This is a genomic window from Phenylobacterium sp. GW821-FHT12F10, from assembly GCF_058806695.1.
In genome coordinates this window covers 106,923-217,642 of record NZ_JBXAPY010000003.1, presented here as the reverse complement: position 1 = coordinate 217,642, position 110,720 = coordinate 106,923, and the positions used below count along the sequence as shown (strand labels likewise).

The following is a 110,720-nucleotide window of genomic DNA, read 5'->3' as shown; positions in this document are numbered from 1 at the left end:
CGCCGTCCAGGCCTCGTCCCAGCCATAGGTCACCCCGTAGCGGGAGAGCGCCTCGAGCCAGCGGCGCAGCAGGTCGCGCTCGTGCCGGCGGCGCTCCTCGGTCGGCAGGCCCGCGCCGATGAAATAGGCCACGTCCTGCACGCCCGGCCCCTTGGCCGCCGTCTGCCAGTCCAGCACCGCCAGGGGCCAGCGGCCGCCCTGGGGCTCGAACAGCATGTTGTCGAGGCGGAAGTCGGCGTGCTGCACGGTGGGCGGGGCGGCCGGTCCGGCGTAGTAGCCCCCGAGGTTGTCGGCGAAGTCCTGGCAGAGCGCCATGTATTCCGGCTCCAGGGCGCCCTCGTAGCGCTGGCGGAAGGCGGCCATGATCCCGCCGAACATGGCCACCAGGGCTGCGGGGTCGAGCATCTGGCGGTTGAGGAACTCCACCTCGTCCAGCTTCGGATCGGCCCAGCGGGGGCCGTGCAGGGCCGCGGCCTCGTCCATCACCGTCTGGGCGTCGGCCAGGGAGCAGCCCGTGAGCTGGTTTCCGCCCCGGGCGGGACCCATGTCCTCCAGCAACAGCACGAAGTCGCTGGTCTCCGGGTCGATGGCCGCCACGAAGGGCCTGGGCGTGCGGATCGCCACGGTGTGGGCGATCTCCTGGTAGAAACGCACCTCGTTCAGATAGAGGCCGATCTGGCCGCCGGTGGCCCGGCTGACCGGATCGGCGGACGGGAACTTGCCCACCAGACTGGCCGGGGCGCCCTCGACGGGCTTGGCGTAGGTCAGGTTGAAGCGGACGCTTTCCCCCAGCATGCCGTCGCCCACCTTCTGGGTGGTGAAGCCCTCCACCTGGGCGGCGACGCCGGCGCGGTTGAGGGCGGCGGTCAGCCAGGCGGAGTCGACGGCGGCGGGGTCGGTGACGATGGGAAGCTCGCTCACGCCGCGGGCCCCAGGGTGTGGACATAGACCTCGTTGCGGCCGATGCGGTCGCCGTCCATCAGCACCAGGTCGAAGCCGCGCAGGGCCGGGGCGGTGGCGTCGCCGATCGTGCAGTACCAGCGGCCGCAGAAGCCCCCCTTGATCTCCCAGACCGCCTCGGCCTCGTAGCGCATGGGCGGGGTCATGCCGAACAGGCCGCGCAGATAGGCGCCCAAGGCCTCGTGCCCACGGATGCCCGCGGCTGTCTGCTGGTCGAAATAGAGGGTGTCGGGCGTGTAGAAGCCCAGCAGGGCCTCGACGTCCTTGGCGGTCCAGGCCGCCAGCCAGCGTGTGTTGAACTCTTCCATCAGGCCTCTCCGAGGACGCGGGCGCGGTGTTGCGGGGTGAAGACGTCGGGCGGCAGCATTTCCGGTCCGGCCATCACCGCCAGGGTGTGGGCCCGCAGGGAGGGATCCTGCAGGGCGCGTTGATGCAGGCTCTCGCGCCGCGCGCGGGGGCCCTCGCCGAACTCCGCCTCCAGGGCCGAGACCAGGCCCGCGGTGAACCTCAGGCGGCGCAGGCGCTCGGCCCGCTCCTTGGCGTAGGGGGTGAAGTCGGCCCTGGCCCAGTCGGCGTCGGCCTTGAGGATGTCGGTGACGATGCGGACGTCGCGATAGGTGATGGAGAGACCCAGGCCGATGATCGGGTCGTTCCAGCCCCCGGCGTCCCCCACCAGCACCGCGCCCGGCGCGAAGGGCTCATCGGTCCAGGCGTCGTTGTTGAAATAGGCCAGCAGAGGTCCCGCGGGGGTGGCGCGGGCCAGGTGCTCGTTGTCCGGCGAGCAGGACATGCGGAAGGCCTCAAGGAAGGCCCGCGGCCCGTCGGGACCCGCGAAGCGGCGGCGCTGGTCCAGGCTGAAGGCGCCGTAGAGGCGGGCCCGGCCGGCCCCTTGCGGGAAGGCCAGGAAGGAGAAATCCCCCTCCACCCCGATGGCCTGGACCTTGTCGTCCCAGCCCGGCGCGCCGTCGACCAGCAGGCCGGCGAACATGTGGTGCGGAGCGTCCTGGTGCAGGACGATCCCCAGGCTCTCGCGGACCATGGAGGCCCGGCCGTCGGCGCCTGCCAGCAGGCGGGCCGTCGCGGTGGTCTGGGCGCCGTCCTGGCGGAAGGTGACGCTGGGCGCCGCCCCGGCGGTCACCGACATCACCTGCACCCCGCGCCGGGCGTCGACGCCGCGCCGCACGGCCTCGTCGAACAGGGTCTGGCAGTGGTGGGGATGGCCGATGCACAGCGGACCCGGCACGTCGGGGGCGAAGACCCCCAGCGGGATCGGCGTCGACCGCGCATCCTCCGGATCGCGGTTCTCGTCATAGGAGATGTGGGTCTCCAGGTGGTGCCCGCCGGCGCCCACCAGCAGGTCGTAGAGCCCCAGGCGCCTGACCTCGGTGACGCCCCAGGGGGCGATCCACTCGCCGCGCACCTTGTCCTCGTAGGCCAGGGACTGCTCCAGCAGCAGGACGCGGGCGCCCGCCTGCGCCATGACGGCGGCCAGGGCCGAGCCGCCAATTCCGCCGCCAACGACGATCAGGTCGTAGTCCATGCGCTGCTTCCGTCCCTTGGCCGGCGCTCTGACGGCGCGGCTCTGGATCGATCTCAGCAGGCTTCCTTAGGGGATGACAAGGGCGTGTCGGACCGCCAGGCCGCCGAGCCCGGCCAGCAGGAGCCCCTGTCCCGCCAGGATCAGGCCCAGCCGGCCGGCGAAGGGCTGCTTGCGGGTCTTGTGGCGCAGCAGGCGCTGGGCGATCACCGCCCCGAGCCCGCCGCCCAGGGCCGCCAGCCCCAGCAGGGTGGCCTCCGGCGTGCGCCGGCGGCCGGCGGCGGCGGCGCGCTTGTCGGCGGCGAAGACCGCGAAGGCGATCAGGTTGAGCGCCGCCAGATAGGTGAGGATGAAGCTGAGCACGCCGCCAGTCTGGCGCCACAGGCTTAGCGGGACGTTCACCGGGGCCTAAGCATTGCCCGCCATGCTGGCGCCCGAAGAACCGGGGCGGAGGCCGCCATGTCGATAGCTTTGGGCGAGACCGTCGCCAGCGCCGCCGCCGCGGCGCCGCGCCGACACCTGTGGGGTCCGGTCGCCGACTTCCTGCTGCTGGGGGGCGGGTCGCTGCTGGTCTTCCCCGTCCTGCTGCTGCTGCCGGCCGACCGGGTGGCCGCGCCCATGGCGGCGGCGATGTGGATGCTGATCAACGTCCTCAACCATCCGCACTTCGCCCATTCCTATCAGATCTTCTACCGCGACTACCCGGCCAAGGCCTTCTCCGGGACCCACGCGCCGGCCCTGCGGGGCCGCTACATCTTCGCCGGCCTGGTGGTTCCCCTGGCCCTGGCGGGCTTCCTGACCACCGCCCTGATGAGCGCGGACTCGCGGCTGCTGGGCTTCGGCGGCAACCTGATGGCCTTCTTCGTGGGCTGGCACTACGTCAAGCAGGGCTACGGCATGCTGATGGTCGACAGCGCCCTGAAGAAGAGCTTCTTCGGCGCGACGCAGAAGAAGGTGTTCCTGGTGAACGCCTATGTGGTCTGGGCCTTCTCCTGGCTGAACGCCAACCACCAGGTGAAGGTGACCCACCTCTGGGGCCTGGACTACTACGCCCTGCCGGTCCCGCAGCCCCTGCTGATGATCGCCGGCCTGGCCGCGGCGCTCACCACGGCGGCGACCCTGGTGGTGATGGGGCGATCCTGGAAGACCCTGCCATGGAACGGGGCGGCGGCCTACGCCGCCAGCCTCTACGCCTGGCTGGTCTTCATGCGCATCAACCCCCTGTGGCTGCTGGTGATCCCGGCCTTCCACTCCCTGCAATACCTGGCGGTGGTCTGGCGCTATCAGGGCGGCGTCGAGCGGGCCCGGTCAGAGAATTGGAGGCGGGGACTGGCGATCTTCGTGGCCTCAGGCCTGGCCCTGGGCTTCGTCGGCTTCTGGGGCCTGCCCAACCTGATGGACGCGGTGATACCCTACGACCAGGCGGTGTTCGGGCCCACGGCCTGCCTGTTTGCGGTGTGGATCTTCATCAACATCCACCACTTCTTCCTGGACAACGTCATGTGGCGCCGGGAGAACCCCGACACCCGCAGGCACCTGTTCAGCTAGGCGCCGGGCCGCCTAAGCGCCAGCCACCTAAGGTCGCACCCCAGATATCATCCCATCTTGGATAGCATAGTCAGGCCCCTGGCTTGCATTCGCGCGCGAGCGCAACCCTAAGACTTGCGACAAAGTGGCGGCGATCGGTGGTATTCGCTCTCCGATTACCTCGATTATCAATTCGGTAACTCTGATTTGTTCGCATGGATAGGGTAATCATCGCATAGACAACTAATGGAGTGACCATGCGCCAGTATCGAGTGGCTGGGATCGCCATCCTTGTCGCCGGCCTCGCCGCCGTGGGGGCCGGGCCGCTGGCGGCGCAGGACACCGGCGGGCTCCGCGCCCAGTTGGCCGCGATGATCGACGCCTACCGGCGCCCCGCCGAGGTCCCCGCCCCCGCCGACAACCCCACCACCGAGGCCAAGGTCGAACTGGGAAAGACCCTGTTCTTCGATCCCCGCCTGTCCGGCTCCGGGGTCATCTCCTGCGGCACCTGCCACAACCCCTCCCTCGGTTGGGAAGACGGGCAGCCCAAGGGGGTCGGCGACAAGGGCGGGCGGCTCGGCCGGCACACCCCCACCATCCTCAATGTCGCCTGGAGCGAGCCTCTGTTCTGGGACGGCCGCGCCGCCACCCTGGAGGAGCAGGCCAAGGGACCGCTGAAGTCCGAGGCCGAGATGAACATGCCCCATGACGACGTGGTGGGGGTGATCAAGGGCCTGCCCGGCTACGTCACCGCCTTCCAGGCCGCCTATCCGGGCGAGCCGGTGGACATCGACACCGTGGCCAAGGCCCTGGCCGCCTATCAGAGAACCATTGTCTCCGGCGTCGCCCCCTTCGACCGCTGGGTGGCCGGCGAAGACGAGGCCATTCCCGACGCCGCCAAGCGCGGTTTCGTCCTGTTCAACACCAAGGCCGGCTGCGCCACCTGCCACACCGGCTGGCGGATGACCGACGACGGCTTCCACGATATCGGCCTGCCGGACGGGGACATGGGCCGGGCCAACATCATGCCGGGCCTGACCATCCTGGAGCACGCCTTCAAGACCCCGACCCTGCGCAACATCGCGCAGCGCGCGCCCTACATGCACGACGGCTCCCTGAAGACCCTGGTGGCCGTGGTGGACCACTACGACCACGGCTTCGCCACCCGCGCGTCCCTCTCGGACGGCGTCAAGCCGCTGGGCCTGACGCCGGAGGAGAAGGCCGAACTGGTCGCCTTCATGGAGGCGCTGAGCAGTCAGGACGCTCCGGTCACCTACCCCAATCTGCCCCGATAGCTGGAGTTCCAGACGCCATGAAAGCCATCCATCTCCTGACTTCGGGCGCGGTCCTGGCGGCCGCCGTCGCCGGCGCCGCCTGGGCCGGCGCCCTGGTCACCGTCGACCAGAAGGGACTCGCCTTCAGCACCCCCGCCCTGAGCGTGAAGAAGGGCGACATCATCAACTTCGCCAATGGCGACACCACCTCCCACAACATCCTGATCACCGGCGCGGGTGTCAGCCTCAACAGCGGTCTGCAGCAGCCGGGGGTGTCCTTCAAGGCGCCGATGGTGAAGGCCGGGACCTATCAGGTGATCTGCGGCATCCATCCGAAGATGAAGATGACGGTCACCGTCAATTGAGCCAGCCGCCTCCCGCACCGCCCCGGAGATATCCCCGCGCCAGGCGGGTCCTCCACTGGTCGCTGGCGCTGCTGATCAGCATCCAGTTCATGCTGATCCTGGTGTTCAAGCAGCTGGAGTCGCTGGAGTTCGGCCAGACGGTTCTGGCCCTGCATCGCCAATGCGGGGCCCTGGTGCTGATCCTGGTGGTGGTGCGGCTGGCGGTCGGTCTGAGGATTCGCGGACCCAAGAGCGATCCGGCCTTCCCGCCGTGGCAGACCCTGGCCGCGCATCTGGTGCATGTGGCCTTGCTGCTGGCGCTGGCCGCCCAGCCGGTGCTGGGCTTCCTCACCGCCTGGGCGCGGGGCGACAGCGTCGTGCTGTTCGGCGTCCTCGAGCTGCCCACTCTGGTGCAGTTGAGCAGCGAGCAGGGCCTGGCGCTCAGCGCCTGGCACGCTCGCCTGGCCTATCTGATGCTCGGCCTGCTGGCGGCCCACCTGGGGGCGGTGGCCTTCAACCGGCTGGTCCGCAAGGTCTCGGTCCTGGATCGGATGCTGGCCGAGCCGCCAACCGACCGCCTGGTGAACCGGATCCCGCTCAACGCCCAGCTGCTGTTCTGCTGCGGCGCGATCCTCGCCGCCACGCTCGCCGCCGGCCTCTACGGGGCGCAGAAATACAAGAGCTTCAACGAGCTGCGCGCCAAGTTCGACGACACAGAGGTCGCCGTGCTGGACGAGATGCGCGACACCCGGCTCAGCCTGAAGGACCTTCCGGCCGACCCGTCGGGCGCCGCGGCCCTGGCCGGCACGGTCCAGGCCTATGGCGGCCGATTGACCGATCCCGACGCCCGGACGGCGACCAAGGCCGCGGCCCAGGCCCTGACCCGGATCGCGTCCGGCGACGCCTCGGCGATGGCCGAGGCCGACACCCAGCTTCAGTCGGCGGTGGACAGCCAGTACATGCTGGTCCTGCAGCGGCGTCAGGAGATCGGCCAGATCGCGGCCAAGGGCCACGACATGATCATCCTGACCCTGGCGCCCACAGTGATGCTCAGCGCCCTGCTGGCCTTCGCCCTGTCGCGCAGCATCCTCTCGGCCTTGGCCCGCGCCCGCGCGGTGGTGCGCAGGGTGGAGCAGGGGGCCGACACCGAGGCGCTCAGCGTCGTGGGCCAGGGCGAGTTCGCCGGCCTGCTGCGCGACATCCTGCAGATGCGCGAGAGCGTCCAGGCGCGCCAGGAGGAGGCGCACGAACGTCAGATGCGTCAGCAGGCCGAGATCGAGCGTCTGGCCCGCGAGCAGCAGCAGACCGAGACCGAGATCGCCCAACGCCAGGCCGCGGCCCAGGCCCATATCGTCGACGCCCTGGCCGGGGCGCTGTCGGCCCTGGCCGATGGCGACCTGACCGCCCGCATCACCGACACCTTCAGCGAGCCCTATGACCGACTGCGGGCGGACTTCAACGAGGCCGGCGCCCGGCTTGAAGCCCTGGTCCTGACCATCGACCAGGCCAGCCGGACCGCGGCCGGCGGCTCGGCCGAGATCTCCCGCGCCGCCAGCGACCTGTCGGCCCGCACCGAGAGCCAGGCCCAAAGGCTGGAGGAGACCGCCGCCGGCCTGGACCAGATCACCGAGAAGGTCAGGACATCGGCCGCCAGCGCCAACCAGGTGGCGCAGATCGTCGCCTCCACCCGCACGGAGGCCGATCAGTCGAACGCCGTGGTGGACGGCGCCATCGGCGCCATGGGCGACATCGAGAATGTCTCCCGCGACATCGGCCAGATCATCGGGGTGATCGACGAGATCGCCTTCCAGACTAACCTGCTGGCCCTGAACGCCGGGGTCGAGGCCGCCCGCGCCGGAGATTCCGGCCGAGGCTTCGCGGTGGTCGCCGCCGAGGTGCGCGCCCTGGCGCAGCGCTCGGCGGAGGCCGCCAAGGAGATCAAGGCCCTCATCTCGACGTCCACGACCCAGGTCGCCCGCGGGGTGGAGATGGTGGGCGCCACCGGCCAGGCCCTGCGGCGCATCATCCTGAAGGTCGGCGAAATCGACGACCTGGTGCATGGCATGGCCAAGAGCTCCGGCGAGCAGGCTGTCAGCCTGCAGGACGTCAATGCAGCCGTGGCCGTGATGGATGGGGCGGTGCAGCAGAGCGCCGCCATGCTCGAGGAAACCACGGCCGCGGTCGTCGAGCTCGACGGCAGCATCGAGACCCTCGGCGAACTGATCTCGCAGTTCTCGGTGACCAAGACAGCCGAAGCGGGTTTCGCGCCCGCCCGATCAGCCCACGCGGCCTGACTCCGGCTAGCCCTGGGCGACGGAGCCAGGGCCCGGCAGGACGCCGATCAGCTCGATCTTGAAGATCAGCACGCTGTTGCCCGGGATCTCGCCGCCGCCCGCGCCCTCCTCGCCATAGCCCAGGGCCGGCGGCACATAGAGCACCCATTCGTCGCCGGGCCGCATCAGCTGCAGGGCCTCGATCCAGGCCGGGATCAGGGCGTCCAGCGGCATGGCGGCCGGCACCCCGCGCTCGTAGGAACTATCGAACACCTTGCCGTCCAGCAGCTTGCCCTCGTAGTGGACCTTCACCTCGTCGCCGGGATGGGGCCGAAGCCCGTCCTTGGGGCCCGAGCGGACGATCTTGTACTGCAGGCCCGAGGGCAGGGTGACGACGCCGGGCGCCTTGGCGTTCGCAGCCAGGAAGGTCTTGGCCGCGCCGAGATTGTCGGCGGCCTTCTTGTTCGGCCCGCAGGCGGCCAGCGCCATCAGGGCGAAGGCCAGAACGATACGCTTCATTGCACTCTCGCTTCTCAGACCGCGCGGGGCGGGTAGCCGCTCTCGCGCAGGGCGTCCATGATTTCCTGGGTGTGCTGGGCGTCGCGGGTCTCGATCATGATGTCGAACTCCGCGCCCTTGGCGGGCACGTCCAGGGCCAGGCGGTTGTGCGCCACCTCGACGATATTGGCCCCCATCTTGCCGATCAGCACCGAGACGGTGCCCAGCAGGCCCGGCCGGTCGTCGCCGATGATGCGCAGGGAGACCAGGCGCTGTTCGCGCACCAGCTCGCGGGTCAGCACCGAGGCCAGCAGCCGGGTGTCGATATTGCCGCCGGTGATGATCAGCCCGACCTTCTTGCCGCGGAACTTCTCCGGATAGGCCAGCAGGGCGGCCAGCGAGGCCGCGCCGGCGCCCTCCACCACCGTCTTCTCGACATTGCAGTAGAGGGCGATGGCCCGCTCGAAATAGGGCTCCTCGATCAGCAGCACGTCGTCGATCAGCGGCCGGGCGATGGCGTAGCTCTCCTCGCCCACGCTCCGGACCGCGATGCCCTCGGCGATGGTGGCCCCGCCGGTGGCCGCGCCGACGCCGCGCATCTTGGCGGTGAAGGAGGGGTACATGGCGGGCTCGACGCCGTAGATCTCGACCTTGGAGTTCAGCGACTTGGCCACGGTGGCGCAGCCGGCGATCAGGCCGCCGCCGCCGATGGGGATGGGCAGGACCTCCAGGTCGGGCACATCCTCGAACATCTCGAGCGCCACCGTGCCCTGGCCGGCCATCACCTTCACGTCGTTGAAGGGGTGGACGAAGACCAGCTCCCGCTCGGCGCACAGGGTCTTGGCGAGCGCCGCTGAGTCGTCATAGGTCTCCCCGTCCAGCACCACCTCGGCCCCGAAGGCGCGGGTCTGCTGCACCTTCACGAAGGGGGTGTTGCGGGGCATGACGATGGTCACCGGTATGCCCAGCCGCGCGGCGTGATAGGCCAGGCCCTGGCTGTGATTGCCGGCCGAGGCGGCGATCACCCCGCGCTTGGCCTCGTTGTCGGAGAGCTGCAGCAGGGTGTTGAGCGCGCCGCGCTCCTTGTAGGCGGCGGTGAACTGCAGGTTCTCGAACTTCACCCAGACTTCGGCCCCGGTAATCTCCGACAGCGTCCGCGACTGACGGCAGGGCGTGCGCTCGATGCGCCCCTTCAGCCGCTCGGCGGCCGCGCGGATATCGTCGATGGACAGGGTCATGATCAGGCCAGGGGTGGAAAAGGACGCCACCTCTAACGAGGGCGGGCCCTCACGGCAACGTCAGCGAAGGCCGCGCAGCACGTCCATGCGCCGCATGGCCTTGCCGGGCAGGGCCGACATCTTGCCCAGCGGCAGGGCCTCGGCGGCGGCGCGGACGCCGTAGGCGGCGTGGCGGACCAGGGCGGCCGGCGCGACGCCGCCGACGAAGCCGTGGGTGACCCAGACGCCGGCATTGGCCAGCTCGCGCTTGAAGCGGTAGTCGCCGGGACCCAGGTCCAGGCGCGTATAGGGGGTGGCGTCCATCCAGCGCAGGACGTCCTGGAACAGCAGGATGCCCGGCGAATAGCGCTCGAACTCCGGATCGTGGGCGATCAGCCAGCCGTGGATGGTCTGCTTGCCGTGCAGGTGCAGGTGCACCGCGGCCAGGCGGTCGCCGAAGTGCAGGGTGAACAGGGCCGCGCCGAAGTCGGGATCGCGGCGCTCGAACAGGTCCTGCATCAGCCGCAGGGTCCAGCCGGCGTCGAAGATGTCGGTCTGGCCGGTGGCGTCGAGCTGGGCGCGCTTCCAGGCCACCAGCTGGTCGAAGTCGGCCTGGCTGCGGGAAAAGGGGGTGAAGACGGCGGGGCCGATCTCGCGCTCGACCTTGCGGCGCTTCTTGTCGCAATCCTTCAGGACCGAGGTCCCGGCCTCGCGGCGGGCGGCCTCATAGGCCTCGTACCCCTCGGAGACATCCACCACGTGGGACAGGTCGCGGCCGCGGGCATAGGGGGCGAAGACCGCCTGGGCCTCGATCATGTGGCAGAAGTCGAAGCGCTGGACGCCCAGGGCCTGGATCATCTTGCGCACGTCGATCCGCGCGCCGGGCTCGGCCACCAGACCCTGGTAGTCGCACATCGGCGCCCCCACCGGCATGGCGGTGAGGTGGCCCACGCGGACCGGCAGGAAGGCGACGTCGCGGCCGTCCTCCACCGCCACGGCGACGCGGACCTGGCGGGAGGTCTGGCGCTGGACGGAGGCCACCGCGCGGGCCCAGTCCGGCGACAGGAAGGGGCTGTCCAGGGTGATGTCGGTGGCCTGCAGGGCCGCCCAACGCGCCATCCGCTCGGCCGTCATGTCCTGCGGACGGAGGACTTCGATGTGCAAGACGGCCATCCCGAGGCGGCGAAAACGCGACTACAGGACGGCGAACTTAACCAAGAAGTCTTTCCGCGAAGTTGCCGGAAGGGTCCCAATGCAACTTCCGCGAACCGCAGATCATCCCAGGGTTCAGAGCAGCTCGCCGCGCCCCTGGGTCTTCAGGGCGTCGACGGCGGCGCGCACCGAGGCGGTGGACTCGCGCCGGGTGACCAGGACGACCCCGTTCTCCACCACCACCACCAGATCCTCGACCCCCGCCAGGACCACCACCGGCCCGTCGGTGCGGGCCAGACTGCGGGCCGAGCCCACCAGGACCACGTCGCCGTCGGCGACATTGCCGTCGCCGTCCTGGGCCGAGCCCTCCCACAGCGCGTTCCAGTTGCCCACGTCGCTCCAGCCGATGTCGGCGCCCACGACGCTGGCGTGGGCGGTCTTCTCCATGATGGCGGTGTCGATGGCCTCGGACGGCGCGGTGAGGAAGTCGGGGGACAGGGCGATCAGGTCGCCGCGCCGCGCGGCCTTGGCGACCCCGGCCTCGGCGGCCGCCGAGATGGCGGGCGCCAGCTTGCGGCACTCCGCCAGGAAGGCGGCGGCGCTGAACATGAACATGCCGGCGTTCCAGCCATAGTCGGGGTCGGCCACGAAGCGCTTGGCCGTCTCGAGATCCGGCTTCTCGACGAACTGGGCGACCTTGCGCACCAAGCCCTCGCCGGCACCGGCGCGGATATAGCCGTAGATGGTCTCAGGCCCGGTCGGCTTGAGGCTGAAGATCACCACCTCGCCGGCCTCGGCGGCCGCCCGGCCCGCCTCCACCGCGCGGTGCATGGCCGGGACGTCGGCCACCAGGTTGTCGGCGTGCAACAGCAGGAAGACCCCGTCGGGATCGATCTCGGCGGCCACGGCGGCGGCGGCCACGGAGGCCGCGGCGGTGTTGCGCGGCGCCGGCTCGGCGATCAGGGCCCGCGGCGTGATCCCCACCTCCATCAGCTGGTCGCGGGTGAGGTCGGCGTGGGCCGCGGCGCAGACGACGATCGGCGGATTGAACATCTCGCCGGTCACCCGCAGGGCGGTGGCCTGGATCAGGGTCTGCGCGCCCCCCAGCCGGTGGAACTGCTTGGGCTTGGCCTGGCGCGACAGGGGCCAGAGGCGCGTGCCCGCGCCGCCCGACATCAGGATGGGGGTGATCTTTCCGCTCATGGCTCGCGCAGATTCTTTCTCGTTCGCGTGACGGTCGCCTGAACCGGTTCCCACTTCAGGCTGTCACGCTCCTAGGCCGCTTCGGCCGGCGGGTCGAACTCCGAGACCAGGTGGCCGGGGGCCACCTCCTTCAGCTGCGGCACATAGACCTGGCCCAGCGGGTCGGCCGACAGCCGGGAGGGCAGGAACCGCAGGGCGCTGCGCGGATCCATGGGGCTGGGGGGCTCCCCCGACAGCTTCAGCCGCTTGCGGGCGCGCTCGCGCACCGGATCGGGGATCGGCGCGGCCGAGAGCAGGGCCTGGGTGTAGGGGTGGTGCGGATGGGCGTAGATCTGCTCGCGGTCGGCCTGCTCCATCACCCGGCCCAGATAGAGCACCATGACCCGGTGGCTGATCTCGCGGACCACCGCCAGGTCGTGGCTGATGAACACCATGGCCAGGCCCATCTCCTTCTGCAGCTCGATCAGCAGGTCGATGATCTGGGCGCGGATGGAGACGTCGAGGGCCGAGACCGCCTCGTCGCAGATCACCAGCCGGGGCTTGAGGATCATGGCGCGCGCGATGCCGACCCGCTGGTTCTGGCCGCCGGACAGCTCGTGCGGATAGCGGTTGATGAGGGCCGGCGGCAGGCCGACCTTGGCCATCATGGCGGCCACCTCGGTGTCCCGCTCGGCCCGCTTCAGCTCCGGCCTGAACACCTGCAGGGGCTCGGCGATGGAATCGCCGATGGTCATGCGCGGGTCGAGGCTGGCCAGGGGGTCCTGGAAAACGATCTGCAGGTCGCGGCGCGACGCGCGGACGGCCTCCTTGTCGGCGCCGGTGATGTCGCGGCCCAGCAGGGTCACCGCCCCGCCGGTGGCGGGGATCAGGTTGATGACGGCGCGGGCCAGGGTGGACTTGCCGCAGCCGCTCTCCCCCACCACGCCGAGGGTCTCGCCCTCGCGCACCTTGAAGGAGACCCCGTCCACGGCCCGCAGGTTGCGCTTGGCGCCGAAGACCCCCTCGTGGATCGGGAACCAGACCTTGATGTCCTTGCCCTCCACCACGACCGGCGCATTGGGGGCGACCGGCGACAGGGTCGGGCGGCCGCCGCGATCGGAGCGGTCCAGGCGCGGGATCGCATCCAGCAGGGCGCGGGTATAGGGGTCCTTGGGCGCGGCGAAGAGCGCCTCGGCGCCGCCCTCCTCCACATAGGCCCCGTCCTTCATGACGCAGACCCGGTCGGCGAGCCGGGCGATGACCCCCATGTCGTGGGTGATCAGCACCATGGCCGTGCCGGTCTCGCGCTTCAGCTCGTCCATCAGGTCGAGGATCTCGGCCTGGACGGTGACGTCCAGGGCGGTGGTGGGCTCGTCGGCGATCAGCAGGGCGGGCGAACCGGCCATGGCCGCGGCGATCATCACCCGCTGGCGCATGCCGCCCGACAGCTCGTGCGGATACTGGCGCAGCCGGCGGGCCGCGTCGGGGATGCGCACCCGCTCCAGCCAGTCCTTGGCGTGCTTGTTGGCGGCCTCGCCGCTCATGCCCAGGTGCAGGCGCAGGGGCTCGGCGATCTGTTCGCCGATGCGCACGTGGGGGGTCAGAGCCGTCAGCGGGTCCTGGAAGATCATGGTCATCTTCGAGCCGCGGATCTTGTTGAGGGCGCCGGGCTTGAGGTTCAGCAGTTCGGTCCCGAGGAACTTGGCCGAACCACTGGCCTGGCCGTTGCGGGCCAGCAGGCCCATCAGGGCCATGAAGGTCTGGCTCTTGCCCGAGCCGCTCTCGCCCACCACCCCCAGGGTCTCGCCCCGGGCCACGTCCAGGGAGACCCCGCGCACGGCGTTGACCACCCCGTCGTGGGTGGCGAAATCGACCCGGAGGTCCTTGATGGAGAGAACGGGCGATGCGTCGGCCAAGGCGACCTCGAAAACTTGAATGGTTGCGCGACCATAGCCGGGGCGATGTGTCGGCGAAATGGCGAGCTTACGAAAGCTTAAGGCCGACCCCCGCGACAGGGGGCGGGCCTTGGCGCTAAGGTGGCGTCGTGAGCGCGCCTGACCAGTCCCCCCGCCCCGCCCTGTTCCTCGATCGCGACGGGGTGCTCAATGAAGACCCCGGCTATGTCTATCGCTGGGAGGATTTCGTCTGGATTCCAGGCGCCCGGGAGGCCATCGCCGCCTTCAACGCCGCCGGCTGGTGGGTGTTCGTGGTGACCAACCAGTCCGGGGTCGGCCGCGGCTACTATACCGAGGACGACGTGCGGAAGCTGCACGCCCAGATGAGCGCCTCCCTGGCCGAGGTCGGGGCCCGGGTCGACGCCTTCTACTACTGCCCGCACCATCCCGACGCCGCCGACGAGACCTACCGCCACCCCGATCCGCCGGGCCGCAAGCCCAATCCCGGCATGTTGCTGCAGGCCATCGCCGAGTGGCCCGTGGACCTGACCCGCTCGATCATGGTGGGGGACAAGGACGGCGACGTGGAGGCCGGCCGCCGCGCCGGGGTCCGCGGACTGAAGTTCACCGGCGGCGACCTCAAGGCCTTCCTGGAAGGGGAGCTGACATGACCGCGATGATCGAGGTTCGCGGGGTGGTCTATGACTACCCCTCGGCGCGCGCCCTGCACGGGGTGTCCTTCGACGTCCAGGCCGGCGCGGTCCTGGCCCTGGTGGGCCCCAACGGGGCGGGCAAGTCGACCCTGATGCGCTGCATCGCCGCCCTCGACGTCCCCACCGAAGGGACCATCGCGGTGGCGGGCCTCGACGTGGAGGCCGACCCCCGCGGGGTCCACGCCGCGATCGGCTACCTGCCCGACTTCTTCGGCCTCTATGACGAGCTCTCGGTGCGCAAGGCCCTGACCTACGCCGCCCGCTCCCGGGGCGTGTCGGTGGCCGACACCCCCGCCGCCGTCGAGGCCGCCGCGGCCCGGGTGCAGCTCACCGACCGCCTGGAGGCCCGGGCCGGCGAACTGTCGCGCGGCCTGAAGCAGCGCCTGGCCATCGCCCAGACCATCGTCCACCGTCCCCGCGTCCTGTTGCTGGACGAGCCCGCCGCCGGGCTGGATCCCGAGGCGCGGCGCAGCCTGTCGGACCTGATCCTGTCCCTGTCGGGCGACGGCATGACCATCGTGGTCTCCTCCCACATCCTGGCCGAGCTGGAGGACTACTCCACCCAGATGCTGATGATCCGCGACGGCGCGGTGGCCGGCGGCGGGGTGCTGGCGGCCGGCGGCGGCCATCGCGACGGGAGCCGGGTGGAGGTGGTCTTCGCCGAGACCCCGGCCGACCTGGGCGACCGGCTGGTGGCCCTCGGCGTCACCGTCGAGCGGCTGGAGGGCGACGCCGCCACCCTGGTCCTGGCCGACGGCGAGGACGACTCGGCCCTGCTCGCGCAGCTGATCGGGGCGGGCCTGAAGGTCCGGGCCTTCCAGGCGAGCCGCAAGACCCTGGAAGACGCCTATCTGGCGGAGGTGGCCCGATGAACCCGGAGTTCCAACGCAATCTGTGGCTGGAGGCCTCGCCCCGCCGCATCGCCTGGGCCGCCGTGAGCCTGATCCTGATCTACGGCGCCACGGCCCTGCTGGCGCGGGACGCCGGCGGCGGGCCCTTGCCGGCCCTGGCCGGGGTGGGAGGTTTCGTCTTCCTGATCTGCGGGGTGATCTGGGGCTCGCGGGCCGCCGGCACGGCGGTGCTGGCCGAGATCGCCGACCGCACCTGGGACTTCCAGCGGCTCAGCGCGCTCACCCCCTGGGCCATGACCTGGGGCAAGCTGCTGGGGGCGGCGAGCCTGGCCTGGCTCTGCGCCCTGACCGGCGTCGTCCTGATGGCCGGACTGATGCTGGTCCAGGGCCAGCCGGGCGCCCTGTGGATGCTCGCCTTCCTGATCGCGCTCGCCCTCCTGCTCCAGGCCGTCAGCCTGGGCGCGGCCCTGATCGGGGTGCGCAAGGCCCGGGCCGAGGGCCGGGTGGCCCGCGCCGGCGGGGTGATGGGCGGCCTGATCCTGGGCCTCTTCCTGCTGAGCGTTGTCGCCGGCTCCTCCGGCTTCCAGAAGGGCGCCGGCCTGGCCGGGATTCCGGCCTTCCTCTACGCCCGCGGCGAGGTCACCTGGTGGGGCCAGGTCTTCCCCGCCGTCGGCTTCCGGACGCTGGCGACCCTGGCCTTCGCCGGCTGGGCCCTGGCCGGCGCCTGGCGGCTGATGCGGCTGGAGCTGCAGATGAAGAACGCCCCGGTGGTCTGGCCGGCCTTCCTGATCTTCCTGGCGGTCTTCCTCGGCGGCTTCGCCTATGCCGGGGGCGGCCTGGCCGCCGCCCTGCTGGTGGGCGCCCTGGCCGTGGCGCTCGCGGCCTACGCCGCGGCCTTCGCCGAGCCCGCCGACCGGGTGCGGCTGCGCCAGTTCGCCGGCGCCCTGGGCGAGGGCGATCTTGGCCGGGCCCTGCCCCTGACGCCCGCCGCCATCGCCCCCTTCCTGCTGGCCCTGATCCTGGTGGCGGCCGCCTTCATGGTCGGCGGCGCCGGCTCGGCCTTCGACCAGGGTCCGGACCCGGCCCAGGCCGCGGCCCTGCTGGCCTTCATCCTGCGCGACCTGGGCGTCATCGCCCTGTTCCGCTTCGGCCCCCGGCCCCAGCGCGGCGACTTCGGCGCGGTGGTGGCGCTGGCCCTGCTCTACGCCGTGGGCGGCATCGTGGGTTCGGTGATCAGCCCCGGCGTCGGCCAGGCCCTGTTCGTGCCGCTGTCCATCGCCCCCTGGGCCAGCCTCGCCTCGGGCCTCGCCCAGGCGGTCGGCGCCTGGGCCCTGGCCTGGCGGCGGATCCGGGCGCCGGAAACGCGCTAGCGCCCCTCCATCTGCGCCAGCATCCGCTCCAGGGTCGCCAGCTCGTCGGCCTCCCCGGCGGGCTTGTCCCATCGGATGCGGTGGATGCGGGGGAAGCGCATGGCCACCCCGGACTTGTGACGGGTGGAGCGCTGCAGGCCCTCGAAGGCCACCTCGAACACCAGGCCGAAATGGGGTTCGGCCTTCACCGAGCGCACCGGGCCGAAGCGCTCGATCGTGTTGTCGCGGACGAACTTGTCGATCTGTTTCAGCTCCTCGTCGGTGAAGCCGAAATAGGCCTTGCCCACCGGGGTCAGCCCCCGCTTGCCCTCGACCTCCGTCCAGACCCCGAAGGTGTAGTCGGAATAGAAGCTGGAGCGCTTGCCGTGACCGCGCTGGGCGTACATCAGCACCGCGTCGATGAGGAACGGGTCGCGTTTCCACTTGAACCAGGGGCCCTTGGGCCGGCCGGCCTCGTAGATGGAGTCCCACCGCTTCAGCATCAGGCCCTCGGCGATCTGCGGGTCGCCGGGCGGGGGTGAGGCGCGTAAGCGCGCCAGCTCCGCCCAGGTCTCGAAGGGCTGCAGGGGCGACAGGTCGATGCGCGGGGTGGCGAGCTTGCCCACGAAGGCCTCCAGCCGGACGCGGCGCTCCCGGAAGGGCAGCACCCGTGTGTCCTCGCCGGCCTGCGCCAGCAGGTCATAGGCGCGGATGCCGGCGGGGTGTCTGGCCATCAGCTTCGCATCGACGGTCTTGCGGTTCAGCCGCTGCTGCAGGTCGCCGAAGCTGGCGACCCCGTCGTCGCCCATCACCAGCAGCTCGCCGTCCAGGGCGCCCTCGAAGTCCAGGACCTGGAGCACGTCGGGAAAGGTCCTTGAAATGTCGTCGCCGTTGCGGGTGTAGAGGCGGCGCACGCCCGCCTCGTTCACCGCCTGGACCCGGATGCCGTCCCACTTCCATTCCGCGGCGTAGTCGGCCGGGTCGAGCCGCCCGAAATCGACGGCCTCGTCGAGCGCCTGGGCCAGCATGGTGGGGCGGAAGCGGCCGGGCGAGTCCGGGCGCGGGCGGTCCGAGCGGCCCTCCAGCCAGGAAAACAGGTCCTCATAGGGCGGGTGCAGGGCGTGCCAGACTTCCTCCACCTCTGAGACCGCCACACCGCCCAGGTCGGCGGCGGCCTGCTTGGCCAGACGCGCGGAGACCCCGACGCGCAGGCCGCCGGTCATCAGCTTCAGCAGCGCCCAGCGGCCGGTGGGCTCCAGGGCGTCCAGCCACCCCTCGATCAGCCGCTGCACCTCGGCCCGGGTGGCGCCGCGCAGGGCGTCGATGACCTCGGCCAGCTCCGGCTCGCGGTTGGCGCCGGGCCTGGCGGGCCAGACCAGAGCCACCGTCTCGGCCAGGTCGCCGACATAGTCGTAGGACCAGCGGAACAGCAGCGGGTCCATCCGCTCCTCCACCGCCTTGCGGATGAAGGTGGGCTTGGCGGCGGCGAAGCTGAGGTCGCCGGTGAGCGCCGCCAGGGCCCAGCCCCGGTCGGGGTCCGGCGTCTCGCGCAGATAGTCGCGCACCAGGGTCAGCTTGGCGTTGCGCGACGCCGTCAGCGACAGGCGGTCCAGCAGCTCGGCGAAGGCGCGCACCTAGCCGTCCTCCTCGTCATCGTCGTAGCCGACGAGGGCCAGCGCCCGGGCCTTGATGTCGTGCAGCTGAGCCCAGCGGGCGAGCGCCTCCTCGCGGCCGTGGGTGATCCACAGTTCGCCGGGACGCAGTTCGTCGACGGTGGCGGTGAGCTCGTCCCAGTCGGCGTGGTCGGAGATCACCAGGGGCAGCTCGGTCCCCCGCTGGCGGGCGCGGGCCCGCACCTGCATCCAGCCCGAGGCGAAGGCCTGGACCGGATCGGGGAAGCGCCGCGACCAGCGGTCCTGCAGGGCCGAGGGCGGCCCGATGACGATGGCGCCGGCGAAGTCCTGCTTGGCGGCCACGGTGGCGGGCGAGAGCGGGCCAAGCTCGATCCCGTGGTCCTCGTAGAGGCGGTTCAACCGCTCCAGGGCCCCATGGACGTAGATGGTCTTGTCCCAGCCCGCCTCCCGCAGCAGGCGGATCACCCGCTGGGCCTTGCCCAGCGCGTAGGCGCCCACCAGGTGCGAGCGTTCCGGAAACTGGGCCACCGAACGCAGCAGCCGGGCGATCTCGCCCGAGTCCGGCGGATGGCGGAACACCGGCAGGCCGAAGGTGGCCTCGGTGATGAAGACGTCGCAGGCGATGGGCTCGAAGGGCGCGCAGGTGGGGTCGCGCCGGCGCTTGTAGTCGCCGGACACCACCATGGTCAGGCCCTTCCACTGGACCACCGCCTGGGCCGAGCCCAGGACGTGGCCGGCCGGGACCAGGGTCACCTCGACCCCGTCGCGATGCACGGGCCGGCCATAGGCGGCGGCCTCGGTCGCCCCGGCGAAGTCGGCCCCGTAGCGCTCGGCCATGATGGCGAGCGTCTCCGGCGTGGCCAGCACCGCCCCGTGGCCGGCGCGGGCGTGGTCGGAGTGGCCGTGGGTGATCACCGCCCGGTCCACCGGCCGGGTGGGGTCGATGTAGAAGTCGCCGGGCGGGCAGTAGAGGCCGGCCGGGGTAGGGCGAAGCAGGGCTTCGGGCTTGATCATCCGGGCCGCCGGCTCATGGGAAGCTCCACCTTACAGAGTATTCATATTGTGAAATCGACGTCATGACCAAGACTTAACGAGTATTCGCGAGGGGCCGCTCCTATACCCCCGCTCGAGACGAACGCGCCTCCCCGCGCTTCGCTCCGAACCGAAAGAAAAAGCCATGTCTCACCCGTTCAACCTCGGCCGCGCCAGCGGCCTCGCCACCCTGCTGATGGCCGCCCTGCCCATGCTGGCCATCGCCCTCGTCGCGCTCACCACCGGCTTCACCGCCGCCTAAACCTTCCCTTGGGTCGTCCTTGACCCTCGGGCGGGCCTGGCCCAAACCGAAGGCATGAGCGCCTCCGAACACCCCCTGCGCGAGATGGCCGTCCACATGGTGGAGACGGTGCCCCAGGCCGCCGCGCTGGGCTTCAAACTGGTGTCCGTGGCCGACGGCCGGGGCTCGATCCTGGTTCCCTGGCGGGCCGAACTGGTGGGGGACCCCGCCACCGGGGTGATCGCCAGCGGCGTCGTCACCTCCCTGCTGGACCACTGCTGCGGCCTGGCCATCTCCTCGGCCAAGAACGAGCGCTTCCCCACCGCCACCCTGGACCTGCGCATCGACTACATGCGCCCCGCCGCGCCGCGCGCCGGGGTCACGGCGCTGGCCCACTGCTACAAGATGACCCGGTCCATCGCCTTCGTCCGGGCCCATGCCTGGGACGAGGACCCCGACGATCCCATCGCCACCGCCCAGGCCGCCTTCATCCTCAACGGCGCCCCGGCCCCCGGAGCGGCCCGATGAGCGAGGCCGGCGACCGCCTGCAGGGCTTCCTGGCCTCGGTGCCCTATATCCAGTTCCTGGGCATGCGCTGCGAGCTGGCCGGGGACGAGATGACCGCCATCCTGCCCTTCGCGCCCCACCTGATCGGCAATGTCATGCTGCCGGCCCTGCACGGCGGGGTGATCGGCGCCTTCCTGGAGATGACGGCGCTGGCCCAGCTCTCCGTGGTCCAGCAGACCCCGAAGGTCCACAAGACCATCGACGTCACCATCGAATACCTGCGCCCCGGCCGGGCGCTCACCACCTACGCCCGCGCCGACCTGCGCAAGGTCGGCCGCCGCATCGCCAATGTGACGGTGGAAGCCTGGCAGGAAGCCCGCTCCAGCCCCATCGCCGCCCTGCGCGGCCACTTCATGCTGAGCGTCGACGAGTAAGAGCCCCGCTCACCCCGCCGGCTTGGCCGCCTTTTCTTCCGCATGCACCGCGTCCAGCTCCGCCTGGGCCTTGGCCGCGGCGGCGGCGTCGCCCTTTTCCCGGGCCTCCATCAGCTGTTCGGTGGCCTCCATCTCGCGGACGGGCAGCAGGTGGGTGGCGTCGGCGCGCTTGAAGGGGCCGCTCTCGATGCGGCGCAGGTTGTCGCGCTGGCGTTCGGCTTCCGGACCGGTCCCCACCCCGTAGGAGAAGAAGAACTTGGCGATCTTGGCCTTCACCGCCGGGTCCAGGTCCTTGCGCCACAGCATGGGGTCCTCCGGAATGGTGGGGGAGGTCCAAATCACCTTCAGATTGGCCAGGGTCCGGTCCCCCGCCGCGGTGCCGTGCTGGGCCAGCCGCGCCATGGAGGCGGTGTTGTTGGTGGACGCGTCCACCACCCGGTTGGCCACGGCGTAGAGATTGGCCTCGTGGTTGGCCGAGCGGACGGTCTTGAAGCATTCGTCCGGCCGGATGCCCCGCGGCGCGAACAGATAGGTCATGGGCGCCAGCGTCCCGGAGGTGGACTTGGCGTCCCCCATGCCGAAGCTCAGGGTCTTGTCGCACTTGAGCAGGGTCTCCAGGGTGATCGGGCTGTCCTTGGCCACGATGATCACCGACTGGTAGCCGTCCTGGCCGCCGTCCGGCTTGGTGGTGCGGGCGAAGACCTCGCCGCCGGAGCGGCGCACCGCCTCCAGCCCCGACTGGTTGGTGAACCAGCCCATGTCGGTCTGCTTGAAGCGCATGGCCTCGATCAGGGCCGAATAGTTGGAGCCGTAGAAGGGCTTCACCTTCAGCCCGGTGGCCTTCTCCATGTCGGCCAGGAAGGGCGCCCATTCGGCCGCCTGGGTCGAGGCCTTCTCCGTCGACATGATGGAGAAGTTCAGGGTGTCGGTGGGGGCGGGCTTGTCCGCCGGCTTGGCGCAGGCGGCGAGCGCCAGGGTCGCGGCCAGCAGACTGAAACCCGCGCGGCGAGAGATCATCGAAACACCCTGCAAGACGTCCTGGCTCCCTGTTTCGCCTGTTCTTGTGACGCTTATCCGACGGCGGCCAGCGAAAACTAAGCTTGAGGCCCGGCACATAGGGCGCTAACGCCCGCCCATGTCCCTGCAAGGTCTTTCCCACCAAGCCCGTGAAGCCAAGAGCTGGCCCTTCGAACAGGCCCGCCTGCTGCTGGAGCGTATCCTGCGCCTGCGGCTCACCGACGCCGAGCGCGATCTCGCCGTCACCCTCATCGCCCAGGGCAAGGCCGCCGAGGCCGTCGCCACGCTTCCGGCCCTGGTGAAACCGGTGGTGTTCCAGACCGGCTATGGCCCGTCGGGCCTGCCGCACGTGGGCACCTTCGGCGAGGTGGCGCGGACCACCATGGTGCGCGTCGCCTTCCGCGCGCTGACCGACGACGCCGTCCCCACCCGCCTGATCGCCTTCTCCGACGACATGGACGGCATGCGGAAGATCCCGCCCAACGTGCCCAACCAGGAGATGCTGCTCGAGGACATCGACAAGCCGCTCAGCGTGGTGCGCGACCCCTTCGGCACCGACGGCAGCTTCGCGGGGCACAACAACGCCCGCCTGCGCGCCTTCCTCGACAGCTTCGGCTTCGACTACGAGTTCATGTCGTCGAGCGAGACCTACCGCTCGGGCCGGTTCGACGCGACCCTGCTCACCGCCCTGGCCCGCTTCGACGCCATCCAGAAGGTCATGCTGCCGACCCTCGGTCCGGAGCGGCGCGCCACCTATTCGCCCTTCCTCCCGGTCAGCCCCAAGACCGGCAAGGTGCTGCAGGTCCCCACCCTGGAGCGCAACGTCGAGAAGGGGACCATCGTCTTCGACGACCCCGACGGCGGCCGCACCGAGGTCCCGGTCACCGGCGGCCACGTGAAGATGCAGTGGCGTCCCGACTGGGCCCTGCGCTGGACGGCCCTGGAGGTGGACTACGAGATGTCGGGCAAGGACCTGATCGACTCGGTCAAGACCTCGACGGCCATCGCCAAGGCCCTGGGGGGCGTGCCCCCGGTGACCTTCAGCTACGAGCTGTTCCTCGACGAGAACGCCGAGCGCATCTCCAAGACCAAGGGCAACGGCTTCTCCATGGAGGAGTGGCTGCGCTACGCCCCGCCGGAGAGCCTGGCCTATTACATGTTCCAGTCGCCGCGCTCGGCCAAGCGGCTCTATTTCGACGTCGCCCCCAAGGCCACCGACGAATATCTGCAGCAGCTCGACGCCTATAACCGCAAGCGGGCCGAAGGCTCCAACGAGCCGCAGATCGACAACCCGGTCTGGCACGTCCACCACGCCAACCCGCCCGCCGAGGGGTCGCCGGTCTCCTATTCCCTGCTGCTGAACCTGGTGTCGGCCGCCGACGCCTCCACCAAGGACATCCTCTGGGGCTTTCTGGAGCGCTACATCCCCGGCGCCACCCCGGCCACCCAGCCCTTGCTGGACCACCTGGCCGGCTACGCCATCAACTACTACGAGGACTTCGTGAAGCCCTCGAAGACCTTCCGGGTCGCCGACGCGCAGGAGCGGGCGGCGATGGAGGACCTGATCGCCCGGTTCAGGGCCCTGCCCGCCGGCTGCCAGGACGCCGAGCTGATCCAGAACGAGGTCTACGCCGCCGGCAAGGAAGCGGGCTTCGAGCCCCTGCGCCTGTGGTTCACCGCCCTCTATGAGGTCCTGCTGGGCCAGAGCCAGGGGCCCCGCTTCGGCTCCTTCGCCGCCATCTTCGGCCTGGAGCGCACCATCGCCCTGATCGAGCGTGGCCTGGCGGGGGAGTTGGTCAGCTAGCCCGAGTTCACCCGTCCCCGTCGTCGCCGATCGGCATGCCCGGCGGCACGGTGGGCTTCAGCTTGGGCTGGGCCAGCACCCGGGCCATCTCGTCGCGGTCGGCGATCAATCGCGCCAGCCGCAGGCGGTGGGCCCGATCGGCGCCCTCGCCGGGCGAGGCCTTCAGCCGCGCGGCCAGGTCGGCCAGCCTCTGATCGATCTCCGCCGACACCGCCGGCGAGGTCTCGGCCTTGCGTGAGACCTCGGCCAGGTCCAGCACGACGCGGGTCTGCACCCGTCGCGCGATCTCGGCGCTCCGCCCCGCGGCCGGGGCGAAGGCCGTGGCGATCAGCCGGTCCAGCACCTCGCCGGCGCCTGGAAGGGTCGCGTCGCGGCGATGCTGCTCCACCAGCCGGCCCAGGCGGTCGGGGGCGGTCAGGGCCTCGATCGTCAGGCCTGCGGCCACGTCGGCGGCGGTGAGCGGATCGAACACCGGGTCGCCGTCGAAGACCTCGATCTCGAACTGGCGGTCCCCGTCCCCGGACTGGCCCGCCGAGAGCAGCGGGATCAGGGCCTCGGGGGTGTCCAGCTCGGCGGGCTGCAGGGTCGCCAGCAGGGCGTCCAGGGCCGCCCGCTGCCGGGCGGCGGGCACGATGGGGGCGGCCTCGCGGGCGTCGCCCTTCACCGCATAGGGATAGTCGATGCCGGCCAGCTGCTTGGCGGCGGCGTCCACCTGGTAGCGGTGCAGCAGGAAGATCGGCACGTACTTGCGGCGCAGGTTGGCCACCGGCTCCCCGGCCCTCAGGGCCGAGAGGCCGAAGCGGTCGAGGGCGGCGCGGCGCACGCCCATCATCCGGGTCAGCTCGGCGACGGGGTCGGCCCCGTCGTCCCACAGGGCGCCCCAGGGCTGGGCCGCGCCGGCCGGCCGGGAGTCGCCGTCGGTGACATAGCGGGCGCCGGACGCCATCTCCGCCCGGGCCTTGGCCGCCAGCGCCGCCTCTCCGGCCGCGCCGGCCGGAACCTGTCCATAGAGCCAGTCGACGATGAATTTGTCCCAGGCCCCCAGGCCCACCCCATAGGCGTCGGAGAGGTCGGGCTTGCCGGCGACGAGCGTCACCCGCGGGGCCGGATAGTCCATCACCGAGGCGCGGCCCTGCGTGCTGCCGGCGAAGTTGTGGGCGAAGCCCAGGGAGTGGCCCACCTCGTGGGCGGCCAGCTGGCGCAGGCGCGCCAGGGAGACCTCGACCGGATCGTTGGGCTCGCCGGTCCCCACCTTGTCGGCGCCCACCAGGCCCTCGAAGATCAGCATGTCCTGGCGCACCCGGAGCGCGCCGAGCAGCACGCTGCCCTTGAGGATCTCGCCGGTGCGCGGGTCGCGAACCGACTGGCCCACCGACCAGCCCCGCGTGGCCCGATCCACCCAGTTGATGACGTTGTAGCGGACGTCCAGGGGGTCGACCCCCTCGGGGAGGATCTCCACCCGATAGGCGTCCTGATAGCCCGCCGCCTCGAAGGCCTGGGCCCACCAGGCCGCGCCCTCCTTCAGGGCGGTGCGGATCGGCTCGGGTGCGGCGCGGTCGACATAGAAGACGATGGGCTTCTTCACCGGCGAGCGGGCCGCCGTAGGATCGGTCTTCTCCAGCCGGAAGCGGTGGGCCACCTGGCCGACGATGTCGGCGCCCAGGGGGGCGGCGTAGTCCAGGACGGTGGAGCCGAACACGCCCGCGCGGGGATCGAACCGGCGGACCTCGTAGCCGGGGTCGGGCAGCTTCACCAGGCTGTGGCGCACCTGCAGGGTGATCAGCTTGGCGTCCGGGGCGATATTGCGGCTCTCGGGGCCCGGCGTGTCGGACTGGTAAGTCTGGCGGGCCTCGAACTCCAGGTTCTCCGGAAAGACCTTTACCATCGAGGGGTCGGCGGCCGAAAGCTCCGGGACCAGGCGGTAGCCCTTCTCGTCGGCGCGCTTCAGCGCATCGGCGGCGCCCATGACGTCGCGGGTCAGGAAGGTGGAGATGTCCACCAGGATGCGGCCGTCGCCTTCGGTCCCGGCCACCTCGCCGGCCCAGACGGTGGAGGTGGCGAAGGCCTCGCGGGCCGCTGTCTGTTCCGGGGCCGGCGCGCCCGCGGCGCGGAAGCGGGGGTTCTCGTACTCGGCGAACACCTTCTTGCCGAGGCGGCGGAACACCAGGACCTGGGTGTCGCCAATCGCCGCGCGGTCCAGGCCCACGGGCGCCGAGCCCAGGCCGGCGCGCAGGGCGGTGAGATAGAGGAAGCGGCCGCTGACGCCGTCGGCGTCGGGCGCGGGCAGGGAGAGGAGGATCTTGCCCTTGGCCTTGTCCACATAGACCGGCAGCAGGCCCTCCTGGCGCTGGACGCCCGCGGTGGCCTCGGCCGTGGCGGGCGCCTTGTCCCGGGCGTTGGCCGGCGCCCCGGTCAGCAGGACCAGGGCCGCCGCCGAGCAGAGCCAGATATTACGTGTCATCGAACCGCCCCCAGATGGAGGGGCCAGCCTAGAGCGTGACAGCCTGAAGTGGCTACCGGTTCAGGCGCCCGTCACGGTCTAAACATAAGATTCGAGCCTGATTGTCCGCTTCAGATGAATCCATCTGAAACGGTCAGGCTCCGAGGGTCCGGACGCGGATCACAAGCCTGAGAGGCGGCTCAAGGTGATCAACGATCATGTTGACGTTAACGGAATGCAGGCTTACGTTCCGGGCAACCAAGAAAACTCCGAGGGAGGACATCCAGTGCCCATGGAATTGCGCCGTCCGGCGCGCACCTTCACCATCCGCCAGCTCTGCCTGGAGTTTAAGTGCACGCCGCGGGCGCTACGCTTCTACGAGGACAAGGGCCTGCTCTCCCCCGCCCGCGACGGCATGAACCGGGTCTATTCCTACAAGGACCGCGCCCGGCTGCAGCTGATCCTGCGCGGCAAGCGGGTCGGTCTGGCCCTGTCGGAGATCGGCGAGATCCTCGACCTCTACGAGGTCGACGACGGCGGGGCGGCCCAGAACATCAAGTCGCTCACCAAGTTCCGCGAGCGGATCGTGGCCCTGGAGGCCCAGCGCCAGGACATCGACAAGGCCATCGAGGAGCTCCGCTCCGGCTGCGACGCCCTGGAGGGCCAACTGGCCCGGACCCGACCCGACCTTCTGCCCCGGGCGGCCGACTATGATCAGGTGCTGCGCGCCCGCCTGGGCGATCTCGAACACGCCAAGTAGTCTCCGGCGCCTTAGCGGCGGCGAGAACCTCAGCTAGTATCTCTCAAGGGCTCCCGACCCGTCGGGGGCCCTTTTGACAATTCCGGAGCGGACATGACCTACCAGCCCCCCGTGCGCGACCACGCCTTCCTGCTGCGCGACGTCCTGCAGATCGAGAAATACGCCGACCTGCCGGCCTTCGCCGACGCCTCGATGGACGTGGTCCAGCAGATCATCGAGGAGGCCGGCCGCTTCACCAGCGAGGTCCTGGCGCCCCTGAACGCCGTGGGCGACAAGGAAGGCTGCACCTGGCGCCCCGACAACACGGTCACCACCCCCAAGGGCTTCAAGGCGGCCTACGCCCAACTCGTCGAGGGCGGCTGGCCGGCCCTGGGCGCCGAGCCGGCCTATGGCGGCCAGGGCCTGCCCCATGTGGTGAACCTGTCGTTCTCCGAGATGAGCTCCTCGGCCAACATGGCGTTTTCCATGTATCCGGGCCTGACCCACGGCGCCTATTCGGCCATCCTCAACGGCGGGTCGGACGAACAGAAAAGTCTCTACCTGCCCAACCTGGTCTCGGGGAAATGGGGCGGGACCATGAACCTGACCGAGCCCCAGTGCGGCACGGACCTCGGTTTGCTGCGCACCAAGGCGGTTCCCCAGGCCGACGGCAGCTACAAGATCTCGGGCCAGAAGATCTGGATCTCGGGCGGCGAGCACGACATGGCCGAGAACATCGTCCACCTGGTCCTGGCCCGCATCGAGGGCGCGCCGGCCGGGGTGCGGGGCATCAGCCTGTTCATCGTGCCCAAGTTCATCCCCGACGCCCAGGGCAAGCCGGGGGCGCGCAACAGCGTCTTCTGCGCCGGCCTCGAGGAGAAGATGGGCATCCACGGCAACGCCACCTGCGTCATCCAGCATGACGAGAGCACCGGCTGGCTGGTGGGGACGGAGAACCAGGGCCTGCGCCTGATGTTCGTGATGATGAACGAGGCCCGCATCGGGGTGGGCCTGCAGGGGATCGCCCAGGCCGAGGCCGCCTACCAGGCCGCCGCCGCCTTCGCCAAGGACCGCCTGCAGGGCCGCTCGCTGACGGGGCCGAAGAACCCCGACGGTCCCGCCGACCCGATCATCGTCCACCCCGACGTGCGGCGCATGCTGATGGACAGCCGCGCCATCATCGAGGCCGGCCGCGCCTTCCTGTTCTGGACCGCCCTGCATGGCGACCTGGCCCACGCCAGCCCCGACGAGGCGGTGCGCCAGAAGGCCGGCGACTACATGGCCCTGATGACCCCGGTGGTGAAGGGCTTCCTCACCGACAAGGGCCTGAAGGTCTGTTCCGACTCCCTGCAGATCCATGGCGGCTCGGGCTTCACCGAGCACTTCCCCGCCAGCCAGTACATGCGCGATGTCCGCATCGCGCTCATCTATGAGGGCACCAACGGCGTCCAGGCCCTGGACCTGGTGGGCCGCAAGCTGGCGGCCGACGGCGGCCGGGCGGTGATGAGCTTCTTCGCCGAGATCGACGCCTTCGTCGACGCCAACGCCGGCGATCCGGCCCTCAAGCCCTTCACCGACGGCCTGGCCGACGCCAAGGCCAAGCTGCAGGAGGGCACCATGTGGCTGATGCAGAACGGCCTGATGAACCCCGACAACGCCGGCGCCGCCTCGACCGACTACATGCACCTCTTCGGCCTCACGGCGCTGGCCTACATGTGGGCCCTGATCGCCAAGACCGCCCAGGCCAAGATCGCCGCCGGCGACACCGACCCCTACTTCGCCAACAAGCTGGTGGTCGGGCGCTACTACATGCAGCGCATCCTGCCCGACGCCGGCGCCCACCTGGCCAAGCTGGTCACGGGTTCGGAGCTGATGATGGCCCTGCCGGCGGAGGCCTTCTGAACATGGCCAAGTACGTCGCCGAGGTCCTCTGGACCCTCAAGGACGGCGAGGACTTCCCCAAGGGGCGCTACAGCCGCGGCCACAGCCTGACCTTCGACGGCGGGATCGAGGTTCCCGCCTCGGCCTCGCCGCACGTGGTGGGCAAGTGGGCCGTGGAGGCCGCCGTCGATCCGGAGGAGATGCTGGTGGCGGCGCTGTCCAACTGCCACATGCTGACCTTCCTGCACCGCGCCCGCCTGGCCGGCTTCACGGCGGTCCGCTACGAGGACGCCGCCGAGGGGATCATGGCCGAGGTCGCCCCCGGGCGGCTGGGGGTCACCAAGGTCTGGCTGCGGCCGGCGGTCACCTGGCGGGGGGACGAGCCCACCGCCGAGGCCCTGGACCGGCTGCACCACGAGGCCCACGAGGAGTGCTACATCGCCAATTCGGTGACCACCGAGGTGGTGGTGGAGCCCCGCCGCGCGGTCTGACCCCAGAGCACGTCAGGCGGAGGTGGATACCGGTTCCGCCGCCCGACCGCCGGAGGTGGCGCTTTACCGATGGTTTAGGCCCCAGGGCTAAGCTGGGTCTTCAAGGGGTGTGCTCAGACCCTCACACCCAGGGGCGCCGACCATGGTGCAGGACACAACCGACGATGGTCTGGCCAAGACCATGCTGGCCCGGGCCGCCGGCATGCGCACCCGCATGGTGTTCGCCGCCGTCTACGCCGTGGTCCTGGCGCCGGTGGCCGGCTGGACCCCCGCCGCCTGCTGGATCGCCGCCTACGGCCTGCTGCACACCGGCGAATACCTCCTGTTCGCCACCGACAAGGCCCGCGCGCGGGCCTTCCGGCCCCGGCTGGCCCTGGCCGTGCTCAGCCTCAACTCCATCATCTATGGCGCCCTGGCCCTGATGGCGATCGTGGGCGGGGGCTCGGGGGGCCTGATCTGCGGCGGCCTGTTCCTGGCCGGCGCGGTCCTCAACACCGTGGTCACCAATCAGCGGTCCCAGGCGGCCTATGTGGCGGCCATGACCCCCTTCGGCGTCTATCTGCTGCTCACCGCCGGCATGGCCTGGGCGATCAGCGGGGCCTCCACCTACGGGATCGCCGTCGGCATGGTGGGCGTGCTGCTGGTCTTCTCCTCCACCATCCTGTGGCGCGCCGCCGCCGAGGCCCTCGAGGCCCAGCGCCGCGCCCGCGAGGAGGCCGAACGCGGCCGGGGCGCGGCCGAGGCCGCCGCCGAGGTCAAGTCGGCCTTCATGGCCATGGTCAGCCACGAGCTGCGCACCCCCATCAGCGCCATCCTGGCCGGGGCCGAGGTCATCGAGCGCCACGGCGGGGCCGACGCCGCCGCCGGCGCCCTGATCGCCCAGTCGGGGCGCATGATGCGCACCCTGCTCAACGACCTGCTGGACCTCTCCAAGATGGAGGCCGGGCGGATGAGCATCGAGACCGTCCCCTTCGACCTCGACGCCCTGGTGGAGGACACCACCGCCTTCTGGCGGGCCGAGGCGGAGAAGAAGGGCCTGCGCCTGGAGCGCCTGGGCGCCGAGACCCTGCCCGCCTGCGTGGCCGGCGACCCCACCCGCCTGCGCCAGATCCTCAACAACCTGATCTCCAACGCCATCAAGTTCACCGACCGCGGCGCGGTGATCCTGGCGGTGAGCCACAAGGGCGAGGCCTTCCGCTTCGCCGTGGCCGACACCGGGCGCGGCATCACGCCTGAGGAGATCTCCCGCCTCTTCGCCCCCTTCGAGCAGGCCCAGGCCTCCACCGCCCGCACCCATGGCGGCACCGGGCTCGGCCTCTCCATCAGCCGCCAGCTCGCCCGCCTGATGGGCGGGGATCTGGTGGCCGAGAGCACGCCGGGCCAGGGGGCGGTCTTCACCCTGTCCCTCGACCTGGCGCAGACCGTGGCGGAGGCCGAGCCGGCCCCGGAGGCCGAGATAGGGTCGGTGCGGGTGCTGGTGGTGGACGACCACGAGGTCAACCGGCGCGCCGTGGCCCTGATCCTGGAGCCCTTCGGGGTGGAGCTCACCGCCGTCGCCAGCGGCGCGGAGGCCCTGGCCCTGGCCGCCGCCCGGGTCTTCGATGTCATCCTGATGGACGTCTACATGCCCGAGATGGACGGTCATGAGACCTGCCGCCGCCTGCGCGCGACCCCCGGCCCCAACCGCAGGACGCCGGTGATCGCCTGCACCGCCTCGGCCAGCGCCGAGGACTGGGCCGCCTGCCTGGTCGCCGGCATGACCGACCACGTCGCCAAGCCCATCGACCCCGCCGCCCTCACCGCCGCCATCGCCCGGGTGCTGCCGGAGGCCGAGGAAGAGGACCAGGGCGCCAAGGTCGCCTAGGGTCTCCCATCCCGCTCATCGGGCCTCAACAATCCCTCCAGCCGGGCCGTCAAGGCCTCGGCGTCCTTCAGGTCGCACTCCCAGATCGTCTCCACCCGCCAGCCCAGGGCCGCGAGGGCCCCGCGGGCCGCGCCGTCGCGGGCGCGGTTGCGGGTCACCTTGGCCACCCAGTAGTCGCGGTTGGCCTTGGGCACGCGGGCGCCGCGGGCGCAGTCGTGGCCGTGCCAGAAGCAGCCATGGACGAAGATCGCCAGCCGCCGTCCCGGCAGGACGATGTCGGGCGAGCCCGGCAGGTCCTTGCGGTGCAGGCGATAGCGGGCGCCGAGCGCCGTGAGCGCCCGGCGCACCTTCATCTCCGGGGTGGTGCCCTTGCCCTTCACGGCGCGCATCACCGCCGAGCGCTTCTCGGGGCCATAGACGTCGGTCATGGCGCCAGATTGGCGGGCGTCCGCCCCAGGCGGAAGGTCCCGGTGAGCACCCGGGCCGAGATTCCCCTCAGCAGCGGCAGGCGAGACAGGGGCGAGAACAGCAGGTCCCGCACCAGGGGCCCGGCCCAGCCCCTGGACTGGAACAGCGGGGTGAGGGCTCGCGAGGCCAGCTGATAGACCGCCGTCTGCCGCCGCCGCGCGGCCTGGAACCGGGAGAGCGACACCGCCACCGGACGACCCGGCGTCAGGCGGTCGGCCAGCTCGACGGCGTCGATGAGGGCCAGGTTCGCTCCCTGGCCCAGTTGCGGACTGGTCCCGTGGGCGGCGTCGCCGATCAGGGTGAAACCGCCATTCGACCAGCGGCCGGCGGCCACGTCGCGATAGGTGGCGCGGCTGAAGTCGGCCGGTGTGCGCAGGTCCGCCAGCAGCGGCTCGGCCTGCGGCCACACCGCCAGGGCGCGCGCGCGCCAGGCCGCGAGGTCGCCGGCGAAGAATCCGTCCATCGCCGCCACCGGCAGGGACCAGAACAGGCTCACCTGGTCGCCGGTCCCATCGGGACCGGTTCCGATGGGCAGGACCCCCATCATGGTGGAGGCGCGCTCATAGCGCTGGCGCAGGGCGCCGGCGAAGGCGCCTTCGGGATCGCGGGCGTTGGCCCAGACCGCGCCCCAGGGATAGAGCGGCGCCCGGGCGCGGGGCCGGACCAGGCTCCGCAGGCGCGAGGCCGAGCCGTCGGCGACCACGGCGAGATCGAAGGGGCCATGGACGCGGCCCTCGGAGTCGCGCAGGCGCGGCCGGGCCGGGTCCTCGAGGGCCACCACCTCGACCCCGGTGCGCACCGTGACGCCGGCGGGGGCGAGCGCGGCGTGCAGCACCTGGAACAGGGTCGCGCGGTGGACGCCCAGGCCAAAGCCGCCGGGCCGCCAGGTCGCGTAGGACATGTCGAGGACGCGCCGCCCGGCCAGGTCGCGGCCGTCGAGCCGCTCGATCCGCGCGCCGGCCGCCAGCATGGCGCCGTCGAGACCGAGCGCCTTCAGGGCCGCCAGTCCCGCGGGCTGCAGCAACAGGCCCGAGCCCAGGGGCCTGGGACTGTCGAAACATTCCAGCAGGGTCACCTCATGACCCCGGCGCGCCAGGGCGAGCGCCGAGGCCATCCCCGCCACGCCGCAGCCGACGACGGCGGCGCGCAAGTCCCCTAGAGGCCGTCGAAGAGGGCGGTGGAGAGATAGCGCTCGGCGAAGCTCGGGATGATGGCCACCACGGTCTTGCCGGCGAACTCGTCGCGCGACGCCAGGTCGAAGGCCGCCGTCAGGGCCGCGCCGGAGGAGATCCCCACCGGAATGCCCTCCTCGCGCGCCACGCGGCGCGCCATGGCGAAGCTGTCGTCATTGGAGACCTGGATGATCTCGTCGATCACCCCGCGGTCGAGGATGGAGGGGACGAAGCCCGCCCCGATCCCCTGGATCTTGTGCGGACCGGGCTTGCCGCCCGAGAGGATCGGCGAGGCCTCGGGCTCGACGGCGACCATCTTCAGCGACGGCTTGCGGGCCTTCAGCACCTGGCCGACCCCGGTGATGGTGCCGCCGGTGCCGACCCCGGAGACCACCGCGTCCACCGCGCCGGCGGTGTCGTTCCAGATCTCCTCGGCCGTGGAGACCCGGTGGATCAGGGGGTTGGCGGCGTTGTCGAACTGCTGGGGCATGACCGCGCCCGGGGTGGCGTCCACCAGTTCCTTGGCGCGGGCGACGGCGCCGGCCATGCCGCGCTCGGCGGGAGTCAGCTCCAGCTTGGCGCCCAGGATCAGCAGCATCTTGCGCCGCTCGATGGACATGCTCTCGGGCATGACCAGGGTCAGCTTGTAGCCCTTGGAGGCGGCGACGAAGGCCAGCGCGATGCCGGTGTTGCCGCTGGTGGGCTCGATGATGGCGCCGCCGGGCTTGAGGATGCCGCGGGCCTCGAGGCTCTCGATCATCGCCACCCCGATGCGGTCCTTCACCGAGCCGATCGGATTGAAGAACTCCAGCTTGGCCAGCACGATCCCCTTGGGCTTCAGCGCCTTGGTCAGGTTGGGCAGGGCCACCAGGGGCGTGTCGCCGATGGTGTCGATGATGGAGTCGTAGATCTTGCCCCGTCCGGCGCGCTTGTAGCGGGCGGCGTCATAGGCGGAGGTGTCGGCGGCGTCGGCCATGGTCTGGTCTCTGGAGGGTCTCTTTGAGGCCAGACCCTAACCCCGTGGCGGGGATTTGGAAGGCAGGTTCTTGGCTCCGGAGGCCGAGGTTTTCTAAACACCTCCGTCGCCCATCAGCGCCGGGACCTATTCCGCCGCCAGCACGGCCGCGCCATCGTCGAGCAGCGGCTCAAGGATATTGGCCGCCAGCCAGCGCACCGCCGGGACCGCCACCCCGTCGCCGATGACGTGCAGGGCCGAGGTGGCCGCCACGGGCAGTTGATAGCTTTCCGGCAGGCCCATCAGGCGGGCGCCCTCCCGCGGGCTGAGCAGGCGGGTGCGGACCTTGCCCGCCTCCACCACCACCAGGGTCTGGCGCGAGGAGCCGCCGCGCGGGGTGCGCAGGCAGCCGGCCAGGCCGTCGAAGCGGGCCTCGGCGCGCTGCACCCGCACGCCGTTCTCCGTTCGCATGCGGCGGAAGAGGCCCCCCACGGCGCGGCCGCCGCCGGCCCGCAGCGTCTCGATCCGGGCGCGATGCAGGGGCGCCATCAGGGCGATCAGGGCCTCCGTGCGGGCGGGCGAATGCCAGGTTACGGCGTCGTCGGGCTCCAGCAGGCCGGCCAGGTCGGTGTTGCGGACGGCCGGCGCCGGGCCTCGCCACCAGACCCAGGCGGCGGCCAGGTCCTGCGGCAGGCGGGCATGGGCCTCGCGCACCAGGCGGCTGTGGAAGGGGCTTTCTCCGGTGAGGCCGGCGGGGACGGGCTGGCGCGTCGCCACCACGAAGACCCGGGGCCGCGACTGGGGCAGGAAGCGGGCGGCGTCGATCTCCAGGGCCCCGAAGCGGTAGCCCTGGGCGGCCAGGGCCCGGCACAGGGCGGTGAAGTCGGCCCCGCCATGGGAGGTCAGCAGGCCCGCCACGTTCTCGATCACCACCGTGCGCGGCGCGCGGCCCTCGGCGGCCAGGGCCTCCATCAACCGCCAGAAGCCGAAGAAGGCCGAGGAGCGTCCGCCCGTCAGCCCCGCGCGCGCGCCCGCCAGGCTGAAATCCTGGCAGGGGGAGGAGGCCCAGGCGAGGTCGGCCTGGCCCGGCAGGTCGGACGGCGCCAGCTTCCAGACGTCGCCCTGGCGGAAATGGTGCTCGGCGTCGGCGAAATTGGCGCGATAGGTGGCGGCCTTGGCGGCGTCGAAGTCGTTGGCGAAGGCGCAGGTCCAGGCCTCGCCCAGCCCCAGGCGGGCCATGCCGCCGCCGGCGAAGAACTCATAGAAGGGGCGTTGGGCGTTCCGACTCATCGCGCGAGAGTCTAGCCTGCTTCCGTCTCCGCGAAAGGATCGCCGCCATGCGCCCCATCGTCCTTGCCGCCAGCGTCCTGATCCTGGCCGCCTGCTCGCCCCAGGCGCCCGACGGCGCCGTGGCCCCGCCCCCCGCCGATGCGCCGGCGACGCCGCCCCCCGCAGCGCCGCCGCCGGTCGCGGCGCCGATCCCCGAGGAATTTTCCGGCGATCTCGACGCGCGCGGGACCGAGCCCTTCTGGGGCCTGCAGATCCGCGCCACCCAGATCACCCTGCAGCGTCCCGATCATCCCAACCTGGTGGCCGCCAATCCGGGCCCGACCCTGCAGGGGCCCAAGGCGGTCTGGACCACCTCGGCCGGCGCGGTCCCGCTCACCGTCACCCTGACCCTGCAGGCCTGCTCCGACGGCATGTCGGACCTGAAGTACAGCTATGCGGCGGAGGTGACGCTCGGCGCCGAGACCCTGAAGGGCTGCGCCGGCAAGGCCACGGCGATGCCGAAGGAATAGCCCACGTCATCCCGGGCGACCCGCAGGGGAGACCCGGGACCCAGGGGCCAAGCGCGCTGCTTCTGGGTTTCGACGCGGGCGGAGGAGCTTCTATGGAGCGCAACTCCTACGTCTACATCCTCGCGAGCGCCCGCAACGGGACGCTCTACACCGGTGTGACCGCAGACCTATCCCGGCGCATCTATCAGCATCGCGAGGGGCGTTCGGGCTTCACCGCCGAGTACGACGTCAAACGCCTGGTCTGGTACGAGACCTTTTCCAACATTCACGACGCCATCGACGCCGAGAAGCGCATCAAGCGCTGGCGCCGGGCCTGGAAGATCGACCTGATCGAAAAGTTGAACCCGCAGTGGTTGGACCTCTACGAAACCTTCAATTCCTGACGCCGTGCAGGTGGCCCCTGGGTCCCGGGTCTACGCTGCGCTCCGCCCGGGATGACGTGTTTTCCCTACCCGGCCCCGAGCGCCATGGTGGCGATCTGGCTCTCACCCGTGGGGGCGGCGTGCTTGTTGGGGGTCGGCAGCAGCAGGCCGACCATGACGGCGGCGACGGTGGCGGCGGCGAAGAAGGCTTTGAGCGCCATGGGGAGGGTCCTCCCGAACCCTGATCGTGCCAACAGCCTAGCTTGGCGGCGTTAACACATCGAAAAACCCCCCGATCGGGGGCGGGTTCCCGCGCCTGACCTCGCGGCGCCCTTGACCCCGCGGCCCCTCCGGGCGCCCAATTCGATCCAACGAAGAAGACGATAGGGAGAGCGCCATGGAACGGGCCTGGGACCTGGTGATCCGCAACGGCCGCGTGGTGGACGGCTCGGGCGGGGAGCCCTACGCCGCCGACGTGGCCATCAAGGACGGGCTGATCGCCCAGGTTGGGGAAGTGCGCGGCCGGGGCGCCGAGGAGATCGACGCGGCCGGCAAGATCGTCACCCCCGGCTTCGTGGACATCCACACCCACTATGACGGCCAGGCCACCTGGGATTCCCACATGCAGCCCTCGGCCTGGCATGGGGTGACCACCGTGGTGATGGGCAATTGCGGGGTCGGCTTCGCCCCCTGCAAGCGCGAGGACCACGACCGGCTGATCCGACTGATGGAGGGGGTGGAGGACATTCCCTTCCCGGTCCTGACCGAGGGCCTGCCCTGGACCTGGGAGAGCTATCCCGACTATCTCGACACGCTTTCGGCCCGCAGCTTCGATGTCGATATCGGCAGCCAGCTGCCCCACGCGGCCCTGCGGGTCTATGTGATGGGCGAGCGCGGCGCCAACCGCGAGGACGCCACCGACGCCGACATCGCCGCCATGGCCGCCATCGCCCGGCGGGCGGTGGAGGCCGGGGCGCTGGGCTTCTCCACCTCCCGGACCCTCAACCACCGCACCAGCGACGGCCAGCCGACCCCGACGCTCACCGCCTCGGAGGCCGAGCTCACCGGCATCGCCATGGGCCTGGCCGCGGCCGGCAAGGGCGCCCTGCAGTTCGTCTCGGACTTCAACGACCCGGCGCAGGAGTTCGCCATGCTGCGGCGGATCGTCGAGGCCTCGGGGCGTCCGCTCTCCTTCTCCCTGGTCCAGAACCCCCGCCAGCCGCGGCAGTACGAGTTCCTGCTGGAGCAGCTGCGCGAGGCCAATGAGGCCGGCCTGCAGATGAAGGCCCAGGTGGCCGGGCGGCCGGTGGGCATCCTGTTCGGGCTGGAGCTGACCCTCAATCCCTTCACCAGCCGGCCCAGCTACCAGGCCATCGCCAAGCAGCCGCTGGCCGAGCGGGTCGCCAAGCTCCGCGACCCGGCCTTCCGGGCCCAGCTGTTCGCCGAGGGCGCGGCCGCCGATCCCGCCTTCGCCGCCAACATGACCCGCAACTGGGGGATCATGTTCCTGATGGGGGAGGAGCCCGACTACGAGCAGACGCCGGACCGCACCATCGCCGCGATGGCCGCCGCCCAGGGCGTGACGCCGGAGGAACTGGCGCTGGATCACATGCTCTCCAACGATGGCCGGGGCATGCTGTACCTGCCCTTCCTCAACTATGCCGACGGCTCCCTGGACCCCAGTTTCGAGATGCTGACCCATCCCGACACCGTGCCGGGCCTGTCGGACGGCGGGGCCCATGTGGGGATGATCTGCGACGGCAGCTTCCCCACCTCCAACCTCACCCACTGGACCCGCGACCGCACCCGGGGCGCGAGGCTCTCCCTGCCGCTGATGGTCAAGATGCAGACCCGCGACACCGCCGAGGCGGTGGGCCTGTTCGACCGCGGCCTGATCGCGCCTGGCTACCGGGCCGACCTCAACGTCATCGACTACGAGCACCTGACCCTGAAGGCGCCCTCGGTGGCCTATGACCTGCCGGCGGGCGGGCGTCGGCTGATCCAGCGGGCCGACGGCTATGTCGCCACCATCGTGGCCGGCCAGGTGACCTATCGGAACGGCGAGCCCACCGGCGCCCTGCCCGGCCGCCTGCTGCGGGGCAGCCAGGCGGCCCCCACGGCCATGGCGGCGGAGTAGCCACGGCCAAGCTTTGCTGAACGATTTCAACGAACGCGTTAGGCCTCCGTTAGGGGCGGACATGGCACCCAGGGGGCATGTCTCAGGCCATTTCCGGCAGCCGCTCGCTGCACCGCTTGATCTATGCCAGCCGCCAGGCCTTCGCCCCCGACATGGTGGCGCAGGACGAGATCGACGCCCTGATCCGCGCCTCGATCCGCAACAACCGGCTGGCCTCCGTCACCGGCCTGCTGCTGGTGCATGACGGCTGGTTCGTCCAGACCCTCGAGGGGCCGGCGGCGGCGGTCATGACCACCTATCAGCGGATCCTCAACGATCCCCGCCACATCGACAGCCGGGTCATCTCGGCCGGCCCCGTCGAGGTCCGCGAGTTCGGCGACTGGAACATGTGCGCCCGCCGGTTCAGCCCCGCCGACGACGCCATCCTCGACACCCTGGCCCAGAGGCGAGCCTTCGATCCCGCCACCCTGACCGACAGGTCGGCCCTGCGTCTGCTCAAGGCGGTCCGCGGCATCCAGGATCGCACGGCGCTCACAGCCTAGGCGCTTTAGCCCCCTTCGCGCGGGGCCCGACGCACGGCATAAGACCGCCATGCCATCCGCCTCCCTCGACGAGGCGCGGGAGATCCTGCGCCGCACCTTTGGCCATGCCGAGTTCCGCGGACGCCAGGCCGAGGTGATCGCCGAGATCCTGGCCGGGCGCAGCGCCATGGCCGTCCTGCCCACCGGCGGCGGCAAGAGCCTCTGCTACCAGATCCCCAGCCTGATGCGCCCGGGCCTGGGCCTGGTGGTCTCGCCCCTCATCGCGCTCATGACCGACCAGGTGGCGGGCCTGGTGCAGTCGGGGGTCGCCGCCGCGCGGCTGGATTCCAATATCGAGCCCTGGGAGAAGGCCCAGACCTGGGAGCGGATCGAGGGCGGCCAGCTGGACCTGCTCTACATCTCGCCCGAGGGCCTGATGAGCTCCTCGGTGATGGAGCGCCTGCGGCGCACGCCCCTGGCCCTGGTGGCCATCGACGAGGCCCACTGCGTCAGCCAGTGGGGCCACGACTTCCGCCCCGAATACCGCATGCTGGGCAAGCTGGCCGAGGTCTTCCCCGATGTGCCGCGCCTGGCGGTGACCGCCACCGCCGACGCGCGCACCCGCGACGACATCCGCGCCGAACTGCGGCTCGAGAACGCCCAGGAGTTCGTCGCCAGCTTCGCGCGGCCCGAACTGGCGCTGTCGGCCGAACGCAAGCGCGGGGCCGGCCACAAGCGGGTGCTGGAGCTGATCGAGGCCCGGCCCGACCGCTCGGGCGTGGTCTATGCCGGCTCCCGCGACGGGGTCGACAAGCTGGCGGAGTCCCTGCGGGCGGCCGGGACCAACGCGCTCGCCTATCATGCCGGCCTCGACAAGAATGTCCGCGCCGAGCGGCTGGAGACCTTCCTGGAGGCCGACGCCGCGGTGATGGTGGCCACCATCGCCTTCGGCATGGGGGTCGACAAGCCCGACGTCCGCTTCGTGATCCACGCCGATCCGCCGGCCTCCATCGAGGCCTATTGGCAGGAGATCGGCCGAGCGGGCCGCGACGGCGATCCGGCCGAGGGCATCACCCTCTATGGCGCCGCCGACATGGCCTGGGCCTATCGCCGCATCGACGGCCGCGAGATGGACGACACCGTCAAGGCGGTGCAGCGGCGCAAGGTCGGCCAGTTCTACGCCATGATGGACGGAGCCAACTGCCGCGCCGCCGCCGTGCGCCGCTACTTCGGCGAGGAGGGCGTCGAGCCCTGCGGCCAATGCGACCTCTGCCTGTCGCCGCCCGAGAGCATCGACGCCACCCAGGCCGCCCAGAAGGCGCTCTCGGCCGTCCACCGCCTGGGGGGCCGGTTCGGGCGCGGCCGGCTGGTGGAGCACCTGCTGGGCAAGACCAAGGAGCCCTCCAGCTTCGAGGCCGGACTCACCACCTTCGGCATCGGCCAGGAGTTCAGCACCAACGGCTGGCGCGACCTGCTGGACCAGCTGCTGTTCGACGGCCTGCTGAAGGAGGACCCCAACGACGGCCGCCCCCTGATCGGCCTGGGGGACCCCGAGGGGGTGAAGGCGGTCTATCGCGGCGAGCGCCGGGTGGGCCTGCGCAAGGCGCCCGAGGAGCACGACCCCACCACCCGCTCCGGCCGGCCCCGCAAGCGCCGGGAGTCCGCGGCCATCGATCCGGGCGACGCCGGCCTGTTCGAGGCCCTGCGCTACTGGCGGGCCGGGGAGGCCAAGCGCCAGCACGTGCCGCCCTATGTGATCTTCCCCGACCGCACCCTGATCGAGGTGGCCCAGACCAAGCCCGGCTCCCTGCCCCGCCTGGCCGCCGTCTCCGGAGTCGGCGAGAGCAAGCTCGCCCGCTACGGCGAGGCGGTGCTGGAGGTGGTCCGGGGGTTCGAGGGGAATCTCGAGGCTGACCGTCCGGCGATCACGACCTTGGAACGCGCCCAGGACCTGCGGCAGACCATGTCACCGCCGGAGCGGATTCTGTGGAACGCCCTCAGCGGGCGGAAGATGGACGGGTGCAAGTTCCGTCGGCAACACCCCTTCGAGCCTTATGTCCTCGACTTCTACTGCCCCGAGAAGAAGCTCTGCATCGAGGTGGACGGTTGGGGCCACAACATGGGTGATCAGCCTGAGCGTGATATCCGCCGCGACGCCTTCCTCAAGAAGAACGGCATCCAGACCCTGCGCATCAGCGCGGCGGACATCTCCGCCGACATCGATAGCGTCCTCTACACCATCGCGATGACGGTTCGCGACTAAGCAGCTTCCCCCACGCATGTGGGGGAAGTGGGCCGACAGCCTCTTGGCTGGAGGGTCGATGGGGGTGCGTGTCTGAAGCGCAGTGCGTTGGAGATTCTCACCCCCATCGTCACGCGTCTTGGCTACGCCAAGCCTTATGACACTTCCCCCACATGCGTGGGGGAAGCTGGGTGGCTCAAGCCGCTCTCGAGGCGCTGGCCGCGTCCGGTTCGCGCTGGGTGATGGCGCCGTACCAGCCCAGGCCCTGATAGGTCTCGTAGCCAGGCGTGAGCGCGTAGCCGACGGTGACGCCGTCGCGGGCGTAGCTGCCCATGCCGGTGGCGTCGCCGGGCAGGCGGAAGGTCTCCTCCAGCTCGCCGCGCTTGTCGGAGGCCGCCAGGATCCGGCCGCTGTGGTCCAGCAGCAGGACCCGCGAGCGGGCCCGCTCGTCCTCGGTCAGGCGCACCCCGTCCACCACCGCCTGGGCCTGGGGCTTCCAGTCGAAGTGAATGCCCAGCACCCCGATCACCTTGCCGTCGGTCAGGCCGTCCTGGCGGATGGCGGTGGCGTAGGTGGCCACGGGGGCGTTGTGCAGGGCGGCGGCGCGCTCGATGTCCCAGGCCACGAACTCGTCGCCGGAGACCGTCTTCATCGCCTGCTGGAACCAGCCGGCGGCGGCCACCGACAGGCCCTGGGTCTGGGGATAGGTCTGGGGCCGGCCGGTGGCCAGCACCTTGCCGCGGGCGTCGCAGATCCACAGGTCGAGATAGACGGTGTAGGCGTCGAGGATCACCTTCAACCGGCTGCTGGCGTGGCGGGCGGCCTCGGCCGTCGGCTCGGCGCAGCAGGCCACCACGGCGGAATCGGTGGCCCACCAGCGGACGTCGCAGGTGCGCTCATAGAGGTTGCGGTCGATGATCTCGATGGCGTTGAGCGCCAGGTCGGCCAGGCGCTGGCCCCGCAGGTGGTCGAGGATCGCGCCTCCCACCGCCGACAACTCCCGCAGGTCGGCGCGGACCTGGCTCTCCAGGGCCTGGGCCACCTCGTCGATCTCCTGGGAGATGCGCTTGAACTCCTCCGAGACGATGGCGAAGGCCTTGCCCGCGTCGCCGGCGCGGGCGGCGGTGATCAGGGCGTTGATGGCCAGCATCTTGGCTTCGCGATTGATCGACGAGATCTCGCCGATCTTGGCGCCGGCGACGGACGACAGCCGCTCGGAGAGCTCCAGAATGCGTTCTGGGACCAGGGCGCCGTCGGATTCAGCCAAACCGCATCCTCTTGCGCCGGGGCGCCACGCTGACGGAACGATCAGGATATGCGGACACGATCCCTGAGTCGCGGCGACCCATTTAGGTGTCGCAGGCGCGTCAGGCGGCGCATTCTCGCGCCGAAACCCCGAAATTCCTAGATTTTGAGCAGCGTCTGCCCGGATTTTAGGCGGGCGCCAGGAAGACGTAGCGCTGATAGGGGTCGGCCAGGGCCCAGTCGGAGCCCGCGATTCGCCAGTCCGGATAGGTCCGCGCGATGAAGTCGAGGGTCATGGAGGTGTCGCCATAGGTGGCCTCCCCCTCCACCGTGTCACGGCCGTGAGGGACGAAGGCGAAGCCCTCGGCCGCATGGCGGGCCTGATAGTCCGCGGCCTGCGGGGCGTAGTCGGGGTTCACCACCCAGTACTCGGCCGGGCGGATGGTGATGGCCAGAAGGCCGTCCGGGGCGATGTGCTTGCGCAGGGCGCCGAGCGCCGCGTCGGTGGCGTTGCGCGAGGTGTGGGTGAAGACCGAGAAGGCGAACATCACGTCGAAGGCGGCTTCCGGCGCCGGCAGGCTGACCGGCAGGTAGTCGGACTGAGCGAGGTTGCCCGCCAGGTTCGCCTCCCGGCAGAGGTTCACCGCCAGGTCCCAGGGGTCCAGGGCCCAGATCGCCTCGGGATTGCTGAAATAGTAGAGCAGCCGGGTCATCCGCCCGTAGCCGCAGCCATAGTCGAGGATCCTGGCCCCCGACAGCGAGCGGTTGCGCAGGGCGGCGTAGTTGTAGGCGAGCGCCCGGATGAAGCTGACCGTGGGCTTGAGCAGGGACAGGCCCGCGTCGCCGGTGAAATTGCGCTGGGTCTCCTCGCTGGCCATGCGCGGCAACAGCGCCGACAGCGCCGGCAGGTCCTCGCGCGGCAGGTCGAACAGCAGCATGCCGAAGGCGTCCAGCGAGAGCTTGCCCCGCAGGAAGTCCAGCACCTCGTTGACGGTGGCGCCGCGGGCGGCGAGGCCGTCGGCCTCGGTCACGATCCTGGCTTCGTCGATCAGCAGCACGCGGAAACTTTCGCTAGGCGGCGAGACGCCGCGCGGAGAGCCCGTTTGCCCAAACCGCGCGGCGGTGACAAGTCGGCGAGATGTTTCGTGGTCGCGCTTTCGGACGGCGAACCGCTCACACCTCGCCTGAAAGCGCGCCTAGACGTCGACCTCGGCGTCCAGGGCGTTCTCCTGGATGAACTCGCGGCGCGGCTCCACCAGGTCGCCCATCAGGCGGGTGAACATGTCGTCGGCGTCGTCGGCGTGGTTGACCCGGACCTGCAGCAGGGTGCGGGCGTCGGTGTCCAGGGTGGTTTCCCAGAGCTGCTCGGGGTTCATCTCGCCGAGGCCCTTGTAGCGCTGGATGGCCAGGCCGCGGCGGCCGGCGTCCATGATCGCCCCCACCAGGTCCAGGGGCCCGCGCACCGTGGTGACCTTGTCCTTGCGGGTGAAGACCGCCGGACCGGCGAAGGTGTCGGCCATGGTGGCGGCCCGCTCGGCCAGGCGCCGCGCGTCGGCGGCGTGCAGCAGCAGGTCGTCCAGCACCACGCGCTCGGAGACCCCGCGCTTGACCCGGCTGAAGACGAAGCCGCCGGCGGGGCCGGGCTCGCCGGACCAGCTGCCGTCGCTTTCCTCGGCATACAGGTCGAGCCGCTTGGCGGCGGCGTCGATATTGGTGCCCTCGGCCAGAAGGCCGCCCAGGGCCGCCTGTTCGATGGCGAAGGCGGGGGCCCGCGACGACAGGCGCTCGATATTGGCCTTGGCCGAGCGGGAGGTCTGGATCAGGGCCAGCAGGTCCTGGCCGGCCAGACGCTCGCCGTTGGAGAGATCCAGGGTCGCCCCCTCCAGGCCCTCGGCCACCAGATAGGTTTCCAGGGCCGGGTCGTCCTTGAGGTAGGTGATCGACTTGCCCTTGGCCGCCTTATAGAGCGGCGGCTGGGCGATATAGAGGTAACCGCGCTCGATCACCTGCGGCATCTGCCGGTAGAAGAAGGTCAGCAGCAGGGTCCGGATGTGGGCGCCGTCGACGTCGGCGTCGGTCATGATGACGATCTTGTGGTAGCGGACCTTCTCGATATCGAAGTCGTCGCGGCCGATGCCGGCGCCGAGCGCCGTGATCAGGGTGCCGATCTGGTCGGACCCCAGCATGCGGTCGAAGCGGGCGCGCTCGACATTGAGGATCTTGCCGCGCAGGGGCAGGACGGCCTGGTTCTCGCGGTTGCGGGCCTGCTTGGCCGAGCCGCCGGCGGAGTCACCCTCCACCAGGAAGATCTCCGACTTGGCGGGGTCGCGCTCCTGGCAGTCGGCGAGCTTGCCGGGCAGGGAGGAGATGTCGAGCGCGGTCTTGCGCCGCGTCAGGTCGCGGGCCTTGCGGGCCGCCTCGCGGGCGGCGGCGGCCTCGGCGATCTTCTGGACGATCAGCTTGGCCTCGACCGGGTGTTCCTCGAACCACTGGCCGATGCCTTCGGACACCAGGCTCTCGACGGCGGGACGCACCTCCGAGGAGACCAGCTTTTCCTTGGTCTGGCTGGAGAACTTGGGGTCGGGCACCTTGACCGACAGGACGCAGGTCAGGCCCTCGCGGCTGTCCTCGCCCGACAGCGAGACCTTCTCGCGCTTGGTGGCGCCGGAGCTCTCGGCATAGCCGGTGATGATGCGGGTCAGCGCCGAGCGGAAGGCGGCCAGGTGGGTGCCGCCGTCCTTCTGCGGGATGTTGTTGGTGAAGCAGAGGACGTTCTCGTGATAGCCGTCGTTCCACCAGAGCGACAGGTCCAGCTCGACGTTCTCGCGCTTGCCGCGCACCACGATCGGGGTCTTGAGGATCGGGGTCTTGGCCTTGTCGAGGTGGCGCACGAAGGCCTCGATGCCGCCCTCGTAGTGCATGACCTCCTCGAAGGGCTCGGCCTCGCGGTTGTCCTTCAGCCAGATCGTGACGCCGGAATTGAGGAAGGCCAGCTCGCGCAGGCGATGCTCCAGGGTCTTCCGGTCGAACTCGATGAAGGCGAAGGTCTCGGTGGAGGCCATGAAGGTGACCTCGGTCCCCGACAGGAACTCGCCGTTTTCGCGCAAGGGGGCGTCGCCGGTGACGATCAGGGGCGAGACCGCGTCGCCGCGGCGGAACTCCATCTCGTAGGCCTTGCCGCCGCGATAGATCTTCAGCCGCAGCCAGTCCGACAGGGCGTTGACCACCGAGACGCCCACGCCGTGCAGGCCGCCGGAGACCTTGTAGGAATTCTGGTCGAATTTCCCGCCGGCGTGCAGCTGGGTCATGATGACCTCGGCCGCCGAGACGCCCTCGCCCTCGTGGATGTCCACCGGGATGCCGCGGCCGTCGTCGGTGACGGTGACCGAGCCGTCGGGATTGAGGATCACCTCGACCCGGGTCGCCCAGCCGGCCAGGGTCTCGTCGATGGCGTTGTCCACCACCTCATAGACCATGTGGTGCAGGCCCGACCCGTCGTCGGTGTCGCCGATGTACATGCCGGGGCGTTTGCGCACGGCGTCCAGGCCCTTGAGGACCTTGATGGACTCCGCGCCGTATTCGGCCTGGCCGTTGTTTTCCGGCGTGTTGTCGGGGATCTGCGTTTCGTCGGTCATTCGGTATCCAGAATCGCCAGGCTGGAGCCATCCACATGGACGCCCTGGGCCCGGCCCTTCAAATCTTCGAACAGGTGCTCGTCCGTGCCGGTGAGGAAGGCCTGGAGCTTGAGCGCCGTGATTTCGTCGAACAATGCGGCCCGCCTGCGGCGGTCCAGGTGCGCTGCGACTTCGTCTAGCAACAATATAGGGTTTGGTCCTGATTCTGCACGTGAAAGACGCGCCGCCTGCCCCAAAACCAGGTTCAGAATCAGGGCTTTCTGCTCGCCCGTCGAGCATTCCGCCGCCGGGCGGTCCTTTTCGGCGTGGATCACCGCCAGATCCCCGCGGTGGGGGCCGGTGAGCGCCCGCCCCGCCGCCGCGTCCCGCTCCCGCGCCCCGGCCAGGGCCTGGGCCAGGCGGGCCTCGATCTCCGGGGTTTCGACACCCTCCAGGGCCATCTGCTCCCAGGCGCCGGTGAGGCTCAGCCGGGCCTGGGGGAAGGGCCGGTCGCCGCGCTCGTCGATCTCGCCTTGCAGGGCCGACAGGGTTCTTGCGCGGGCCGCCGCCATCAGGGCCCCGGCCTCGGCCAGCCGCGCCTCGAGCGCGCTCAGCCAGTCGGGATCGGCCGGGCCGTCGGTGAGCAGGCGCATGCGCTCGCGCTGGGATTTCTCGTAGGCCGTGGCGTGGGCGGCGTGGGCCGGCTCGGCGGCGAACACCAGGCGGTCGAAGAACCGCCGGCGGTCGCCGGCCCCCTCCAGGAACAGCCGGTCCTGGGCCGGGGTCAGCCAGACCTGACGCTGGTGGTCGGCCAGGCGTCCGGGGGGAACCGGCTCGCCCTCCAGCCGCACCGTGCGCCGCGCCGCGCCGGCGGTCTCGGTGCCGGTGCCCAGCCGCACCGGCTCGCCGTCCAGTTCGATGGTCGCCGCCACGGCCCAGGCGCGGCCCTGCGTCTCCCCCGGCATCCGCCGTCCGACCTCGGCCAGGCTCGCGCCCCGCAGGCCGCGGCCGGGGGTGAGCAGGGACACCGCCTCCAGCAGATTGGTCTTCCCCGCCCCATTGGGCCCGATCAGGAACACCGGCCGCCCGTCCAGGGGCAGCTCGGCGCGGCCATAGGAGCGGAAGTCCGTCAGGGTCAGGCGGGTAAGGGCCGAGCGGGTCACCGGCGGGTCATAGCCGGTTTTTCCACCTCACCCCACAGCCGTGATCGCCGCCCTAGACCCGCAGCGGCATCAGGACGTAGCGGACGTCGGGGTCGGTGGGGTCGAGGACGAGCGCCGGGTCGTTGGGGCCGCCGAAGCGGAATTCGGCCAGCTCGGCGCCGATCTGGTCGGTGACGTCCAGCAGGTAGCGGGCGTTGAAGCTGAGCTCGAAGGCCTCGCCGGAATAGTCGACCTCGATCTCCTCGACCGCCTGGCCGGCCTCCATGTTGCGGACGGTGAGGATCACCCGGCCGGGCTCGATGGCCATGCGCACCGAGCGGCTCTTCTCCGCCGAGATGGTGGCCACGCGGTCCACGGCTTTCGCGAACAGCTTGTTGTCCACCATCATCACCCGGTCGTTGTCGCGGGGGATGACCCGGACATAGTCGGGGAAGTTGCCGTCGATGACCTTGGAGGTCAGGGCCGCCCCGCCGAACTCGAAGCGCACCTTCTGGGGGCTGACCGCCAGGTCGACGCTCTCGCCGGCGTCCTCCAGCAGGCGCCGGGCCTCGTTGACCGTCTTGCGGGGCACGATGACGCCGGGGGTCCCGGCCGAACCCTCCGGGGCGATCATCTCGGCCAGCGCCAGGCGGTGGCCGTCGGTGGCCACGGCGCGCAGTTTGGCCACGCCCCCCTCCACCACCGAGTGCAGGTAGAGGCCGTTGAGGTAGTAGCGGGTCTCCTCGGTGGAGATCGCGAACTTGGTCTTGTCGATCAGGCGGATCAGGTCGCCGACATCGACGCCGATGCGGTTGGACAGGCCATCCGAGGACATGACCGGGAAGTCGCCGGCCGGCAGCACCGGCAGGTTGAAGCGCGAGCGCCCGGCGGCCACGGTCAGGCGCGGGTCCTCGCCGGTGAAGGAGAGCGAGACGTCGGCGCCGTCCGGCAGCTTGCGGACGATCTCGTAGAGGGTGTGGGCGGGCGCGGTGATCTGGCCCGGCTGCTCCACCTGGGCGAAGGCCTCGTCGATGATCTCCATGTCGAGATCGGTGGCCGAGAAGGTCAGGCGTTCGCCCTCGGCCGAGAGCAGCACATTGGAGAGGATCGGGATGGTGTTGCGGCGTTCCACCGCGCTTTGCACATGCCCGAGCGCCTTCAGAAGCGCCGCCCGCTCGATCGTCAATTTCATGGTCAGTCCGAACCTGTGGCCAACGGCGCGCCCGTGCGCCGCCGCCCCCCGAGGAGGAAGGGACTTGCGACTTTAACCGAATTGCCGCCGTGCGGAAGAGGGACCGGCGCCCTGGCTGGGAGAAGTCGAAGATATGTGGCGTCAGGTCGCGGCGCGGGGCTCTGCGCAGGTGACCCGGCGGCCCGCGGCCCCTATCTTGGGGGCATGACCGACACGCCGATCACCGACGCCCCGCCCCTGCCCGACCTGCCCCGCGACAACACCCAGGACGGGCCGGCCGTCCGCCTCTACCTGGTGGACGGGTCGGGCTTCATCTTCCGCGCCTTCCACGCCCTGCCGCCGCTGACGCGCAAGAGCGACGGCCTGCCCATCGGGGCGGTCTCGGGCTTCTGCAACATGCTGTGGAAGCTGCTGGTGGACATGAAGGCCCAGGCCGACGCCCCCACCCACCTGGCGGTGATCTTCGACCACTCGGAGAAGACCTTCCGCAACGAGCTCTACGACAAGTACAAGGCCCACCGCCCGCCGCCGCCCGAGGACCTGATCCCGCAGTTCCCCCTGGTTCGCGAGGCGACGCGGGCCTTCGGCGTGCCGTCCCTGGAGCTGCCGGGCTACGAGGCCGACGACCTGATCGCGGCCTATGCCTGCAAGGTGCGCGACATGGGCGGGGAGGTGCGGATCATCTCGTCGGACAAGGACCTGATGCAGCTGGTGGGGGACCGGGTGTTCATGATGGACACCATGAAGAACCTGCTGATCGGCCGCGAGCAGGTGATCGAGAAGTTCGGGGTGCCGCCGGAAAAGGTGGTGGACGTCCAGTCCCTCTGCGGCGACAGCGTCGACAATGTGCCGGGCGCGCCGGGCATCGGCATCAAGACCGCCGCCCTGCTGATCAACGAGTATGGCGACCTGGACACGCTGTTGTCCCGCGCCGGCGAGATCAAGCAGGACAAGCGCCGCCAGACCCTGATCGACTTCGCCGACCAGATCCGCCTGTCCCGCGAGCTGGTGCGGCTGGACTGCGACACCCCCCTGCCGTCGCCCCTGGAGGACCTGGTGGTGGCCGAGCCGGTCGCCGAAATCCTGGCCGCCTTCCTGGAGGCCATGGAGCTGCGCACCCTAGGCCGCCGGGTGAACGGCGGCTCCGGCGGCGTGACGGCGCCGGCCGCTCCCGCCACGCCGGTGGCGCGCCCCGGGGCACCTGCCCAGACGCCCATCGACACCACCAAGTACGTTTGCGTGCGCGACCTGGAGACCCTGGACGCCTGGATCGCCAAGGCCCGGGCGGCGGGCGTCGTCGCCTTCGACACCGAGACCGATTCCCTCTCCTCGGCCAATGCCGGCCTCTGCGGGGTGTCCCTGGCGGTCGCGCCCGGCGAGGCCTGCTACATCCCTGTGGGCCACGAGCACGAGGGCGGACTGGAATTCGACGCCCCGGCCGACCTCACCCAGATCGGCCACGACGAGGTCATGGCCCGGCTCAAGCCGCTGCTGGAGGACCCCTCGGTCCTCAAGGTGGCTCAGAACGCCAAGTACGACCTAGCGGTGCTGTCGCGGCAGGGGATCGATGTGGCCCCCATCGAGGACACCATGCTGATCAGCTACGTGCTGGAGGCGGGGCTGCACAAGAGCCACGGCATGGACGAGCTGTCCAAGCGCTGGCTGGGCCACGAGCCCATCGCCTTCAAGCAGGTGGCCGGGACCGGCAAGGCCCAGAAGAGCTTCAAGCACGTGCCCCTGGAGCCGGCGACCTGCTACGCCGCCGAGGACGCCGACGTCACCCTGCGGCTCTATCAGATCCTGCGGCCGAAGCTGGCCGAGGCGGGCCTGCTCACCGTCTACGAGACCCTGGAACGGCCCATGCCGCCGGTCCTGGCCCAGATGGAGTGCGAGGGGATCCGGATCGATCCCGACCAGCTGGCCCGGCTCTCCCACGACTTCTCGGTGCGGATGACCGAGCTGGAGGCCCAGGCCCACGCCCTGGCCGGCCGGCCCTTCAACCTGGGCAGCCCCAAGCAGATCGGCGAGGTGCTCTATCAGGAGATGGGCCTGGCCTCGAAGAAGACCACGGCCACCGGAGCCCAGGGCACCGACGCCTCCATCCTGGAGGAGCTGGCCGCCCAGGGCGCCGAGCTGCCCCGGGTGCTGCTGGACTGGCGCCAGCTCTCCAAGCTGAAGGGCACCTATACCGACGCGCTCGCCGCCGCCATCTCGCCGCGCACCAACCGGGTCCACACCTCCTATGCGCTGGCGTCGACCACCACCGGGCGGCTGTCGTCCTCGGACCCCAACCTGCAGAACATCCCGGTCCGCACCGAGGAGGGCCGCAAGATCCGCAAGGCCTTCATCGCCGAGCCGGGCCATGTGCTGGTCAGCGCCGACTACAGCCAGATCGAACTGCGCCTGCTGGCCCATGTGGGGGACATCCCCCAGCTGAAGAAGGCCTTCCTCGACGGCCTGGACATCCACGCGGCCACCGCCTCGGAGATGTTCGGCGTGCCGGTGGAGGGCATGCCCGCCGAGACCCGGCGCCGCGCCAAGGCGATCAATTTCGGCATCGTCTACGGCATCTCGGCCTTCGGTCTGGCCAACCAGCTGTCGATCCCGCAGGACGAGGCCGGGGCCTATATCAAGACCTATTTCGAACGCTTCCCCGGCATCCGCACCTATATGGACCGCACCAAGCAGGCGGCGCGCAGCCAGGGCTTCGTCACCACCATCTTCGGCCGCAAGGTCAACATCCCGGCGGTGTTCTCCAAGTCCCAGGCGGAGCGGGCCTTTGGCGACCGGGCGGCCATCAACGCCCCCCTGCAGGGCGCGGCGGCCGACATCATCCGCCGAGCCATGATCCGCATGCCCGCCGCCCTCAAGGCCTCGGGACTGAAGGCCCGCATGCTGCTGCAGGTGCACGACGAACTGGTCTTCGAGGTCCCCGAGGCCGAGGCCGACGCCCTGATCAAGGTCGCCAAACAGGTCATGGAGCACGCCGCCGAACCGGTGGTGGCGCTCTCGGTGCCCCTGGTGGTGGATGCGCGGGCCGCCAAGAACTGGGACGACGCGCACTAGACCCTCTGTGTCATCCCGGTTTCCGCGGCACGCGGAAGACCGGGACCCATAGATACCGATATCTCCGGCACGCCCCGCGCGTCTGGGTCCCGGACAAGCGCTGCGCGCTTTCCGGGATGACACCTTAGGCGTTCGGTCCTCTAATCTCCTCGTGGCGTCCGCGCCGCGATTTCAAAGACAGAAAATTTTCGCGTCCATGATCGGCGCGGGGGGAAGCCCATGACGACCTTCAAGGCGGCTCTGCTGGCCGCGACCCTTTGCATCGCGCCGATGAGCGCCCTGGCCCAGACGGCGCCGCCCGCCGCCTACGCCCCCCCGCCCGGCGCGGTCGAGGAGTTCGCGACCCTGAGGGACGGGGTGAAGCTGGCGGCCAATGTGTTCAAGCCCCAGGGCGCGGGCCCCTGGCCGGTGGTGCTGAGCCGCACCCCCTATCTGAAGGACGGGCGCGGAACGCCCGACCAGCTGGCGGCGGCGGCCCGGAAATATACCGACGCCGGCTACGTCTTCGTCCTGCAGGACGTGCGCGGCAAGGGTCACAGCCAGGGCTTCTACCAGGCCTATGTCACCGACATCGAGGACGGCTACGACAGCGTCGAATGGGCCGCCAGGCAGCCCTGGTCCAACGGCAAGGTGGGGATCACAGGGGCCTCGGCCCTGGGGGTCACCGCCAACGCCGCGGCCATGGCCAATCCGCCCCACCTGAAGGCCGCCTATGTGGTGGTGGCGCCCTATGACCGGCTGCACTCCAGCTTCATGGGCGGGGTGATCAAGGAAAAGGATTCGGTGGGCTGGCTGAAGGGCCAGGGGGTCTCCGACGCCGAGGTCGACGCCCTGCGCGCCCGGGCCGCCGACGACGTGTTCTGGAACCGGTTCGCGATGAGCACGAACCGCAAGTACATCGCCGTCCCAATCTACAATGTCGGCGGCTGGTACGACATCTTCAACCAGGGCAACACGTCGAACTTCGAGTACCTGCAGAACCAGGGCTCCAAGGGGGCGAAGGGCGATCAGAAGCTGCTGATGGGCCCCTTCGGCCACGGGCCGCTGTCCGGCGACCTGGCCTATCCCGGCCAGGATCAGCTTCAGGGCGCCTTCGGGAACGAGCTCCGCTGGTTCGACTACTGGCTGAAGGGGATCGACAACGGGATCATGGACGAGCCGCCGGTGAGCTTCTTCATGATGGCCGGCGCCCGGAAGGGGCAGGCCTCGCCGAAGAACCGCATGATGACCTCGGCCAACTGGCCGCCGGCCCACCGCGAGGTCCGCTACTACCTGACGCCGGACAAGGCGCTCACCACCAAGTCCCCCGCCGCCACCGAGGCCAAGCTCAGCTACAGGTTCGATCCGGCCAATCCGGTGGCCACCTTCGGCGGCGCCAACCTGACCTTCGATCGCGGGCCGGAAGACCAGCGCCAGGTCCCGGCGCGCCAGGACTATCTGCGCTTCCAGACCCCGGTGCTGGACAGGGACGTGGCCATCGCCGGCCCGGTGAAGGTGGAGCTCTACGGCGCCACCGACGGCCTCGACACCGACTTCATGGCCAAGCTGGTGGACGTCTATCCCGACGGCTACGAGGCCCTGGTGCTCGACGCCCCGATCCGCACCCGCTACCGCCAGGGACGCGAGCCCGACGACGTGAAGATGATGACCCCGAACGCCCCGGAGGACCTCACCATCGACCTGTGGTCCACCGCCATCACCTTCGAGAAGGGCCACCGGATCGCGGTGCATATCACCTCCTCCAACGCCCCGCGCTTCGAGGTCAATCCCAACACCGGGGAGGCGCCGGGCCAGCACGGCCTCAAGCCCCGGGTGGCGGTCAACAGCGTCTATATGGACGCCGGCCACCCCTCGGCCCTGGTGCTGCCGGTGATCTATCCGGAGGGGAACTAGGGGGCCGGGCTGACGTTCCCGCCCCAGCGCCGCTTGGGCGCGGGGCGTCCGTCGTGACCACAACCGCCAATGAACCCTCGGCCACCGCCTTCGCCCAGGTGCGTGACTGGATCGTCCAGGCGCCCTGGCCGGCCCTGGCCGAGCTCGCCTGCCGGGCGGGCTATCTGGCCCGCGGCTTCATCTATCTGAGCATCGGCGGCATGGCCGTCCTGGCCGCCCTGGACCTCACCCCCCGGGCGCAGGGCTCGCGCGGGGCTCTGGAGGCCTGGGCGCACTGGCCCTTCGGGGTGGTGCTGCTCTGGCTCACCGGCCTGGGACTCTACGCCTTCGCCGGCTGGCGCCTGCTGCAGTCGGTGTTCGACGCCGACCGCCAGGGGACCAGCCTGCGGGCCATCGGCTCGCGCATCGGCCAGGCGATCAGCGGGGTGGTCTACGGCGCCCTGGCGGTCTCGGTGTTCGGCCTGATCGACGCCCTGGAGGACCTCACCGAGTCCGACGACCAGGCCAAGACCCGGCAGGCCGTCGCCGCGGTCCTGGCCCTGCCCGGCGGCGAGCTGCTGATCGCCGCGGCGGGCCTGTTCATCCTGGGCGCCGGGGTGGGCAATATCGTCCAGGTCTTCGGCCGGGACTTCTGCAAGCCCCTGGCCTGCGACGAGACCATCCGCACCTGGGCCCCCTGGGTCGGCCGCGCCGGCTATCTGGGCCGGGGCCTGGCCTTCCTGCCGGTGGGCGCCCTGATGCTGGCGGCGGGCATCAAGGCCCGCAGCGAGCAGGCGTCGGGCATGGGCGGCGCCCTGCAGCTGCTGGAGGGCCAGCCCTTCGGCGACGCCCTGCTGACCCTCGTGGCGCTGGGCCTGGTGGCCTTCGGAATCTTCGCCTTCATCGAGGCCCGTTACCGCCGCATGGCGGTGGGCCGGGTGCTGGGCTAGGCGGCCGAGCGCACCGCGCGGGCCTGCAGGATGCGGTGGCCGCTGTCGTCCAGCCGCACGGCGGTGAGCAGGCCGGTGGCGTAGGCCCCGGTGTCGACCCCGATCCGGCGGCCGGTGATCTGCGGCTCCTCCATCGGGGTGTGGCCATGGACGATGATCTTCTCGAACTTGGCGGTGGACTGCAGGAACTCCGCCCGGATCCACAGCAGGTCCCGCTCCACCTGGCGCTCCAGGGGCACGCCCGGCCGCACGCCGGCATGGACGAAGGCGTAGTCGCCGACGGTCAGCATCAGCTCCAGGGTCTCGTAAAAGTCGGCGTGGGCCGGGGGCAGCACCTTGCCGAAGGCCAGGCGCGCGGTCTCCCAGGCCTCGGGATCGGTGCGGGTGGCCGGGGGCTGGACGCCGTAGGACGCGAGCGTCGCCGACCCGCCATGCTCCACCCAGGTCTGGCCGAAGCCCGGCTCGTCGCGGAACTGCAGCAGGGCTTCCTCGTGGTTGCCCTTCAGGGCGTGGACCTCGAAGGCGGGCTCGGCCCGAAGCCTCAGGATGCGATCGATGACCTGGGCCGAGGCCGGGCCGCGATCCACATAGTCCCCCAGCAGGATCAGCATCGGCCGCTCGCGCGGCGCCGAGGCCAGGACGTCCTGGGCGATGGTGTGCAGCAGGGGTTCGAAGGCGTCGAGCCGGCCGTGGATGTCGCCGATGGCGTAGACCAGCCGCCCGCCGGTGGAGGGCGGCGCTTCCGGGGTCTTGCGGCCGAACAGGCGAGAGAACAAGGGCGGGCCTTCTGGTTTGGGCGCCCACCTTAGGTAGGGCGCGCGACGTCTTCAACGCGGAGACGACCGGAAAGACCCGCCGCCCCGCAACTGGTCAAGCTAGAAGCCGGTTCGGGCGGATTTTTGGCCGGACGCCGCGAACCCTAGCCTTTGGGGGGTGAACAAGCCGTTGGGCTCAGGGACGGACCAGGCCCTGCGGACCCTGACACCCGATCCAGCCGGACGCCGCGCGGCGATAGACCCGCAGGCCATAGGTCCCCGCGGGCAGGCCCTCGACGCTGAGGCTGGTGGCGAAGCCGCTGGGCTGGGCCACGGGGCGCTTGAAGGCGGCCGCCACGTCGGGCCGCGCCTGATCGATCGGCAGGGGCTGGACGAAGTCGCCGGCCGGGCCGGTGAGCCGCGCGGCGCCCTCGGTGGGGCTGGCCTTGACCGACAGATCCGAGATCCAGCCGGCCACCGCCAGGCCGCGGGCGTCCAGCAGGGCCTGGTCGACATTGCAGCCCGGGGTCGGGACCGCCGAGTCCAGGCCCGCGAAGGCGGCGCCCGCCCGCGCCATCGCCGCGAAACGCCCCCGCGACGGGGCCGAGGGCGCCAGGGGGCCGTGGGCCGGAGCGCGCGGCAGGGCGGCCTCGATGCGGGCCTCGGCGGCCTCCGACACCGCCGGCGAGCCGCGCATGACGAAGCCCAGGCCGTGCTCCTGGACCTCCAGCATGACGACGTCGGGATGGAAGCGGTCGATCAGGTCCTGGCGCCAGAAGCCGTCGTCGATGTGGGTCAGGATCACCCGGCTGAAATGCCCCAGCAGGAAGGGCGTCAGGGCGTTGGAAAACGAGTCCCGGGTCAGCAGTAGGGTAGGCTTGCCCGCCTGGCCGGTGTCCACCACCTGGGGCGCGGTCCACCCCCGGCGTTCGGAGAGCCAGGTGGTCCGGTAGCCGCCGGCGGCGGGATCGACATAGCCGCGGTAGGAGATCGGCACGAAGCTGGCCACCCCCAGCATCAGGGCCAGGTCGCGGGGCGGATTGACCCCGTTCACCACCGGCCGGAAGTCGCTGAGCGGCCGGGTCTGGGCCTTCACGCCCTGGGCGCGCAGGCCGGCCATGATCTGGGCGTAGCCGGCATAGGCGGCGTCGCCGGTCCAGTGGGTGTCGTGGCGGCTGAAGGCCGGGACGCCCGCGGCCTTCACCGCCGCCACCGCGTCATGCAGGTGGACCACGCGGCCGGGCTCGGTGCGGGCGGCCAGCTGCGCCAGGCGCAGGCTGGTCCGGCCGGGATTGGGCCCCTCGTACCAAGCCGGCCCGAACTCCGGATAGATGGTCTCCTTGGCCGGGGGGACCACCACCAGATAGGGCCGGCCCTGCAGGGCCTCGACGCGGCCCGACAGGCCCCGCAGCCACTCGGCGGCCTGGGCGTCGTCCACCGCCCCCACGCCCCGGGCCGGGCCCAGGCGCGAGCCGTCATTGTAGAACAGCCAGCCGTCGCGGCCGGCCAGCACCCGGTCCGAGCCGCTGTCGCCGATCCCCAGACGGGCGAGGTTGAGATAACCGATCAGGAAGGGCCGGGCCGGGAAGCGGTCGGCCACATAGGCGTCGGTCCGGTGGCGCAGGTCGTCCAGGCCCGCCAACCCCGTCCAGGCCGGCGGCCCGGCCAGGACCCGGCCCTCCTGCAGCTGGGGCGGCCTGGCCAGGTGGGGCAGGAGGAAGGCCGCGGCCATCAGGAGCAGGATGGTGGCGATCAGGCCTCGGCGCGGGATCGGGGTGTCCATCGCCTCAGAACCGGAAATAGAGGAAGGGGTTGAGGGTCGAATTGACCAGGACCGCGATGCTGACCACGAAGCCCGCCGCCAGGACCGGGGTGGGCAGGACATAGGCGCCGCGGGTGTCCAGGTGGGACGCCAGGCGGGGCGAAGGCGCATCGGAGCGCGGCGCCTTCAACCGCCCCATCAGGGCCTGCAGGGTCGGGACGGCGAAGACGATCCCGGCGACGAAGGCGGCGATCACCTCGGTGTCCAGCAGGTGGCGCAGGGCCACCCCCAGGGGCTTGAAGCCGTGCGGATCGAACATGGCCGCCAGATAGGCCAGGGCCTGGGGCAGGTCGGCGGCGCGGAAGAAGACCCAGCCCACCATCACCACCAGAACGGCGTAGAGGTGGCGCAGGGGGCGCGGCGCGGTGGCGAGGACCCGGTCCAGGCCGTACCGCTCCAGCATCAGGAAGGTCCCGTGATAGAGGCCCCAGACGATGAAGCTCCAGGCCGCCCCGTGCCACAGGCCGGTGAGGAAGAAGACGATCAGCAGGTTGCGGACGGTCCTGGCCTGGCCGCCCCGGTTGCCCCCCAGCGGGATGTAGACATAGTCCCGGAACCAGGAGGACAGCGACATGTGCCAGCGCCGCCAGAAGTCGGTCAGCGAGGTCGCCGCATAGGGGTGGTCGAAGTTCTTCGGGAAGGTGAAGCCCAGCATGAAGGCCAGGCCGATCGCCATGTTCGAATAGCCGCAGAAGTCGAAATAGATCTGCAGGGTGTAGGCCAGCGTCCCCAGCCAGGCGGCCGTCGCGCTCAGGGTCCCCGGCGCCAGGCCGAAGGCGTGGTCGGCCACCGGGGCCACGGTGTTGGCGATCAGCACCTTCTGGCACAGGCCGACGATGAAGTACTGGAACCCCAGCCCCACCCGGCCCGAGCCCCGGCGGTCGGCGTGCAGCTCCTCGGCGATGTCGGCGTAGCGGACGATGGGCCCGGCGATCAGGTGCGGGAACATCAGGATATAGGCCGAGAACCGCGCGAGCGAGGTCTCCGCCGGCACGGCGCGGCGCCAGACGTCGACGGCGTAGCTGATCAGCTGGAAGGTGAAGAAGGAGATGCCCAGGGGCAGGCGGTGGGTCAGCTCCGGCAGGGGCGCGCCGGGCAGGACCTCATTGAGCGTGTGGGCCAGGAAGCCGGCATATTTGAACCAGGCCAGGACCCCCAGGTCGAGCCCGATCATGGCGGTCAGGATCAGGCGCCGTCGGGCGGGCGCCTGGCTCCGGTCCAGGGCCCGGGCCCCGGCGTAGTTGGCGCCGATCAGGGCCAGCAGGAGGAGGACATAGGCCCCCTCGCCCCAGACATAGAAGGCCACGCTGCCGGCCAGCAGGGCGCCCGTCCGCCAGCCGCTGACATAGTAGCCAAGCAGGAAGACGGGCAGGTAATAGAAGATGAAGATGATGGATGAAAAGACCATCCGCCCCCCAACGCCGGCCGCCCGGTTGTGGCAGGCTTGGTCCCGGGCGGCAAGGCGCGCCGGGCCCGATCAGGCTGTCGGAAGGTTCCTGGTGGAGCCGAGGGGAATCGAACCCCTGACCTCCTCATTGCGAACGAGGCGCTCTACCATCTGAGCTACGGCCCCAGGAGGCGCGGAATAAGCGTTTTCGGACCCCTCGTGTCAAGCCGCAGAAATGCGCGACGACGACGCAGCGCCTTGCCAGCGACACAGGAGCCCCTTTAAACCGGGGCCATGGGCAGCTTCCTCTACTTCATCGTCAATTCGCTCCTGGGCCTTTTGATCTTCGCGATCTTCGCCAACGCCATCATCTCGTGGCTGGTGGCCTTCGACGTGATCAACCTGCGCAACCAGGTGGTCTACAATATCGCCAAGTTCCTGGACGCGGTGACGCACCCGATCCTGGCGCCGTTCCAGCGGATCATTCCGCCGCTGGGCGGGGTGGATATCAGCCCGATCATCGTCCTGCTGATCCTGCAGGGCATCAAGGCCTACCTGCTGCCGATGGCCTTCGGGCCCCTCGTCGCCCTGATGGGCTGATGCGCCTGCCGGTCCGGGTGACGCCCAAGGGCGGCCGGGACGCGGTGGACGGCTGGGCCATCGATCCCGAGGGCCGGCCCTATCTGAAGGTCCGGGTGAGCACGGTGGCCGCCGAGGGCGCGGCCAACGCCGCGGTGATCGTCCTGCTGGCCAAGACCCTGAAACGGCCCAAGTCGGCCCTGCGCATCGCCTCGGGCGAGACCGCGCGGGTCAAGATGATCGAGGTGGAGGCCGCCACCGAGGCGGACTTCGACGCCGCCTTCGGCCCCCGACCGGAGAGCGCTTCAGGCGAAGTGGGAACCGGTTCGCCGCCCGGAAGCGCGACCAAGCGAGAATCCTAGGGCGCAAGCCCTAGGGATTGTAGGCCCGCTCGCCGTGGGCCGACATGTCCAGCCCCTCGTCCACCGCATCATCGGTGGCCCGCAGTCCGGTGGTGCGGCGCACCACGAAGACCAGGACCAGGGTGGCGATCCCCGACCAGGCGCAGACCGCGGCCACCCCCAGGATCTGGGTCAGGGCCTGGGACCCCATGGCCATGCCCGGCGCATAGCCCGCCCCGCCGAGACCGGCGCTGGCCAGGACCGCCACCAGCAGGGTTCCCAGGATGCCCCCCACCCCGTGGACGGCGAAGACGTCGAGGCTGTCGTCGATCTTCAGGCGGTGCTTCACCAGGTCCACGGCCTGGTAGCAGACCAGCGAGCCGGCGGCGCCCAGGATCACGCCCCCCAGCGGGCCGACGAAGCCCGAGGCCGGGGTGACGGTGGCCAGGCCCGCCACCACGCCGGTGACCAGGCCCACCATGCTGGGACGCCCGAACCGCTTCCATTCGATGGCGGCCCAGACCAGGCCCGCCGTGGCGGCCGAGAGATGGGTGGCGATCAGGGCGGCGCCGGCGTTCCCGTCGGCGGCGAGCGCGCTGCCGGCGTTGAAGCCGTACCAGCCGACCCACAGCATGCCGGCGCCCATCATGGTCATGCCCGGATTGTGCGGCGGCGAGAGGTCGCGGGGGAAGCCGTCGCGCGGGCCCAGGCGCCAGGCGATCAGCAGGGCCGAGACCCCGGCCGTGGCGTGGACCACCAGGCCGCCGGCATAGTCCATGACGTGCAGGCCCGCGAGCCAGCCGCCGCCCCAGACCCAGTGGCAGACCGGCGCGTAGACCACCAGCAGCCAGAGGCCGGAGAACAGCAGCACGGCGGAGAACTTGATGCGCTCGACGAAGGCCCCGACGATCAGGGCCGGGGTGATGACCGCGAAGGTCATCTGGAAGGCGAAGAAGACGCTCTCCGGCAGCTTGCCCACCACCGCGTCGCGGCCCACCGAGACCAGGCCCAGCTTGGCCAGGTCGCCGATCAGGGGCGCGGTTCCGGAGAAGGACAGGCTGTAGCCGGCCAGCAGCCAGAGCACCGAGGCCAGGCAGGCGATGGCCACGCAGTGGGTCATCACCGACAGCACGTTCTTGCCGCGCACCAGGCCGGCATAGAAGAGGGCCAGGCCCGGCAGGGTCATGAACAGGACCAGCGCCGTGGCGCTGAGCACCCAGGCGGTGTCGCCGTGATCGATGGACGGCGCGGCGCCCTGCGCCAGGGCCGGCGAGGCCAGGCCCGCGCCCAAGATCAGCGCGCCCCACCGCGCCAGCGTCCGAACCGTCATGCCCGCTCCCCCGAGTCCCCAAGCCGGAGCCCTGGCTACAGCAGACTCTGCCCGTTGTGCAGGCAGAATTTTTCAGACGGCGCGTAAAAAGCGGGCAGGGCCCGGCGGGTCAGGCGGCCAGGACGATGGGCTCGGCCGGCAGGACATTGTCCAGGGACAGCAGGCTGACGATGCCGGTGTCGGTGGTCATCACCCCGTTGACGTATTGCAGGGAGTCGAAGGTGCCCACGTCCGGCGGGGTCTGGATCAGGCCCTCGGTGACGGTGAGGATGTCGGAGACCGCGTCGACCACCAGGCCCACCTGGGCCTCACCGATCTGGGCCACCACCACCACGGAGGAGGCGTTGGGCTCGGCCGGACCCAGGCCCAGGCGCGAGCCCAGGTCGATCACCGGCAGGATGGCGCCGCGCAGGTTCATCATCCCCAGGACGTGGGGCGGGGCGTGGGGCAGGGGCGTGGCCGCGGTCCAGCCGCGGATCTCGCGCACAGCCATGATGTCGATGGCGTAGGCCTGGTCGCCGATACGGATCGAGATCAGCTCCGCGCCGGGCTGGGGAATATGCGAGCGGTCCATGCTTAGAATTCTCCCAAGCGTTGCCTTCGAGGATCGAACTCGCCGCGCGGCGCCCTTTTTGGGCGCGCTGCCGACGAGGCCTGCTCAACCTCGATCGCCTTATCCCACGGAACCCACTCGATTTTATTAACAGCGAAGGTTACCGGAACCTGCTTGGGCCGCTCGGGTTGCGCCCGCCGCCCGTCGCCGCCTAACCTTGGACGATGACCCGCAATCCCCGCCAGGACCTGGCCGCCCTGATCGGCGAGGCCCGCCGCATCGTGGCCTTCACCGGCGCCGGCATCTCCACCGAATCCGGCATTCCCGACTTCCGGTCCCCGGGCGGGGTCTGGAGCAAGATGAGCCCGATCCTGTTCCAGGACTTCGTGGCCGATCCCGGCAAGCGCCGGGAGGCCTGGACCCGGGCCTTTTCCGGCCGCGCCGGCTGGGTCGGCGCCGCCCCCAACGAGGGCCACTACGCCCTGGTGCGGCTGATGGAGCAGGGCAAGCTCTCCAGCGTCATCACCCAGAACGTCGACAACCTGCACCAGGACAGCGGCATCCCGCCGGCCCGCGTCATCGAACTGCACGGCAACGCCAGCTACGCCACCTGCCTGGACTGCGGCCTGCGCCACGAGCTGGCCGACCTGAAGGCGCGGTTCGTGGCCACCGATGACCTGCCAACCTGCCAAGCCTGCGGCGGGATCGTGAAGACCGCAACCATCTCCTTCGGCCAGCAGCTCAAACCCGATGTCCTGAAGCGCGCCGAGCGCGAGAGCCTCAACAGCGACCTCTTCCTGGTGCTGGGCTCATCCCTGGTGGTCTATCCGGCCGCGGCCCTGCCCCAGCTGGCCAAGCGCAACGGGGCGGCTCTGGCCATCGTCAACCGCGACCCCACCGACCTGGACGGCCTGGCCGACCTGGTGCTCAACGACGAGATCGGACCGGTGATGAGCGAGGTCGCCGCCGGGCTCTAGCGCGATCGGCTAGGCCGGCTTGACCGGACGGGCCCGCAGCTTGGCCGGCGGCGGATCGGCGCGGAAATCTCCCACCAGGCCGATCTTGGCGTTGCAGGACGGGCAGCGGATGACCACGTCGTCGGCCAGCTCGTCGCCCACATTGAAGCCGGCCCCGCAGGGCTTGCACTTCCAGGCGAAGGTCTGAACCGGCGGCGGAGGCGGGGGCGGCGGCGCCTTGGGACGAATCGGCTCCGGGCCCAGAGGCCGCGTCGGCGGGTTCTTCAGGCTGAGAATCTTGCGGGGGCGGGGTTCGTCGGTCATGCGGCGCTTCGGGATCTGCGGGCGACAGGCGCCGCGTCGGGGTCCGAACTAGGCCTCTTGCCCAACCGGGGCAAGCCGCGCGCGACGCCGCGCCGCAAGGCCCCCGCGATCGGCGGTGAATTTTTAACGCTCATCGCCTAGAATCAGCGGAATTCGCCGTGGAGACCGGTTCCATGCTGACCCCCGAATGCTGCCGCGCCGGCCGCGCCCTGCTCGACTGGAGCCTCAAGGACCTGGCCGAGAAGTCGGGCGTGGCCTTCACCACCATCTCCCAGTTCGAGAACGGCCGCCCCGCCCACGGGACCACCCAGCAGCGCCTGGCCCAGGCCCTGGAGCGCAACGGCGTCAAGCTGATGGTGGAGGACGCCTGGATGGGGGCGGTCCTGGTGCGTTCGCGAGGCTAGACCTCGACCCCGGCCTCCCGCATCAACCGCACCAGGCGCTTGAGCAGGGTGGCGTTCTGCCTGGCCATGGCCAGCACCATCTCCGGATTGCGGGTCTCGTTGGCCCCCACCAGCCCGTCCTCGGTGTCGATCAGGGATCCGGCGTCGATCAGCTTCTGGATGCGCCGCCGCGCGGTCTCGTAGGAGAGGCCCAGGGACAGGGCCACGGCGTTGCGGCTGATGGGCCGCTTGATCTCGAAGGGCTCGGGCTGGTCGATGGCCCCATAGCGCAGGGACTGGACCGGGTCGGCGTTGAGGTGGGCCACATTGGCCACCGCCACGGTCGACAGGATCAGGGCGTCGAGGGGGTCGTGGGTCCCGCCGCGCAGGACCGCGCTGTAGATCGAGATCACATAGTCCATGGACAGCCGGGAGATCAGCCGGATGTGCCGGGGGTCGTCCATGTGCCGGTTCCGTCGCGGGGGGTGGGAAATCCCTGACGTGATTCGCCGCGGGCGGGACGCCTGGATTGGCGGATCTGAAGGAAGGGTGGTGCCGCTTAGGTGACTCGAACACCTGACCCCATCATTACGAATGATGTGCTCTACCAGCTGAGCTAAAGCGGCCTAAACCTCGTGGATCGGCGAACCGGTCCGCGCGGGAGCGCCTATTTAGCTGCTCTCGGCGCGCTCGCCAAGCGGCGTCGGGCCTGGGGTCGTCTCTGACCCACCGGCGGGGGCGGCGGGGGCTCCGGCGGCTCGTCGTCATAGAAGCCCTCGTCCCCCTCATAGGGCGGCGGGGCGGCCTCGTGGGCGTGCAGGAACGGGGCGCTGTCGGCATAGGCGATGGGCAGTTCCGGCAGATCGCTCATGGTCCGCTCGGCGCGCTCGTGGCGCGGATGGATCAGTTCGCCGGTCTCGGCATAGGCCGCGGTCAGGCGGGCCCAGTCGGCGGCCTGGTAGGCGAAGGCCTGACCCTCGGGGTCCAGGTCGCTCCAGTCGGCCTCCTGCGGGGCGCCGACCCCGCGCGCCATCCAGACCCGGGCCTCGTCCGGCTGGCCGGCGGCGAAGGCCACCCGCGCCATCAGGCCGGCGATGCGGGCGGTGACCGGTTCGGCCTCCAGGGTCTTGGCCGCCTCGCGGGCGCGGGCCGGGGTCCCGCCGATCAGGGCCTGCTCGACGAACAGGATGCGGCTCTCCCGGGCGTCGGGATTGAGCCGGGCCAGATCGCTGAGCCGCTCGGCCCTCTGGCGGGGGGTCTCGCTGGTCTTCAGGTCGCGATAGGCCAGCCACAGGGCCGGGTGCGGCGCCACCTTCCAGGCCGACTCGATCACCTGGGCGGCGCGGTTGGCCTTGCCCTCGGCGGCCAGCAGGCGGGCGGCCATCACCACGCCGGGCGCGAAGCCGGGCTGCAGCTTGGCGGCCTCCACGGCGTAGTCCGCAGCCTGGCTGCGGGCCTTGGGGTCCAGGGAGGTCTCGAGCTGGGCGGCCGAGGCGGCCAGCAGGGCGGCGCGGGCCCGCTCGGCGACGATGGGGGAGACGATCTTGCGGTCCAGGGCGGTCTTCACCAGGTCCAGCGCCCCGTCCCAGTCACCGGCCTCCAGCCGCGCCTCCAGCAGGGCGCGCCAGGCCCAGCGGGCGGTGCGGCCCTGGCCGAAGGCCTGCTCGGCGTGGCGCAGGGCGCCGGCCTTGTCGCCTTGGGCCAGCGCCAGCTGCATCAGACCCTTGTGGCCGGCCAGCCGCATCTCGGGGAAGCCCAGCATGGCCGAATAGGCGGCCTGGGCGGCGATGGCGTCGCCGGCGGCCTCGGCGGCCTGGGCCGCCAGCACCCGGACCAGGCCCGGCGCCTCGTCGGCCAGGTCGGCGGCCTTCAGGGCCAGGCGGCGGGCCTCCGAACCGTCGCCGGCGGCGGCGGCCAGGAAGCCGCGGGTCAGGGCCTCGTTGGCCTGGCGGCGGCGGGCGTCGGCCCGGGCCCGCTCAGCCCGGCGCGGCGCCTCCATCACCCACAGGAGCAGCCGCCAGCCGATCATGGCCCCCAGCGCGCCCATCAGGGTGATCAGCACCATGGCCGCGGCGGTCATGTCGGCCCGCCAGCCCAGCCAGACGATGCTGGCGTGGCCAGGCTCGCCGGTGACGGCCAGGATGGCGGTGGCCGTCGCCACCACCAGGAAGATGACGATGGCGGTGCGGATCATGCCCCGCTCCGGGCCAGCCGGGCGAGGTCCTCCAGGGCCTGGACGCGGACCGCCGAGACGCGGCGGTCGATGTCGGCCCGGTTCTCGGCGGCGGCGCGCCAAGGGGCGATGGCGTCGCGGCCGCCGGGCGGCAGGCCGTCCAGGGTCTTCAGGGCGTGGTCGAGGTCGCCCTCCTCCACCTGGCGTTCGGCCCGGGCCAGCAGGGCGTCGATCCCCGTCCCGGGCACGTCGCCCACCTGGCGCAGGGTGACCACGCGGGACAGGGCGGCGGCCAGGCGGGCGCCGAGGCCGGCCCCTTCGCCCGGCGCGCGGGCGGCGCCGGCGGCGCGGGCGGCGTAGTCGGGGAAACTGGCGGCCAGGGCCGCGCGGCTAGGGGCGCCGCGCTCGGCGATCCGGCGCAGGGCGCGCAGCTCGGCGGAGGGGGGCGAGACCGCGTCGAGGGCGGCCAGCTCCTCGGCGAAGGGACGGGAGGTCTGGGCCGCCTCCATCAGGGCCGCGGCGGCGAGCGCCGAGGCCGCGGCCTCGGCGGTGCGCGACTGCTCGGCCTCCAGGGCGTCGATCCGCTCGGTGAGGCGGATCACCGCCTCGGAGGTCGGCGGCGCCGGGGTCTCGGCGGCCAGGGGCAGGGCGGCCTCGGCCGGGGCGGGGCCGCTGGCGGGCGCGGCGCCGGGGGCGACGGCCGGGGCGCTGGCCGGCGCCGGCGGCTTGACCGGGAAGAGCTGGGGTCCGAATCGGGAGATGCCGAAACCGGCGAGGATGCACAGCACCCCGAAGGCGATCAGGGCCCAGAACCCGGGTCCCATAAGCCTGGAGCGGCCATAGGAGGCGGGATCCCGGGGGGCCGAAAGTTCGACGGGGTCCGGAGCTATGCTCATGATCTAACGGTCTATCAGATTAAGCAGCGCCGCTTCGAGAGGAAAGGGCGCGAACACCTTGGCCGAAAGCTTGGCGCGCGTAAGCGGCTTCATCACCGCCTTGGACAGGCACAGCGCCCGCAGCTGCGGCAGCGGGTGGTCCTTGAGCAGGTCGGCCAGCACCTTGGCGGCCTTGGGCGAGTGCAGTAGGGCCGCGTCCAGGCTGGGCAGGACCTCCAGCACCTCGGGGGTCAGCTCCGCCGGACCGGTGTCGTAGAGGATCAGGCGCCGCGCCTCGATCCCGTGCTTCTCCAGGGCGCTCACCAGGTCGCCGGCCGGCTCGGCGGCGCCCGGATGCAGGACGCAGCCCTTGAGGTCGCGCTTGCGCGCGGCGATCCCCTCGGCCAGGGCCTCGACGTCGCCATCGGCCGACAGCACGTTCTTGAACCCGGCGGCGCGGACCGCCTGGGCGGTGGCCGAACCCACGGCGAACACCCGCAGGGATCGCTCCGGGGTGGCCTCGATGAAGGCGCGCACCCCGTTGGCGCTGGTGAAGGCCAGGGCGCAGACGCCGGTCAGGTCGATCTCCACGCCCGCGACAGGGCGCACCTCCAGCAGGGGCGCGACAAACGCCTCGTGGCCCAGGGCGCGCACGCGGGCGGCGGTGGCGTCGGCGCCCGGCTGGGCGCGGGTGATCCAGATCTTACGGCTGCTCATCGTCCGCATACGGTTGAGCGAAGCTTGGCCTTAACGCAACCCTGGGCGGTCATCATGTCGCGTGCAGGGCGAGCAGGTCGCCGCCCTCCTCGAGCACCTGGGCGCCCAGGGCCAGACCCAGCTCGCGGGCGACGGCCACGTGGTCGCCGGCCAGGACGGCCTCGCCCTCGCGGCGGAAGCGGTGGATCCCGTCAGGCGACAGGGCCTCGACGATCAGGTGGATGCGGTCCCCCAGCAGCCGGGCATGGGCGCCGATGGCGGTCTTGCAGGACCCCTCCAGGGCGGCCAGGGCCCCGCGCTCGGCGGCCACGGCGACGGTGGTGCTGGCGTGGCGCACGGCGTCGAGCCAGGCCAGGCCGATGTCGGCCTCGCGGGTCTCGATGGCGAGCGCCCCCTGGCCCGGGGCCGGCGGAACCTCGAGGGGATCGATCAGGCTCTTGGGCAGGTGGCCCAGGCCCAGGCGGTTGAGGCCCGACATGGCCAGCAGGATGGCGTCGGCGTCCCCGGCCTGCAGCTTGGCCAGGCGGGTGTCGACATTGCCCCGCAGCATCTGGACGTCGAGGTCCGGACGGCGGTGCAGGGACTGGGCCTGGCGGCGGAGGGAGGCGGTGCCCAGGCGCGCGCCCTGCGGCAGGTCCTCCAGGCGGTCGGCCTTCAGGGACAGAAAGGCGTCGCGGGGGTCTTCCCGCTCGGGAATGGCGGCGATGGTCAGGCCCTCGGGGCAGACCGCCGGCATGTCCTTCAGCGAATGGATGGCGCAGTCGATGCGGCCCTCCAGCATCGCCTCCTCGATCTCCTTGGTGAACAGGCCCTTGCCGCCGATCTCCAGCAGGCGGCGGTCCTGGACCCGGTCGCCGGTGGTGGTGATGATGATCAGGGGCGCAACGCGCTCGGCGTCCTCGGGGGGCGCCCCGAGGGCCGCGGCGATACGGCGTTGCATCATGCCGGCCTGGGCCAGCGAAAGCTTGGAGCCGCGGGCTCCGATCCGGACAGGTTGCGTGGACACGGCGGGAGGGCTACCTCGGCGGGGACTGAGCCGTTGGCTACAGGACGGAACCCCAAGCCGCAACGCAGATGACCGACCTTACCCTCCTGGGCCTCGAAACAAGCTGCGACGAAACCGCCGCCTCCGTGGTCCGGCGGTCCGCCGACGGCCGCGTGCAGGTGCTGTCCTCCGTCATCGCCAGCCAGATCGCCGCCCACGCCCCCTATGGCGGGGTGGTGCCCGAGATCGCCGCCCGGGCCCACGTGGAGTCCATCGACGCCATCGCCGCCCAGGCCATGGCCGAGGCCGGCGTGACCTATGGCGACCTCTCCGGGGTGGCGGCCACCGCCGGCCCCGGCCTGGTCGGCGGGGTTATGGTGGGCCTGGCCTTCGGCAAGGCCGTGGCGCTGGCCCGCGGCCTGCCGCTGATCGCGGTCAATCACCTGGAGGGCCACGCGGTCTCCGCCCGGCTGGCCGCCGACATTCCCTATCCCTTCCTGCTGCTGCTGGTCTCCGGGGGCCACTGCCAGCTCCTGGCGGTGGAGGGGGTCGGGGCCTGCACGCGCCTGGGCTCCACCATCGACGACGCCGCCGGCGAGGCCTTCGACAAGATCGCCAAGAGCCTGGGCCTGCCCTATCCGGGCGGGCCGGCCCTGGAAAAGCTGGCCGAGGGGGGCGATCCCACCGCCTTCACCCTGCCCCGCGCCCTGCTGGGGCGGCAGGGCTGCGACTTCTCCTTCTCCGGCCTGAAGACCGCCGCCGCGCGCCTGGCCGAGACCGTCACCAACGAGGTCGAGCGGAAGAACCTGGCCGCCTGCGTCCAGACCGCCATCGCCCGCCAGCTGTCAGACCGCACCGACCGGGCCATGGTCGCCTACGCCCTGACCCGTGAGGGCCGCGACCTGCGCTTCGTCGTCGCCGGCGGGGTGGCGGCCAACGGGGCGGTGCGGGCCAGGCTGCAGGAGACCGCCCGGGCGCGGGGCTTCTCCTTCGACGCCCCCCCGCTCGCCTACTGCACCGACAACGCCGCCATGATCGCCCTGGCCGGCGCCGAGCGCCTGGCGCTGGGCATGACCGATCCCCTGGACGCGCCCGCGCGGCCCCGTTGGCCCCTGGACGCCGCCGCGGCGTTATCCAATCCCACCCACGCATTCGGCCGCAAGGGCGCCAAGGCATGAGCATGAAGACGGCAGGGGTGATCGGCGGCGGCGCCTGGGGCACGGCGCTGGCCCTGGTCTGCGGCCGGGCCGGCCTGACCACCACGCTCTGGGCGCGCGAGCCCGAGGTGGTCGAGGCGATCCGCACCCAGGGGGAGAACAGCGTCTTTCTGCCCGGGATCAAGCTGGAGCCCGCCTTCGCCGCCACCGGCGACCTGGCCGACCTGGCCGCCTGCGACCTGATCCTCAACGTCACCCCGGCCCAGCACCTGCGGGCCAGTCTGAAGGCCTTCGCCCCCCACGCCCGGCCCGGCGTCCCGATCCTGCTCTGCGCCAAGGGGGTGGAGCAGGGCACCCTGAAACTGATGACCGAGGTCCTGGCCGAGACCCTGCCCCAGGCCGCCCCCGCCGTGCTGTCGGGGCCGAGCTTCGCCGGCGAGGTGGCCCGCGGCCTGCCCACCGCCGTGACCCTGGCCTGTCCCGACGAGGCCCTGGGCCGCGCCCTGGCCGAGGCCATCGCCAGCCCCCTGTTCCGCCCCTATGTGGCCACCGACATGGTGGGCGCGGAGATCGGCGGCTCGGTGAAGAACGTCCTGGCCATCGCCTGCGGGATCGTCGAGGGCCGTGGCCTGGGACGCAGCGCCCACGCCGCCCTGATCACCCGCGGCTTCGCCGAACTGACCCGACTGGCCGTCGCCCTGGGCGGCCGGGCCGAGACCGTCGCCGGCCTCTGCGGCCTGGGGGACCTGGTGCTCACCTGCTCCAGCGCCCAGTCGCGCAACAACCGCATCGGCCTGGCGCTCGGCCAGGGGATGAGCCTGGAGGCGGCCCTGGCCAGCCTCGGCGGCGCGGTGGCCGAGGGCGTGGCCTCGGCCCCGGCGGTGCGCGACCTCGCCGCCAAGTCCGGGGTCGAGATGCCCATCTCCGACGCCGTCGCCGCCATCCTGGCGGGCGAGGCCGATCTCGACACGGCCATCGCCGGCCTGCTTTCCCGACCCCTCAAGGCTGAACGCTAAGGAAGTCCCATGGCCCTCTTCGTCCTGATCTGCCTCGACAAGCCCGACTCCCTGGACCTGCGCATGGCCACCCGCCCGGCCCACCTGGCCTATGCCGGGACCTTCAGCGACGTGGTGAAGCTGGGCGGGCCGATCCTGGACGACAAGGGCGACATGGCCGGCTCCCTGCTGGTGATGGAGGGCGAGAGCGCCGAGGTGGCCCGCGCCTTCAACCGCGACGACCCCTACACCCTGGCCGGCCTGTTCCAGAGCGTGCAGGTCCTGCCCTTCCGCGCCAGCATCGGAAACCTGTGACCCGGGACGGCGGGGACAATCCGGCCCGGCCGCCGGCCGGCGTCCGGCTCTGCGCCCTGGCCGACCTGGCCGATCCCGGGGCCAAGGGGTTCCGCTTCCGCCAGGACCAATCGCTGTTCGCCGCCTTCCTGGTGCGCCAGGGGGACCAGGTGACCGGCTATGTCGATTCCTGCCCGCACAACGGCTGGCCCCTGGCGGTGATGGACGACCGCTACCTGACCCGGGAGGGCGACCGGATCATCTGCTCGGCCCACGGCGCCATGTTCCGTCCCGCCGACGGTCTCTGCGTGGCCGGCCCCTGCGCCGACGACCACCTGCGCCCCTGGCCGGTGACCGTGGCGGACGGCGACATCTTCACCGCCTGACTCTTCCTTAACCCGCGGGCGCTAAGCCAGCGGGGCTGAGACTTGAGGAGCCTGCCATGGCCGACGCCCTTCGCGCCCTTGCGACCATGAACCACCGGTTCGCCCCGCAGTTCGCCAAGACCATGCTGGCCACGCCGCGCGCCGACGAGGACGCCGCCGCCTTCGCCCGCCACTGCGAGGCCAAGGGCTTCGAGTTCACCGAGGGCTGGGCCGACCAGAACATCCCCTTCGTCTCCCCCCTGCTGCGGGACTTCGCCGCCCAGCGCGGATCGATCCGCTACATGGAGATCGGCGCCTATGAGGGGCGCAACCTGGCCTTCATGGACTGGCTGCTGCCGGCCAGGCTGGACGTCACGGTGATCGATCCCTGGTTCGACGAGGACCTGAATCCGGAAGAGAAGTACCACGCCGTCGAGCCGCGCTTCGCCCGCAACACCGCCAAGCTCGGCTTCTCCAGCCTCACCACCCACAAGGGCTTCTCCACCTACGAGCTGCCCAAGATGCTGGAGCGGGGCGAGGCCTACGACCTGATCTATATCGACGGCTCCCACACCGCCTGGGCCGTCGGGGTGGACCTGGCCTTCTGCGCGGCCCTGCTGGAGGTCGGCGGCATGATGGTGCTGGACGACTACTGGCATCACGAGAGCGAAATCGGCGGGCCGGGCGTGAAGCAGGCGGTGGATCGCTTCCACGGAGTCTTCCACCGCTACTTTGATATCACCGCGGTCTATCGCCAGGTGGCCTTGACCAAGGTCAAAGAAATCCCGCGCTGATTACTGTCAAGCTTTCCTGAAGGCTTGCTCTGCGGCGTCGCCGCCGGAGTCGCGAACCGACCCTGACTGTTTGGGCGGCGCCTCACGCCATAGTTAATGCAAAATAAAAGAATCCTGGTGGCGCGATCCCCGTTTCGGGTTTATGGCGTCCGACTTGCATTTGCTGCAGTGCACTGTCCCAGGAGAAGACACCACGTGTTGAAGCGCCTCCGTCATCTCTCGCAGCTCCTCTCGAGCCGCCTGCCGCGACGCGACGCGATCCACCTCGTGGGCGTGGAGCTGGGCCTCGCGGCCGCGCTCACCGCCGGCCTCGCCTTCGCCGCGGCCCCGGACGGCCGCAACGCGCGCCTCGCCCGCCTGACCGGCGGCGAGATGTCGGCCCAGGCCTTCGCCCGCCTCACCGCCGGCATGGATCCCGCCATGCTGACCCTGGCCAGCCGCGTCGAACCCCGCATGGGCGGCGCCCTGCAGAAGGTGGACGGGGTGATCAATCCCGACGGCCTGCCGGAAGGCGCCGCGGCCGACGCCGCCGTCATCCGCCTGCAGGACCTCGACCCCGACCAGGCCCGCGCCTGGAACCTGGCCAACCCCACCTCCACCCTGCCCAATCCGGCGGCCCGGCCCTTCAAGCTGAAGACCGGCGGCGTGCTGGACGAGGCCCGCGCCATCGATTGCATGACCGCGGCCATCTATTACGAGGCGGCCTGGGAAAGCCTGGACGGCCAGCGGGCCGTGGCCCAGGTGGTCCTCAACCGCATGCGCCACCCGGCCTTCCCCAAGACCGTCTGCGGCGTGGTCTTCCAGGGCTCCAACCGCACGACCGGCTGCCAGTTCAGCTTCACCTGCGACGGCTCCATGAACCGTCAGCCGCAGGAGGCCGCCTGGCTGCGGGCCCGCAGCGTCGCCTCGGCCGCCCTGAACGGCTATGTGATGAAGAAGGTCGGCACCGCCACCCACTATCACGCCAACTATGTCGCCGCTTACTGGAGCCCGAGCCTGGTCAAGGTCGGCACCATCGGCGCCCACATCTTCTATCGCTGGACCGGCGGCTCGGGCCTGCCCCCCGCCTTCTCCGGCAAGTATCTCGGCACCGAGGCCGAGGGCATGCAGATCGCCGCCCTCGACCGCTACGCCACCACGCCGAAGATCGACGCCACCCTCACCAAGGACGCGGTCGAGGAGGCCCTGCCCGTCGAGGAAGCCGTCCAGACCAAGGCCCCCAAGGCCGCCGACGGCAAGACCCCGGTGGGCGGCCATGAGCCCGTCGCCAAGGCCGAGGAGCTGGTCACCGTGGCCGACGCCGCCAAGGACGCCGGCGCCCTGCTGAAGGCCGAGGATCTCGACTGGACCGGCCAGCCCAAGCGCAAGGGCCCGCCGCGCCTGGCCATGCCCGGCTCGATGTTCTAGGGCCGCGAGCTCCCACTCCTACCGCTCGTCCCGGCGAAGGCCGGGATCCAGGTGAAACCCACTCCGATCTCAGGCGAAGTCGCGGCGTCCAGGCGCCGGCCTGCCTCGTTCGCCGGAGCTGAGCCTGGGTCCCGGCCTTCGCCGGGACGAGCGGTGGGTGGAGATCAGCCCGGCGCGACCTCCGCCGAGAAGGCGTTCACGTCCTCGATCAGGCCCGCCGCGGCGGTCGACACCAGCTCGCCGCCCTTTTCCGGGGTGGCGAGCGCCGGGTCGGAGCCCATGCGGCCGTCCGGATAGCGGGCGCGGAAGTCCAGCGCCTCGCGGATCGGGCCGGTGGGCGCGATCTGGGGGGCGTAGTTGGCGCTCTTGATGTGGTCGGGATAGGCCCACTGGGTCACCGCGATCTCCGAGGGGGTCGCGTGGCTGCCGTGGCCCACCGGGAACTGGCGGTTGGCCACCGCCATCACCCCCCGGAGCTCCCACCAGTTCTTCAGCTTCAGGGAGAATCCGCGCGGGCGGCCGGCGAAGCTGGCCTCGGCGTAGAGCTCGGAGAACGCCGCCTCGATGGTGGCGACGTTGCCGCCGTGGCCGTTGAGGAAATAGATCCTCTCGAACCCGTGGTGGCCGAGCGACCGGCACCAGTCGCCGATGGCGGCGATGAAGGTCGAGGGACGCAGGGAGATGGTGCCCGGGAAGCCCAGATGATGCTGGGCCATGCCGATATTGAAGGTCGGCCCCACCAGGATGTCGCCGGTCTTCTGGGCCTCGTGGGCGATGATCTCCGGACACAGCCAGTCGGTGCCCAGCAGGCCGGTGGGTCCGTGCTGCTCATTGGACCCGATCGGGATCACCACCGTCTTCGAGCGGGTGAGGAAGGTCTCGATCTCGGGCCAGGTGGAGAGGTGCAGCAGCATGGGGCGGTCCTGGGCTGGGAAATGGCGTCCCTTCCCACATAGTCGGTTCCCCAGCCGGCGATAAGCGCCGGCTGGATTCTTTGCCTGTCGCGCTTTCCGGGCGCCGAACCGGTTCGCCTGAAAGCGCTTCAGCGCCTGTGCAGGATCATCGGCAGCCCGCCGCGCGGGCGCATGGTGATCTTCTGGAGGATCTCCACCTGGTGGCCGGGCTTCAGGGCCAGGCTGTAGCGCTGGGCCAGGGTGGCCAGGATCAGCAGGGTCTCGGTGGTGGCCAACGCCGCCCCGATGCAGACCTTGGGCCCGCCGCCGAAGGGCATGTAGGCGAAGCGCGGCCGCTCGACCCCCGGGGCGAAGCGCTCCGGATCGAACCGCCCGGGGTCCTCCCAAAGCGTCTCGTGCCGGTGCTGGATCCAGGGGGCGACGGCGACCATGCCGCCCTTGGGAATCGTCACCCCGCAGATCTCGTCGGCCTCCAGGGCCACGCGGGTGGAGAGGCCCGGCGCGGCCGGATAGATCCGCAGCGCCTCGTCCACCACCATCTTGGCGTAGGGCAGCCTGGCCAGGTCCTCGTGGCCCGGCGTGCGCCCGTCCAGGACCTGGTCGAGCTCGGCGTGCAGCCGGGCCTCCACCTCCGGGTGCTGGGAGAGCAGGTACCAGAGCCAGCACATGGTGGCCGCCGTGGTCTCATGGCCGGCCAGGAAGATGGTCACCACCTGATCGCGGATCTCCTTGGGGCTCATGGCCTGGCCGGTCTCCCCGTCGCGGGCGGCGATCAGCCGGGCCAGCAGGTCCTGCGGCCCGCCCTGCGGATCGGCCTGGCGCTCCGCGATCATCCGGGCGATGGCGGCGTCCAGCTCGGCGAAGATGGTCTCGATCCGCCGCTCCCGGGCCTTGAACCGCATCTCGCCGATCCCCGGCAGCAGGTCGAGGATGTTGAAGTCCAGCTGGTCCATGGCCCGGCTCATCGCCCCGCGCACCACGCCGGCGACATCGGCGCCGTCGGTGGAGAACATGGTCCTGGCGATGATCTGCAGGGTCAGGTCGGTCATGGCCTCGGCCACGTCGATCTCGGCGCCCTCCGGCGCCTGGTCCCAGCGCTGGCGGAAGGCCTCGGCGCAGGCGGCCATGGTGGGGGCGTAGGAGGCCACGCTGGGGGGCGAGAAGGACGGCGCCATGGTCCGCCGGTGGGCCCGCCAGACCTCCCCGTCGGTGGAGAGCAGGCCGTCGCCGAACATGGCCGAGAAGAACCGGCGCTCGCGCTCGGTCTTCGGATAGTTGGCGACATGATCCAGCAGGACGCGCTTCACCCCGGCCGGGTCGCTGACCACGTAGAAGCGCTGGCCGCCCGGGGTGGGGACCTTGAACACCGGGGCCCGGTAGGCCTGCGGCGGGATGGTGGGGAAGGGGTGCTTGCGCAGGGCCTTGTCCAGGCCGAACAGCGGCATGCGGCGCGGCGGCGGATCGGACCCCACCAGCTTCGGCGACATCTCGGCGGCGGTCATGGCGCGCCCTCCCAGGCTCATTTAACGTTGTTAAGCTGAGCCTACCCCGCCGAAGGAGATTTACAACGTTAAATGAATGACAGAATGACGGGCATGGTCTCCCGCGTCCCGTCCAAGGCCCGTCCGCAGCTCAGTCCCGACCTGGTGGTGGAGGCCGCGGCGCGGGTCCTGGAGCGCGAGGGGATCGAGCGCCTGACCATGCGGGCGGTGGCCGCCGAGCTGAACGTCCAGGCGCCGGCCCTCTACTGGCACTTCCCCAGCAAGGACGCCCTGCAGGTGGCGCTCTACGACCACCTGATGGCCGACCTGACCTTCACCCTCGACGGACGGGACTGGCGCGAGGACATCTACAGGATGGCCCAGCAGCTGCGCCGCCACCTGCTGGCCCGGCGCGACGTGGCCAAGCTGCTGCCGCACGGCTTCTTCGTCGGCCCCAACATCATGGCCCAGGCCGAGATGATCCTGGCGATCCTGATGCGGGCGGGCCTGGCGCCCCGGGACGCCGCCTACGCCATGAGCACGGGGTTTTCCTATGTGGTGAGCTGGGCGGTGGGGGAGGCCGAGCTGCGGGCCCGCCAGGCCACCGGCCACGACGGCAACGACGACCTGGCCAAGGCCATGCTGGCCACCGGCGCCTTTCCCCACTTCGCCCAGGTGATGAGCGCCTTCGAACTGGGGGGCGATGTCGACGGCCAGTTCGCCTTCGGCCTCAACTGCCTGATCGCCGGTTTCGAGCAGCTCATTCCGAAACGCTGATTTCTGGCCGAGCCTGTTGCGCCGAGGGGGCGCCCTCCGCATAACTCGCACCCAAGCTATTTAGGGGAGTGTGAACGGTGAGCGAGGGCGAAGTTTTCCCGGTTCCCGCGGCCTGGGCCAAGCGGGCCAAGATGAACGCGCAGACCTATGAGGCGGCGGTCGCCCAGGTCGAGACCGATCCTGACGGCTACTGGACCCAGGTCGCCGGCCGGCTCGACTGGATCAAGCCCTTCACGGTGGTCAAGGACACCTCCTTCCACAAGCACCCCTTCCATATCCGCTGGTACGCCGACGGCGTGCTGAACGTCTCGGTCAACTGCCTGGACCGGCACCTGGAGACCCGCGGCGACCAGGTGGCGATCATCTGGGAGAGCGACGAGGGCGAGCCCTGGGACAACCTCACCTACCGCCAGCTGCACGCCGAAACCTGCCGCATGGCCAATGTGCTGAAGGCCAAGGGCGTCCAGAAGGGGGACCGGGTCACCATCTACCTGCCGATGATCCCCCAGGCCGCCGTGGCCATGCTGGCCTGCGCCCGCATCGGGGCGGTCCATTCGGTGATCTTCGGCGGCTTCTCCCCCGACAGCATCGCCGGCCGCATCCAGGACTGCGACTCGAAGATCGTTATCACCGCCGACGAGGGCCTGCGGGGCGGCAAGATCGTGCCCCTGAAGCGCAATGTCGACGAGGCCCTGGAGCAGTGCCCGGGCGTCACCGACGTCGTCGTGGTGCGCCGGACCCGCGCCGACGTGCCGATGAAGGCCGGCCGCGACGCCTTCTATTCGGACCTCAAGCAGAGCGTCTCCGACACCTGCGAGCCCGAGCCGATGAACGCCGAGGACCCGCTGTTCATCCTCTACACCTCCGGCTCCACGGGGAAGCCCAAGGGGGTGCTGCACACCACCGGCGGCTATCTGGTGTGGGCGGCCCACACCCACGAGCTGGTCTTCGACTACAAGCCCGGCGAGGTCTTCTGGTGCACCGCCGACGTGGGCTGGGTCACCGGCCACAGCTACGTGGTCTACGGACCCCTGGCCAACGCCGCCACCACGGTGATGTTCGAGGGCGTGCCCAACTACCCCACCAATTCCCGCTTCTGGGAGGTGATCGACAAGCACAAGGTCAACACCTTCTACACCGCCCCCACCGCCATCCGCGCCCTGATGCGCGACGGCGACGCCCCGGTCCAGAAGACCTCGCGCAAGTCCCTGCGCCTGCTGGGCACGGTGGGCGAACCGATCAATCCCGAGGCCTGGCTCTGGTACCACCGGGTGGTGGGGGACGGCCGCTGCCCCATCGTCGACACCTATTGGCAGACCGAGACCGGCGCCTGCCTGGCCTCCCCCCTGCCCGGCGCCACGCCGCTGAAGCCCGGCTCCTGCGCCAAGCCCCTGCCGGGGATCAAGTTCGAGCTGGTGGACGCCGAGGGCAAGACCCTGCACGGGGCCACCAGCGGCAACCTGGTGATCACCGACTCCTGGCCCGGCCAGATGCGCACCGTCTATGGCGACCACCAGCGCTTCTTCGACACCTATTTCTCCACCTATGCCGGTAAATATTTCACCGGCGACGGCTGCCGCCGGGACGAGGACGGCTATTACTGGATCACCGGCCGGGTGGACGACGTGATCAACGTCTCCGGCCACCGCCTGGGCACCGCCGAGATCGAGAGCGCCCTGGTGAGCAACGAGAACGTGGCCGAGGCCGCCGTCGTCGGCTTCCCGCACGATATCAAGGGCCAGGGCGTCTACTGCTTCGTCACCCTGAAGGCCGAGGTGGTCCCCACCGACATCCTGCAGGCCGAGCTCAAGGGCTGGGTGCGCCGGGAGATCGGGCCCTTCGCGGCGCCCGACGTGGTGCAGTTCGCGCCCGGCCTGCCCAAGACCCGCTCCGGCAAGATCATGCGCCGCATCCTGCGCAAGATCGCCGAGAACGACCTCTCCAACCTGGGCGACACCTCGACCCTGGCCGACCCGTCGGTGGTGGACGACCTGGTGAAGAACCGCGTCGGAAGCTGAGGGCGGGCGTGCGCCTGGCCCTCGCCCTCGCGGCTCTCCTGGTCCAGGCCTCTCCGGTCTGGGCCTGGGAGCCGCCGGGCCAGGTGCTGGCCGAGCTGACCCGGGGCCAGACCTATGTGGAGGTCCGTCCCGACCCGGACGGCGCCTCGGGCCTGATCCGCGCCGGGGTGGAGATCGCCGCCGCGCCGGAGGTGGTCTGGGCGGTGCTCACCGACTGCGACCTCGCCCCCCGCATGGCGCCCAGCCTCAAGAGCTGCCGGGTGCTGGAGCGCGATCCGGCCGGACGCTGGGACATACGCGAACAGATCGCCCGCCCCGGCCTGATGCCGCGGTTCCGCAGCGTGGTGCGCTCGGACTTCGACCCGCCGAGGCGCCTGCGCTTCAAGCGCACCGGCGGCGACCTGAAGATCCTGGAGGGCGAGTGGCGGCTGATCCCCCTGCGGGGCGGCCAGGCGACCCGCGTGGTCTATGAGAACCGGGCCGCCAGCCCCTATGCGGTCCCGGGCGCCCTCGCCCGCCTGGCCCTGCGCCGCGACGTGCTGATGGCCATGGGCGCCCTGAAGCGGGAGAGTTTGGCGCGGGCGGCCCCGCCGGGCTAAAGCCTTCCCATGAGCCCCGACCTGCCCGCCGCCCTCCGCCTCGCCGCCGACCGCCTGCTGGACGGCGTCCCCCGCAAGGGCCTGGCCGAGCGCTCGGCCAGGATCTCCAGCGGCTATCGCGGCGGCGAGACCTCCAAGGTGGTGGTCACCGACGAGGCCGACGCCATCGCCTATGTGCTCTCGCGCCTGCCGGCCACCTACGCCGCCTGCGCCTATGTCCTGACCGAGGCCGCCCGCATGGCGCCGGACTTCGCCCCGGCCCGCCTGCTGGACGCCGGCGCCGGCCCCGGCGGGGGGAGCTGGGCGGCCCTGGAGACCTGGCCGGGCCTGGCGTCGGCGACCCTGCTGGACTCCAGCCGTCCCTTCCTCGACATGGCCGCCCGGCTCGCCGCCGAGGGTCACGGGGCGCTGAAGGACGCGAAATTCCTTCGCGGCGACCTCACCGCGCCGGCCACGGACTGGCCCCAGGCCGACCTGGTGATCGCCAGCTACGCCCTGGCCGAAATTCCCGCGGCCCGGCAGGCCGAGACCGTCTCGGCCCTGTGGGGCGCCACCGACGGGGTGCTGGCCCTGATCGAGCCTGGAACCCCCGACGGCTATCGCCGCATCCTGGCCGCCCGCGACACCGTGATCGCGGCCGGCGCGGCCCTGCTGGCCCCCTGCCCCCACGCCCGGGCCTGTCCGCTGACCCCGCCCGACTGGTGCCACTTCGTCCAGCGCCTGCCCCGCTCGCGGGACCACAGGCTGGCCAAGGGCGCCGACCTGCCCTTCGAAGACGAAAAATTTATCTATCTTGTCGCCGCCCGGCCCTCGGTGGCGGCCCGCACGCCCACCGCCCGCATCCTGGCCCCGCCGCGCACGGCCAAGCCCGCTATCACCTTCAAGCTCTGCACGCCGGCGGGAACCGCCGAGCTGGCCGACGTCCCCCGCCGCGACAAGGCCGCCTACGCCTGGGCCCGGCGCCTCGACTGGGGCGACGCCCTTCCCTGACGGGAGGGGCCTGTGACAGACTGCGCCATCCGATCCATCACATTGCGCGATCGGTGAATTTTTAGCTTTTTCAAATTCCAGAATGGGAGGGCGACATGCCCGTCAGCCGCGAAATCCACCTCATCGAGCGCCCCAAGGGCCTGCCCACGGTCGACCAGTTCGCGGTCGTCGAAACCCAGGTTCCCGACGCCGCCGACGGCGAGGTGCTGGTGCAGAACCTCTACATGTCGGTGGACCCGGCCATGCGGCCGCGCCTCACCGCCGGTCAGGCCCTGGGCGAGGCCATGATGGGAGGGGCCCTGGGCCGCGTCGTCCAGTCCAAGACCCCCGACTTCGCGGTCGGCGACCTGGTCTCCAACCGCCTGGGCTTCCGCGAATACTTCGTGAGCGACGGCAAGGGCCTCACCAAGCTCACCCCCGATCCGGACCTCTCCCTCACCGTCCACATGCACGCGCTGGGCATGACCGGCTTCACCGCCTATGGCGGCCTGCTGCACATCGGCGCCCTGAAGGACGGTGAACAGGTCTTCGTCTCCACCGCCGGCGGGGCCGTGGGCTCGGTGGCCGCCCAGATCGCCAAGATCAAGGGCTGCTACGTGGTGGGCTCCACCGGCAGCGCCGAGAAGGCCGCCTGGCTGAAGGACGAGGTCGGGCTCGACGCCGTCATCAACTACAAGGACGCCCCGATCCGCGGCCAACTCGAGGCCGCGACCCCCAAGGGCATCGACGTCTATTTCGACAATGTCGGCGGCGACCACCTGGAGGCGGCCCTGCGCCGCATGAACACGCTTGGCCGGATTCCGGTCTGCGGCTTCATCTCCGGCTACAATTCCGGCCACTCCAACGTCTCGAACCTGTCCAACATCATCTATTCGCGGGTGATGCTGCGCGGCTTCGTGGGCACGGACTTCATGCACATGTACGCCGACTTCCAGCGCGACATGGCGGGCTGGCTGAAGGACGGCCGCGTCAAGTACCAGGAGACGGTCCTGGAGGGCGTCGCCAACGCGCCGGCCGCCCTGATCGGCCTGATGGAAGGCCGCAACGCCGGCAAGATGCTGGTGAAGCTGGCCGACTGACGCCGCGGCGCTACGCCGTCTTCGGGAAGGCCACCACCGCGGCGGCCTTCTCGGCCTTCATGGCCGCGCCCTGGGCCTCCAGGGTGCGGCGCAGGGTGGCGACGTGGGGGACGATGAAGTCGATGAAGGCCCGCACCCGCGGGGTGTCCTTCAGTTCCGCCCGGGTCACCACCCAGGCGCTGGCGCTCAGGTCCGGAATCGGCGGCCAGATCTGGATCAGGTCGGGGTCGAGGTCGGCCAGCAGGCAGCCGATGGGCGCGATGCCCAGGCCCGCCTTCACCGCCAGGTTCAGATTGGTCATCGAGTTCGAGGAATGGGCCGGGACCGCGCCGGGGACCTGTTCGAACATCCAGCGGGTGCCGGGCAGGGCCATGCGGCCGCCCTCCCCGCCGATCAGATCGTGCTGGCGCAGCTCCTCCAGGGTTGTGGGCAGGCCACGGCGGGCGGCGTAGTCGCGGCTGCAATAGAGGGCGAACTCGAAATCGGCCAGCTTGCGGGCCACCAGGTCGGACACCGTCAGGGCCTGGCCCGCCCGGATGGCGACGTCGGCCTCGCCGGCCGCCAGGTCGAGGGGCAGGTCGCTGAGGATCAGGTCGACCTTCACGTCGGGATAGAGTTCCCGGAACCCCACCAGGGCCGGGGTGATGGCCAGGTTGGCGAGGATCTCGGTGGAGGTGACCTTCAGGGTCCCGGCCAGGCCGCGCTGGTGGGCGCCGGCCCGGTTGGCGAAGGCCTTGGCCGAGACCTCCATGCGCTCGGCCTCGGCCAGCAGGTCCTCGCCGGCCTCGGTGAGCCGGCTGCCGGCCTGGCCGCGCTCGAACAGTTTCAACCCCAGGGCGGCCTCCAGGGCCTCGATGCGCCGGGCCACCGTGGTCTGGTTGATCTTCAGGGTTCGGGCCGCGGCCAGGGTCGAGCCGCCGCGCGCGACGGCGAGAAAGGCCTTGAGGTCGTTCCAGTCAAACATCGCGCTATTCTGCATTTCCGCAGAACCTTCCTGCAAGACCGCCGATTGCCGACCCGCGTTCGTCGAACTAAACCCCGGCCCCCGCAACCCTGACAAGAACAAGACGCACCGATGAAACTCTTTTGTGACCCGATCTCCACCACCTCGCGCCCCGTGATGCTGTTCGCCGCCGAGGCCGGCATCGCCCTGGAGCGCGAGCATGTGGACCTGATGAGCCACGCCAACCGCGAAGCCGCCTATCTGGCGGTGAACCCCAACGGGGTGGTGCCCTTCCTGGTGGACGGCGATTTCGCGCTGGGCGAATCCTCGGCGATCCTGAAGTACCTGGCCGACAAGGTCGGCTCGCCGGCCTATCCCACCGAGCTCAAGGCCCGCGCCCGGGTCAATGAGGCCCTCGACTGGTTCGCCACCAATTTCCACGAGTACTTCTGCCTGTTCACCGTCTATCCGAGCTTCGGCATCCCGCACGGGGTGGACCCGGACCTCGCCCAGGCCATGGTGGCCTTCGGGACCGAGCACGCCCCGCGCTGGCTGACCGTGCTGGACCGCCACATGCTGGGCGACCGGCCCTTCGTCTGCGGGGCTGAGATCAGCCTGGCCGACTATCTCGGCTCGGCCTTCGTGACCCTGGGCGAGGCCTCGGGCTTCGACTTCAGCCCCTATCCCAACATCCAGGCCTGGATCGCGCGGATGAAGGCCCTGCCGTCCTGGGACGCCACCTATGCCGGCTTCAACGGCTTCGTCTCGGCCCTCGGCCAGGCCCGCGCCGCCTAGCGTCCTTCCCTAGTCCCCCTTCTGAAGACCCGCCGCGGGCGCCGCGGCGGGCGGAGACCCCCATGTCCTTCCTCCAAGCCAAACCCCTGGCCACCCACGACTTCTACGCCCCGATCCACAAGGGCATCCGGCTCGGCCTCTGTCAGATGCTGGCGCGCCTGGGCGCCGCCGACGCCGGCGACGCCGACCTGCCCCAGCTGCTGGCCGACCTGCGCGCCCAGCTGCGCCTGTCGGAGCAGCACCTGGTCCACGAGGACGCGGTGATCCACACCGCCCTGGAGGCCCGCGCGCCCGGCTCCACCTCCCGCCTGGCCCAGGCCCACGAGCATCACCGGGCGACCTTCGAGGACATCGAGACCCTGGCCTGCCGCATCGAACACGCCGAGGGGCCGGCCAGGACGCCCCTGCTGCGGGCGCTCTACCTTCGGTTCTCGCTGTTCTGCGCCGACGACTTCGCCCACATGGCCGAGGAGGAGCAGCTGATGCTGCCGATCCTGCAGAGCCTGTTCTCCGACGCGGAGCTGATGGCCCTGGAGGACGCCATCGTCAGCCAGATCCCGCCCGACGAGATGGTGGCCGTCGCCAGCCTGATGATCCCCGCCGCCACCCGCACCGACCGCATCGGCATGCTCAGCGCCATGCGCGCCAATGCGCCGGCCGAGGCCTTCGGCGCGATCCTGTCGGTGGCCGTCCAGCCCAACATCTCGGCGGCCGACTTCGCCCACCTGAGCGAGGGCCTGGGCCTGGCGGCCTAGGGCCGCAGGAGGAGCCACGAACGGCGCGAACAGGCGTGTCATCCCGGAAGCCGCGTCAGCGTCTGTCCGGGACCCAGACGCGCGGGACCTTCCGGAAGGATCGGTGAGTATGGGTCCCGCACTTCCGCGCTTCGCGCTCCATGCGGGATGACACCCTTGTCTTGTTCATGAGGTTCGTGGTCGATCCTCCAAGCCTCGCCACACCGCACCAGCATGACAATCCCGTAAGCTTCCCTCGCGCGTCGCGGGTGCTAGGTTCGCAGCGACCCAGCCCCTTCGAGACGCCTCCATGTTCCGCTCCTTCGCCTGCGCCGCCGCCCTGAGCCTGGGGCTCGCCGCCACCGCGCCCGCCTTCGCCGCCGACACGGTCCCGCCGATCGCCTACAAGGAGCGGACCCTGGCCAATGGGCTGAAGCTCTACACCTCGCTGGACCGCACGACGCCCAATGTGACGGTGCAGGTCTGGTACGGCGTGGGCTCGAAGGACGACCCCCAGGGCCGATCGGGCTTCGCCCACCTGTTCGAACACATGATGTTCAAGGCCACCAAGGACTTCCCGGCCGAGAGCATCGACCGCTTCACCGAGGACGTGGGCGGGATCAACAACGCCTCGACCTATGACGACTTCACCAACTATTACGAGGTCGTCCCGGCCAACCACCTGGAGCGGCTGATCTGGGTGGAGAGCGAGCGCCTGGGCTCCCTCGTGGTGGACGAGGCCAACTTCAAGTCCGAGCGCGACGTGGTGAAGGAGGAGCTGCGCCAGCGGGTCCTGGCCAGCCCCTATGGCCGGCTGTTTGGCCTCTACCTGCCCCAGGCCAGCTACACGACCCATCCCTACAAGCGCCCCGGGATCGGCTCCATCGAGGAGCTGGACGCCGCCACCATCGACGACGTGCGGGCCTTCCACAACGAATACTACCGCCCCGACAACGCCGCCCTGATCGTGGTGGGCAACTTCGATCCGAAGAAGCTCGACGCCTGGGTCGACAAGTACATGGGCCCGCTGAAGCCCCCGGCCGCGCCGCTGAAGCGGGTCACCGCCGTGGAGCCGCCGCGCAAGGGCCCGGGGATCTTCACCGGCTACGGCCCCAATGTCCCCCTGCCCGCCGTGGCCATCACCTGGCTGGGTCCGCAGGCCTCCAGCCCCGACGCCGCGCCCCTGAAGGTGCTGGACGCCATCCTGTCCTCGGGCAAGTCGTCCAGGCTCTATGACGCCCTGGTCTACGACCAGCAGATCTCGGCCCAGGTCTTCTCCCAGGCCGACCTGCCGCAGCAGCCGGGCCTGTTCGGGGTGGGCTCGATCATGGCCTCGGGCCACACCATCGAGGAGGGCGAGAAGGCCCTGCTGGCTCAGGTGAAGCGCCTGCGCGACGCCCCGCCCACCGCCGCCGAGCTGTCGGAGGCCAAGAACGAGCTGGTGGCCGGCAAGCTTCGCGAGCGCGAGACCATCGACGGCCGCGCCTTCGCCCTGGGCTACGCCCTTCGCACCGAGGGCGACGCCGCCCAGGCCAACAAGGAACTGGCCGAACTCCAGGCCGTCACCGCCGCCGACGTGCAGCGGGTGGCCGCCAAGTACCTGCCGGACGACCGCCGGATGACCATCCGCTACCTGCCCGAGAGCGACCGGCCGAAGGGCGAGGCCGCCACGGTGGCCGCCGCCCCCGTCGTCCCCTCGGTGAAGTATGCCGGCCCGGTCAGCGAACTGGCCCCGGAGGGCCAGCGCGTCGCCCCGCCGCCCCTGGCCGAGCCCGTCAGCCCGGTCCTGCCCAAGCCCGCCGAGAAGACCCTGGCCAACGGCCTGCGGGTGATCGTCGCCCAGTCCACCGAGCTTCCCCTGGTGACCGCCGACCTCACGGTCAAGACCGGCGCCTGGGCCGATCCCAACGGCCTGGCCGGCGTGGCCAACATGACCGCCGGCATGCTGACCGAGGGCACCAAGACCCGCAGCGCCCCGCAGATCGCCCAGCAGACCGAGGCCCTGGGGGCGACCCTGGAGTCCGGCGGCGGCCAGGAGAGCAGCTCCGTCACCCTCAATGTCATGCCGGGCAACCTGGACGCGGCCATGGCGATCATGGCCGACGTGGCCAAGAACCCGGCCTTCGCCAGCGAGGAGCTGGAGCGCCAGCGGGCCCAGACCCTGGACGGCATGTCGGTGGCCTATCAGGAGCCCGGCCAGCTGGCGGCCTTCGCCGCCGGCCCCACCGTCTTCGCCGGCACCGCCTTCGGCCATGTGGCCGGCGGCACCCCGGCCTCGGTGGCCAGGTTCGCCACCGGCGACCTGGTGAAGCTGCACGAGGCCTACTACCGCCCCGACAACGCCATCCTGGTCCTCACCGGCAAGATCACGCCGGCGCAAGGCTTCGCCCTGGCCGAGAAGACCTTCGGGGACTGGAAGAGGCCGGCGGCGCCGACTCCGGCCGCGCCCACCATCACACCGACCGCCAAGCCGCGCGCCATCGCCATCGACCTGCCCGGCACCGGCCAGGCGGCGGTGACGGTGGCCGGGCCCGCCATCCCCCGCAGCGACCCGGCCTACTATCCCGGCATCGTCACCAACACCGTGCTGGGGGGCGGCTATTCGGCCCGGTTGAACCAGGAGATCCGCATCAAGCGCGGCCTCTCCTACGGCGCCAGCTCATCCCTCACCCCGCGGCGGACCACCGGCCTGTTCCGCGCCGCGGCCCAGACCAAGAACGAGTCCGCGCCCCAGGTGCTGGACCTGATCCTGGCCGAGATGAAGGGCCTGAGCTCGACCCCGCCCGGCGCCGACGAGCTGAAGGCCCGCAAGTCGGTGCTGATCGGCGGCTTCGGCCGCGAACTGGAGACCACCGACGGCCTGGCCGACATCCTGGGGAACCTCGCCCTCTACGGCGTGCCGCTCAGCGAGATGAACGCCTATACCGGCAAGGTCGAGGCGGTGACCGGGACCCAGGTGCAGGACTTCGCCAGGACCCGGCTCGATCCGACCAAGGTCAGCGTCATCGTCGCCGGCGACGCCAAGAGCTTCACCGAGGGCCTCAAGGCGCGGCGGCCCGATCTGGAGGTGATCCCGGCCGCCGACCTCGATCTGGACAGCCCCAGCTTGAGGAAAGCTGCTAAAGCCCCCTGATGGGATTTCACTTCGACGCCCTGTCGCTGTTCGGCCTCGCGGCCGTCTGCGCCAGCCTGTTCTGCTACATCATGGAAAGGCGGAGCCCCTGGTGGACCCTGGGCTTCGCCTTCGCCAACTTCGCGGCCTCGTCATACGCCTTCCTGCAGGGCGCCTGGCCCTTCGGGCTGATCGAGATCTTCTGGGGTCTCGCGGCCCTGTGGCGCTGGTGGGACACGCGGCAGGTCCCAAGCTAAATCGTGTCATCCCGGTTTCCACGCAGTGGAAGACCGGGACCCATACTCACCGATATCTCCGGCCCGCCCCGCGCGTCTGGGTCCCGGACAAGCGCTGACGCGCTTTCCGGGATGACACTCTTGTTTCAACTAGTGCCGGAAGACCCGCACGCCCGTGAAGACCATGGCCAGGCCGCGCTCGTCGGCGGCGTCGATGACCTTCTGGTCGCCGATGGAGCCGCCGGGCTGGATCACCGCGGTGCAGCCGGCGTCGGCGGCCTGGATCAGGCCGTCGGGGAACGGGAAGAAGGCCTCCGAGGCGCAGGCCGACCCCTTGAGGTCCAGGCCGAAATCGGCGGCCCGTAGCGCCGCGATGCGGGCGGAGTCCTTGCGGTTCATCTGGCCGGCGCCGACGCCCAGGGTCTGGCCGGCGCGGGCGTAGACGATGGCGTTGGACTTGACGTGCTTGGCGATGGTGAAGGCGAACAGCATGTCGCGCACCTCGTCCTCGGTGGGCGCGCGCTTGGTGACCACCTTGAGGTCGGCGGCTGTCAGGCGGGCGTCGTCGCGGCTCTGCACCAGGAAGCCGCCGGAGACCGACTTGAAGGTGGTCCCGGCCGCCAGGGGATCGGGCAGGCCGCCGGTCACCAGCAGGCGCACGTTCTTCTTCTTGGCGAACAGGGCCACGGCGTCGGCATCGGCGTCCGGGGCGATCACCACCTCGGTGAGCAGCTTGAGGATCTCGGCGGCGGTGGCGGCGTCCAGCTTCTGGTTCAGGGCGATGATGCCGCCAAACGCGCTGGTGGGGTCGCAGGCCAGCGCCCGCTCATAGGCCTCCACCATGGTCTTGCCGGTGGCCACGCCGCAGGGATTGGCGTGCTTGATGATGGCGCAGGCGGGGCCGCTCGCGGGGTCGAACTCGGCGATCAGCTCGAAGGCCGCGTCCGTGTCGTTGATGTTGTTGTAGCTGAGCTCCTTGCCCTGCAGCTGCTTGGCGGTGGCCACCCCCGGGCGCGGATCGGCGAAGCGGTAGAAGCTGGCGGTCTGGTGGGGGTTCTCGCCATAGCGCATGGTCTGGACCAGTTCGCCGGCGATGGTCCGGCGCTTCGGGGCGATGTCCCCCAGGGCGGCGGCGAACCAGGTGGAGATGGCCGCGTCATAGGCCGCCGTGCGCGCATAGGCCCGGGCGGCCAGGGTCTTGCGCAGGGCCAGGCTGGTGGTCCCCGTCGCCTTCAGCTCGGCCAGCACCTCCTCCAGGTCGGAGATCTCGGTGCAGACGCAGACATAGCCATGGTTCTTGGCCGCCGAACGGATCATCGCCGGGCCGCCGATGTCGATGTTCTCGATCGCCGTCTCGAAGTCGGCGCCCGCGGCCACGGTGGCCTCGAAGGGATAGAGGTTCACATAGACCAGATCGATGCCGCCGATGCCGTGCTCGGCCATGGCCTTGGCGTGGTCCGGCGCGTCGCGAACGCTAAGCAGGCCGCCGTGGACGATGGGGTGCAGGGTCTTGACCCGGCCGTCCATCATCTCGGGGAAGCCGGTCAGCTCCGAGACATCCTTCACCGCCAGGCCGGCGCCGGCGATGGCCGCCCGGGTGCCGCCGGTGGAGACCAGCTCGACGCCGAGCTCGGCCAGGACCTTGGCGGCCTCGATCAGCCCGGTCTTGTCGGAGACCGAGATCAGGGCGCGCTTGAGGGGGGCGCGGTCGGCGGGCTTGGGGAAGTCGGGGGCTGCGGGCACGGCAAATCCTTCATCGTTTCAAGGAATATGCCCAGGCGAGCGGCGTAGGGTCCCTGCGCTCCCCGGTGGTCTCCCACCTCAGTTTCGCCAGTCACGCAGGTCGGGGTCGCTTTAGTCCCGGCAGACCCACCCGTCAATGCGGCGGGGGCCAGGCCTCGGCGGCGGCGAGCTTCCAGCGCACCCGCGCGCCGGCGTCCAGGCGGGCGTTGCCGCGCAGCACGATCTGGTGGGTCCGCTTGGGGAGGCCGTCCTGGAAATAGACCGAGGTCTCGACGGCCACCTCCTGGGCGTCGTTGCGCAGCCACCAGCCGGTCTCGTCCCCCTCGGCCCGCAGCAGCACGCTCTTGCCGTCCCGGGCCAGGCTGGCGCGGACCTCGGGATGGACATGGAAGCGGACCATGAAGGGCACGAAGCGGCGGCCGTCGTGGTCGCCCGCGGCGGCCTCGACCGGCGCCAGCCGGTCCTCGCCCCGCAGCTCGTCGGCGAGCAGGTCGAGGAACAGCCGCCGCTCATGGCGCAGGCCGAAGCGCGGGACCCAGCCGTCGTGGGACATCTCCAGCCACAGGGCCTCGCGGGTCTCGTGGCGCTGGGCGGCGACCGTCTCGTAGGCGTCCACCAGGCGGGGCCCCAGCGCCCCGGCCCGGAAGCCGCGCAGGGGCTCGCCGCAGGAGGCGTCGCCAACGCTGACCGTGGAGGCGGCGTCGGCCAGGCGCAGGGCCTGGGGGCCGTTGGCCTCCGGCGACCAGCCGCAGGCCACGATCATCCGCCGGCCCGCCGCCATCACCTCCAGGGCCAGGGGCTGGGCGCAGGCGGTCACGCTCCAGGGCCCCTGCGCCGGCGGGGCGCAGTCGGCCAGGATCTGCAGGCTGCGGGACTCCAGGCGCTGATAGCCGTTGCGGGCCGCCGGCAGGCGGGCGGACGCCTCCTCGCTGGCCCGGGCGGCGGCCACATAGGACCTGTGGCCCGCCTCGCCCCCTTGGAGATCCGGCAGACACCCGTCGGCCAGGGTGAAGAAGCGGATGGCGCCGGTAAGCCGGTCCATGGCCCGCATCATCTCGTCGGGCGCCGCGATGCCGCGCTGCACCAGGGCCTCGTCCAGGGCCTGGAGGTCCAGCAGCAGCTCGAGCGCCGCGCGGGGGCTGCGCGAGGCGTGGCCGCCGTCGGGCTGGACGGTGACGTGCAGGGCGCGCTCCAGCCGCACCAGGCCGCGATCGACCAGCTGTTCGCCGGCCTCGCCGGACAGGGTGGTCCCGGCCAGGGTGGCGGCGGCCGCGCGCTCGGCGGCGCGCACCGGCCCCTCGAGGCTGGAGAGCAGGTGGCGGGCCTGGCGGGCGAGATCGAGCGTGATCAGGGCGGTCTCGGCGTCGGAGGCCCGGGCGCAGAGGGTGTGGACCGCGCAGGCCAGGTTGAAGGTCCGCCGCTCCAGCACCTCCGGGGCCCAGGAGAAGCCGTTCCAGCGGCCGAACACCCGGCTCCAGTCCAGGGTCAGGCGCAGCCCCTCGGCGGCGCCGGCCTCGCCGGTGGCCAGCAGGTCGGGCATCCAGTCGAAGCGGTGCAGGATGGCGGCGAAGCGGCGGGTGGGGCTGGGGCGGTCCCAGGGATCGCCGCGGGTCCCGGTCTCCAGGGTCGCGCCGCCGAACACGAAGCGCCCGTCCAGGATGCGGCGGCCGGCCTCGGGGTCCACCGGGCGCGGATCGTGCGGATCGGCGGCCAGCCCCTCCGGGCGCGGCCGGGCCAGCAGCCAGCGATGCATCGGGGTCCCGGCCCACTCCCGCTGCGCCTGGCGGCGGGTTCCCTGGGCCAGGGCTTGGAGGAAGACTCGGCCGGGCAGGCGCGTCAGAGCCGGAAGGCCGCCCGCCATGCCGGTCCTACCCGCCCTTCAGGGCGGCGATATTGGCGGCGTAGGCGGCGGGGCCGCCCTTGAACACCGCGGTCCCGGCCACCAGGGCCGTGGCCCCGGCGGCCACGCAGAGGGGGGCGGTCTCCACCGTCACCCCGCCGTCCACCTCCAGGTGGATGTCGCGTCCCGTGGCGTCGATCATCTCCCGCAGCCTGGCGATCTTGGCGAGCTGGGAGTGCATGAACTTCTGGCCGCCGAAGCCCGGGTTGATGGACATCACCAGGATCAGGTCGACCTCGTCCATCATCCACTCGATCACCGAGGGCGAGGTCGAGGGGTTGAACACCACGCCGGCCTTGCAGCCCAGCTCGCGGATGCGCTTCAGGGTGCGGTTCAGGTGGGGCCCGGACTCGGGATGCACGCTGATCAGGTCGGCCCCGGCGGCGGCGAAGGCCTCCAGATAGGGGTCGACCGGGGCGATCATCAGGTGGACGTCGAAGGGGATCGAGACGTGGGGCTTGAGCGCCTTCACCACGTCGGGCCCGAGGGTGATGTTGGGCACGAAGTGGCCGTCCATCACGTCGATGTGCAGCCAGTCGGCGCCGGCCGCGGCCACGGCGCGGCATTCTTCCCCCAGCTTGGCGAAATCCGACGCCAGGATGGAGGGGGCGATGATCGGGGTGCGCGCGGTCATGGTCCCGACTTAACGGGGCCCGGCGCCCGGGACAAGGCGGAGTTAGGCCCCGTGGACGTAGCGGGCGACGAAGAAGCCGTCCGTGCCTCCGATGCGATGGTGGGGCAGGATTCTGAGCGTGCCGTCAGCCCGGACGCTGGCCTCCGGCGCCCCGCCCTCGCCGGGCGCGACGGGGGCGAGCGCGAAGTCGGGATTGCGGGCCAGGAAGCCGGCCGTCTGGGCCTCGCCCTCCTCCGGCTCCAGGGAGCAGACGCAATAGACCAGGCGGCCGCCGGGCGTCACGCGGCGGGCCGCGGAGTCCAGCAGCTTGGCCTGGACGCCCGCGAGCGCCGCGACATCGCCGGGCTTGGCGGCCCAGAGCACGTCGGGATTGCGGCGATAGGTGCCCGTGGCGCTGCAGGGGGCGTCCAGCAGGACGGCGTCGAAGCTGCGCTCGTCGCTCCAGGCCCCGGCGTCGGCGGCCACCGTCTCGGCGGTCAGGCCCAGGCGGGCGAGGTTCTCGGCCACGCGCACCAGGCGGGCCGCGGAGCGGTCGACGGCGGTGACCTCGGCGCCGGCGGCGGCCAGTTGCAGGGTCTTGCCCCCCGGGGCGGCGCAGAGATCCAGGGCGGTCTCGCCGGGTTTCACCGCCAGCAGGCGGGCGGGGATGGCGGCGCTGGCGTCCTGCACCCACCAGGTCCCCTCGGCGAAGCCCGGCCAGGTGGAGATCTCGCCCCGCAGGGCCGAGCGCAGGGTTCCCCCCGGAAGTTCCTCGGCCTCGAGGGCGGCGAGCAGCTCCGGGGTGGCCGGCCCCTTGAGGGAGAGGTCGGTGGCCGGCTCGGCGGCGATCAGGGTGGCCATGGCGCGGGCCGCCTGCGGCCCGAAGGCGGCCGACCAGCGGCTGAACAGCCAGGGCGGGGCCAGGGACTCCGGATCGGTCATGTCCGGCGGCTCGCGGGTGAGCGCCCGCAGGATGGCGTTGACCACCCCCTTGAAGGCGCGGCCCTCCTTCAGCGCGGCCACCAGGTCGACGCTGGTCCCGACGGCGGCGAAGGCCGGCGTCTCCAGGACGAACAGCTGCGCCACGCCCAGGCGCAGGATGTTGCGCACCACGTCGGGCGGGTCCCGCGACAGCCGCGCGTCCAGGGCCCGGTCGATGGGGCCCAGGTGGCGCAGGGTGGCCAGCACCAGGGCGCGGGCGAAGCCCCGGTCGCGGGGCGCCAGGTTGCGGAAGGCCGGGGTGGCGGCGGCTTCGTCGAAGCCGGTGCGGCGGGCGAGGGCCGCGCTCAGCAGGTCGAGCGCGGCGCGGCGGGCCGGCAGGCCGGCGGCGTCAGGGGATGCAAGGTCGGTCACGCGGGCGGCGTGCCCCCAAAGCGCCCCTTAGGCAAGCCCTGACGTCGGCTTATCGACCTAGGCCATCGCCGGCTTGCGGGCCACGCTGAGCACCGCCACGGCGAAGATCGCCATGCCCAGGACCAGCAGCACCTCGCCCCCCACCATGATCGGCACATAGGCCTTGTTGCCCTTCAGCATGATGGCCAGCAGGGGCAGGCTGATGAGATTGCCGAGGTTTGAGACCGCGAAATTGGTCCAGGCCAGGCGCGTCGGCGCCTGGTCGCCGGCCAGGCCGTAGAAGGTCCCCATCAGGGCCAGGGTCGCCCAGCCCAGCAGGTTGATGTGGGCGTGGACGGGCGCGAGGGTGAAATCCTCGGTCGCGCCCATGAACATGCCGAGGCTCATGCCCAGCAGGGCGTAGAGGACCGCGGCGCCGAAGAAGGCGACGGAAATCTTGGACATTTGAACACTCCCCCGAATGTTGCGCATCCGCCGGAAGATCTCGCCTGACGCAGGGGGCGGACGCCGATGACTCTACCTAGAATGGCTTTGGCCTCATGGCAACGCTCCGCCCCGCCGACTGGCGCGCAGGCGCGGCAGGGCGTAAATTGCCGCCATGGAAGACCCCGCGCCCCCGAACGCCGCCCCCGGCAAGCCCCTGACCCCGGCCGCCCGCCGGGCCCTGGAGGAAGCCGCCGCCCGCCACGCCGAGGCGCAGGCCGCCCAGCCCCTCGCCGAGGACGGCGGCCCGGCCGGTCCCGAACCCACCCGCTTCGGCGACTGGGAGCGCAAGGGCATCGCCGTCGACTTCTGACACGGTCAAGGCTGTTAACCCTTTCCGCGCCGGCTTTCGCGCCTGAGGCGTGAACGGTCGCCGCAACCGCTTGCCGCGCCTAGGTTTGTCGCCACGAGACGTGGTGGAGACGCGGCATGTCCTGGTTAATTCGGATGGCGATGGGCCTGGCCCTGGCCCTGGGCGCGAGCGCGGCCCTGGCCGGCTGCCCCGACCGCTGCGGCGGGGGTGGCGGGTTCAACCTGCCCACCTATGGCGACGTGGCCCAGCACTACGGCTATCCCGCCTGCGGCGGCTGCGGCGCCCGCCACGACGTGCGCGAGTATGGCCATGAGGATCGCGGGTATGACCGCGACGACCGCGGCCCGCCTCCGTGCCGCCAGCAGCGCTGCGGCGGCTGCCGTCAGTGCGGCGAGCTGACGCTTGGGAATTTCTACTATGACGGCGGCGTCGGCCCCTATCCCGAGGGCGGCTACGGCGGGGGCGGCGGCTATGTGATGAGCGGCGGCGGCGGGTTCGCCGGCGCCGGGTCCGGGGCAAGCGCCAGCGCGCGGGCCTCGGCCTTCGCCAGCTCCAGCAGCCACGTCAGCGTCAATATCGGCCGCGGCGGCGGCCACAAGGGCGGGTGCAACACCTGCGGCGGCCACGGCGGCTACGGCCACAAGTAGGGCGTCAGACCCCCGCCATCTCGCCGGCCACGCGTAGCGCGGCCTCGCGCGGATCGTTGGCCGCGGTGATGGGGCGGCCCACCACCAGGTGCGAGGCGCCGGCCTTCAGGGCGTCGGCCGGGGTGGCGGCCCGGGCCTGATCGTTCTTGGCCGACCAGTCGGGACGCACGCCCGGCGTGACCACCAGGAAGTCCTTGCCGCCGATGGCGCGGGCGAGCGCCGCCTCGTGCGGGCTGGCCACCACCCCGTCGCAGCCGGCCTTCACCGCCTGGTGGATGCGACGCTCCACCAGGGACCGCGCGGTCTCGGAGAAGCCCATCTCGATGAGGTCAGCGTCCGACAGGCTGGTGAGCACCGTCACCGCCAGGATCTTCAGGTTGGAGCGGCCCTTGCCGCGCACCGCGGCCTCCATCACCTGCGGCTCGCCGTGGACGGTGAGGAAGTCACAGCCGGAGTCGGCCAGGACGGCGGTGGCGCGCTGCACCGTGGTGCCGATGTCGTGCAGCTTCCAGTCCAGGAAGACCTGCTTGCCCTTGGCCTTGAGCTCGCGGGCCAGGTCCATGCCGCCGCCGGTGGCGAACAGCTCCAGTCCCACCTTGTAGAAGCTGACGGCGGCCCCCAAGGCCTCGACGATGGCCCGGGCCTCGGCGACCGTGGGCAGGTCCAGGGGGATGATCAGGCGGGGGTCGGCTTTGACCAGGGTCTCGGACATGGCTTGGCTCCGGGCAGGCGCGCGGGACCTCAGCCAGGAGGTCGGCGCGGGAGACGAATTGGGCTAAGACGCTGCAATGAGCCCGGCAGACTTCGCGGTCAACTTCTTCGTCGCCCTTTTCGCCCTGATCGACCCGATCGGCACCGTGCCCCTGTTCGCCGCGGCGACCATGGGGGTGAAGAGCAAGGATTCGCGGCTGATCGCGGTCTATATCGCCTTCTTCATCCTGTTCTTCCTGACCTTCTTCTACTTCTCGGGCCTGTCCCTGCTGGCCTTCTTCGGCATCTCCCTGCCGGCCTTCCGGATGGCCGGCGGGATCATCCTGTTCCTGCTGGGCCTGGACATGGTGCGCGGCGACATGGCCACCAGCGTCGAGGGGGCCGACACCACGCCCGGCGAGGGCCGCGCCCACGCCCGCAAGCGCTTCGAGCGGATGATCGTGCCCTTCGCCATGCCCCTGCTGATCGGGCCCGGCGCCATCTCCACGGTGATCATCTACGCCAGCGAGGCCAAGCGCTTCGGCCTGATCGGGGCGGCGGTGGGGGTGGGCGTCATCGCCGCCACCGCGCTGTCGACCATGCTGGCCTTCTGGGCCAGTCCGCTGATCACCCGCATGCTGGGCAAGATCGGCCTGACCATCGTGGTCCGGGTCCTGGGCCTGATCCTCTGCGCGCTCGCCGTCCAGTTCGTGATGATCGGCATCGCCGATAGCACCCACGACGTCATCCTGCGCAAGGCCGCCGCCCCCTACGGGGCGCACTGAGGGAGCCCTCCCTCCCCTTCATGGGGAGGGGCGGGCCGGCTTGCCGGCCGGGGTGGGGGAGAATGGCGGCATTCCCCACCCGTCCGAAGCTGCGCTTCGTCCACCCTCCCCATGAAGGGGAGGGAGAAGACCTAGACCTTCCGGAAGCGCGGGCCCTGCCAGGCCATCAGGGCGAGCGCCCAGTCGTCGGGGATGAGCCGGGCCAGGCCGGCGATGGCCTTGTTGGGGGCGCCGGGGACGGCGACGGCGCGGTTGGCCTCCACGGCCTCGTAGCCGGCGGCGGCCACCTCGTCGGCGCCCAGCCAGAGCCAGGCCGGCGTCGAGGCGCTGATCTTCTCCCGCGTGCCGTTGGCGTCGTGGAATTCCGAATAGGTGAAGCCGGGGCAGAGCGCGCTGACATGGACCCCCGTGGCCAGGTTCTCCAGGTGCAGGCTCTGGGAGAACTTCACCAGGTAGCTCTTGGTGGCGCCGTAGAGGGTATGGCCGGCCGAGCCGGGGACCAGGCCCGCCAGGGAGGCGACATTGACGATGCGCCCGAAGCGGCGGTCCGCCATGCCCGGCAGCACCCGGTGGGCCAGCTCGCTGGGGGCGGTCAGCATCACCTGGATCACCGCCTGCTGCTGCTCCCAGGTGGTCTCGGCATAGGTCCCGGGCTGGCCGTAGCCGGCGTTGTTGATCAGGGCGTCCACCCGCCGGCCGTGGGCGGTGAGGTGGTCGAGGATGGCGCCGGGGGCGGCCGGATCGGCCAGGTCGGCGGCGACGGTGAGGGTCTCGACGCCGTGGCGCAGCCGGATGTCCTCGGCCAGGCGGTCCAGGCGGTCGGCGCGCCGCGCGGTGAGCGCCACGTCATAGCCGTGGCTGGCGTAGATCCTGGCGAAGGCCGCCCCGATCCCGGCCGAAGCCCCCGTGATCAGCGCCAACTTGCGGTCCATGACGTCCCTCGCCCCCATCGGTAAGGCCTAGTTACGCCAGATCGGCGATCTCGTCGTCGGTCAGATCGCCCGGGACGATGGTGACCGGCAGCTTGCGGGCGCCCCACTTGACGCCTTCCTTGGCGATGGAGGCCACCAGGGGGCCGGGGCCACGGCCCTCGACGGCGGCGGCCAGCACCAGGATCTTGATGTCCGGATCCTCGGAGACCACCTTGCGCAGGGCCGCGCGGGTGTTGTCGGCGTGTTCGATGATGAATTCGGGCGAGACCCCGGTCTCGGCCACCACGAACTCGGCCATCTTCTGCAGGGCGGCCTCGGCCTCCTCGCGGGCCTGGCGCTCGATCTCTTCCCGGACGCCCGACCAGTGCTCGAAGACCGCCGGCTCGATCACCCGCAGCAGGGCCACATGGCCGCCGGTGGAGCGGGCGCGGCGGCAGGCGAACTTCAGCGCCGCCATGAACTCGGGGCTGTCGTCGGCGATGACCAGGAACTTGCGTTGGCTCATGGGGCGACGGTGGCTTGCTCCCGGTCCGGATGCAAGCCACCTCCGCAGCTAGGGTTTAGGCGCCCCAGAAGCCGACGAGCTTCTTCACCTCGGCGAGGGTCGGAGCGGCGGCGGCGCGGGCCCGCTCCGCGCCGGCGGCCAGCACCTTGTCGATCTCGGCGGGGTCGGCCATCAGCCGCCGCATCTCGGTCCCCACCGGCCCCAGCTTGGCCACCGCCAGGTCTGCGAGGCGGGGCTTGAAGGCGCCGAAGCCCTCGCCGGCGAACTCGGTCAGCACCTCGGCCGAGGTGCGGCCGTCCAGGGCGGCGTAGATGCCCACCAGGTTCTGGGCCTCGGGCCGGTCCTTCAGCTCTTCGACCGTCTCCGGCAGGGGCAGGGGATCGGTCTTGGCCTTGCGGATCTTCTGGGCCACCGCGTCGGCGTCGTCGGTGAGGTTGATGCGCGCGGCGTCCGAGGGGTTGGACTTGCTCATCTTCTCGGACGCGTCTCGCAGGGACATGATGCGAGCCCCCGCGCCCTGGTGGATGGGCTCGGGCAGGGGGAAGTAGCCCGGCGCGTCGAAGTCGTGGTTGAACTTCGCGGCGATGTCGCGGGTCAGCTCGACATGCTGCTTCTGGTCGTCGCCCACCGGCACGTGGGTGGCCTTGTAGAGCAGGATGTCGGCGGCCTGGAGCACCGGGTAGGTGTAGAGGCCGACGCTGGCGCGCTCCTTGTGCTTGCCCGACTTGTCCTTGAACTGGGTCATCCGGTCCAGCCAGCCGACCCGGGCCACGCAGTTGAAGATCCAGGCGAGCTCGGCGTGCTCGGTCACCGCCGACTGCGGGAAGATGGTGGCGATCTTCGGATCCAGGCCCGCCGCCAGATAGGCCGCGGCGATCTCGCGGGTCTGGGCGGTCAGTTTGGCCGGGTCCTGCCATTCGGTGATGGCGTGCAGGTCGGCCACGAAGATGAAGGTCTCGGCCTCGTGCTGCATGCGGGTGAACTTCACCAGGGCGCCGAGATAGTTGCCCAGGTGCAGGTCGCCGGTGGGCTTGACGCCGGAGAGCACGCGTCGTTTGCCGGCATAGGCGGCGGGAGCTTGTTCGGTCATGGGATCAGGCTTTGAAACGGAGGACGTGGGGGCGCGCGGGCGCGCGCCGCGGAAGCGGGATCAGGCGCTGCGCCATCGCCAGGAGAATGCGTCCGGATAAGCCATGGCGATGCGAATAGTCCGCCCGGGCGCTTTGGGCAAGTCCGTCAGAGGTCGGGGACGGCCACGGCCACGTCGCCCTTGCGCCGCTTCAGCGCCCCGCGCACCTCGGCCGGGGTGACGCCGCCGAAGGCGAACAGCAGCACGGGATAGAGCAGGCCGCCGACCGCCGACACCAGGAGGACGGTGATCTCCTTTGCGTGGCCGAGGCCCGCCATCGGGGCCTCCAGGGTGGCGCGGAAATGGGCGGCCAGGGCCAGCAGGACGCCGAGCCCCACGCTGGCGGCGGTGACCCGGATGATCTTGCCGATGGCCCGCTTGGAAGGCCGGTAGGCGTTCTGGCGCCAGAGCAGGACCGCCATCTGGGCCACGGTGCCCCAGGAGGCGATGGCCGTGGAGATGGCGATGCCGGGGAAGCCGATGGTGTAGAACAGCGCCACCCCCAGCACGATATTGACCACCACCGAGATGAGGGAAAACCGCATCGGGGTCTTGGTGTCGCCGCGGGCGAAGAAGGCCGGCTGCAGGATCTTGATCAGGACGAAGGCGGGTAGGCCCCAACCGTAGTGGAACAGCAGCGCCCCGGAGGAGGCCGCGTCGGCATAGGTGAACTCGCCGCGGGCGAAGAGGCCGTCGGCCAGATAGACCGGCATGGCCATCAGGGCCGCAGCGGCGGGCAGGGTGAGGGCCAGGCCGAAGACGATGGCCTGGTCCATGGACCCCTGGGCGTCGTCATGGTCCTCAAGCTGGAAGGCGGTGGACAGCCGCGGCAGCAGGGCCACCCCGATGGCCACCCCCACCAGGCTGAGCGGCAGCTGGTAGAACCGCTCGGCGACGTTCAGCCAGACCCGCATGCCGGCCACCTGGGAGGCCAGGATGGCGGAGATGAACAGGTTGATCTGCACGGCGCTGGAGGCGATCACCCCGGGCACCGCGCGCCGGGCCAGGGCCTTGATCTCGGGCGTGAACTTCAGGGCCCTCAGACGGACCCGGGCGCCGGTGCGCTGCGCCCCCCACCAGCAGATCGCCGCCTGGCCGATCCCGGCGATCACCACACCCACCGAGGCCGCGAAGGCCGCCTCCGTGGGATCCTTCTGCGGCAGGACGGCGATCAGCATCACCACGTTGAGGATGGTGGGATAGAGGCCGTAGATCACGAACCGGCCCCGCGCCGTCAGGATGCCCGCGAACAGCGAGGCGATCGAGATGCAGGGCAGGTAGGGCATGGTGATCTGGGTGAGCAGCACCGCCAGCTTGAACTTGGCCGGGTCGCTCATATAGCCGGGGCTGTAGGCCATCATCAGCCAGGGCATGGCCAGTTGGCAGGCGATCGTCACCGCCACGGTGGCGGCCGCCAAGGTCGCCAGGCTGTCGGCGGCGAAGGCGTCGGCGGCCTCCCGGCCGTCGCTGGCCAGCCGGCGGGAATAGTCGGGGACGAAGGCCGCGGCGAAGGCGCCCTCGGCGAAGATCCGGCGGAACAGGTTGGGGAAGGTCAGCGCCGTGAAATAGGCGTCGGCGGCGATGTTGGAGCTGCCCCCCAGGCGGGCGGTGATCACCAGGTCCCGGGCCAGGCCCATGAACCGGCTCACCAGGGTGAGCGCCGAATAGATCATCGACGAGCGGATCATCCCGCCGGACTTGGCGGGGGCGGACGTCGAGGTCGGGGTTGGATCGCTCACCTTGGCTCTGTGCGCAGGGCCGCGGCCGCCGTCAAGGGATCAGCGCGCGACGCTGGCCCGGGCCCGTTGCAGGTTGACCCGGCTCTTGGGGGCGGCGGCGGCCTCGCCCTCGTCCAGGGCCGCCATCAGATCGGCCTTCAGGCCGGTCATGGCCTTGGGATCGGTCAGTTTCTTGCCCGCGGCGTCCACCACGTAGAAGGCGTCCACCGCCCGCTCCCCATAGCCGTCGATATGGGCCGAGAGGATGGAGAGGCCGGCCTCGGAGATCGGCTCGGCCAGGGCCGCCAGCAGGCCGGGGCGGTCGCGGCCGGAGGCCTCCACCACCGTCGAGACCTCCGAGGCGTCGTTGTCGAGCATGACGGTGGGGGTGATGGAGAAGGCCGCGGCGCGGCTGAAGTCGGAGGTGCGCTTGGTCTCGGTCTTCACCGGCTCGCCGCGGGCCGCGGCCTCCAGGGCCTCGGCCAGGCGGGTGAGCGCCTTGGCGTTGTCGCTGCCATAAGCCGCCCCGGTGACGTCCTGCACATAGAAGACGTCCAGGGCCTGGCCCGAGCGCGAGGTGAAGACCCTGGCGCCCACCACATTGGCGCCCAGCGCCGTCACCGCGTGGGCGAGGTCGACGAACAGGCGGGGGCGGTCAGGGGCGGCCACCACCACCTCCGAGGCGTTCAGCCCCGGGCGGATATGGCCCTCGGCGGCGGCGCCGGAGCTCTCGGCGCGGCGGGCCAGGATGGCGTGGCGCTGCACCTCGGCCTCGGCGAAGGAGGTGAAATAGGCGTCCTCCATCGCCTGGGCCCAGGCGGTGGCGGCGGGATCGACCGCCACCAGCCGCATGCGGGCGTCATAGGCGGCGTTCTCGTGATAGCGGCGCACGGCGGCCGCCGCGTCCGAACCCCGGCCGCCGCGGAAGACCGCCTCGGTGGCCGCGTAGAGCTCGCGCAGCAGCTGGCCCTTCCAGCCGTTCCAGACGCCGGGCCCCACGGCGCGGATGTCGGCCACGGTGAGCACCAGCAGCAGCCGCAGGCGTTCGGGGGTCTCCACGATGCGGGCGAAATCCACCACCGTGCGCGGGTCGGAGACATCGCGCTTCTGGGCGTAGTCGCTCATCACCAGGTGATGCTCCACCAGCCAGGCCACCAGCTCGATGCGCTTGCGGTCCTGACCCAGGCGCTCGCAGGCCTGGCGCGCGGCCCGGGCCCCGGCCTTCTCCTGGCCGCCCGCCCCGCCCTTGCCGGTGTCGTGCAGCAGCATGGCCAGGAACAGGGCCTCGGGGTCGTCGATCAGCGGCATGATGGCCGTCGACAGCGGATGGTCCTCGGCGAAGCGCCCGGCCTTGATCTGGGCGATCACGCCCACGGCCCGCAGGGTGTGCTCGTCCACCGTGTAGGAGTGGTACATGTTGAACTGCATCTGGGCGACGATGCGGCCGAATTCCGGGAGGAAGCGGCCCAGGACGCCCGCCTCGTTCATCAGGGTCAGGGTCCGCTGCGGGTCGCGGCCACGGGCCAGGATATCCAGGAACACCTTGGCCGCGGCGGGGTCGCGCCGGGTCTTCGAGGTGATCAGGGGCAGGGAGCGGGTGGCGGCGGTGAAGGCGTCGGGGTGCAGGTCCAGGTTCCGCTGATCGGCCAGACGGAACAGGCGCAGCAGATTGATGGGGTCGGCCTCGAAGACCTCCGGACCGTCGATGTTGAGGCGGCCGCCCTCCTCGTGGAAGCCGGGGTCCAGCACCTTCTTGCGCGACTGGCCGCGGCCCGGCAGCAGGCGGGAGATGCCCTTGGGCTGCTGCTTGACCCGCTCGGACTCCAGCTTGGCGGCGAAGACGCGGGTGAGCGCCCCCACCTCCTTGGCGATCAGGAAATAGCGCCGCATGAAGCGCTCGACAGCCGGGGCGTCGCCGCGGTCGCCATAGCCCATGCGCCGGGCGATCTCCGGCTGCAGGTCGAAGGTCAGGCGCTCCTCCGGGCGGCCGGTGGCGAAGTGCAGGTGGCAGCGGACCGCCCAGAGGAAGTCGAAGGCGCGCAGGAAGGCGGCCACCTCGCGGCGCTCGAACATCTCCAGGTGGACGATGCCGTCCATCCGGGCCTGGGCCGAGGGGTTCAGGTACTGGGCGATCCAGAACAGGGTGTTGAGGTCGCGCAGGGCGCCCTTGCCCTCCTTGACGTTGGGCTCCACCAGGTAGCGGGTGGCGCCGGCCCGGTCGTGGCGCTCGTCGCGCTCCTTGAGCTTGGCGGCCACGAACTGGGCGCCGGTGCCCTTGACCACCTCGTTGGCGAAGCGGCGGGTCAGCTCCTCGGCCAGCTTCTCGTCGCCGGTCAGGCGGCGCGCCTCCAGGATGGAGGTGCGGATGGTGAAGTCTTCCTTGGAGAGGCGGATGCACTCCTCGACCGTGCGCGAGGCGTGGCCGACCTTAAAGCCCAGGTCCCACAGGGCGTAGAGCATGTACTCGATGACGCTCTCGGCGTGGGCCGTCTGCTTGTAGGGGCGCAGGAACAACAGATCGAGGTCGGAGAAGGGCGCCAGCGTGCCGCGCCCGTAGCCGCCGACGGCCATGAGGGCCAGGCGCTCGCCCTCGGTGGGGTTGCGGGCCCGGAACACGTGGACGGTGGTGAAGTCGTAGAGGGCGGTGACCACCTCGTCGGTGACCCCCGAAAGCAGCCGGGCGGTCTCGATGCCGCCGGCGCCGTTCTCCAGCCGCTCCTTGGCGATCATCCGGCCGCGGAACAGGGCCTGCTTGAGGATGTCCAGGGCGCGCCGGCGCTGCTCGGCCTCGTCGCCGGCGGCGTCCAGGGCCGCGGCGGAAAGCTGGGCGCGCAGCCGGATTCCGTCGACGACATATTCCAGGCGCGTGGGACGCAGGCGTGGCGGCATGGGGAGCCCTTGGGGAGATGATCCCCGACATATAGGGCCGCGCCGCCCCCCGGGCGAACCCCGCACAGAGCCGCGGCCAAAGAAAAAGGCCGACGCGGTTAAGCGCCGGCCTTCCTGCAATCGGATCGAGCTCGCGCGGCCTAGAGCGCGGCGAGCTTCTCGCGGGTCACCTTCAGGGTGTCGCGGACGCAGCGGCTGTAGGCGCCGAGGATCATGGTGTCGCCCGCGGTGTCCTTCAGGCAGACGGTGCGGGCCGCATCGACGATGTCGGCGTTGATCTGGTCGGCGGACTTGCCGGTGAGGGAGACGCGGACTTCGGTGGCGCTGGCCGAGGAGGCCACGAGGGCGGCGGCGGCGGCGATAACGGCGATGCGGATCATGTTCTAATCTCCTGCGGCGCGGAAAAATGGGGAGGCGGCCCGCGCTCGTCGGAGGGGTTTTTGTACGCTGGCGTTTAAAAAATGGTGCAGCGCGATGCTTAATATTTTGCGTCGCACAATTTTCTTGGACCCTAGATCAGAGGAGCCCCTTGAGCCGGTAGAGGGCCGCCATGGCCTCGCGGGGACTCATGCTGTCGGGGTCGAGCTCGGCGACCGCCGCGTCCACCGCGCTGGGCCCCGAGCGCTCGGCGACGCCGGGGGCGCTGGCGGCGAACAGGGGCAGGTCCTCCAGGTGGGCCGGGGCGCCGGTCTCCCGCTCCAGGCGCTCCAGCACCTCGCGGGCGCGGATCACCACCGGGGCGGGCACCCCGGCCAGCTTGGCCACCTGCACGCCGTAGGAGCGGTCGGCGGGGCCGGGGCCGGCCTCGTGCAGGAAGATCAGGTCGCCGTTCCACTCCTTGGCCTTGAGCGACAGGTTGGCGACGTGGGCGAGCCGGCCCTCCAGCACCGCCAGCTCGTGATAGTGGGTGGCGAACAGGCCCCGGCAGCGGTTGGTCTCGTGCAGGGCCTCGGCGCAGGCCCAGGCGATGGCCAGGCCGTCATAGGTGGCCGTGCCCCGGCCGATCTCGTCGAGGATCACCAGGGAGCGCGGGGTGGCCTGGGTGAGGATGGCGGCGGTCTCCACCATCTCGGCCATGAAGGTCGAGCGGCCGCGGGCCAGGTCGTCCCCGGCGCCGACCCGGCTGAACAGGCGGTCCACCACCCCGATCCGCAGGCTCTGGGCGGGCACGTAGCAACCCGACTGGGCAAGGACGGCCAAGAGCGCGTTCTGGCGCAGGAAGGTGGACTTGCCGGCCATGTTCGGCCCGGTGACGATGGCCAGGCGCGGGCCGACGGCCCCGGCGCCGTCCAGGCGGCAGTCGTTGGGGGTGAAGGGTTCGCCGGCCCGCTTGACCGCCGCCTCCACCACCGGATGGCGGGCGGCCACGGCCTCGAAGGCGGTGGAGCGGTCGATGATCGGGCGCGTGCCGCCCACGTCGTCGGCCCATTCGGCCAGGCCCGAGGCCACGTCCAGGCGCGCGGCGCCCTCGGCGGCGGCCTGGATGGCGGCGGCCACGCCGATGGCGGCCTCGCGCCAGGCCTCGAAGGTGGCCACCTCGATGGCCAGGGCCCGCTCGGCCGCCTGGGCGATCCTGGCGTCCAGCTCCGCCAGCTCCACGGTGGTGAAGCGCACCTGGTTGGCCAGGGTCTGGCGGTGGATGAAGGTGGCGTTCAGCGGCGGCGCCATCAGCGGCTCGGCGGCCTTGGCCGTGCACTCGACGAAATAGCCCAGGACGGCGTTGTGGCGGATCTTCAGGGCCACGCCGCTATCGGCCTGGAGCTGGGCCTCCAGCTGCAGGATCACCCGGCGGCTGTCGTCGCGCAGGGCGCGGGCCTGGTCCAGTTCGGGGCGCACGCCCGCGGCCACGAAGCCGCCGTCGCGGGCCTGGGCCGGGAGATCGTCCCCCAGGCCCTGCGCCAGCATCTGGCGGAAGGCGCCCAGCTCGAAATGGTCATGGGCGTGCAGGGCGGCGAGCGCCCCGGCGATCTCGGCCGGCGGCGGCGGGTCCAGCGGTTCCGGCGCCCCGGCGAACAGGACGGCGATGGCCTCGCCCCGGGCCAGGCCGTCGCGCAGGCAGCCGAGGTCGCGGGGGCCGCCGCGTCCCAGGGCCAGGCGCGACAGGGCGCGCGCCATGTCGCCCAGGCCCTTCAGCTCCTCCCGCAGCTTCTGGCGCAGGGGGCGACGCTCGACGAACCAGCCCACGCCGTCGAGGCGCGCCTCGATGGCGGCCGGGTCCAGCAACGGCCGGGCCAGGCGGGCGGCCAGCATCCGGGCGCCCGGGGCGGTGATGGTGCGGTCGATGGCGCCCAGCAGGGAGCCCTCGCGGGACCCCGACAGGCTCTTCTCGATCTCCAGGCTGGTCCGCGTGGCCGGGTCGATGGCCATGACGTCGGCCTCGCCCGCCCGGCGCGGGGCGGTGAGCGCTGGCAGGCGGCCGGCCTGGGTGGTCTCCAGGTGGGCGGCGATCAGGCCGAGCGCCGAGATCTCGGCCCCCGACAGGGTCCCGAAGCCGTCCAGGGTGTCGACGCCGTAGAGGCGCTTCAGCCGCGCCTCGGAGGCGGCGGGTTCGGCCAGCGCCGAGGGCATGGGCTGCACCACGCCGCCGGCGCTGCGCAGGGCGGCGTTCATCCCCTCGTCGGCGAACAGCCGGTCGGGGACCAGGATCTCGGAGGGGCCCAGCGCCGCCAGGGCGGAGGCCAGGTTCTCGCGGGCCACGGCCCAGCATTCCACCTCGCCGGTGGAGAGCTCGACGCTGGCCACGGCCGCGGCCCCGGCGCGAACCGCCACGGCGGCGAGCCGATTGGCGCCCCGGGCGTCCAGCAGGCCGTCCTCGGTGAGGGTGCCCGGCGTCACCACCCGCACCACGTCGCGCCGCACGATGGACTTCGAGCCGCGCTTGCGGGCCTCGGCGGGGTCCTCCATCTGCTCGCAGACGGCGACCTTGAAGCCCGAACGGATCAGCTTGGCCAGATAGGCCTCGGCGGCATGGACCGGCACCCCGCACATGGGGATCGGCGCTCCGCCGTGGTTTCCCCGGGCCGTCAGCGTGATGCCGAGCGCCGCGGCGGCCTTCTCGGCGTCCTCGAAGAACAGCTCGTAGAAATCCCCCATGCGGAAGAAGACCAGGGCGTCGGGCTGGCGGGCCTTGGCCTCGAAGTACTGGGCCATCACCGGGGTGGCGCCGGCGGAGTCCGCGGAGGGGGGGATCTGGGCGTTCATGCTCGGCGCGGAGGTTAACGGCGCCTGCCCTCCGCGTCAGCCCCTTGAACCGAGCCCCGCGAGGCCCAAGCTGTGGTTAAGTCCGGGAGGTTTCCCATGCACGTCATCTTCCCCGCCGGCCCCGACGACGCCGAGGCCCTGGCCCAGGTCCATGTGGCCAGCTGGCGCGAGACCTATCGCGGCCTGCTGCCCGACTCCTATCTCGACCGGATGAGCGCGCCCGTGCACGCCCGGCGCTTCACCCGGGCCCTGGTCAGCCCGGTCGAACACGAGATCACCCTGGCCGCCGCCGACCGCTCGGGGATCGTCGGCTATGCCGCGGGCGGGCCCTCGCGCAGCCGGCTCGTCGGCGAGGCGGAGGTCACCACCCTCTACGTCCTGCGCGCCCACCAGGGCCAGGACCTGGGCCGGCGGCTGCTGACCGCCGCGGCCCGGGTGTTCGCCGACCAAGGGGCCAGGTCCCTGATGATCTCGGTCCTGCGCGACAACATCCCGGCCCGCGGGTTCTACGAGCACCTGGGCGGCGAGGCCGACGCGCCCCGCAAGGAGCCGGGCCCCGGCGGCCTGATGTACGAGGTCAGCTACCGCTGGGCCGATATCGCGGCCCTCACCTCGGGGCGCGGCACGCCGCCATGATCTCGGCCATGGCCGCCAGGGCCTCGCGCTTGCGGGCGAAGCGGCTGCGGTAGCCGGGCTCGCCCTCGCCGGTGCGCAGGCGCAGGGCCTCGGCGAGGATGCGGCGGTGCCGGGGGAACCGGCCGAGCGCCCAGCGGCCGGCCCCGGTCTTGGAGGCGATGTCCCCGGTCTCCAGGCTGTAGGCCAGGCGCGCCACGCCGAGCACGCCCCAGGACGGCGCCCAGCCGTCCAGCATCATGATCCCCAGCGGCGTCAGCAGCTTCCGCGCGCGGCGCAGCCAGGCGGTCCAGTAGGTGTCGAGGTTTTCCAGGATCGAGGCCCGCGCCGCGGCCTCGTCGCGCCAGATCGCCGGGGGGCGCTCGCCCCGCACCGCATGGCCGTGGAGGTCGAGCGTCCGCAGGGCGATGACGCCGGCGTTGGTGGCGGGCGGCTGGGTGAGTTGCGCCGTCGTCATCCACTCGCCCTCGATGGGCGGGCGGCGCGGCAGCCGGTTGTAGGCCAGCAGGGCGGCGGTGATCGCCTCGCGCTGCGGGTCGGTGAGGGGGTCGGAGGTGACGCCGACGAAGTCGACGTCGCTGGTCCCGGGCCGCCAGTCGTCCAGCACCGCCGAGCCCACCAGGTGGAAGCTCGCCACCAGGCCCGGCGCCTGGGCGTCGAGGAGGCCCAGGAAGACGTCGGCGGCGGCGATCGCGTCGGCGGGCGGGATCATGGCCGGCGATGGAGGAGGCCTAGGCCCCCGTCACCTCTTCCCAGAAGCGCTTGGCCTTGCCGAGGAAGTTGGCGGACTTGGGGTGCTGCTGCTCGCCGCAGAGGTCCGACAGTTCGCGCAGCAGCTCCTTTTGACGCGCATTGAGTCGGGTTGGAGTCTCCACGAAGAGCTCCACCACCAGGTCGCCCCGCTCGCGGGAGCGCAGGGAGGGCATGCCGCGGCCCTTGAGCCGGACCGTGCGGCCGGTCTGGGCGCCCTCGGGCACCTTGACCTCGATCTTGCAATTGCCGTCGCAGTTCTCCCCGCCCATCAGGCAGGGCGCCTCGATGGCGCCGCCGAGCGCGGCCACCGTCATGGGCACCGGCACGGTGCAGAGCAGGTCCAGGCCGTCGCGCTCGAACAGCTCGTGCGGCTTCACCGACAGGAAGATGTAGAGGTCGCCGCGCGGGCCGCCCCGGGCGCCGGCGTCCCCTTCTCCCGCAAGCCTTATGCGGGCGCCGTCGTCGACCCCGGCCGGGATGCGCACCTGCAGGGTGCGTTCCTTGCGGACCTGGCCGTGGCCGCGGCATTCGACGCAGGGGTCGAGGATGATCTGGCCCGAGCCGCCGCAGCGGGGACAGGCCCGCTCGACGGAGAAGAAGCCCTGGCTGGCGCGGACCCGGCCGGCCCCGCCGCAGGTGCCGCAGACCGTGGGGCTGGTGCCGGGCTTGGCGCCCGAGCCCTCGCAGGCCTCGCACTGGATGGAGGCGGGGACCACGATCTCCACCTCCGAGCCGGCATAGGCCTGCTCCAGGCTGATCTCGAGATCGTAGCGCAGGTCCTGGCCGCGGGCCGGGCCGCCGCGCTGGCGGCGTCCGCCGAACATGTCGCCGAAGACGTCGCCGAACACCTCGTTGAAGATGTCGTTCACATCGTGGAACTGGCCGCCGCCCTGACCGCCGCCGCCGCCGCCGTTCACCCCGGCATGGCCGAACTGGTCGTAGCGCGCGCGCTTCTGGGGATCCGACAGGATCGAATAGGCCTCGTTGATTTCCTTGAACCGGCCCTCGGCCTCCTCGCAGCCGCCATTGCGGTCGGGGTGGTGCTCCATGGCCAGCTTGCGGAAGGACGACTTCAGCGCGGCTTCGTCGCAGCCGCGGGTCACGCCCAGGATCTCGTAATAGTCCCGCATCAAATCATCAGGCGTTCAAATTGATCTTCATGGGAGGTGGGATCGCCCGGTTCCGGCTGCAAGCCTTGGGCCAGGCGCGATCGCCGCGGCGCGGTGTCGCTCCCCATGACGACCTTCCGCAAGGATGCGAAGGGTCGCCATGGGGGCGCGGGATCACGCGGACTTCTTGGTGTCGTCGTCGCTGACTTCCTCGAACTCGGCGTCGACGACGTCGTCACCGCCCGAGGCGTCAGGTTGCTCGCCTTCACCACCGCCCTGCTGGGCGGCGTACATGGCCTCGCCGAGCTTCATGGAAGCCTGGATGAGGGTCTGGGTCTTGGCCGCGATGGCTTCGGCGTCGTCGCCCTCCACCGCCGACTTCAGGTCGGTGAGCGCGGTTTCGATCGCCTCCTTGTCGGGGCCGCCGATCTTGTCGCCGTGCTCGGCCATGGCCTTTTCGGTGGAGTGGATCACCGCCTCGGCCTGGTTCTTGGCCTCGACCATCGCCTTGCGCTTCTCGTCCTCGGCCTTGTTGCTCTCGGCCTCGCGGACCATCTTCTCGATGTCGGCGTCCGACAGCCCGCCATTGGCCTGGATGCGGATCGACTGCTCCTTGGCGGTCGCCTTGTCGCGGGCCGAGACGTTGACGATGCCGTTGGCGTCGATGTCGAAGGTCACCTCGACCTGCGGCACGCCGCGCGGCGCCGGGGGAATCCCCACCAGGTCGAACTGACCCAGCATCTTGTTGTCGTGCGCCATGGGCCGCTCGCCCTGGAACACCCGGATGGTCACCGCCGACTGGTTGTCGTCGGCCGTCGAGAAGGTCTGCGAACGCTTGGTGGGGATGGTGGTGTTGCGTTCGATCAGCGGGGTGAACACCCCGCCCAGGGTCTCGATGCCGAGCGTCAGGGGCGTGACGTCCAGCAGCAGGACGTCCTTGACGTCGCCCTGCAGCACCCCGGCCTGCACCGCGGCGCCCAGCGCCACGACTTCGTCCGGGTTCACGCCCTTGTGGGGCTCACGGCCGAAGAACTCCTTCACGGTGTCCACGACCCTGGGCATGCGGGTCATGCCGCCCACCAGGATCACTTCGTCGATGTCGGACTTCTTCAGGCCGGCGTCCTTCAGGGCCATCTCGCAGGGGCCGACCGTCTTGGCGATCAGGTCCTCGACCAGGGCTTCCAGCTTGGCGCGCGACAGCTTGATGTTCAGGTGCAGGGGACCCGACGCGTTCATCGAGATGAAGGGCAGGTTCACCTCGTACTGCGTGGTGGTCGACAGCTCCTTCTTGGCCTTTTCGCCCTCTTCCTTGAGGCGCTGCAGGGCCAGCTTGTCCTTGCGCAGGTCGACGGAGGTCTCTTTCTTGAACTCGTCGGCCAGGTAGTCGACGATCCGCAGGTCGAAGTCCTCGCCGCCGAGGAAGGTGTCCCCGTTGGTGGCCTTCACCTCGAAGACGCCGTCGCCGATCTCGAGGATCGACACGTCGAAGGTGCCGCCGCCGAGGTCGTAGACCACGATCTTCTTGCCGTCGTTCTTCTCAAGCCCGTAGGCGAGCGCCGCGGCGGTGGGTTCGTTGATGATGCGCAGGACTTCCAGGCCGGCGATCTTGCCGGCGTCCTTGGTGGCCTGGCGCTGGGCGTCGTTGAAATAGGCCGGGACGGTGATGACCGCCTTCTCGACCTTCTCGCCCAGGTGACGCTCGGCGTCCTCCTTGATCTTGCCCAGGATGAAGGCGGAGATCTGCTGGGGCGAGTAGTCCTTGCCCTGGGCCCGGATCCAGGCGTCCCCATTGGGACCCTTGACGATCTCGTAGGGCACCATCTTCTTGTCTTTTTCGACCAGCGGATCGTCGTTGTGACGACCGATCAGACGCTTGACCGCGAAGACGGTGTTGGTGGGGTTGGTCACCGCCTGGCGTTTGGCGGGTTGGCCGACAAGGCGCTCCCCGTCTTCCAGGAAGGCCACCACGGAAGGCGTGGTCCGCGCGCCTTCGGCGTTCTCGATCACTTTCGGCTGCTTGCCGTCCATGATCGCAACGCACGAATTCGTCGTGCCGAGGTCGATGCCGATAATCTTGCTCATGTTCGAGTCTCTTGCTCGCTCCACTAGTGGCGGACGGTGCGTGAGGGGCCTCGTTTCCAAGCGCCCGACTTTTTCTGTCACCGTCCCCGGTTCGATCAGGGTCTCGGGCGGTTAACCTGTGCGGAAACCGCCGTCGAGTCGCGATATGGGATGGCCGGGCGTCCCCGCAAGGGCGAATGCCCTTAAAGTGTGCGGGGTCTTGTGGCGGAGCCCTCCCGCCAAGTCGCTAATATCCTTGCATAAGCTTCACCTTCATGCGGCGCGAAACCGCCGCGCGCGGCCAAAAACGCGTGTTGGAGGACCATGGCCTGCTGCTCGATATTCAAACTTGAGAAATCGCAGGTTTTCGAAAGATCGTAGGCATAGGCGCCCGGACCATCCCCGGCCCGCAGCTTGGCCGTGAGCAGATTGACCCCCGACTGGGCCTGCCAGACGTGGGTCAGTTCGTGGACGAAGACCGCCTGCAGGAGCAGCGGCGCCCGGGCGAAGTCGGCGTGGGCCTGGGCCGCCGGCCAGACGATCAGTCGTCCGAAGGGCACGAAGGCCCGGCGCCAGAGGGGGATGGCGAAGATCCGCACGGGGTCGGGGTCGAGGCCCCCGCCGAACAGCTCCCAGGCCAGGGCCGCCTCGCCGGAGGTCAGGGTCCGCAAACCGCCAGGCCGCATGGATGCGTGATCGTCCATCTGGCCTATATGGCGCCTCATGACCGTTTCGACGACGCAGGGCTTCGTGCTCCATCCCGGCCGCCTGTCGCCGGAGACGCAACGCGCCCTGGCGCAGGAGGTTCTCGGCCTCGCCGGCGCCGCGCCCTTCTACCGGCCGATCACCCCCGGCGGTCAGGCCATGAGCGTGGAGACCACCAATCTCGGCCCCCTGGGCTGGGTCACCGACGCCCGCGGCTACCGCTACCAGGCCACCCATCCGGAAACCGGCCGGCCCTGGCCCGCCATTCCCAAGATCCTGCTCGAGCTGTGGGCGCAGCTCGCCGATCCGGCGACCCCGCCCGACGCCTGCCTGGTCAATCTCTACCGGGAAGGCGCCCGCATGGGCCTGCATCAGGACAAGGACGAGGCCGACTTCGGGTTTCCGGTGCTGTCGGTCTCCCTGGGCGACACCGCGGTCTTCCGGCTCGGCGGCGCCAAGCGGAGCGATCCCACCCGCTCGCTGCGGCTGGCCTCGGGGGATGTCTGCCTGCTGGGGGGCGAGGCGCGCCTGTTCCATCACGGGGTCGACCGCATCCTGGCCGGCTCCTCGCGCCTGATCCCCGGCGGCGGCCGGCTCAACCTGACCCTCCGGCGCGCCGGGCCAAGGCCTTGAGGTCTAGATCGGCGGGTCTTCCGGGGGCGGGGTGATGCCGTCCAGCAGGTCGCCGACCTTGTCGTCGGGCGCGGGCGCGGCCTTCGGCGGGGCGGGCTTGGGGGCGGCGGGCTTGGCCGGGGTGGCGCTGGCCACGGTCTGGGGCGCGACCTGGTCGGCGGCGAGGTCCAGGGGATCGGCCTGCGGCTTCTTCACCTCGGGCTTCGCCTCCTCGGCCTTGGCCGTCACCACCGGCGGGGGCGGCGCCGGGATCTCGTCCCCCAGGGGCTTGGCCTCGGTGGCCTGGAGCTGAACGCCGGCGGCGGCGCCCGGAGGCCCCTCCCCCGGCAGCCGGGCCTTTTCGGGCGCGCCCCGGACCCCCAGGACAAATCCGCCCACCGCGCACAGGGCGATGAGGACGGCGACAACCTTCAGGACGCTGCGCGGCATGCTCCACATGGCGCCAAGTCCTAATGCGGATCG

The 110,720-nt window shown here is 71.0% G+C and carries 101 protein-coding genes, 2 tRNA genes, 1 pseudogene and 1 riboswitch (1 of these 105 only partly in view); of the genes and pseudogenes, 47 read left to right on the top strand and 57 right to left on the bottom strand.

The features are described 5' to 3' along the window. The 4 genes from AC1RN5_RS17085 to AC1RN5_RS17070 all read right to left on the bottom strand — a co-directional run. Positions 1–921 carry the 5' portion of a phosphotransferase family protein gene (locus AC1RN5_RS17085; RefSeq protein ID WP_493042339.1) on the bottom strand. Its footprint begins 153 nt before the window's first position, so 921 of the gene's 1,074 nt are visible here — the first part of the coding sequence; it begins with the start codon at positions 919–921; its stop codon lies beyond the left edge, outside the window. Next, complete coding sequence (locus AC1RN5_RS17080) at positions 918–1,268, bottom strand: YybH family protein (RefSeq protein WP_493042338.1); 351 nt, start codon at positions 1,266–1,268, stop codon at positions 918–920. The genes AC1RN5_RS17085 and AC1RN5_RS17080 overlap by 4 nt, the downstream gene beginning before the upstream one ends. Beyond that, positions 1,268–2,500 (bottom strand): FAD-dependent oxidoreductase, encoded by a 1,233-nt coding sequence (locus tag AC1RN5_RS17075; protein ID WP_493042337.1) that lies wholly within the window; start codon positions 2,498–2,500, stop codon positions 1,268–1,270. The genes AC1RN5_RS17080 and AC1RN5_RS17075 overlap by 1 nt, the downstream gene beginning before the upstream one ends. 66 nt (positions 2,501–2,566) lie before the next feature. Further along, the gene (locus tag AC1RN5_RS17070) at positions 2,567–2,899 is read right to left on the bottom strand and encodes a DUF1294 domain-containing protein (RefSeq protein WP_493042336.1); all 333 of its coding nucleotides are present in this window, start codon (positions 2,897–2,899) and stop codon (positions 2,567–2,569) included. A 57-nt stretch (positions 2,900–2,956) separates the two neighbouring features. On the opposite strand from AC1RN5_RS17070, the gene AC1RN5_RS17065 reads away from it, so the two are divergent. The 4 genes from AC1RN5_RS17065 to AC1RN5_RS17050 all read left to right on the top strand — a co-directional run bounded on the left by AC1RN5_RS17065 (position 2,957) and on the right by AC1RN5_RS17050 (position 7,936). Further along, on the top strand, positions 2,957–4,045 hold the full coding sequence (locus AC1RN5_RS17065) for a hypothetical protein (RefSeq protein ID WP_493042335.1): 1,089 nt from the start codon (positions 2,957–2,959) through the stop codon (positions 4,043–4,045). A gap of 236 nt (positions 4,046–4,281) precedes the next feature. Further along, positions 4,282–5,319, top strand: a complete 1,038-nt coding sequence (locus tag AC1RN5_RS17060) for a cytochrome-c peroxidase (protein WP_493042334.1) — start codon at positions 4,282–4,284, stop codon at positions 5,317–5,319. A gap of 17 nt (positions 5,320–5,336) precedes the next feature. Further along, complete coding sequence (locus tag AC1RN5_RS17055; RefSeq protein ID WP_493042333.1) at positions 5,337–5,663, top strand: cupredoxin domain-containing protein; 327 nt, start codon at positions 5,337–5,339, stop codon at positions 5,661–5,663. Further along, entirely contained in the window at positions 5,660–7,936 is a 2,277-nt protein-coding gene (locus AC1RN5_RS17050) for a methyl-accepting chemotaxis protein (protein WP_493042332.1), read from the top strand. Before AC1RN5_RS17055 ends, AC1RN5_RS17050 begins: the two co-directional genes overlap by 4 nt. A gap of 6 nt (positions 7,937–7,942) precedes the next feature. Here the strand turns inward: AC1RN5_RS17050 and AC1RN5_RS17045 are convergent, their stop codons facing one another. The 5 genes from AC1RN5_RS17045 to AC1RN5_RS17025 form a co-directional block, all read right to left on the bottom strand. Continuing rightward, positions 7,943–8,434 (bottom strand): FKBP-type peptidyl-prolyl cis-trans isomerase, encoded by a 492-nt coding sequence (locus AC1RN5_RS17045; protein ID WP_493042331.1) that lies wholly within the window; start codon positions 8,432–8,434, stop codon positions 7,943–7,945. A gap of 14 nt (positions 8,435–8,448) precedes the next feature. Beyond that, positions 8,449–9,651, bottom strand: a complete 1,203-nt coding sequence (locus AC1RN5_RS17040; RefSeq protein WP_493042330.1) for a threonine ammonia-lyase — start codon at positions 9,649–9,651, stop codon at positions 8,449–8,451. Between the two features lie 60 nt (positions 9,652–9,711). After that, positions 9,712–10,803, bottom strand: a complete 1,092-nt coding sequence (locus AC1RN5_RS17035) for a GNAT family N-acetyltransferase (protein ID WP_493042329.1) — start codon at positions 10,801–10,803, stop codon at positions 9,712–9,714. Positions 10,804–10,917: 114 nt separating this feature from the next. Continuing rightward, positions 10,918–11,985, bottom strand: coding sequence for a mannose-1-phosphate guanylyltransferase (locus AC1RN5_RS17030; protein ID WP_493042328.1), 1,068 nt, complete (start codon positions 11,983–11,985; stop codon positions 10,918–10,920). Positions 11,986–12,056: 71 nt separating this feature from the next. Further along, entirely contained in the window at positions 12,057–13,880 is a 1,824-nt protein-coding gene (locus AC1RN5_RS17025; protein ID WP_493042327.1) for an ABC transporter ATP-binding protein, read from the bottom strand. A 128-nt stretch (positions 13,881–14,008) separates the two neighbouring features. On the opposite strand from AC1RN5_RS17025, the gene AC1RN5_RS17020 reads away from it, so the two are divergent. The 3 genes from AC1RN5_RS17020 to AC1RN5_RS17010 are packed head-to-tail and all read left to right on the top strand — an operon-like array spanning position 14,009 to position 16,793. Then, positions 14,009–14,530, top strand: a complete 522-nt coding sequence (locus AC1RN5_RS17020; RefSeq protein WP_493042326.1) for a D-glycero-alpha-D-manno-heptose-1,7-bisphosphate 7-phosphatase — start codon at positions 14,009–14,011, stop codon at positions 14,528–14,530. Next, positions 14,527–15,444 carry an ABC transporter ATP-binding protein gene (locus tag AC1RN5_RS17015; RefSeq protein WP_493042325.1) on the top strand — a complete coding sequence of 306 codons (918 nt, stop codon included), beginning with the start codon at positions 14,527–14,529 and terminating at the stop codon, positions 15,442–15,444. Before AC1RN5_RS17020 ends, AC1RN5_RS17015 begins: the two co-directional genes overlap by 4 nt. Beyond that, positions 15,441–16,793, top strand: coding sequence for a hypothetical protein (locus AC1RN5_RS17010; RefSeq protein ID WP_493042324.1), 1,353 nt, complete (start codon positions 15,441–15,443; stop codon positions 16,791–16,793). The genes AC1RN5_RS17015 and AC1RN5_RS17010 overlap by 4 nt, the downstream gene beginning before the upstream one ends. On the opposite strand, the gene AC1RN5_RS17005 is transcribed toward AC1RN5_RS17010, so the two are convergent. Both AC1RN5_RS17005 and AC1RN5_RS17000 read right to left on the bottom strand, forming a co-directional pair. Beyond that, complete coding sequence (locus AC1RN5_RS17005; protein WP_493042323.1) at positions 16,790–18,406, bottom strand: cisplatin damage response ATP-dependent DNA ligase; 1,617 nt, start codon at positions 18,404–18,406, stop codon at positions 16,790–16,792. The two genes, AC1RN5_RS17010 and AC1RN5_RS17005, sit on opposite strands and share 4 nt — an antisense overlap. Then, positions 18,407–19,420: a ligase-associated DNA damage response exonuclease gene (locus AC1RN5_RS17000; RefSeq protein ID WP_493042322.1), complete on the bottom strand. Its 1,014-nt coding sequence runs from the start codon at positions 19,418–19,420 to the stop codon at positions 18,407–18,409. Between the two features lie 334 nt (positions 19,421–19,754). Here AC1RN5_RS17000 and AC1RN5_RS16995 point away from each other — a divergent pair, with 334 nt between their 5' ends. Further along, positions 19,755–20,207: a PaaI family thioesterase gene (locus tag AC1RN5_RS16995; RefSeq protein ID WP_493042321.1), complete on the top strand. Its 453-nt coding sequence runs from the start codon at positions 19,755–19,757 to the stop codon at positions 20,205–20,207. Next, the gene (locus AC1RN5_RS16990) at positions 20,204–20,620 is read left to right on the top strand and encodes a PaaI family thioesterase (RefSeq protein WP_493042320.1); all 417 of its coding nucleotides are present in this window, start codon (positions 20,204–20,206) and stop codon (positions 20,618–20,620) included. Before AC1RN5_RS16995 ends, AC1RN5_RS16990 begins: the two co-directional genes overlap by 4 nt. Positions 20,621–20,629: 9 nt before the next feature. Here AC1RN5_RS16990 and phnD read toward each other — a convergent pair whose 3' ends face one another. Next, positions 20,630–21,637, bottom strand: a complete 1,008-nt coding sequence (phnD, locus tag AC1RN5_RS16985; protein ID WP_493042319.1) for a phosphate/phosphite/phosphonate ABC transporter substrate-binding protein — start codon at positions 21,635–21,637, stop codon at positions 20,630–20,632. 118 nt (positions 21,638–21,755) lie between these two features. On the opposite strand from phnD, the gene AC1RN5_RS16980 reads away from it, so the two are divergent. After that, positions 21,756–23,441 (top strand): lysine--tRNA ligase, encoded by a 1,686-nt coding sequence (locus AC1RN5_RS16980; protein ID WP_493042318.1) that lies wholly within the window; start codon positions 21,756–21,758, stop codon positions 23,439–23,441. 7 nt (positions 23,442–23,448) lie between these two features. Here AC1RN5_RS16980 and AC1RN5_RS16975 read toward each other — a convergent pair whose 3' ends face one another. Then, positions 23,449–25,902, bottom strand: coding sequence for a zinc-dependent metalloprotease (locus AC1RN5_RS16975; RefSeq protein WP_493042317.1), 2,454 nt, complete (start codon positions 25,900–25,902; stop codon positions 23,449–23,451). A gap of 271 nt (positions 25,903–26,173) precedes the next feature. Between AC1RN5_RS16975 and AC1RN5_RS16970 the strand changes: the two genes are divergently transcribed. From AC1RN5_RS16970 to AC1RN5_RS16955, 4 genes are all read left to right on the top strand, one after another. After that, positions 26,174–26,641 carry a MerR family transcriptional regulator gene (locus tag AC1RN5_RS16970; RefSeq protein ID WP_421933831.1) on the top strand — a complete coding sequence of 156 codons (468 nt, stop codon included), beginning with the start codon at positions 26,174–26,176 and terminating at the stop codon, positions 26,639–26,641. 93 nt (positions 26,642–26,734) lie between these two features. Further along, positions 26,735–28,522, top strand: a complete 1,788-nt coding sequence (locus AC1RN5_RS16965; protein WP_493042316.1) for an acyl-CoA dehydrogenase C-terminal domain-containing protein — start codon at positions 26,735–26,737, stop codon at positions 28,520–28,522. Positions 28,523–28,524: 2 nt separating this feature from the next. Further along, positions 28,525–28,992 (top strand): OsmC family protein, encoded by a 468-nt coding sequence (locus AC1RN5_RS16960; RefSeq protein ID WP_493042315.1) that lies wholly within the window; start codon positions 28,525–28,527, stop codon positions 28,990–28,992. 142 nt (positions 28,993–29,134) lie between these two features. After that, positions 29,135–30,856, top strand: coding sequence for an ATP-binding protein (locus tag AC1RN5_RS16955; protein WP_493042314.1), 1,722 nt, complete (start codon positions 29,135–29,137; stop codon positions 30,854–30,856). Here AC1RN5_RS16955 and AC1RN5_RS16950 read toward each other — a convergent pair. From AC1RN5_RS16950 to AC1RN5_RS16935, 4 genes are all read right to left on the bottom strand, one after another. After that, complete coding sequence (locus AC1RN5_RS16950; protein ID WP_493042313.1) at positions 30,853–31,284, bottom strand: very short patch repair endonuclease; 432 nt, start codon at positions 31,282–31,284, stop codon at positions 30,853–30,855. The genes AC1RN5_RS16955 and AC1RN5_RS16950 overlap by 4 nt on opposite strands. Further along, positions 31,281–32,474: an FAD-dependent oxidoreductase gene (locus AC1RN5_RS16945; protein ID WP_493042312.1), complete on the bottom strand. Its 1,194-nt coding sequence runs from the start codon at positions 32,472–32,474 to the stop codon at positions 31,281–31,283. The genes AC1RN5_RS16950 and AC1RN5_RS16945 overlap by 4 nt, the downstream gene beginning before the upstream one ends. Positions 32,475–32,479: 5 nt before the next feature. Continuing rightward, positions 32,480–33,472, bottom strand: a complete 993-nt coding sequence (gene cysK / locus AC1RN5_RS16940) for a cysteine synthase A (RefSeq protein ID WP_421933826.1) — start codon at positions 33,470–33,472, stop codon at positions 32,480–32,482. 126 nt (positions 33,473–33,598) lie between these two features. Continuing rightward, positions 33,599–34,741 (bottom strand): DNA cytosine methyltransferase, encoded by a 1,143-nt coding sequence (locus AC1RN5_RS16935; protein WP_493042311.1) that lies wholly within the window; start codon positions 34,739–34,741, stop codon positions 33,599–33,601. A gap of 47 nt (positions 34,742–34,788) precedes the next feature. On the opposite strand from AC1RN5_RS16935, the gene AC1RN5_RS16930 reads away from it, so the two are divergent. Both AC1RN5_RS16930 and AC1RN5_RS16925 read left to right on the top strand, forming a co-directional pair. After that, on the top strand, positions 34,789–35,250 hold the full coding sequence (locus tag AC1RN5_RS16930) for a COG3650 family protein (RefSeq protein ID WP_493042310.1): 462 nt from the start codon (positions 34,789–34,791) through the stop codon (positions 35,248–35,250). A gap of 92 nt (positions 35,251–35,342) precedes the next feature. Then, the gene (locus AC1RN5_RS16925) at positions 35,343–35,633 is read left to right on the top strand and encodes a GIY-YIG nuclease family protein (RefSeq protein ID WP_493042309.1); all 291 of its coding nucleotides are present in this window, start codon (positions 35,343–35,345) and stop codon (positions 35,631–35,633) included. 65 nt (positions 35,634–35,698) lie between these two features. On the opposite strand, the gene AC1RN5_RS16920 is transcribed toward AC1RN5_RS16925, so the two are convergent. After that, entirely contained in the window at positions 35,699–35,833 is a 135-nt protein-coding gene (locus AC1RN5_RS16920; RefSeq protein ID WP_493042308.1) for a hypothetical protein, read from the bottom strand. Between the two features lie 176 nt (positions 35,834–36,009). On the opposite strand from AC1RN5_RS16920, the gene AC1RN5_RS16915 reads away from it, so the two are divergent. The 4 genes and pseudogenes from AC1RN5_RS16915 (at position 36,010) to AC1RN5_RS16900 (ending at position 40,533) form a co-directional block, all read left to right on the top strand. Further along, on the top strand, positions 36,010–37,749 hold the full coding sequence (locus AC1RN5_RS16915) for an N-acyl-D-amino-acid deacylase family protein (protein WP_493042307.1): 1,740 nt from the start codon (positions 36,010–36,012) through the stop codon (positions 37,747–37,749). Between the two features lie 77 nt (positions 37,750–37,826). Then, on the top strand, positions 37,827–38,291 hold the full coding sequence (locus AC1RN5_RS16910; RefSeq protein ID WP_493042306.1) for a BLUF domain-containing protein: 465 nt from the start codon (positions 37,827–37,829) through the stop codon (positions 38,289–38,291). Between the two features lie 49 nt (positions 38,292–38,340). After that, positions 38,341–40,158: pseudogene (gene recQ / locus AC1RN5_RS16905) on the top strand (DNA helicase RecQ); the annotation flags it as partial. After that, positions 40,141–40,533: an endonuclease domain-containing protein gene (locus AC1RN5_RS16900; protein ID WP_493043004.1), complete on the top strand. Its 393-nt coding sequence runs from the start codon at positions 40,141–40,143 to the stop codon at positions 40,531–40,533. The pseudogene recQ and the gene AC1RN5_RS16900, both read left to right, overlap by 18 nt. A 175-nt stretch (positions 40,534–40,708) precedes the next feature. Here AC1RN5_RS16900 and AC1RN5_RS16895 read toward each other — a convergent pair whose 3' ends face one another. From AC1RN5_RS16895 to dnaN, 5 genes are all read right to left on the bottom strand, one after another. Beyond that, positions 40,709–41,779, bottom strand: coding sequence for a cache domain-containing protein (locus AC1RN5_RS16895; RefSeq protein ID WP_493042305.1), 1,071 nt, complete (start codon positions 41,777–41,779; stop codon positions 40,709–40,711). A 166-nt stretch (positions 41,780–41,945) separates the two neighbouring features. Further along, a complete protein-coding gene (locus AC1RN5_RS16890; RefSeq protein WP_493042304.1) occupies positions 41,946–42,815 on the bottom strand; it encodes a class I SAM-dependent methyltransferase in 870 nt (289 codons plus the stop codon). 138 nt (positions 42,816–42,953) lie between these two features. Continuing rightward, positions 42,954–45,392: a DNA topoisomerase (ATP-hydrolyzing) subunit B gene (gene gyrB, locus AC1RN5_RS16885; RefSeq protein WP_493042303.1), complete on the bottom strand. Its 2,439-nt coding sequence runs from the start codon at positions 45,390–45,392 to the stop codon at positions 42,954–42,956. Then, positions 45,389–46,534 carry a DNA replication/repair protein RecF gene (recF, locus tag AC1RN5_RS16880; RefSeq protein ID WP_493042302.1) on the bottom strand — a complete coding sequence of 382 codons (1,146 nt, stop codon included), beginning with the start codon at positions 46,532–46,534 and terminating at the stop codon, positions 45,389–45,391. The genes gyrB and recF overlap by 4 nt, the downstream gene beginning before the upstream one ends. A gap of 52 nt (positions 46,535–46,586) precedes the next feature. Beyond that, on the bottom strand, positions 46,587–47,705 hold the full coding sequence (gene dnaN, locus AC1RN5_RS16875) for a DNA polymerase III subunit beta (protein WP_421933815.1): 1,119 nt from the start codon (positions 47,703–47,705) through the stop codon (positions 46,587–46,589). 204 nt (positions 47,706–47,909) lie between these two features. Here dnaN and polA point away from each other — a divergent pair, with 204 nt between their 5' ends. From polA to AC1RN5_RS16860, 3 genes are all read left to right on the top strand, one after another. Continuing rightward, positions 47,910–50,771: a DNA polymerase I gene (gene polA / locus AC1RN5_RS16870; RefSeq protein ID WP_493042301.1), complete on the top strand. Its 2,862-nt coding sequence runs from the start codon at positions 47,910–47,912 to the stop codon at positions 50,769–50,771. 219 nt (positions 50,772–50,990) lie between these two features. Beyond that, a complete protein-coding gene (locus tag AC1RN5_RS16865; RefSeq protein ID WP_493042300.1) occupies positions 50,991–52,664 on the top strand; it encodes a CocE/NonD family hydrolase in 1,674 nt (557 codons plus the stop codon). Between the two features lie 53 nt (positions 52,665–52,717). Next, on the top strand, positions 52,718–53,593 hold the full coding sequence (locus AC1RN5_RS16860; protein WP_493042299.1) for a DUF1206 domain-containing protein: 876 nt from the start codon (positions 52,718–52,720) through the stop codon (positions 53,591–53,593). Here the strand turns inward: AC1RN5_RS16860 and AC1RN5_RS16855 are convergent. The 4 genes from AC1RN5_RS16855 to AC1RN5_RS16840 all read right to left on the bottom strand — a co-directional run bounded on the left by AC1RN5_RS16855 (position 53,590) and on the right by AC1RN5_RS16840 (position 57,743). Continuing rightward, positions 53,590–54,369 (bottom strand): metallophosphoesterase family protein, encoded by a 780-nt coding sequence (locus AC1RN5_RS16855; protein ID WP_493042298.1) that lies wholly within the window; start codon positions 54,367–54,369, stop codon positions 53,590–53,592. The genes AC1RN5_RS16860 and AC1RN5_RS16855 overlap by 4 nt on opposite strands. A 175-nt stretch (positions 54,370–54,544) precedes the next feature. Beyond that, the gene (locus tag AC1RN5_RS16850) at positions 54,545–56,131 is read right to left on the bottom strand and encodes an alginate O-acetyltransferase AlgX-related protein (RefSeq protein ID WP_493042297.1); all 1,587 of its coding nucleotides are present in this window, start codon (positions 56,129–56,131) and stop codon (positions 54,545–54,547) included. 4 nt (positions 56,132–56,135) lie between these two features. Next, complete coding sequence (locus tag AC1RN5_RS16845; RefSeq protein ID WP_493042296.1) at positions 56,136–57,578, bottom strand: MBOAT family O-acyltransferase; 1,443 nt, start codon at positions 57,576–57,578, stop codon at positions 56,136–56,138. Positions 57,579–57,667: 89 nt separating this feature from the next. Continuing rightward, a tRNA-Ala gene (locus tag AC1RN5_RS16840) sits at positions 57,668–57,743 on the bottom strand. Positions 57,744–57,851: 108 nt separating this feature from the next. Here AC1RN5_RS16840 and AC1RN5_RS16835 point away from each other — a divergent pair. Together AC1RN5_RS16835 and AC1RN5_RS16830 are read left to right on the top strand one after the other, a co-directional pair. Beyond that, entirely contained in the window at positions 57,852–58,157 is a 306-nt protein-coding gene (locus tag AC1RN5_RS16835) for a YggT family protein (protein ID WP_421933808.1), read from the top strand. After that, positions 58,157–58,498 carry a DUF167 family protein gene (locus AC1RN5_RS16830; protein ID WP_493042295.1) on the top strand — a complete coding sequence of 114 codons (342 nt, stop codon included), beginning with the start codon at positions 58,157–58,159 and terminating at the stop codon, positions 58,496–58,498. Before AC1RN5_RS16835 ends, AC1RN5_RS16830 begins: the two co-directional genes overlap by 1 nt. A gap of 10 nt (positions 58,499–58,508) precedes the next feature. On the opposite strand, the gene AC1RN5_RS16825 is transcribed toward AC1RN5_RS16830, so the two are convergent. Beyond that, positions 58,509–59,807 carry an ammonium transporter gene (locus AC1RN5_RS16825; RefSeq protein WP_493042294.1) on the bottom strand — a complete coding sequence of 433 codons (1,299 nt, stop codon included), beginning with the start codon at positions 59,805–59,807 and terminating at the stop codon, positions 58,509–58,511. 109 nt (positions 59,808–59,916) lie between these two features. After that, positions 59,917–60,381 (bottom strand): chemotaxis protein CheW, encoded by a 465-nt coding sequence (locus AC1RN5_RS16820; RefSeq protein ID WP_421933805.1) that lies wholly within the window; start codon positions 60,379–60,381, stop codon positions 59,917–59,919. Positions 60,382–60,584: 203 nt separating this feature from the next. Here AC1RN5_RS16820 and AC1RN5_RS16815 point away from each other — a divergent pair, with 203 nt between their 5' ends. Then, complete coding sequence (locus tag AC1RN5_RS16815) at positions 60,585–61,337, top strand: SIR2 family NAD-dependent protein deacylase (protein ID WP_493042293.1); 753 nt, start codon at positions 60,585–60,587, stop codon at positions 61,335–61,337. A gap of 9 nt (positions 61,338–61,346) precedes the next feature. On the opposite strand, the gene AC1RN5_RS16810 is transcribed toward AC1RN5_RS16815, so the two are convergent. Continuing rightward, positions 61,347–61,640 carry a hypothetical protein gene (locus tag AC1RN5_RS16810; protein WP_493042292.1) on the bottom strand — a complete coding sequence of 98 codons (294 nt, stop codon included), beginning with the start codon at positions 61,638–61,640 and terminating at the stop codon, positions 61,347–61,349. Between the two features lie 173 nt (positions 61,641–61,813). On the opposite strand from AC1RN5_RS16810, the gene AC1RN5_RS16805 reads away from it, so the two are divergent. Further along, entirely contained in the window at positions 61,814–62,044 is a 231-nt protein-coding gene (locus AC1RN5_RS16805; protein ID WP_493042291.1) for a helix-turn-helix domain-containing protein, read from the top strand. On the opposite strand, the gene AC1RN5_RS16800 is transcribed toward AC1RN5_RS16805, so the two are convergent. From AC1RN5_RS16800 to hemC, 6 genes are all read right to left on the bottom strand, one after another. Continuing rightward, complete coding sequence (locus AC1RN5_RS16800; RefSeq protein ID WP_493042290.1) at positions 62,041–62,487, bottom strand: hypothetical protein; 447 nt, start codon at positions 62,485–62,487, stop codon at positions 62,041–62,043. The two genes, AC1RN5_RS16805 and AC1RN5_RS16800, sit on opposite strands and share 4 nt — an antisense overlap. 86 nt (positions 62,488–62,573) lie before the next feature. Next, positions 62,574–62,649, bottom strand: a tRNA-Thr gene (locus AC1RN5_RS16795). Between the two features lie 41 nt (positions 62,650–62,690). Then, positions 62,691–64,217, bottom strand: coding sequence for a heme biosynthesis protein HemY (locus tag AC1RN5_RS16790; protein WP_493042289.1), 1,527 nt, complete (start codon positions 64,215–64,217; stop codon positions 62,691–62,693). Beyond that, on the bottom strand, positions 64,214–65,092 hold the full coding sequence (locus AC1RN5_RS16785; protein WP_493042288.1) for a COG4223 family protein: 879 nt from the start codon (positions 65,090–65,092) through the stop codon (positions 64,214–64,216). Before AC1RN5_RS16785 ends, AC1RN5_RS16790 begins: the two co-directional genes overlap by 4 nt. 3 nt (positions 65,093–65,095) lie before the next feature. Further along, entirely contained in the window at positions 65,096–65,788 is a 693-nt protein-coding gene (locus AC1RN5_RS16780; RefSeq protein ID WP_493042287.1) for a uroporphyrinogen-III synthase, read from the bottom strand. 52 nt (positions 65,789–65,840) lie between these two features. Next, entirely contained in the window at positions 65,841–66,794 is a 954-nt protein-coding gene (gene hemC / locus AC1RN5_RS16775) for a hydroxymethylbilane synthase (protein WP_493042286.1), read from the bottom strand. Between the two features lie 68 nt (positions 66,795–66,862). Between hemC and tsaD the strand changes: the two genes are divergently transcribed. From tsaD to AC1RN5_RS16745, 6 genes are all read left to right on the top strand, one after another. Continuing rightward, entirely contained in the window at positions 66,863–67,951 is a 1,089-nt protein-coding gene (tsaD, locus tag AC1RN5_RS16770) for a tRNA (adenosine(37)-N6)-threonylcarbamoyltransferase complex transferase subunit TsaD (protein WP_493042285.1), read from the top strand. After that, entirely contained in the window at positions 67,948–68,946 is a 999-nt protein-coding gene (locus tag AC1RN5_RS16765; RefSeq protein ID WP_493042284.1) for an NAD(P)H-dependent glycerol-3-phosphate dehydrogenase, read from the top strand. Before tsaD ends, AC1RN5_RS16765 begins: the two co-directional genes overlap by 4 nt. Before the next feature lie 9 nt (positions 68,947–68,955). Next, positions 68,956–69,240 carry a YciI family protein gene (locus tag AC1RN5_RS16760; RefSeq protein ID WP_493042283.1) on the top strand — a complete coding sequence of 95 codons (285 nt, stop codon included), beginning with the start codon at positions 68,956–68,958 and terminating at the stop codon, positions 69,238–69,240. Next, positions 69,237–69,605 carry a Rieske (2Fe-2S) protein gene (locus AC1RN5_RS16755; RefSeq protein WP_493042282.1) on the top strand — a complete coding sequence of 123 codons (369 nt, stop codon included), beginning with the start codon at positions 69,237–69,239 and terminating at the stop codon, positions 69,603–69,605. The genes AC1RN5_RS16760 and AC1RN5_RS16755 overlap by 4 nt, the downstream gene beginning before the upstream one ends. A gap of 56 nt (positions 69,606–69,661) precedes the next feature. After that, positions 69,662–70,378, top strand: coding sequence for a class I SAM-dependent methyltransferase (locus tag AC1RN5_RS16750; protein ID WP_493042281.1), 717 nt, complete (start codon positions 69,662–69,664; stop codon positions 70,376–70,378). Between the two features lie 195 nt (positions 70,379–70,573). Then, positions 70,574–71,785 (top strand): cell wall hydrolase, encoded by a 1,212-nt coding sequence (locus AC1RN5_RS16745; protein WP_493042280.1) that lies wholly within the window; start codon positions 70,574–70,576, stop codon positions 71,783–71,785. Positions 71,786–71,949: 164 nt separating this feature from the next. Here the strand turns inward: AC1RN5_RS16745 and AC1RN5_RS16740 are convergent, their stop codons facing one another. Continuing rightward, positions 71,950–72,699, bottom strand: coding sequence for a creatininase family protein (locus AC1RN5_RS16740; protein WP_493042279.1), 750 nt, complete (start codon positions 72,697–72,699; stop codon positions 71,950–71,952). A gap of 128 nt (positions 72,700–72,827) precedes the next feature. Then, the gene (locus AC1RN5_RS16735; protein WP_493042278.1) at positions 72,828–74,201 is read right to left on the bottom strand and encodes a cytochrome P450; all 1,374 of its coding nucleotides are present in this window, start codon (positions 74,199–74,201) and stop codon (positions 72,828–72,830) included. A 72-nt stretch (positions 74,202–74,273) separates the two neighbouring features. Here AC1RN5_RS16735 and AC1RN5_RS16730 point away from each other — a divergent pair, with 72 nt between their 5' ends. The 5 genes from AC1RN5_RS16730 to AC1RN5_RS16710 all read left to right on the top strand — a co-directional run bounded on the left by AC1RN5_RS16730 (position 74,274) and on the right by AC1RN5_RS16710 (position 79,643). Beyond that, a complete protein-coding gene (locus AC1RN5_RS16730) occupies positions 74,274–74,957 on the top strand; it encodes a TetR/AcrR family transcriptional regulator (RefSeq protein ID WP_493042277.1) in 684 nt (227 codons plus the stop codon). 77 nt (positions 74,958–75,034) lie between these two features. Then, positions 75,035–76,975, top strand: coding sequence for an acetate--CoA ligase (gene acs, locus AC1RN5_RS16725; protein WP_493042276.1), 1,941 nt, complete (start codon positions 75,035–75,037; stop codon positions 76,973–76,975). Positions 76,976–76,983: 8 nt separating this feature from the next. Continuing rightward, positions 76,984–77,574, top strand: coding sequence for an SRPBCC family protein (locus tag AC1RN5_RS16720; RefSeq protein ID WP_493042275.1), 591 nt, complete (start codon positions 76,984–76,986; stop codon positions 77,572–77,574). Positions 77,575–77,583: 9 nt separating this feature from the next. Next, on the top strand, positions 77,584–78,564 hold the full coding sequence (locus tag AC1RN5_RS16715) for a small ribosomal subunit Rsm22 family protein (protein ID WP_493042274.1): 981 nt from the start codon (positions 77,584–77,586) through the stop codon (positions 78,562–78,564). A gap of 95 nt (positions 78,565–78,659) precedes the next feature. After that, positions 78,660–79,643, top strand: a complete 984-nt coding sequence (locus AC1RN5_RS16710; RefSeq protein WP_493042273.1) for an NADP-dependent oxidoreductase — start codon at positions 78,660–78,662, stop codon at positions 79,641–79,643. A gap of 10 nt (positions 79,644–79,653) precedes the next feature. On the opposite strand, the gene AC1RN5_RS16705 is transcribed toward AC1RN5_RS16710, so the two are convergent. Continuing rightward, positions 79,654–80,607: a LysR family transcriptional regulator gene (locus tag AC1RN5_RS16705; protein WP_493042272.1), complete on the bottom strand. Its 954-nt coding sequence runs from the start codon at positions 80,605–80,607 to the stop codon at positions 79,654–79,656. 111 nt (positions 80,608–80,718) lie between these two features. Here AC1RN5_RS16705 and AC1RN5_RS16700 point away from each other — a divergent pair, with 111 nt between their 5' ends. The 4 genes from AC1RN5_RS16700 to AC1RN5_RS16685 all read left to right on the top strand — a co-directional run bounded on the left by AC1RN5_RS16700 (position 80,719) and on the right by AC1RN5_RS16685 (position 85,484). Next, positions 80,719–81,381, top strand: a complete 663-nt coding sequence (locus AC1RN5_RS16700; RefSeq protein ID WP_493042271.1) for a glutathione S-transferase family protein — start codon at positions 80,719–80,721, stop codon at positions 81,379–81,381. A 62-nt stretch (positions 81,382–81,443) separates the two neighbouring features. Next, entirely contained in the window at positions 81,444–82,136 is a 693-nt protein-coding gene (locus AC1RN5_RS16695) for a hemerythrin domain-containing protein (RefSeq protein WP_493042270.1), read from the top strand. A 289-nt stretch (positions 82,137–82,425) separates the two neighbouring features. Continuing rightward, positions 82,426–85,248: a M16 family metallopeptidase gene (locus AC1RN5_RS16690; RefSeq protein ID WP_493042269.1), complete on the top strand. Its 2,823-nt coding sequence runs from the start codon at positions 82,426–82,428 to the stop codon at positions 85,246–85,248. After that, positions 85,248–85,484 carry a hypothetical protein gene (locus AC1RN5_RS16685; protein WP_493042268.1) on the top strand — a complete coding sequence of 79 codons (237 nt, stop codon included), beginning with the start codon at positions 85,248–85,250 and terminating at the stop codon, positions 85,482–85,484. Before AC1RN5_RS16690 ends, AC1RN5_RS16685 begins: the two co-directional genes overlap by 1 nt. 129 nt (positions 85,485–85,613) lie before the next feature. Here AC1RN5_RS16685 and purH read toward each other — a convergent pair whose 3' ends face one another. From purH to AC1RN5_RS16660, 5 genes are all read right to left on the bottom strand, one after another. Further along, positions 85,614–87,206: a bifunctional phosphoribosylaminoimidazolecarboxamide formyltransferase/IMP cyclohydrolase gene (purH, locus tag AC1RN5_RS16680; protein WP_493042267.1), complete on the bottom strand. Its 1,593-nt coding sequence runs from the start codon at positions 87,204–87,206 to the stop codon at positions 85,614–85,616. 22 nt (positions 87,207–87,228) lie between these two features. Continuing rightward, positions 87,229–87,311: riboswitch (ZMP/ZTP riboswitch) on the bottom strand. Positions 87,312–87,339: 28 nt separating this feature from the next. Further along, positions 87,340–89,067 (bottom strand): heparinase II/III family protein, encoded by a 1,728-nt coding sequence (locus tag AC1RN5_RS16675; protein WP_493042266.1) that lies wholly within the window; start codon positions 89,065–89,067, stop codon positions 87,340–87,342. 7 nt (positions 89,068–89,074) lie between these two features. Continuing rightward, on the bottom strand, positions 89,075–89,740 hold the full coding sequence (rpe, locus tag AC1RN5_RS16670; protein ID WP_421933776.1) for a ribulose-phosphate 3-epimerase: 666 nt from the start codon (positions 89,738–89,740) through the stop codon (positions 89,075–89,077). 42 nt (positions 89,741–89,782) lie between these two features. Further along, positions 89,783–91,072 (bottom strand): RsmB/NOP family class I SAM-dependent RNA methyltransferase, encoded by a 1,290-nt coding sequence (locus AC1RN5_RS16665; RefSeq protein ID WP_493042265.1) that lies wholly within the window; start codon positions 91,070–91,072, stop codon positions 89,783–89,785. A 57-nt stretch (positions 91,073–91,129) separates the two neighbouring features. Next, entirely contained in the window at positions 91,130–91,516 is a 387-nt protein-coding gene (locus tag AC1RN5_RS16660; protein WP_493042264.1) for a hypothetical protein, read from the bottom strand. 154 nt (positions 91,517–91,670) lie between these two features. Between AC1RN5_RS16660 and AC1RN5_RS16655 the strand changes: the two genes are divergently transcribed. Then, positions 91,671–91,868: a DUF1674 domain-containing protein gene (locus AC1RN5_RS16655; RefSeq protein WP_493042263.1), complete on the top strand. Its 198-nt coding sequence runs from the start codon at positions 91,671–91,673 to the stop codon at positions 91,866–91,868. Between the two features lie 116 nt (positions 91,869–91,984). After that, positions 91,985–92,515: a hypothetical protein gene (locus tag AC1RN5_RS16650; RefSeq protein WP_493042262.1), complete on the top strand. Its 531-nt coding sequence runs from the start codon at positions 91,985–91,987 to the stop codon at positions 92,513–92,515. Positions 92,516–92,519: 4 nt separating this feature from the next. Here AC1RN5_RS16650 and pyrF read toward each other — a convergent pair whose 3' ends face one another. Further along, positions 92,520–93,227 (bottom strand): orotidine-5'-phosphate decarboxylase, encoded by a 708-nt coding sequence (gene pyrF, locus AC1RN5_RS16645; RefSeq protein ID WP_493042261.1) that lies wholly within the window; start codon positions 93,225–93,227, stop codon positions 92,520–92,522. 76 nt (positions 93,228–93,303) lie between these two features. Here pyrF and AC1RN5_RS16640 point away from each other — a divergent pair, with 76 nt between their 5' ends. Next, complete coding sequence (locus AC1RN5_RS16640) at positions 93,304–93,990, top strand: MarC family protein (protein WP_493042260.1); 687 nt, start codon at positions 93,304–93,306, stop codon at positions 93,988–93,990. 131 nt (positions 93,991–94,121) lie between these two features. Here the strand turns inward: AC1RN5_RS16640 and AC1RN5_RS16635 are convergent, their stop codons facing one another. The 7 genes from AC1RN5_RS16635 to mutS all read right to left on the bottom strand — a co-directional run bounded on the left by AC1RN5_RS16635 (position 94,122) and on the right by mutS (position 104,364). Further along, complete coding sequence (locus AC1RN5_RS16635) at positions 94,122–94,922, bottom strand: SDR family NAD(P)-dependent oxidoreductase (protein ID WP_493042259.1); 801 nt, start codon at positions 94,920–94,922, stop codon at positions 94,122–94,124. Between the two features lie 31 nt (positions 94,923–94,953). Then, positions 94,954–95,427 carry a universal stress protein gene (locus AC1RN5_RS16630; protein WP_493042258.1) on the bottom strand — a complete coding sequence of 158 codons (474 nt, stop codon included), beginning with the start codon at positions 95,425–95,427 and terminating at the stop codon, positions 94,954–94,956. A gap of 55 nt (positions 95,428–95,482) precedes the next feature. Then, a complete protein-coding gene (gene trpS, locus AC1RN5_RS16625) occupies positions 95,483–96,517 on the bottom strand; it encodes a tryptophan--tRNA ligase (RefSeq protein WP_493042257.1) in 1,035 nt (344 codons plus the stop codon). Between the two features lie 146 nt (positions 96,518–96,663). Then, positions 96,664–98,295 carry a murein biosynthesis integral membrane protein MurJ gene (murJ, locus tag AC1RN5_RS16620; protein WP_493042256.1) on the bottom strand — a complete coding sequence of 544 codons (1,632 nt, stop codon included), beginning with the start codon at positions 98,293–98,295 and terminating at the stop codon, positions 96,664–96,666. A gap of 39 nt (positions 98,296–98,334) precedes the next feature. Beyond that, a complete protein-coding gene (locus tag AC1RN5_RS16615; RefSeq protein ID WP_493042255.1) occupies positions 98,335–101,163 on the bottom strand; it encodes a [protein-PII] uridylyltransferase in 2,829 nt (942 codons plus the stop codon). A 140-nt stretch (positions 101,164–101,303) separates the two neighbouring features. Beyond that, positions 101,304–101,543 (bottom strand): hypothetical protein, encoded by a 240-nt coding sequence (locus AC1RN5_RS16610; RefSeq protein ID WP_493042254.1) that lies wholly within the window; start codon positions 101,541–101,543, stop codon positions 101,304–101,306. A 136-nt stretch (positions 101,544–101,679) separates the two neighbouring features. Next, on the bottom strand, positions 101,680–104,364 hold the full coding sequence (gene mutS / locus AC1RN5_RS16605) for a DNA mismatch repair protein MutS (protein WP_493042253.1): 2,685 nt from the start codon (positions 104,362–104,364) through the stop codon (positions 101,680–101,682). A 96-nt stretch (positions 104,365–104,460) separates the two neighbouring features. On the opposite strand from mutS, the gene AC1RN5_RS16600 reads away from it, so the two are divergent. Beyond that, positions 104,461–105,000 carry a GNAT family N-acetyltransferase gene (locus tag AC1RN5_RS16600; protein ID WP_493042252.1) on the top strand — a complete coding sequence of 180 codons (540 nt, stop codon included), beginning with the start codon at positions 104,461–104,463 and terminating at the stop codon, positions 104,998–105,000. On the opposite strand, the gene AC1RN5_RS16595 is transcribed toward AC1RN5_RS16600, so the two are convergent. The 4 genes from AC1RN5_RS16595 to AC1RN5_RS16580 all read right to left on the bottom strand — a co-directional run bounded on the left by AC1RN5_RS16595 (position 104,972) and on the right by AC1RN5_RS16580 (position 109,624). Continuing rightward, the gene (locus tag AC1RN5_RS16595; protein WP_493042251.1) at positions 104,972–105,709 is read right to left on the bottom strand and encodes an aminoglycoside adenylyltransferase domain-containing protein; all 738 of its coding nucleotides are present in this window, start codon (positions 105,707–105,709) and stop codon (positions 104,972–104,974) included. The genes AC1RN5_RS16600 and AC1RN5_RS16595 overlap by 29 nt on opposite strands. Positions 105,710–105,728: 19 nt before the next feature. Then, positions 105,729–106,880 carry a molecular chaperone DnaJ gene (gene dnaJ, locus AC1RN5_RS16590; RefSeq protein WP_493042250.1) on the bottom strand — a complete coding sequence of 384 codons (1,152 nt, stop codon included), beginning with the start codon at positions 106,878–106,880 and terminating at the stop codon, positions 105,729–105,731. 153 nt (positions 106,881–107,033) lie between these two features. Next, complete coding sequence (gene dnaK, locus AC1RN5_RS16585; protein ID WP_493042249.1) at positions 107,034–108,941, bottom strand: molecular chaperone DnaK; 1,908 nt, start codon at positions 108,939–108,941, stop codon at positions 107,034–107,036. A gap of 182 nt (positions 108,942–109,123) precedes the next feature. Then, positions 109,124–109,624 carry a hypothetical protein gene (locus AC1RN5_RS16580; protein ID WP_493042248.1) on the bottom strand — a complete coding sequence of 167 codons (501 nt, stop codon included), beginning with the start codon at positions 109,622–109,624 and terminating at the stop codon, positions 109,124–109,126. 19 nt (positions 109,625–109,643) lie between these two features. On the opposite strand from AC1RN5_RS16580, the gene AC1RN5_RS16575 reads away from it, so the two are divergent. Beyond that, a complete protein-coding gene (locus AC1RN5_RS16575) occupies positions 109,644–110,258 on the top strand; it encodes an alpha-ketoglutarate-dependent dioxygenase AlkB (RefSeq protein ID WP_493042247.1) in 615 nt (204 codons plus the stop codon). A 3-nt stretch (positions 110,259–110,261) separates the two neighbouring features. Here AC1RN5_RS16575 and AC1RN5_RS16570 read toward each other — a convergent pair whose 3' ends face one another. Beyond that, positions 110,262–110,696 (bottom strand): hypothetical protein, encoded by a 435-nt coding sequence (locus AC1RN5_RS16570; protein WP_493042246.1) that lies wholly within the window; start codon positions 110,694–110,696, stop codon positions 110,262–110,264. Positions 110,697–110,720 lie beyond the last annotated feature (24 nt).

Excerpts from the sequence above, each read along its gene's own strand:
- AC1RN5_RS17080 (WP_493042338.1), bottom strand. The coding sequence starts at position 1,268 with ATGGAAGAGTTCAACACACGCTGGCTGGCGGCCTGGACCGCCAAGGAC.
- AC1RN5_RS17075 (WP_493042337.1), bottom strand. The coding sequence starts at position 2,500 with ATGGACTACGACCTGATCGTCGTTGGCGGCGGAATTGGCGGCTCGGCC.
- AC1RN5_RS17065 (WP_493042335.1), top strand. The coding sequence starts at position 2,957 with ATGTCGATAGCTTTGGGCGAGACCGTCGCCAGCGCCGCCGCCGCGGCG.
- AC1RN5_RS17060 (WP_493042334.1), top strand. The coding sequence starts at position 4,282 with ATGCGCCAGTATCGAGTGGCTGGGATCGCCATCCTTGTCGCCGGCCTC.
- AC1RN5_RS17055 (WP_493042333.1), top strand. The coding sequence starts at position 5,337 with ATGAAAGCCATCCATCTCCTGACTTCGGGCGCGGTCCTGGCGGCCGCC.
- AC1RN5_RS17045 (WP_493042331.1), bottom strand. The coding sequence starts at position 8,434 with ATGAAGCGTATCGTTCTGGCCTTCGCCCTGATGGCGCTGGCCGCCTGC.
- AC1RN5_RS17040 (WP_493042330.1), bottom strand. The coding sequence starts at position 9,651 with ATGACCCTGTCCATCGACGATATCCGCGCGGCCGCCGAGCGGCTGAAG.
- AC1RN5_RS17035 (WP_493042329.1), bottom strand. The coding sequence starts at position 10,803 with ATGGCCGTCTTGCACATCGAAGTCCTCCGTCCGCAGGACATGACGGCC.
- AC1RN5_RS17030 (WP_493042328.1), bottom strand. The coding sequence starts at position 11,985 with ATGAGCGGAAAGATCACCCCCATCCTGATGTCGGGCGGCGCGGGCACG.
- AC1RN5_RS17015 (WP_493042325.1), top strand. The coding sequence starts at position 14,527 with ATGACCGCGATGATCGAGGTTCGCGGGGTGGTCTATGACTACCCCTCG.
- AC1RN5_RS17010 (WP_493042324.1), top strand. The coding sequence starts at position 15,441 with ATGAACCCGGAGTTCCAACGCAATCTGTGGCTGGAGGCCTCGCCCCGC.
- AC1RN5_RS17000 (WP_493042322.1), bottom strand. The coding sequence starts at position 19,420 with ATGATCAAGCCCGAAGCCCTGCTTCGCCCTACCCCGGCCGGCCTCTAC.
- AC1RN5_RS16995 (WP_493042321.1), top strand. The coding sequence starts at position 19,755 with ATGAGCGCCTCCGAACACCCCCTGCGCGAGATGGCCGTCCACATGGTG.
- AC1RN5_RS16990 (WP_493042320.1), top strand. The coding sequence starts at position 20,204 with ATGAGCGAGGCCGGCGACCGCCTGCAGGGCTTCCTGGCCTCGGTGCCC.
- phnD (WP_493042319.1), bottom strand. The coding sequence starts at position 21,637 with ATGATCTCTCGCCGCGCGGGTTTCAGTCTGCTGGCCGCGACCCTGGCG.
- AC1RN5_RS16980 (WP_493042318.1), top strand. The coding sequence starts at position 21,756 with ATGTCCCTGCAAGGTCTTTCCCACCAAGCCCGTGAAGCCAAGAGCTGG.
- AC1RN5_RS16975 (WP_493042317.1), bottom strand. The coding sequence starts at position 25,902 with ATGACACGTAATATCTGGCTCTGCTCGGCGGCGGCCCTGGTCCTGCTG.
- AC1RN5_RS16970 (WP_421933831.1), top strand. The coding sequence starts at position 26,174 with ATGGAATTGCGCCGTCCGGCGCGCACCTTCACCATCCGCCAGCTCTGC.
- AC1RN5_RS16965 (WP_493042316.1), top strand. The coding sequence starts at position 26,735 with ATGACCTACCAGCCCCCCGTGCGCGACCACGCCTTCCTGCTGCGCGAC.
- AC1RN5_RS16960 (WP_493042315.1), top strand. The coding sequence starts at position 28,525 with ATGGCCAAGTACGTCGCCGAGGTCCTCTGGACCCTCAAGGACGGCGAG.
- AC1RN5_RS16955 (WP_493042314.1), top strand. The coding sequence starts at position 29,135 with ATGGTGCAGGACACAACCGACGATGGTCTGGCCAAGACCATGCTGGCC.
- AC1RN5_RS16950 (WP_493042313.1), bottom strand. The coding sequence starts at position 31,284 with ATGACCGACGTCTATGGCCCCGAGAAGCGCTCGGCGGTGATGCGCGCC.
- cysK (WP_421933826.1), bottom strand. The coding sequence starts at position 33,472 with ATGGCCGACGCCGCCGACACCTCCGCCTATGACGCCGCCCGCTACAAG.
- AC1RN5_RS16935 (WP_493042311.1), bottom strand. The coding sequence starts at position 34,741 with ATGAGTCGGAACGCCCAACGCCCCTTCTATGAGTTCTTCGCCGGCGGC.
- AC1RN5_RS16930 (WP_493042310.1), top strand. The coding sequence starts at position 34,789 with ATGCGCCCCATCGTCCTTGCCGCCAGCGTCCTGATCCTGGCCGCCTGC.
- AC1RN5_RS16925 (WP_493042309.1), top strand. The coding sequence starts at position 35,343 with ATGGAGCGCAACTCCTACGTCTACATCCTCGCGAGCGCCCGCAACGGG.
- AC1RN5_RS16920 (WP_493042308.1), bottom strand. The coding sequence starts at position 35,833 with ATGGCGCTCAAAGCCTTCTTCGCCGCCGCCACCGTCGCCGCCGTCATG.
- AC1RN5_RS16915 (WP_493042307.1), top strand. The coding sequence starts at position 36,010 with ATGGAACGGGCCTGGGACCTGGTGATCCGCAACGGCCGCGTGGTGGAC.
- AC1RN5_RS16910 (WP_493042306.1), top strand. The coding sequence starts at position 37,827 with ATGTCTCAGGCCATTTCCGGCAGCCGCTCGCTGCACCGCTTGATCTAT.
- gyrB (WP_493042303.1), bottom strand. The coding sequence starts at position 45,392 with ATGACCGACGAAACGCAGATCCCCGACAACACGCCGGAAAACAACGGC.
- dnaN (WP_421933815.1), bottom strand. The coding sequence starts at position 47,705 with ATGAAATTGACGATCGAGCGGGCGGCGCTTCTGAAGGCGCTCGGGCAT.
- polA (WP_493042301.1), top strand. The coding sequence starts at position 47,910 with ATGACCGACACGCCGATCACCGACGCCCCGCCCCTGCCCGACCTGCCC.
- AC1RN5_RS16865 (WP_493042300.1), top strand. The coding sequence starts at position 50,991 with ATGACGACCTTCAAGGCGGCTCTGCTGGCCGCGACCCTTTGCATCGCG.
- AC1RN5_RS16850 (WP_493042297.1), bottom strand. The coding sequence starts at position 56,131 with ATGGACACCCCGATCCCGCGCCGAGGCCTGATCGCCACCATCCTGCTC.
- AC1RN5_RS16845 (WP_493042296.1), bottom strand. The coding sequence starts at position 57,578 with ATGGTCTTTTCATCCATCATCTTCATCTTCTATTACCTGCCCGTCTTC.
- AC1RN5_RS16835 (WP_421933808.1), top strand. The coding sequence starts at position 57,852 with ATGGGCAGCTTCCTCTACTTCATCGTCAATTCGCTCCTGGGCCTTTTG.
- AC1RN5_RS16830 (WP_493042295.1), top strand. The coding sequence starts at position 58,157 with ATGCGCCTGCCGGTCCGGGTGACGCCCAAGGGCGGCCGGGACGCGGTG.
- AC1RN5_RS16825 (WP_493042294.1), bottom strand. The coding sequence starts at position 59,807 with ATGACGGTTCGGACGCTGGCGCGGTGGGGCGCGCTGATCTTGGGCGCG.
- AC1RN5_RS16820 (WP_421933805.1), bottom strand. The coding sequence starts at position 60,381 with ATGGACCGCTCGCATATTCCCCAGCCCGGCGCGGAGCTGATCTCGATC.
- AC1RN5_RS16815 (WP_493042293.1), top strand. The coding sequence starts at position 60,585 with ATGACCCGCAATCCCCGCCAGGACCTGGCCGCCCTGATCGGCGAGGCC.
- AC1RN5_RS16810 (WP_493042292.1), bottom strand. The coding sequence starts at position 61,640 with ATGACCGACGAACCCCGCCCCCGCAAGATTCTCAGCCTGAAGAACCCG.
- AC1RN5_RS16805 (WP_493042291.1), top strand. The coding sequence starts at position 61,814 with ATGCTGACCCCCGAATGCTGCCGCGCCGGCCGCGCCCTGCTCGACTGG.
- AC1RN5_RS16800 (WP_493042290.1), bottom strand. The coding sequence starts at position 62,487 with ATGGACGACCCCCGGCACATCCGGCTGATCTCCCGGCTGTCCATGGAC.
- AC1RN5_RS16790 (WP_493042289.1), bottom strand. The coding sequence starts at position 64,217 with ATGATCCGCACCGCCATCGTCATCTTCCTGGTGGTGGCGACGGCCACC.
- AC1RN5_RS16785 (WP_493042288.1), bottom strand. The coding sequence starts at position 65,092 with ATGAGCATAGCTCCGGACCCCGTCGAACTTTCGGCCCCCCGGGATCCC.
- AC1RN5_RS16780 (WP_493042287.1), bottom strand. The coding sequence starts at position 65,788 with ATGAGCAGCCGTAAGATCTGGATCACCCGCGCCCAGCCGGGCGCCGAC.
- tsaD (WP_493042285.1), top strand. The coding sequence starts at position 66,863 with ATGACCGACCTTACCCTCCTGGGCCTCGAAACAAGCTGCGACGAAACC.
- AC1RN5_RS16765 (WP_493042284.1), top strand. The coding sequence starts at position 67,948 with ATGAGCATGAAGACGGCAGGGGTGATCGGCGGCGGCGCCTGGGGCACG.
- AC1RN5_RS16760 (WP_493042283.1), top strand. The coding sequence starts at position 68,956 with ATGGCCCTCTTCGTCCTGATCTGCCTCGACAAGCCCGACTCCCTGGAC.
- AC1RN5_RS16750 (WP_493042281.1), top strand. The coding sequence starts at position 69,662 with ATGGCCGACGCCCTTCGCGCCCTTGCGACCATGAACCACCGGTTCGCC.
- AC1RN5_RS16740 (WP_493042279.1), bottom strand. The coding sequence starts at position 72,699 with ATGCTGCTGCACCTCTCCACCTGGCCCGAGATCGAGACCTTCCTCACC.
- AC1RN5_RS16735 (WP_493042278.1), bottom strand. The coding sequence starts at position 74,201 with ATGACCGCCGCCGAGATGTCGCCGAAGCTGGTGGGGTCCGATCCGCCG.
- AC1RN5_RS16730 (WP_493042277.1), top strand. The coding sequence starts at position 74,274 with ATGAATGACAGAATGACGGGCATGGTCTCCCGCGTCCCGTCCAAGGCC.
- AC1RN5_RS16715 (WP_493042274.1), top strand. The coding sequence starts at position 77,584 with ATGAGCCCCGACCTGCCCGCCGCCCTCCGCCTCGCCGCCGACCGCCTG.
- AC1RN5_RS16710 (WP_493042273.1), top strand. The coding sequence starts at position 78,660 with ATGCCCGTCAGCCGCGAAATCCACCTCATCGAGCGCCCCAAGGGCCTG.
- AC1RN5_RS16705 (WP_493042272.1), bottom strand. The coding sequence starts at position 80,607 with ATGTTTGACTGGAACGACCTCAAGGCCTTTCTCGCCGTCGCGCGCGGC.
- AC1RN5_RS16700 (WP_493042271.1), top strand. The coding sequence starts at position 80,719 with ATGAAACTCTTTTGTGACCCGATCTCCACCACCTCGCGCCCCGTGATG.
- AC1RN5_RS16695 (WP_493042270.1), top strand. The coding sequence starts at position 81,444 with ATGTCCTTCCTCCAAGCCAAACCCCTGGCCACCCACGACTTCTACGCC.
- AC1RN5_RS16690 (WP_493042269.1), top strand. The coding sequence starts at position 82,426 with ATGTTCCGCTCCTTCGCCTGCGCCGCCGCCCTGAGCCTGGGGCTCGCC.
- AC1RN5_RS16685 (WP_493042268.1), top strand. The coding sequence starts at position 85,248 with ATGGGATTTCACTTCGACGCCCTGTCGCTGTTCGGCCTCGCGGCCGTC.
- AC1RN5_RS16675 (WP_493042266.1), bottom strand. The coding sequence starts at position 89,067 with ATGGCGGGCGGCCTTCCGGCTCTGACGCGCCTGCCCGGCCGAGTCTTC.
- rpe (WP_421933776.1), bottom strand. The coding sequence starts at position 89,740 with ATGACCGCGCGCACCCCGATCATCGCCCCCTCCATCCTGGCGTCGGAT.
- AC1RN5_RS16660 (WP_493042264.1), bottom strand. The coding sequence starts at position 91,516 with ATGTCCAAGATTTCCGTCGCCTTCTTCGGCGCCGCGGTCCTCTACGCC.
- AC1RN5_RS16655 (WP_493042263.1), top strand. The coding sequence starts at position 91,671 with ATGGAAGACCCCGCGCCCCCGAACGCCGCCCCCGGCAAGCCCCTGACC.
- AC1RN5_RS16650 (WP_493042262.1), top strand. The coding sequence starts at position 91,985 with ATGTCCTGGTTAATTCGGATGGCGATGGGCCTGGCCCTGGCCCTGGGC.
- pyrF (WP_493042261.1), bottom strand. The coding sequence starts at position 93,227 with ATGTCCGAGACCCTGGTCAAAGCCGACCCCCGCCTGATCATCCCCCTG.
- AC1RN5_RS16640 (WP_493042260.1), top strand. The coding sequence starts at position 93,304 with ATGAGCCCGGCAGACTTCGCGGTCAACTTCTTCGTCGCCCTTTTCGCC.
- AC1RN5_RS16635 (WP_493042259.1), bottom strand. The coding sequence starts at position 94,922 with ATGGACCGCAAGTTGGCGCTGATCACGGGGGCTTCGGCCGGGATCGGG.
- AC1RN5_RS16630 (WP_493042258.1), bottom strand. The coding sequence starts at position 95,427 with ATGAGCCAACGCAAGTTCCTGGTCATCGCCGACGACAGCCCCGAGTTC.
- trpS (WP_493042257.1), bottom strand. The coding sequence starts at position 96,517 with ATGACCGAACAAGCTCCCGCCGCCTATGCCGGCAAACGACGCGTGCTC.
- AC1RN5_RS16615 (WP_493042255.1), bottom strand. The coding sequence starts at position 101,163 with ATGCCGCCACGCCTGCGTCCCACGCGCCTGGAATATGTCGTCGACGGA.
- AC1RN5_RS16610 (WP_493042254.1), bottom strand. The coding sequence starts at position 101,543 with ATGATCCGCATCGCCGTTATCGCCGCCGCCGCCGCCCTCGTGGCCTCC.
- mutS (WP_493042253.1), bottom strand. The coding sequence starts at position 104,364 with ATGAACGCCCAGATCCCCCCCTCCGCGGACTCCGCCGGCGCCACCCCG.
- AC1RN5_RS16600 (WP_493042252.1), top strand. The coding sequence starts at position 104,461 with ATGCACGTCATCTTCCCCGCCGGCCCCGACGACGCCGAGGCCCTGGCC.
- AC1RN5_RS16595 (WP_493042251.1), bottom strand. The coding sequence starts at position 105,709 with ATGATCCCGCCCGCCGACGCGATCGCCGCCGCCGACGTCTTCCTGGGC.
- dnaJ (WP_493042250.1), bottom strand. The coding sequence starts at position 106,880 with ATGCGGGACTATTACGAGATCCTGGGCGTGACCCGCGGCTGCGACGAA.
- dnaK (WP_493042249.1), bottom strand. The coding sequence starts at position 108,941 with ATGAGCAAGATTATCGGCATCGACCTCGGCACGACGAATTCGTGCGTT.
- AC1RN5_RS16580 (WP_493042248.1), bottom strand. The coding sequence starts at position 109,624 with ATGGACGATCACGCATCCATGCGGCCTGGCGGTTTGCGGACCCTGACC.
- AC1RN5_RS16575 (WP_493042247.1), top strand. The coding sequence starts at position 109,644 with ATGACCGTTTCGACGACGCAGGGCTTCGTGCTCCATCCCGGCCGCCTG.
- AC1RN5_RS16570 (WP_493042246.1), bottom strand. The coding sequence starts at position 110,696 with ATGTGGAGCATGCCGCGCAGCGTCCTGAAGGTTGTCGCCGTCCTCATC.